The 113268-nt window shown below is 61.3% G+C and carries 108 protein-coding genes (2 of these 108 running past the window's edge); 43 read left to right on the top strand and 65 right to left on the bottom strand.

Annotated features, from left to right (window positions below; all coding sequences use genetic code 11):
* Positions 1-314, top strand: partial view of a metallophosphoesterase family protein gene (locus DFR46_RS11440; RefSeq protein ID WP_147297678.1) — the 3' end only. 493 nt of this gene lie to the left of the window's left edge; only the last 314 of its 807 coding nucleotides appear in the window; its start codon lies beyond the left edge, outside the window; its stop codon occupies positions 312-314.
* Between the two features lie 11 nt (positions 315-325).
* Positions 326-1327, top strand: a complete 1002-nt coding sequence (locus DFR46_RS11435) for a YncE family protein (RefSeq protein WP_116236558.1) — start codon at positions 326-328, stop codon at positions 1325-1327.
* On the opposite strand, the gene galE is transcribed toward DFR46_RS11435, so the two are convergent.
* On the bottom strand, positions 1324-2322 hold the full coding sequence (galE, locus tag DFR46_RS11430) for a UDP-glucose 4-epimerase GalE (protein ID WP_116236557.1): 999 nt from the start codon (positions 2320-2322) through the stop codon (positions 1324-1326). The two genes, DFR46_RS11435 and galE, sit on opposite strands and share 4 nt — an antisense overlap.
* An 82-nt stretch (positions 2323-2404) precedes the next feature.
* Here galE and DFR46_RS11425 point away from each other — a divergent pair, with 82 nt between their 5' ends.
* A complete protein-coding gene (locus DFR46_RS11425) occupies positions 2405-2995 on the top strand; it encodes a DUF4136 domain-containing protein (RefSeq protein ID WP_162843469.1) in 591 nt (196 codons plus the stop codon).
* Positions 2992-4116 carry a M14 family metallopeptidase gene (locus tag DFR46_RS11420; RefSeq protein ID WP_116236555.1) on the top strand — a complete coding sequence of 375 codons (1125 nt, stop codon included), beginning with the start codon at positions 2992-2994 and terminating at the stop codon, positions 4114-4116. The genes DFR46_RS11425 and DFR46_RS11420 overlap by 4 nt, the downstream gene beginning before the upstream one ends.
* Here the strand turns inward: DFR46_RS11420 and DFR46_RS11415 are convergent.
* A complete protein-coding gene (locus tag DFR46_RS11415; protein ID WP_116236554.1) occupies positions 4113-4835 on the bottom strand; it encodes a dienelactone hydrolase family protein in 723 nt (240 codons plus the stop codon). The two genes, DFR46_RS11420 and DFR46_RS11415, sit on opposite strands and share 4 nt — an antisense overlap.
* A gap of 95 nt (positions 4836-4930) precedes the next feature.
* On the opposite strand from DFR46_RS11415, the gene gpmA reads away from it, so the two are divergent.
* The 3 genes from gpmA to DFR46_RS11400 all read left to right on the top strand — a co-directional run bounded on the left by gpmA (position 4931) and on the right by DFR46_RS11400 (position 7281).
* Entirely contained in the window at positions 4931-5617 is a 687-nt protein-coding gene (gpmA, locus tag DFR46_RS11410) for a 2,3-diphosphoglycerate-dependent phosphoglycerate mutase (RefSeq protein ID WP_116236553.1), read from the top strand.
* Between the two features lie 99 nt (positions 5618-5716).
* Positions 5717-6205 (top strand): 5-(carboxyamino)imidazole ribonucleotide mutase, encoded by a 489-nt coding sequence (gene purE, locus DFR46_RS11405; protein WP_116236552.1) that lies wholly within the window; start codon positions 5717-5719, stop codon positions 6203-6205.
* Complete coding sequence (locus DFR46_RS11400) at positions 6202-7281, top strand: 5-(carboxyamino)imidazole ribonucleotide synthase (RefSeq protein ID WP_116236551.1); 1080 nt, start codon at positions 6202-6204, stop codon at positions 7279-7281. Before purE ends, DFR46_RS11400 begins: the two co-directional genes overlap by 4 nt.
* A 22-nt stretch (positions 7282-7303) precedes the next feature.
* Here DFR46_RS11400 and DFR46_RS11395 read toward each other — a convergent pair whose 3' ends face one another.
* Positions 7304-7606, bottom strand: coding sequence for a hypothetical protein (locus tag DFR46_RS11395; protein ID WP_116236550.1), 303 nt, complete (start codon positions 7604-7606; stop codon positions 7304-7306).
* A 28-nt stretch (positions 7607-7634) separates the two neighbouring features.
* Positions 7635-10508 carry a M16 family metallopeptidase gene (locus tag DFR46_RS11390; protein WP_116236549.1) on the bottom strand — a complete coding sequence of 958 codons (2874 nt, stop codon included), beginning with the start codon at positions 10506-10508 and terminating at the stop codon, positions 7635-7637.
* Positions 10509-10685: 177 nt separating this feature from the next.
* On the opposite strand from DFR46_RS11390, the gene clpB reads away from it, so the two are divergent.
* From clpB to DFR46_RS11375, 3 genes are all read left to right on the top strand, one after another.
* Entirely contained in the window at positions 10686-13265 is a 2580-nt protein-coding gene (gene clpB, locus DFR46_RS11385) for an ATP-dependent chaperone ClpB (protein WP_116236548.1), read from the top strand.
* A gap of 10 nt (positions 13266-13275) precedes the next feature.
* A complete protein-coding gene (locus tag DFR46_RS11380; protein WP_116236547.1) occupies positions 13276-14145 on the top strand; it encodes a methyltransferase domain-containing protein in 870 nt (289 codons plus the stop codon).
* Between the two features lie 83 nt (positions 14146-14228).
* Positions 14229-14789: a hypothetical protein gene (locus DFR46_RS11375; protein WP_116236546.1), complete on the top strand. Its 561-nt coding sequence runs from the start codon at positions 14229-14231 to the stop codon at positions 14787-14789.
* A gap of 682 nt (positions 14790-15471) precedes the next feature.
* Here the strand turns inward: DFR46_RS11375 and DFR46_RS15005 are convergent.
* Both DFR46_RS15005 and DFR46_RS11360 read right to left on the bottom strand, forming a co-directional pair.
* Complete coding sequence (locus tag DFR46_RS15005; protein WP_281270031.1) at positions 15472-15603, bottom strand: hypothetical protein; 132 nt, start codon at positions 15601-15603, stop codon at positions 15472-15474.
* 274 nt (positions 15604-15877) lie between these two features.
* Positions 15878-16171: a hypothetical protein gene (locus tag DFR46_RS11360; protein ID WP_147297676.1), complete on the bottom strand. Its 294-nt coding sequence runs from the start codon at positions 16169-16171 to the stop codon at positions 15878-15880.
* Between the two features lie 176 nt (positions 16172-16347).
* On the opposite strand from DFR46_RS11360, the gene DFR46_RS11355 reads away from it, so the two are divergent.
* Positions 16348-17358: a hypothetical protein gene (locus DFR46_RS11355; protein WP_116236542.1), complete on the top strand. Its 1011-nt coding sequence runs from the start codon at positions 16348-16350 to the stop codon at positions 17356-17358.
* Here the strand turns inward: DFR46_RS11355 and DFR46_RS11350 are convergent.
* The 5 genes from DFR46_RS11350 to xseA all read right to left on the bottom strand — a co-directional run bounded on the left by DFR46_RS11350 (position 17355) and on the right by xseA (position 24705).
* The gene (locus DFR46_RS11350) at positions 17355-18866 is read right to left on the bottom strand and encodes a putative 2OG-Fe(II) oxygenase (protein WP_116236541.1); all 1512 of its coding nucleotides are present in this window, start codon (positions 18864-18866) and stop codon (positions 17355-17357) included. The two genes, DFR46_RS11355 and DFR46_RS11350, sit on opposite strands and share 4 nt — an antisense overlap.
* Positions 18867-19004: 138 nt before the next feature.
* On the bottom strand, positions 19005-21893 hold the full coding sequence (locus DFR46_RS11345; protein ID WP_245953831.1) for a TonB-dependent receptor domain-containing protein: 2889 nt from the start codon (positions 21891-21893) through the stop codon (positions 19005-19007).
* A 282-nt stretch (positions 21894-22175) separates the two neighbouring features.
* A complete protein-coding gene (locus DFR46_RS11340; protein ID WP_245953830.1) occupies positions 22176-23063 on the bottom strand; it encodes a M23 family metallopeptidase in 888 nt (295 codons plus the stop codon).
* 8 nt (positions 23064-23071) lie between these two features.
* Complete coding sequence (locus DFR46_RS11335) at positions 23072-23275, bottom strand: DUF2093 domain-containing protein (protein ID WP_116236539.1); 204 nt, start codon at positions 23273-23275, stop codon at positions 23072-23074.
* A gap of 14 nt (positions 23276-23289) precedes the next feature.
* Entirely contained in the window at positions 23290-24705 is a 1416-nt protein-coding gene (gene xseA, locus DFR46_RS11330) for an exodeoxyribonuclease VII large subunit (protein ID WP_116236538.1), read from the bottom strand.
* A 19-nt stretch (positions 24706-24724) separates the two neighbouring features.
* On the opposite strand from xseA, the gene purD reads away from it, so the two are divergent.
* From purD to DFR46_RS11300, 6 genes are all read left to right on the top strand, one after another.
* Positions 24725-25996, top strand: a complete 1272-nt coding sequence (gene purD, locus DFR46_RS11325) for a phosphoribosylamine--glycine ligase (RefSeq protein ID WP_116236537.1) — start codon at positions 24725-24727, stop codon at positions 25994-25996.
* A gap of 91 nt (positions 25997-26087) precedes the next feature.
* The gene (locus DFR46_RS11320) at positions 26088-26795 is read left to right on the top strand and encodes an OmpA family protein (protein ID WP_147297675.1); all 708 of its coding nucleotides are present in this window, start codon (positions 26088-26090) and stop codon (positions 26793-26795) included.
* Between the two features lie 110 nt (positions 26796-26905).
* Positions 26906-27490 carry a hypothetical protein gene (locus DFR46_RS11315; protein ID WP_116236535.1) on the top strand — a complete coding sequence of 195 codons (585 nt, stop codon included), beginning with the start codon at positions 26906-26908 and terminating at the stop codon, positions 27488-27490.
* Between the two features lie 93 nt (positions 27491-27583).
* Positions 27584-29362, top strand: a complete 1779-nt coding sequence (locus DFR46_RS11310; protein ID WP_245953829.1) for a vWA domain-containing protein — start codon at positions 27584-27586, stop codon at positions 29360-29362.
* A 91-nt stretch (positions 29363-29453) separates the two neighbouring features.
* Positions 29454-29960 carry a hypothetical protein gene (locus DFR46_RS11305; protein ID WP_116236534.1) on the top strand — a complete coding sequence of 169 codons (507 nt, stop codon included), beginning with the start codon at positions 29454-29456 and terminating at the stop codon, positions 29958-29960.
* A 10-nt stretch (positions 29961-29970) separates the two neighbouring features.
* A complete protein-coding gene (locus DFR46_RS11300) occupies positions 29971-30555 on the top strand; it encodes a DNA-3-methyladenine glycosylase I (RefSeq protein ID WP_116236533.1) in 585 nt (194 codons plus the stop codon).
* Here the strand turns inward: DFR46_RS11300 and DFR46_RS11295 are convergent.
* A complete protein-coding gene (locus DFR46_RS11295) occupies positions 30482-30985 on the bottom strand; it encodes a helix-turn-helix domain-containing protein (RefSeq protein WP_116236532.1) in 504 nt (167 codons plus the stop codon). The genes DFR46_RS11300 and DFR46_RS11295 overlap by 74 nt on opposite strands.
* A 72-nt stretch (positions 30986-31057) precedes the next feature.
* On the opposite strand from DFR46_RS11295, the gene DFR46_RS11290 reads away from it, so the two are divergent.
* Both DFR46_RS11290 and DFR46_RS11285 read left to right on the top strand, forming a co-directional pair.
* Positions 31058-31933: a class I SAM-dependent methyltransferase gene (locus DFR46_RS11290; protein ID WP_211306421.1), complete on the top strand. Its 876-nt coding sequence runs from the start codon at positions 31058-31060 to the stop codon at positions 31931-31933.
* On the top strand, positions 31930-32454 hold the full coding sequence (locus DFR46_RS11285) for a DUF2938 domain-containing protein (RefSeq protein WP_116236531.1): 525 nt from the start codon (positions 31930-31932) through the stop codon (positions 32452-32454). Before DFR46_RS11290 ends, DFR46_RS11285 begins: the two co-directional genes overlap by 4 nt.
* Here DFR46_RS11285 and gyrB read toward each other — a convergent pair.
* The 5 genes from gyrB to DFR46_RS11260 all read right to left on the bottom strand — a co-directional run bounded on the left by gyrB (position 32451) and on the right by DFR46_RS11260 (position 39246).
* The gene (gene gyrB / locus DFR46_RS11280) at positions 32451-34949 is read right to left on the bottom strand and encodes a DNA topoisomerase (ATP-hydrolyzing) subunit B (RefSeq protein WP_116236530.1); all 2499 of its coding nucleotides are present in this window, start codon (positions 34947-34949) and stop codon (positions 32451-32453) included. The genes DFR46_RS11285 and gyrB overlap by 4 nt on opposite strands.
* A gap of 82 nt (positions 34950-35031) precedes the next feature.
* Positions 35032-36159 carry a DUF5700 domain-containing putative Zn-dependent protease gene (locus DFR46_RS11275; protein WP_116236529.1) on the bottom strand — a complete coding sequence of 376 codons (1128 nt, stop codon included), beginning with the start codon at positions 36157-36159 and terminating at the stop codon, positions 35032-35034.
* A gap of 35 nt (positions 36160-36194) precedes the next feature.
* Positions 36195-37286: a DNA replication/repair protein RecF gene (recF, locus tag DFR46_RS11270; RefSeq protein WP_116236528.1), complete on the bottom strand. Its 1092-nt coding sequence runs from the start codon at positions 37284-37286 to the stop codon at positions 36195-36197.
* Between the two features lie 33 nt (positions 37287-37319).
* On the bottom strand, positions 37320-38432 hold the full coding sequence (gene dnaN / locus DFR46_RS11265; RefSeq protein ID WP_116236527.1) for a DNA polymerase III subunit beta: 1113 nt from the start codon (positions 38430-38432) through the stop codon (positions 37320-37322).
* 136 nt (positions 38433-38568) lie between these two features.
* Positions 38569-39246, bottom strand: coding sequence for an outer membrane protein (locus DFR46_RS11260; RefSeq protein ID WP_116236526.1), 678 nt, complete (start codon positions 39244-39246; stop codon positions 38569-38571).
* A gap of 142 nt (positions 39247-39388) precedes the next feature.
* Between DFR46_RS11260 and DFR46_RS11255 the strand changes: the two genes are divergently transcribed.
* Genes DFR46_RS11255 through rlmN form a run of 3 tightly spaced genes read left to right on the top strand, consistent with a single transcriptional unit; the run spans position 39389 to position 41793 of the window.
* Positions 39389-40021 carry a histidine phosphatase family protein gene (locus DFR46_RS11255; RefSeq protein WP_116237309.1) on the top strand — a complete coding sequence of 211 codons (633 nt, stop codon included), beginning with the start codon at positions 39389-39391 and terminating at the stop codon, positions 40019-40021.
* Positions 40018-40503, top strand: a complete 486-nt coding sequence (locus DFR46_RS11250) for a hypothetical protein (RefSeq protein WP_116236525.1) — start codon at positions 40018-40020, stop codon at positions 40501-40503. Before DFR46_RS11255 ends, DFR46_RS11250 begins: the two co-directional genes overlap by 4 nt.
* A gap of 57 nt (positions 40504-40560) precedes the next feature.
* A complete protein-coding gene (gene rlmN / locus DFR46_RS11245) occupies positions 40561-41793 on the top strand; it encodes a dual-specificity RNA methyltransferase RlmN (RefSeq protein WP_116237308.1) in 1233 nt (410 codons plus the stop codon).
* A gap of 36 nt (positions 41794-41829) precedes the next feature.
* Here rlmN and DFR46_RS11240 read toward each other — a convergent pair whose 3' ends face one another.
* The 4 genes from DFR46_RS11240 to DFR46_RS11225 form a co-directional block, all read right to left on the bottom strand.
* Positions 41830-42738, bottom strand: a complete 909-nt coding sequence (locus DFR46_RS11240) for a cation diffusion facilitator family transporter (RefSeq protein ID WP_116236524.1) — start codon at positions 42736-42738, stop codon at positions 41830-41832.
* Between the two features lie 47 nt (positions 42739-42785).
* Positions 42786-43583 (bottom strand): hypothetical protein, encoded by a 798-nt coding sequence (locus tag DFR46_RS11235; RefSeq protein WP_116236523.1) that lies wholly within the window; start codon positions 43581-43583, stop codon positions 42786-42788.
* Positions 43584-43737: 154 nt separating this feature from the next.
* Positions 43738-44505 (bottom strand): EF-hand domain-containing protein, encoded by a 768-nt coding sequence (locus DFR46_RS11230; protein WP_147297674.1) that lies wholly within the window; start codon positions 44503-44505, stop codon positions 43738-43740.
* Positions 44506-44612: 107 nt separating this feature from the next.
* Positions 44613-45035 (bottom strand): DUF1801 domain-containing protein, encoded by a 423-nt coding sequence (locus DFR46_RS11225; RefSeq protein WP_116236521.1) that lies wholly within the window; start codon positions 45033-45035, stop codon positions 44613-44615.
* A 93-nt stretch (positions 45036-45128) separates the two neighbouring features.
* On the opposite strand from DFR46_RS11225, the gene DFR46_RS11220 reads away from it, so the two are divergent.
* The 5 genes from DFR46_RS11220 (at position 45129) to DFR46_RS11200 (ending at position 49604) form a co-directional block, all read left to right on the top strand.
* Positions 45129-46352, top strand: coding sequence for an argininosuccinate synthase (locus DFR46_RS11220; RefSeq protein ID WP_116236520.1), 1224 nt, complete (start codon positions 45129-45131; stop codon positions 46350-46352).
* A gap of 179 nt (positions 46353-46531) precedes the next feature.
* Complete coding sequence (locus DFR46_RS11215; RefSeq protein ID WP_116237307.1) at positions 46532-46879, top strand: ArsR/SmtB family transcription factor; 348 nt, start codon at positions 46532-46534, stop codon at positions 46877-46879.
* On the top strand, positions 46876-47325 hold the full coding sequence (locus DFR46_RS11210) for an ArsI/CadI family heavy metal resistance metalloenzyme (protein ID WP_116236519.1): 450 nt from the start codon (positions 46876-46878) through the stop codon (positions 47323-47325). The genes DFR46_RS11215 and DFR46_RS11210 overlap by 4 nt, the downstream gene beginning before the upstream one ends.
* A 55-nt stretch (positions 47326-47380) precedes the next feature.
* Entirely contained in the window at positions 47381-48448 is a 1068-nt protein-coding gene (gene arsB, locus DFR46_RS11205) for an ACR3 family arsenite efflux transporter (RefSeq protein ID WP_116236518.1), read from the top strand.
* A 76-nt stretch (positions 48449-48524) separates the two neighbouring features.
* Positions 48525-49604: a phosphatase PAP2 family protein gene (locus tag DFR46_RS11200; protein ID WP_162843468.1), complete on the top strand. Its 1080-nt coding sequence runs from the start codon at positions 48525-48527 to the stop codon at positions 49602-49604.
* Here the strand turns inward: DFR46_RS11200 and DFR46_RS11195 are convergent.
* Complete coding sequence (locus DFR46_RS11195; protein WP_116236516.1) at positions 49601-50014, bottom strand: GtrA family protein; 414 nt, start codon at positions 50012-50014, stop codon at positions 49601-49603. The two genes, DFR46_RS11200 and DFR46_RS11195, sit on opposite strands and share 4 nt — an antisense overlap.
* A gap of 69 nt (positions 50015-50083) precedes the next feature.
* Here DFR46_RS11195 and DFR46_RS11190 point away from each other — a divergent pair, with 69 nt between their 5' ends.
* Positions 50084-51865 (top strand): AcrB/AcrD/AcrF family protein, encoded by a 1782-nt coding sequence (locus tag DFR46_RS11190; RefSeq protein ID WP_116236515.1) that lies wholly within the window; start codon positions 50084-50086, stop codon positions 51863-51865.
* On the opposite strand, the gene DFR46_RS11185 is transcribed toward DFR46_RS11190, so the two are convergent.
* The 7 genes from DFR46_RS11185 to DFR46_RS11155 all read right to left on the bottom strand — a co-directional run bounded on the left by DFR46_RS11185 (position 51843) and on the right by DFR46_RS11155 (position 57419).
* Complete coding sequence (locus tag DFR46_RS11185; protein WP_116236514.1) at positions 51843-52484, bottom strand: MarC family protein; 642 nt, start codon at positions 52482-52484, stop codon at positions 51843-51845. The genes DFR46_RS11190 and DFR46_RS11185 overlap by 23 nt on opposite strands.
* Entirely contained in the window at positions 52481-53098 is a 618-nt protein-coding gene (locus DFR46_RS11180) for a YybH family protein (RefSeq protein ID WP_116236513.1), read from the bottom strand. Before DFR46_RS11180 ends, DFR46_RS11185 begins: the two co-directional genes overlap by 4 nt.
* Entirely contained in the window at positions 53095-53985 is an 891-nt protein-coding gene (gene folD, locus DFR46_RS11175; protein ID WP_116236512.1) for a bifunctional methylenetetrahydrofolate dehydrogenase/methenyltetrahydrofolate cyclohydrolase FolD, read from the bottom strand. The genes DFR46_RS11180 and folD overlap by 4 nt, the downstream gene beginning before the upstream one ends.
* A gap of 15 nt (positions 53986-54000) precedes the next feature.
* On the bottom strand, positions 54001-54297 hold the full coding sequence (locus DFR46_RS11170) for a YggT family protein (protein ID WP_116236511.1): 297 nt from the start codon (positions 54295-54297) through the stop codon (positions 54001-54003).
* Between the two features lie 145 nt (positions 54298-54442).
* Positions 54443-55348, bottom strand: coding sequence for an acetylglutamate kinase (gene argB / locus DFR46_RS11165; RefSeq protein ID WP_116236510.1), 906 nt, complete (start codon positions 55346-55348; stop codon positions 54443-54445).
* 46 nt (positions 55349-55394) lie between these two features.
* On the bottom strand, positions 55395-56537 hold the full coding sequence (locus tag DFR46_RS11160) for an epoxide hydrolase family protein (RefSeq protein ID WP_116236509.1): 1143 nt from the start codon (positions 56535-56537) through the stop codon (positions 55395-55397).
* Positions 56538-56549: 12 nt separating this feature from the next.
* Positions 56550-57419 (bottom strand): 3-hydroxyacyl-CoA dehydrogenase NAD-binding domain-containing protein, encoded by an 870-nt coding sequence (locus DFR46_RS11155; RefSeq protein WP_116236508.1) that lies wholly within the window; start codon positions 57417-57419, stop codon positions 56550-56552.
* Between the two features lie 67 nt (positions 57420-57486).
* Here DFR46_RS11155 and DFR46_RS11150 point away from each other — a divergent pair, with 67 nt between their 5' ends.
* A complete protein-coding gene (locus DFR46_RS11150; protein ID WP_162843467.1) occupies positions 57487-58524 on the top strand; it encodes a DUF1176 domain-containing protein in 1038 nt (345 codons plus the stop codon).
* A 155-nt stretch (positions 58525-58679) separates the two neighbouring features.
* Here DFR46_RS11150 and egtD read toward each other — a convergent pair whose 3' ends face one another.
* The 5 genes from egtD to gluQRS form a co-directional block, all read right to left on the bottom strand.
* Positions 58680-59675, bottom strand: coding sequence for an L-histidine N(alpha)-methyltransferase (gene egtD / locus DFR46_RS11145; protein ID WP_211306420.1), 996 nt, complete (start codon positions 59673-59675; stop codon positions 58680-58682).
* Position 59676: 1 nt separating this feature from the next.
* Entirely contained in the window at positions 59677-60948 is a 1272-nt protein-coding gene (gene egtB / locus DFR46_RS11140; protein WP_116236507.1) for an ergothioneine biosynthesis protein EgtB, read from the bottom strand.
* Between the two features lie 216 nt (positions 60949-61164).
* Positions 61165-61728, bottom strand: a complete 564-nt coding sequence (locus DFR46_RS11135; RefSeq protein ID WP_116236506.1) for a cob(I)yrinic acid a,c-diamide adenosyltransferase — start codon at positions 61726-61728, stop codon at positions 61165-61167.
* A 118-nt stretch (positions 61729-61846) separates the two neighbouring features.
* Entirely contained in the window at positions 61847-62095 is a 249-nt protein-coding gene (locus tag DFR46_RS11130; protein ID WP_425453132.1) for a twin transmembrane helix small protein, read from the bottom strand.
* Between the two features lie 29 nt (positions 62096-62124).
* Positions 62125-63003 (bottom strand): tRNA glutamyl-Q(34) synthetase GluQRS, encoded by an 879-nt coding sequence (gene gluQRS / locus DFR46_RS11125; protein ID WP_116236504.1) that lies wholly within the window; start codon positions 63001-63003, stop codon positions 62125-62127.
* A 191-nt stretch (positions 63004-63194) separates the two neighbouring features.
* Between gluQRS and DFR46_RS11120 the strand changes: the two genes are divergently transcribed.
* Positions 63195-63761 carry an HNH endonuclease gene (locus tag DFR46_RS11120; protein ID WP_116236503.1) on the top strand — a complete coding sequence of 189 codons (567 nt, stop codon included), beginning with the start codon at positions 63195-63197 and terminating at the stop codon, positions 63759-63761.
* 15 nt (positions 63762-63776) lie between these two features.
* On the opposite strand, the gene DFR46_RS11115 is transcribed toward DFR46_RS11120, so the two are convergent.
* The 5 genes from DFR46_RS11115 to argH all read right to left on the bottom strand — a co-directional run bounded on the left by DFR46_RS11115 (position 63777) and on the right by argH (position 68467).
* On the bottom strand, positions 63777-64562 hold the full coding sequence (locus tag DFR46_RS11115) for a precorrin-2 dehydrogenase/sirohydrochlorin ferrochelatase family protein (protein ID WP_116237304.1): 786 nt from the start codon (positions 64560-64562) through the stop codon (positions 63777-63779).
* Between the two features lie 113 nt (positions 64563-64675).
* Positions 64676-65533 (bottom strand): UTP--glucose-1-phosphate uridylyltransferase GalU, encoded by an 858-nt coding sequence (gene galU / locus DFR46_RS11110; RefSeq protein ID WP_116236502.1) that lies wholly within the window; start codon positions 65531-65533, stop codon positions 64676-64678.
* A gap of 49 nt (positions 65534-65582) precedes the next feature.
* Positions 65583-66845: a diaminopimelate decarboxylase gene (lysA, locus tag DFR46_RS11105; protein ID WP_116236501.1), complete on the bottom strand. Its 1263-nt coding sequence runs from the start codon at positions 66843-66845 to the stop codon at positions 65583-65585.
* Between the two features lie 3 nt (positions 66846-66848).
* Entirely contained in the window at positions 66849-67094 is a 246-nt protein-coding gene (locus DFR46_RS11100; protein ID WP_116236500.1) for a hypothetical protein, read from the bottom strand.
* Entirely contained in the window at positions 67091-68467 is a 1377-nt protein-coding gene (gene argH, locus DFR46_RS11095; RefSeq protein WP_116236499.1) for an argininosuccinate lyase, read from the bottom strand. Before argH ends, DFR46_RS11100 begins: the two co-directional genes overlap by 4 nt.
* Before the next feature lie 16 nt (positions 68468-68483).
* Between argH and DFR46_RS11090 the strand changes: the two genes are divergently transcribed.
* Positions 68484-69065 carry a TlpA family protein disulfide reductase gene (locus DFR46_RS11090; RefSeq protein WP_245953828.1) on the top strand — a complete coding sequence of 194 codons (582 nt, stop codon included), beginning with the start codon at positions 68484-68486 and terminating at the stop codon, positions 69063-69065.
* A 177-nt stretch (positions 69066-69242) separates the two neighbouring features.
* On the opposite strand, the gene dapD is transcribed toward DFR46_RS11090, so the two are convergent.
* Both dapD and DFR46_RS11080 read right to left on the bottom strand, forming a co-directional pair.
* Positions 69243-70082, bottom strand: a complete 840-nt coding sequence (gene dapD / locus DFR46_RS11085) for a 2,3,4,5-tetrahydropyridine-2,6-dicarboxylate N-succinyltransferase (RefSeq protein WP_116236497.1) — start codon at positions 70080-70082, stop codon at positions 69243-69245.
* Positions 70079-70747, bottom strand: a complete 669-nt coding sequence (locus tag DFR46_RS11080; protein WP_116236496.1) for a pyrimidine 5'-nucleotidase — start codon at positions 70745-70747, stop codon at positions 70079-70081. The genes dapD and DFR46_RS11080 overlap by 4 nt, the downstream gene beginning before the upstream one ends.
* Before the next feature lie 121 nt (positions 70748-70868).
* Here DFR46_RS11080 and DFR46_RS11075 point away from each other — a divergent pair, with 121 nt between their 5' ends.
* Complete coding sequence (locus DFR46_RS11075; protein ID WP_116236495.1) at positions 70869-73184, top strand: S8 family peptidase; 2316 nt, start codon at positions 70869-70871, stop codon at positions 73182-73184.
* Between the two features lie 21 nt (positions 73185-73205).
* On the opposite strand, the gene DFR46_RS11070 is transcribed toward DFR46_RS11075, so the two are convergent.
* The 10 genes from DFR46_RS11070 to DFR46_RS11025 all read right to left on the bottom strand — a co-directional run bounded on the left by DFR46_RS11070 (position 73206) and on the right by DFR46_RS11025 (position 82425).
* Complete coding sequence (locus tag DFR46_RS11070; protein ID WP_116236494.1) at positions 73206-73559, bottom strand: HesB/IscA family protein; 354 nt, start codon at positions 73557-73559, stop codon at positions 73206-73208.
* Positions 73559-74074: an SUF system Fe-S cluster assembly protein gene (locus tag DFR46_RS11065; RefSeq protein ID WP_116236493.1), complete on the bottom strand. Its 516-nt coding sequence runs from the start codon at positions 74072-74074 to the stop codon at positions 73559-73561. Before DFR46_RS11065 ends, DFR46_RS11070 begins: the two co-directional genes overlap by 1 nt.
* 24 nt (positions 74075-74098) lie before the next feature.
* A complete protein-coding gene (locus tag DFR46_RS11060; RefSeq protein ID WP_116236492.1) occupies positions 74099-75313 on the bottom strand; it encodes a cysteine desulfurase in 1215 nt (404 codons plus the stop codon).
* Complete coding sequence (locus DFR46_RS11055) at positions 75310-76071, bottom strand: SufD family Fe-S cluster assembly protein (RefSeq protein WP_116236491.1); 762 nt, start codon at positions 76069-76071, stop codon at positions 75310-75312. The genes DFR46_RS11060 and DFR46_RS11055 overlap by 4 nt, the downstream gene beginning before the upstream one ends.
* Entirely contained in the window at positions 76068-76817 is a 750-nt protein-coding gene (gene sufC, locus DFR46_RS11050) for a Fe-S cluster assembly ATPase SufC (RefSeq protein WP_116236490.1), read from the bottom strand. Before sufC ends, DFR46_RS11055 begins: the two co-directional genes overlap by 4 nt.
* Positions 76804-77511 carry a hypothetical protein gene (locus tag DFR46_RS11045; protein ID WP_116236489.1) on the bottom strand — a complete coding sequence of 236 codons (708 nt, stop codon included), beginning with the start codon at positions 77509-77511 and terminating at the stop codon, positions 76804-76806. The genes sufC and DFR46_RS11045 overlap by 14 nt, the downstream gene beginning before the upstream one ends.
* On the bottom strand, positions 77508-78989 hold the full coding sequence (gene sufB, locus DFR46_RS11040) for a Fe-S cluster assembly protein SufB (protein WP_116236488.1): 1482 nt from the start codon (positions 78987-78989) through the stop codon (positions 77508-77510). Before sufB ends, DFR46_RS11045 begins: the two co-directional genes overlap by 4 nt.
* The gene (locus DFR46_RS11035; RefSeq protein ID WP_116236487.1) at positions 78986-79435 is read right to left on the bottom strand and encodes an SUF system Fe-S cluster assembly regulator; all 450 of its coding nucleotides are present in this window, start codon (positions 79433-79435) and stop codon (positions 78986-78988) included. The genes sufB and DFR46_RS11035 overlap by 4 nt, the downstream gene beginning before the upstream one ends.
* A gap of 103 nt (positions 79436-79538) precedes the next feature.
* On the bottom strand, positions 79539-80390 hold the full coding sequence (locus DFR46_RS11030) for an AraC family transcriptional regulator (protein ID WP_116236486.1): 852 nt from the start codon (positions 80388-80390) through the stop codon (positions 79539-79541).
* A 211-nt stretch (positions 80391-80601) separates the two neighbouring features.
* Positions 80602-82425 (bottom strand): DUF885 domain-containing protein, encoded by a 1824-nt coding sequence (locus DFR46_RS11025; protein ID WP_116236485.1) that lies wholly within the window; start codon positions 82423-82425, stop codon positions 80602-80604.
* A 90-nt stretch (positions 82426-82515) separates the two neighbouring features.
* Here DFR46_RS11025 and DFR46_RS11020 point away from each other — a divergent pair, with 90 nt between their 5' ends.
* Entirely contained in the window at positions 82516-83550 is a 1035-nt protein-coding gene (locus tag DFR46_RS11020) for a quinone-dependent dihydroorotate dehydrogenase (protein WP_116237303.1), read from the top strand.
* A gap of 4 nt (positions 83551-83554) precedes the next feature.
* Here the strand turns inward: DFR46_RS11020 and DFR46_RS11015 are convergent, their stop codons facing one another.
* On the bottom strand, positions 83555-85285 hold the full coding sequence (locus DFR46_RS11015; protein ID WP_116236484.1) for a gamma-glutamyltransferase family protein: 1731 nt from the start codon (positions 85283-85285) through the stop codon (positions 83555-83557).
* Between the two features lie 234 nt (positions 85286-85519).
* On the opposite strand from DFR46_RS11015, the gene DFR46_RS11010 reads away from it, so the two are divergent.
* Positions 85520-87310, top strand: a complete 1791-nt coding sequence (locus DFR46_RS11010; RefSeq protein ID WP_116236483.1) for an AMP-dependent synthetase/ligase — start codon at positions 85520-85522, stop codon at positions 87308-87310.
* A 24-nt stretch (positions 87311-87334) separates the two neighbouring features.
* Here the strand turns inward: DFR46_RS11010 and DFR46_RS11005 are convergent, their stop codons facing one another.
* From DFR46_RS11005 to DFR46_RS10990, 4 genes are read right to left on the bottom strand one after another with little or no spacing between them, the layout of a single operon-like run.
* Positions 87335-87754: a hypothetical protein gene (locus DFR46_RS11005; RefSeq protein ID WP_116236482.1), complete on the bottom strand. Its 420-nt coding sequence runs from the start codon at positions 87752-87754 to the stop codon at positions 87335-87337.
* A 54-nt stretch (positions 87755-87808) separates the two neighbouring features.
* Positions 87809-88531, bottom strand: a complete 723-nt coding sequence (gene gloB / locus DFR46_RS11000) for a hydroxyacylglutathione hydrolase (RefSeq protein ID WP_116236481.1) — start codon at positions 88529-88531, stop codon at positions 87809-87811.
* Between the two features lie 31 nt (positions 88532-88562).
* Positions 88563-89651: an NAD(P)H-dependent flavin oxidoreductase gene (locus DFR46_RS10995; protein WP_116236480.1), complete on the bottom strand. Its 1089-nt coding sequence runs from the start codon at positions 89649-89651 to the stop codon at positions 88563-88565.
* A gap of 54 nt (positions 89652-89705) precedes the next feature.
* Entirely contained in the window at positions 89706-90137 is a 432-nt protein-coding gene (locus DFR46_RS10990) for a VOC family protein (RefSeq protein ID WP_116236479.1), read from the bottom strand.
* A 152-nt stretch (positions 90138-90289) separates the two neighbouring features.
* On the opposite strand from DFR46_RS10990, the gene DFR46_RS10985 reads away from it, so the two are divergent.
* Positions 90290-91033 carry an SIMPL domain-containing protein gene (locus DFR46_RS10985; protein WP_116236478.1) on the top strand — a complete coding sequence of 248 codons (744 nt, stop codon included), beginning with the start codon at positions 90290-90292 and terminating at the stop codon, positions 91031-91033.
* A gap of 144 nt (positions 91034-91177) precedes the next feature.
* Here the strand turns inward: DFR46_RS10985 and DFR46_RS10980 are convergent, their stop codons facing one another.
* From DFR46_RS10980 to DFR46_RS10965, 4 genes are all read right to left on the bottom strand, one after another.
* Positions 91178-92050: a tetratricopeptide repeat protein gene (locus DFR46_RS10980; RefSeq protein ID WP_147297672.1), complete on the bottom strand. Its 873-nt coding sequence runs from the start codon at positions 92048-92050 to the stop codon at positions 91178-91180.
* A gap of 1 nt (position 92051) precedes the next feature.
* Complete coding sequence (locus DFR46_RS10975) at positions 92052-92801, bottom strand: alpha/beta fold hydrolase (protein ID WP_245953827.1); 750 nt, start codon at positions 92799-92801, stop codon at positions 92052-92054.
* A gap of 84 nt (positions 92802-92885) precedes the next feature.
* Positions 92886-93497 (bottom strand): 2-hydroxychromene-2-carboxylate isomerase, encoded by a 612-nt coding sequence (locus tag DFR46_RS10970; RefSeq protein WP_116236476.1) that lies wholly within the window; start codon positions 93495-93497, stop codon positions 92886-92888.
* Position 93498: 1 nt separating this feature from the next.
* On the bottom strand, positions 93499-94239 hold the full coding sequence (locus DFR46_RS10965) for an SDR family oxidoreductase (protein ID WP_116236475.1): 741 nt from the start codon (positions 94237-94239) through the stop codon (positions 93499-93501).
* A 111-nt stretch (positions 94240-94350) separates the two neighbouring features.
* Between DFR46_RS10965 and thrS the strand changes: the two genes are divergently transcribed.
* From thrS to DFR46_RS10950, 3 genes are all read left to right on the top strand, one after another.
* A complete protein-coding gene (thrS, locus tag DFR46_RS10960) occupies positions 94351-96348 on the top strand; it encodes a threonine--tRNA ligase (protein ID WP_116236474.1) in 1998 nt (665 codons plus the stop codon).
* 168 nt (positions 96349-96516) lie between these two features.
* Positions 96517-97047 (top strand): translation initiation factor IF-3, encoded by a 531-nt coding sequence (gene infC, locus DFR46_RS10955; protein ID WP_116236473.1) that lies wholly within the window; start codon positions 96517-96519, stop codon positions 97045-97047.
* A gap of 56 nt (positions 97048-97103) precedes the next feature.
* Positions 97104-98024, top strand: coding sequence for a DMT family transporter (locus tag DFR46_RS10950; protein ID WP_116236472.1), 921 nt, complete (start codon positions 97104-97106; stop codon positions 98022-98024).
* 16 nt (positions 98025-98040) lie between these two features.
* Here the strand turns inward: DFR46_RS10950 and DFR46_RS10945 are convergent, their stop codons facing one another.
* Entirely contained in the window at positions 98041-98409 is a 369-nt protein-coding gene (locus DFR46_RS10945; protein ID WP_116236471.1) for a VOC family protein, read from the bottom strand.
* Positions 98410-98616: 207 nt separating this feature from the next.
* On the opposite strand from DFR46_RS10945, the gene DFR46_RS10940 reads away from it, so the two are divergent.
* Entirely contained in the window at positions 98617-101361 is a 2745-nt protein-coding gene (locus DFR46_RS10940) for a TonB-dependent receptor (protein ID WP_116236470.1), read from the top strand.
* Positions 101362-101472: 111 nt separating this feature from the next.
* Complete coding sequence (locus DFR46_RS10935) at positions 101473-103365, top strand: cation:proton antiporter (RefSeq protein WP_116236469.1); 1893 nt, start codon at positions 101473-101475, stop codon at positions 103363-103365.
* On the opposite strand, the gene DFR46_RS10930 is transcribed toward DFR46_RS10935, so the two are convergent.
* Both DFR46_RS10930 and mutS read right to left on the bottom strand, forming a co-directional pair.
* Positions 103362-106118: a [protein-PII] uridylyltransferase gene (locus DFR46_RS10930; RefSeq protein ID WP_116236468.1), complete on the bottom strand. Its 2757-nt coding sequence runs from the start codon at positions 106116-106118 to the stop codon at positions 103362-103364. The two genes, DFR46_RS10935 and DFR46_RS10930, sit on opposite strands and share 4 nt — an antisense overlap.
* Positions 106119-106127: 9 nt before the next feature.
* Positions 106128-108767, bottom strand: coding sequence for a DNA mismatch repair protein MutS (mutS, locus tag DFR46_RS10925; protein ID WP_245953826.1), 2640 nt, complete (start codon positions 108765-108767; stop codon positions 106128-106130).
* A 104-nt stretch (positions 108768-108871) separates the two neighbouring features.
* Here mutS and DFR46_RS10920 point away from each other — a divergent pair, with 104 nt between their 5' ends.
* Positions 108872-111133, top strand: coding sequence for an NADP-dependent malic enzyme (locus DFR46_RS10920; RefSeq protein WP_116236467.1), 2262 nt, complete (start codon positions 108872-108874; stop codon positions 111131-111133).
* Between the two features lie 85 nt (positions 111134-111218).
* On the opposite strand, the gene DFR46_RS10915 is transcribed toward DFR46_RS10920, so the two are convergent.
* A complete protein-coding gene (locus DFR46_RS10915) occupies positions 111219-111722 on the bottom strand; it encodes an outer membrane protein assembly factor BamE (protein WP_116236466.1) in 504 nt (167 codons plus the stop codon).
* A 116-nt stretch (positions 111723-111838) separates the two neighbouring features.
* Between DFR46_RS10915 and DFR46_RS10910 the strand changes: the two genes are divergently transcribed.
* Positions 111839-112366 carry a ubiquinol-cytochrome C chaperone family protein gene (locus DFR46_RS10910; RefSeq protein ID WP_116236465.1) on the top strand — a complete coding sequence of 176 codons (528 nt, stop codon included), beginning with the start codon at positions 111839-111841 and terminating at the stop codon, positions 112364-112366.
* A complete protein-coding gene (locus DFR46_RS10905; protein ID WP_116236464.1) occupies positions 112363-112902 on the top strand; it encodes a YceD family protein in 540 nt (179 codons plus the stop codon). Before DFR46_RS10910 ends, DFR46_RS10905 begins: the two co-directional genes overlap by 4 nt.
* Before the next feature lie 3 nt (positions 112903-112905).
* Here the strand turns inward: DFR46_RS10905 and ssb are convergent, their stop codons facing one another.
* On the bottom strand, positions 112906-113268 hold the 3' portion of the coding sequence (gene ssb / locus DFR46_RS10900) for a single-stranded DNA-binding protein (protein ID WP_116236463.1). The gene runs 150 nt beyond the window's last position; 363 of the gene's 513 nt are visible here — the last part of the coding sequence; its start codon lies off the right edge, out of view; it ends in the stop codon at positions 112906-112908.

Here is a 113268-nt window from a genome sequence, read left to right as displayed (position 1 = left end):
TCCCCGACAAGCACAGAGACTGGCTCCATGATCGTCCGACCCTCCTTCAGCGGGGCGATTATATTTTTGCGCATGCGGGCATCCGGCCGGGCATCGCCGTCGCCGATCAAAAGCCAAAGGATCTGCTCTGGATCCGCTCCGAATTTCTGGACAGCGAATCGGACCATGGCGCGATTGTCGTCCATGGCCATTCCATCTCTCCGCAGCCGGAAAGCCGGCATAACCGGATCGGCATCGACACCGGCGCCTATTTCAGCAACACTCTGACTGCGCTCGGCCTTGAAGGCAGCGCTCGCTGGTTCATCCAAAGCTAGGGCCCCACACCATGAAATTGTTCATTCCCCTTATCCTGCTTCTGACAGCCTGCAGCCCGGCAGCGAATGGCGCCGAACAGGGCAGCCGCATGCCGATCGTCGGTGACGTTCTGATCACCGGCAACAAGGGGGAGGACACGGTCAGCCTCATCGACCTTGAAACAGGCCGCGAATATGCCCGACTGAACACTGGCCACCAGCCTCATGAAATAGCCATTTCGCCCGATGGCCAGCAAGCGGCCGTGGTCGCCTATGGCGGCACGACAATCGATATCATCGACATTGCCAGCGCAAGCCGTGTGGATCGGATCGACCTTACCCCCAACCGCCGGCCGCATGGATTGCTGTGGCTGCCGGACAACCGGTTGATCGCGACAACAGAGGGCAGCAACAGCTTGACGATTGTAAACCTGACCGACCGCTCGGTATCGCAAATCGCGACCGGCCAGCAGGGATCGCACATGGTTACGGTAAGTGCGTTTTTCGACCGGGCCTATGTGGCGAATATGGGAAGCGGCACGGTCAGCGTGATCGATCTTGTCGCCGGTGAAAAGATAACCGACCTGGACGTCGGCGATACGCCGGAAGGCCTGGCGCTTTCGCAGGACGGATCGACGCTGTGGATCGCGGATCGGGACAATGCCCTACTCTATGCGATCGATGCCCGGAGCTTTGAAACGCTCGCCGAAATCCCGGTCGGCAATTTCCCGATCCGCGTCGCGATAAGTCCGGACGGAGAAACCGTCGTCACGTCAAACTATGCCGATGGCAGCCTGACGCTGATCGATGCGGCAGGCCGCACTGTAACCCGCACGATACCGGTATCGGGAAGCGCTGAAGCGGCGCAAGTCACCATCCTCTTCTCGGACGATGGCGAGACCCTCTATGTAGCGGAAACCGGCCGCAACCAGATCGCCGCGGTCAATATGGTGCGCGGCGAGGTCTCACGGCGATACGATGCCGGCGAAGACAGCGACGGGCTGGCCGTTACGACGATAAGACCGACCCGCTAGCCGCGCTCGCCAAGCTTCTTTTCCCAGGCCAGCGCGTCGGCAACGATGCCGTCGAGATCGGCATGGCGTGGCCGCCAGGGCAAGGTTGCCAGAATCGCGCTGTTGTCGGCTATCAAAGCATCGGGATCGCCAGCACGGCGCGGCTCGAGAGACCGTTCGATGGTGACACCCGCCACCCGGTCGACGCTGTCCAGGACATCGAGCACCGAGAATCCCGTGCCATAGCCGCAATTGAGAATATGGCTATTCCCGGGCTCGGCGATCAGTTTTTCGAGGGCGTCGAGATGCGCGGCGGCAAGGTCGGTTACATGGATATAGTCGCGTACGCCGGTTCCATCGGGCGTGTCATAGTCGGTGCCGAAAACCGCCACGGCGTCACGCTTGCCGAGCGCAGCCTCCACGGCGACCTTGATCAGATGGGTTGCCCCGACTGTCGACTGGCCGGAACGGCCCTCGGGATCCGCGCCGGCCACATTGAAATAGCGCAGCGCGCAATAATTGACCGGATGCGCAGCGGCCGTATCGCGCAGCATCCATTCGGTCATCAGCTTCGACCGGCCATAGGGATTGATCGGATCGGTCGGCATGGATTCGGTAACCGGGCTCGTTTCGGGAATGCCATAGGTCGCGGCGGTCGAGGAAAAGATGAAGTGCGGCACACCCTGCGCAACCGCCGTTTCGATCAGGCTACGGCTCCTGGCCGTGTTATTGTCATAATATTTCAGCGGGTTCTCGACCGATTCGGGCACAACCACGGATCCGGCGAAATGCATGATCGCGCGGATCGAGTGATCGGTTATGATACTGCCCACAAGCTCGACGTCGGCGATATCCCCTTCCACAAAGGTCGCGCCATCGGGAACCGCCCAGCGGAAGCCTGTGACCAGATTGTCGATAACCACGACGGGCCAGCCCGCATCGAGCAGGGCCAAAACCGCATGGCTGCCGATATATCCCGCGCCTCCGGTTACCAGAATTGCCGGTTTATCTGTCATTCCTGACTCCCCTATGCAGCCTTTTCGTGTCACAATCGTTGTTTGTCCTATAGCGCGGTGGGTCGCGATATGGAGAGCCTTTATGAAAAAGATGCTTACACGCAGTTCTGCCATGGCGGCGCTTGCCCTGATTGCGGCTTGCGCAACGCCAAACCAGCGCGGCACCGAAGTCACGCGCTTCCATCTTGGTCAGACCATCCCGGCTCAGGCAATCAATATGGAGCCGGCAGATCCCGGACAGGAAAACAGCCTCGAATTTCGGCAATATGCGAATATTGTCGCGGATCAGCTCGCGGGCATCGGCTTTACGCAGACAGCGCTGGAAGACGCCGAGATGATCGCGGTTATCAATGTCGACCGCGGTACGCGTGAGGAAGTCGCCAGGCGCTCACCCTTCAGCATCGGCATCGGCGGAGGCACATTCGGTCGCCGCACGGGCATCGGCCTGGGAACGAGTTTTGGCATCGGCGGATCGCGTGGCGGTGAAGTGATCGTCACTGAACTCTCGGTGGCGCTCAAGCGACGCTCCGAAGGGACGGTGATCTGGGAGGGCACTGCAACGCGCGTTACTCAGCCAGGCGCTGAAAGCCCTGCAGAGATCGTTCAACGCCTTGCCGCTGCCCTGTTTCAGGACTTCCCAGGCGAGTCGGGGCGCACTATCACCGTCGAATGACAATCAGCATCTCAAGCGCCTTTGACGGCGGCAACATCCGGCTCCTCTCAACCTCAGGCAGCGAAGCCCAGCTAGAAATCGTCAAGGATCATCAATCCGATTTCTACCAATGGTTCTATTTTCGCGTGACGGGCTGTGCAGGCAAAAAACTTGTTCTCAACATCACCAATGCCGGGGACAGCGCCTATCCGCAGGGATGGGTCGATTATGAGGCCCGCGTATCGACCGACCGGGAGGAGTGGCACCAGGCAGAAACCAGCTATGCCGACGGCACCCTCACCATCCGCCACACACCGGATACGAACAGCGTCTGGTTCGCCTATTTCGCGCCCTATACGATGGAACAGCATCATGATCTCGTTAGCGAGATTGCGGGCCGCGAAGGCGTGTTCCACGCATCGCTGGGCCAGACGCTCGACGGACAGGAACTCGACTATTTCAAGATCGGCGAGGGCGAGCTGTCGGTATGGCTCTATGCCCGCCAGCATCCGGGCGAAACCATGGCCGAATGGTGGATGGAAGGGATGCTGGACCGGCTGACCGACCTGTCCGATCCCGTCGCGCGGGTGCTGCGCCAAAAGGCGACGTTCCACATCGTGCCCAATATGTGCCCTGACGGATCGAAACGGGGACATCTGCGCACCAACGCGGTCGGCACCAACCTCAACCGCGAATGGCATGCCCCGACACCCGAAAAGAGCCCGGAAGTGCTGTGGGTTCGCAACCATATGGACAAGACAGGCGTCGATTTCGCGATGGACGTGCATGGCGATGAAGCCATTCCCGCCAATTTCATCGCGGGATTCGAAGGCATTCCAAGCTGGACCGAGCGCCAGGGTAAGCTTTACGACACCTATCTGGCAGCGCTCCTCAAAGCGTCACCGGATTTCCAGACCAAGCTCGGCTATCCGATCGCGAAACCGCGCAAGGGGAACCTCTCCATGTCCACCAATCAGGTCGCCGAACGCTATGGCTGCGTCGCGATGACGCTGGAAATGCCGTTCAAGGACAATCACGAGCTGCCCGATGCCGATTTTGGCTGGTCACCAGTGCGCAGCGCGCTGCTTGGCCGCGCCTGCCTCTCTGCTCTGCTCGACATGATCGATGAGATTCCCGCTTAGGCAAAAAGCTCTCCCAGAAAATCTTGCATGGCCCGCCAGCTTCGCCGGTCGGCATCGGGCTGATGGGCGATGCCGCGTTCGGGCATGGTGGCGCTGATATCGGTAAACCCGTGCCCGGTATGGCCATAGGCGTGGATTTGCCAGTCGGCACCGCCCGCGGTCAATTCCTGCGCCAGCGCCACCGTTACCTCTGGCGGTGCCAGGGGATCGCCCCAGCCGTGGCAGACGAGGATTTTCGCCGTCATTACCGTAACATTGGGAAAAGGCGGCGGATCATAGACGCCGTGAAAGCTGACGACGCCTGAAATGTCGGCCCCGCACCGCGCAAGATCGAGAACGCATTTTCCGCCAAAGCAATAGCCGGTGGCCGCCGTTTTTGCCGGGTCTATCCCGTCAAGGGTTTTGAGGGTCGCGAGGGACGCAAGCAGCCGGTCTCTCAGCATCTCCCGGTCGGCATTAAGCGCATTCATGAAACGGGCGGGATCGTCATCTGCGCGGGTCGCGCGATTGCCCTGTCCGTAGACATCGGCGACGAACGCCGCATAGCCCAGTTCCGCCAGCCGCTCGGCATTGGCGAAATCCATTTCCTTCGGGCCCAGCACATTGGGCACCAGCATCACCCCCGGGCGCGGATCGTCCCAGTCCGTATCGCGCACGGCCAATCCTTCGAAAGGCCCGCCCGGGCCGTCATAGATGATCTCATTGCGTTCAATCGCCACTGCCTGTTTCCCCCGTTGAGTTTCCTGCTGGCCCCATTGTATCGCGCCGCGAGCGCGTTAAGGAAAGCGCCAAGCGCTACAGGAGTATTAGACCCATGCCTCAACTCGTCCTTATCCGGCACGGACAGTCCCAATGGAATCTTGAAAACCGCTTCACCGGCTGGTGGGATGTCGATCTGACCGACAAAGGCGTTGCCGAAGCGCGGGCCGCGGGCGAACTGATGCGCGAAAAGGGCGTCGATCATGATCTGTGCTTCACCAGCGTCCAGACCCGCGCCATCCGCACACTCAATCTAGCGCTCGGAGCCATGGACCGGCTCTGGTTGCCGGTCGAGAAGAACTGGCAACTGAACGAGCGCCATTATGGCGGGCTGACCGGACTCAACAAACAGGAAACCCGGGACAAGCATGGCGACGAGCAGGTCCATATCTGGCGCCGCAGCTTCGATACCCCGCCACCGCCGATGGATGATGGCAGCCAATATGATCTGAGTGCAGATCGCCGCTATGCCGGGGTTACCGTGCCGAAAAGCGAAAGCCTGAAAGACACGATCGAACGCGTGCTCCCTTATTGGGAAGCGCGCATCGTGCCAGCCCTGCGCGAAGGAAAGCGCGTGCTGATTTCGGCCCATGGCAACTCGCTGCGTGCACTCGTCAAGCACCTTTCCCAAATTCCCGACGATGAAATTACCAGCCTTGAGATCCCTACCGGCCAGCCGATCGTTTACGATCTGGCTGAAGATCTGAGGGCCAATGAACGCTATTATCTCTCCGAACGTTAAGCGCCAGGCTCATCCGCGCCATTGCGCGCGGCACGGCTTCGCCCTAGAAGAAATCGCTTCCCCGAGCCCTGAACAGGGGCGTAACGCGCAGGACGAAGCATGACCGACACCCCGCTTATCGGCATCATCATGGGCAGCCGCTCCGACTGGGAGACCATGCGCCACGCATCCGATATTCTGGCCGAACTTGGCATCGCGCATGAATGCAAGGTGGTATCGGCCCATCGCACGCCCGACCGGCTCTTTTCCTATGCAAAATCCGCCGTCGATCGCGACCTCAAAACGATTATCGCCGGTGCCGGCGGCGCAGCTCACCTTCCCGGCATGGTTGCCTCAATGACGAGGGTGCCGGTGCTCGGCGTACCGGTGGAATCCAAGGCGCTCAGCGGTATGGACAGCCTGCTTTCGATTGCCCAGATGCCGGGCGGCGTACCGGTAGGCACACTGGCCATTGGCATTGCCGGTGCCAAAAATGCAGCGCTTCTCGCTGCGGCAATTATTGCGAACCACGATGATGCGGTGGCTGAACGGCTGGACGCCTGGCGTCAGGCGCAGACGGACGCTGTCGGCGAAGACCCGGCAGCATGACAGTCACTTCGGAGCCGCTGCCCCCCGGTTCGACCATAGGCATAATCGGCGGCGGCCAGCTCGGCCGGATGCTGAGCGTCGCTGCGGCGCAGCTCGGCTATGCCTGCCATATCTATGCGCCGGACGAAGCTCCGTGCGCTGCGGATGTTGCCGCCCGGCATGTGCGCGGCGACTATGCCGATACAGCCGCGCTAAGGGAGTTTGCCGAGAGCGCCGATATCGTCACTTATGAGTTCGAGAATATCCCCGCTGCGGGCCTGCATGCTCTTGCCGGCCAGGTATCGCTCCGCCCCAATGCCGAAGCGCTTGAACTTGCGCAGGACCGCCTTTCGGAAAAGGACTATATCGTAAGCCATGGCGGAACTCCCGCCGGATATCGCAGCGTTTCGTCGCTCGATGAGCTGAGAGCGGCGCTGGACGATCTCGGGACGCCTTCGATCCTCAAGACCCGGCGTTTCGGATATGACGGCAAGGGCCAGGTGAGGCTCACGGCGGATTCCGATCCCGCCGCCGCTTGGGCGGAGATTGGCGAACAGCCCTCGGTTCTCGAATCCTTCATGAATTTCGACAAGGAATTTTCGATCCTGCTGGCCCGCGCCCTAGACGGCTCGATCCGGATCTGGGACGCGCCCGACAATCACCATGTGGATGGCATATTGGCACAGTCCATCGCTCCGGGAACGGGAATCATCGCCGAGCAAAAGGCAGCCGCCGGAAAGCTCGCCAGCACCGTCGCCGAGGCGCTCGGCTATGTCGGTGTGCTCACGCTGGAATTCTTCGCCAGCGCCGATGGCCCCGTATTCAACGAGATGGCCCCGCGCGTGCACAATAGCGGCCATTGGACGATCGAGGGCGCGGTAACATCACAATTCGAAAACCATATCCGCGCCGTATGCGGCCTGCCGCTCGGCGATACAGCGCTGACAGCGCCCCGCGTGGAAATGCAAAACCTGATCGGAGCCGCCGCCAATGACTGGCCTCGCTGGCTGAAAAAAGACCGGGCGCACCTCCACCTCTATAACAAGGGGGAAGCGCGCCCGGGCCGTAAAATGGGGCATGTCACGCAGCTGTTCTAAGCTGCGAACAAGCCATCGGCGATTAGCCGGTTTTCTTCGCCGTAAACGGCATTTCACCGAAGGCGCCGGCCTTGATGTTGCCGGCCATCGTGTCACCTTCGACAGTTGCCGTGCCTTCCAGCGTCATCGGCATCGGAACGGTGATGTCCATTTTCCAGGTCAGCGTGTTGCCGTCGACCTTGCCGTCCTGCACTTCGGCCGAACCGGTCGCGCCGGCATTGGTACCCGTTACCGTGTCGCCATCCTGGCTCAACGTCATTGTCGATTTCTGCTCACCCATTGGCGAGTTCACGACTGCATCCCAGGTTCCGCTTACATCCGTCATAACAATTCCTTCCTTACAGTGATGTCAGTTATTCGCTTGCGACTGTTTCCACAGGCAGACCCAGTGCGTCAAGCTGTTCCCGGACCTGGCCGGCATCTCCCACGACAACCCAGGTGAACGCCGAAGGATCGATGGCTGAACGCGCCGTAGCGTCAAGCTGCTCCCTGCCGAACGAGCGATACATAGCTGCGATGTCATCATAATAATCGTCCGACCGCCCGTAGAGGAGATTGTTGGACATGCCGCCGATCACCCCGCTCGAAGTTTCAAAGCGTCCGGCCAGGCTGCGAATGCTACCAGAGATGGCGCGGCTGAACTCTTCGGGGCGCATGCCGTCGCTCGTGAGGAACGCATCGATCTGTTCCAGCATGGCTGCTATGGAGTCGCCCGTGCGGTCCGCCTGGACCGGCGCGGCGATCGTATAGCTGACCGGCCCGGCGAACCGGTTTACCGATCCGCGGACGCCATAGGACCAGCCGCGCGTTTCGCGTAATTCCATGTTGAGGCGCGACAGGAAGCTTCCCCCCAGCGCCTCATTCACCGTCAGTAACGGCAACAGTTCGTCCGTTCCGACCAGATCGAGCACCTGCCCGCCATAGATGAAGGATTGTGGGGAATTGGGACGATCGACAAGGATGATGCGCGGATTGGCGGCGGGAATCGCAGCCTCCATCGCTTTCGTCCCGGCTTCGCCTTCTACGGTCCAGTCCCCGAACCGAGGCTCAAGCGCCGCAACAACTTCGGCCAGTGTGGCATCGCCCACAACCATGATCGTCAGCTTGTCGGGTCTGATCCAGCTCCGGTGGAAATCGACCAGGTCCTGACGCGTGATGGCGGCCACAGAATCCGGCGTGCCAAGACCGCTGGTCGGCCTGCCATAGGGGTGCTGCTCGCCGAAAAGCGCCGGCCAGAGGTTGAGGCTCGCCATGCTGGCAGGCGTTGTCCGCTCTGTCGTAATCGTCGAGAGCTGCGCCGCGCGGATCCGCTCAATCTCCGAAGGCGCGAAAGCGGGATTGCGCACAACATCCTGCAAAAGATCGAGCGACGGCTCGTAATTGGCCGCCAGCGCAAAAATCCCCAGCGAGGTCCTGTCCAGGCTGGCACTCGCGCTCATCGCTGCGCCGAGCCTTTCCTGCGCCTCGGCGATCTGCACGGAATTGAGCGTGGTCGTGCCTTCCGACATCAGCGACAGCATGAGAGCCTGAGTGCCGAGCTGATCAGCGCGATCAGCCGCGTTACCCGCGTCGAAACTCAGCCGCGTCAACAGCGTCGGCACGGCAGTCCGCCGCACAAAGTGCACTTCGACCCCGTTCGACAGAGTCGCCCGCTCCACTTCCGGGAAATCGAGATCGTCGATCTCGCCGACTTCTGGACGGGGCACGGTACGGGTGCCCAGACTGGCGCTTGCCGCCGCCGGGGACGGTTCAGCAGTTTCCTCGCCAGGCTGCAAATAGAAGGCCGGGCTGTTCAGGCCGCCCGTGCGCTCGCCACCAACGGAAGACGCCTCCTCATAAGCACCGCGTTCGCCGGGATCGACGCGCATCGCCAGAACCGGCCGGGTCAACCATTGCTGCATCGCCGCGCGCGCACTGTCCGGCGTCACCGCGCCCAGTCGCTCGAGCCGGGTCCGGTAATAGGAGGGATCGTTCGAATACAGCTCGCCGGTGGCAAGAACTGCGGCTTTGCCGGTAAACCCGCCAACCTGCTCAAGCCCGGCAATCCGCCCGGAAACCTCACTCATCGCGACCCGGTTCACCTCGTCCTGGGTCGGGCCATTGGCGATATAGTCCGCAATCAATTCGTCCAGACGGGCGGACACGGCATCGGCATCGGCCGTCGGCGCGACATTGACCTGCACTTCGAACAGGCTGACATACTCAAATTCCTGCAGGAAAGTCGTTACGGAGACTGCTGTCTGCTCATCGCGCACGAGCACATTGTCGAGCCGCGAACTGGCCAAACCGCCAAAGACGCTCGCCGCGACATCGAGGTCGCTGGTCGCCGGGTCGTTCAGACCGGGCACGACCCAGGTCCTGTAAAGCCGCGTCGTCGCGACATTGTCCTGCATGACGATCTCGCGCCGCTCGGAGAGCGTCGGGATGCCAGGGTCGACCTGTTCGGTTTCCGGGCCGCGCGCGATATCGCCGAAATAGCGTTCAACCATCTCACGGGCTGTCGCCATATCGATATCTCCGGCCAGCACCAGAACGGCGTTATTCGGGCCATAATGCCGACCGAACCAGGCCTGGACATCCTCCATACTAGCTGCATCCAGATCGGCCATCGATCCGATCGTCGAATGGCCATAGGGATGATCTTCGCCGAACAGCGCCTCGATCTGCGCATAGTCGACCAGGCCATAGGGCTGGTTGTCGCCCTGCCGCTTTTCATTCTGGACAACGCCGCGCTGGTTATCGAGCTTTTCCTGCGTCACCGCACCCAGCAGATGCCCCATACGATCCGATTCGAGATAGAGCGCGAGTTCAAGGCCCTGGGTCGGCACGGTCTGGAAATAATTGGTGCGGTCATACCAGGTCGTGCCGTTGAAATCGGTTGCGCCGATTTCGCGCAACGGTTCGAAGAAATCGCCGGGCGCGTTTTCCGAACCGTTGAACATCAGATGCTCGAACAGATGCGCAAAGCCGGTCTGCCCCTCCGGCTCGTGTCGCGACCCGACATGGTACCAGATGGAAACGGCCACCACCGGTGCCTTGTGATCTTCATGCACGATGACCCTGAGGCCATTGTCGAGCGTGAAACGCTCAAAGGGAATCTCGACCTCGTTGACCAGATCCGCGACCGTCACATTGGGCTGCGGGCCGACAGGGGCCTCCTCCAATGCCTGGGCGGGGAAAGCGAGGAAGGCGAGCGGCGCCAGGACTGCCAGCTTCAAGGAACGCATCTATTCTATCTCCCGGAAAATACGCTGCGAACCATAGCGCCGCAAAGGGCACGTGCAAGTCGCGCTTGCGGTCGCTCGACGAACGCCTAAATCTATCGACAAAGATCGTACGGCAACGCCTTGTGTTGTATTTTCGCAACACTATATCGGACCAAAGAGCGAAACAGGGACGAACTTATGAATCTCGAAAAATTCACCGATCGCGCCAAGGGCTTTCTGCAATCGGCGCAAACCGTTGCCATCCGGATGAACCATCAACGGGTATCGCCAGACCACCTCCTCAAGGCGCTTTTGGAGGACGATCAGGGTATGGCATCGGGCCTTATCGCCCGCGCCGGCGGCAGCGCCGAAGCAGCGGTGCGGGAAAATGATGCCGCGCTGGCGAAAATCGCCCAGGTATCCGGCGGCGGAGCACAGCAGACTCCCCAGCTCGACAATGATTCCGTACGGGTGCTCGACCAGGCCGAGCAGATCGCCAATACCGCCGGCGACAGCTATGTCACCGTTGAACGGCTGTTGCTCGCGCTTACCCTCGCCAAGGGCATATCGGCTGGCGATGCGCTCGATAATGCGGGATTGAAGCCCGAAGCGCTGAATGAGGCAATCAACGAACTGCGGGGCGGCCGCACGGCCGACACTGCTTCGGCCGAAGACCGGTATGATGCACTCAAGAAATTCGCCAACGACCTCACCGAGCGAGCGCGCGACGGCAAGATCGATCCGATCATCGGTCGCGACGAGGAGATTCGCCGCACCATCCAGATTCTCGCCCGCCGTACCAAGAATAACCCGGTACTGATCGGCGAGGCCGGCGTCGGCAAGACCGCGATAGCCGAAGGTCTGGCCCTGCGCATTGCCAATGGCGACGTGCCCGACGGAATCAAGGACCGGAAACTGATGGCGCTCGACATGGGCGCGCTCATCGCCGGTGCGAAATATCGCGGCGAGTTCGAAGAGCGGCTCAAGGGCGTACTCGACGAGGTCAAAGACGCCGAGGGCGAGATCATCCTGTTCATAGACGAGATGCACACATTGGTTGGCGCCGGCGCGTCCGAAGGATCGATGGACGCCTCCAACCTGTTGAAGCCGGCACTGGCCCGGGGCGAGCTGCACTGTATCGGGGCGACGACGCTCGACGAATATCGCAAATATGTCGAGAAGGATCCGGCCCTGCAGCGGCGTTTCCAACCGGTGATGGTCGAGGAACCCAATGTCGAGGACACCATCTCGATCCTTCGCGGCATCAAGGAAAAATACGAGCTCCATCATGGCGTACGGATAACCGATGGCGCGCTGGTCTCCGCCGCAACCCTCTCCGAACGCTATATCACCGACCGGTTTCTGCCCGACAAGGCAATCGACCTCATGGACGAAGCCGCCTCACGGATCCGCATGGAAGTGGAATCCCGGCCCGAAGAAATCGAAACGCTTGATCGGCGGATCATCCAGCTCAAGATCGAGCGCGAGGCTCTGTCCAAGGAAAAGGACGATGCTTCGAAAGACAGGCTGGCGACGATCGACAGCGAACTTGCCAATCTCGAGGAAGAGAATACCGCGCTGACCCAGCGCTGGCAGGCCGAACGCGACAAGATCCACGCCGAGGCCGCGCTCAAGGAACAGCTCGATGCAGCGCGCATTGCGCTGGAACAGGCGCAGCGCGCGGGCGATCTCGCCAAGGCAGGCGAACTATCCTATGGCGCAATCCCCGATCTCGAACGCAAGCTGGCAGAAGCTGGTGAGGCGACCGAGGGCGCGATGCTGCGCGAAGAAGTGACGAGCGAGGATATCGCCTCGATCGTTGCCCGCTGGACCGGCATTCCGATGGAACGGATGCTGGAAGGCGAGCGGGAGAAGTTGCTCGCGATGGAAGAAGCGATCGGCAAACGCGTCATCGGCCAGGAAGATGCCGTCAAAGCCGTGTCCACAGCCGTTCGCAGATCGCGTGCCGGTTTGCAGGACCCCAACCGGCCGCTCGGCTCCTTCCTGTTTCTCGGGCCAACCGGCGTAGGCAAGACGGAACTTACCAAGGCGCTCGCCGAATTCCTGTTCGACGACCAGTCGGCAATGGTCCGCATCGATATGAGCGAGTTCATGGAGAAGCATTCGGTCGCGCGGTTGATCGGCGCGCCGCCGGGTTATGTCGGTTATGACGAAGGCGGTGTGCTTACCGAAGCCGTTCGCCGGCGCCCCTATCAGGTGATCCTGTTCGACGAGGTCGAAAAGGCGCATAATGATGTGTTCAATGTACTACTCCAGGTGCTGGACGATGGCAGGCTTACCGACGGCCAGGGCCGCACGGTCGATTTCTCCAACACGTTGATCATTTTGACGAGCAATCTCGGAAGCCAGTATCTGTCTTCACTCGGGGACGATCAGACGGTCGACGAGGTTGAGCCGCAAGTCATGGAAACGGTACGCGGGCATTTCCGCCCCGAATTCCTGAACCGGCTCGACGAGATCATCCTTTTTCACAGGCTCAGCCAGGAACATATGGCGCCGATCGTCGACATCCAGGTTGCCCGTGTCGGCAAGTTGCTCAAGGATCGCAAGATCGCAATCGAGCTTAGCGACAAGGCGCGCGAGTGGCTGGGCCGGGTCGGCTACGATCCCGTCTACGGCGCAAGGCCGCTCAAACGCGCGGTGCAGAAATATCTGCAGGACCCACTGGCCGATGCCATCCTGCGCGGCGATGTGCTGGATGGCACAACCGTGAAAGTCGATGAAGGAGATGGTGCACTTGCCATGACTTTCGGTTAAGTCTTTCGGCATGACCAAAGCCAAAGCATGGAGCGCCTATTGGGCCCAGATGGGCGAAGCGGGTGGGTGCCTGCCGGGCGCGCCGCCCGTCGTCGAAGCGCAACTGGCGCAACTATGGGAAGAGTTCGCCCAGGGCTTTGCACCGGGTTCGAAACTGCTCGATCTTGCTTGCGGTACGGGGGCGGTCATGCGCTCCCTTCTGCGCGGCAACGACCGCCTCGATTTAACAGGCGTGGACTATGCCGTGTTGCCGAAAACGCGAACGAAAAAAGTCAGGCTCGTCGGCGAAACCGATATTGCCGCGCTTTCCTTTGCCGATGAGAGTTTCGATGGCCTGTCGAGCCAGTTCGGGGTGGAATATAGCGATATCGGGCAAAGCGCCCCCGAAATGGCGCGCGTTGCAAAGACCGGTGCCTCGCTCCGCTTGGTCGTCCATCATGCCGCAAGCCCGATCGTCGCGCAAAACCGAAGCCGATATGCGGCGCTGAATGCCATCGCTCAATCCGCAATCCTCAACATGGCGCGCTCTGCCGTTGTCCAGCCAGGGTCCAGTACTGCGTTGCTTTCCCAGGCGTTTTCGCTGATCGCGCGGAACCATCCCGACCAGAGTGTAGTGCGCGAAATTGCCGCAGGCGTGGATAATGCGATCCGGATCGGCGGAAAGAAAGGAGCAGGCGAGCTTGATCGGATCGATACGAATCTGGCGCAGGAATGCGGCGTTCTCGGCGCGCTTCTGAAGGTCGCGCTAGACGAACCCGGTATCGAGGCGTTCCTCGCATCGCTCGACGGCGCATTTCAATGCGCACCGCCCGGCCCGATCCAGATCCGGGGTCTGGCCGAACCGATCGCCTGGCTCGTCACAGGAACGCGAAACGCCTAGTCACCAAGCCTAGCCAGACGGACGATTATCGGTAATGATGCTTGAACAGTATCAATGACGATACCGCCCTTCCGGAGTTGTAGATGATGCGTATTTCCCGACTCACCCCGATCGCCGCGGCCGCGCTCCCATTATTCATGGCGACACCCGCTCATGCCGATGACGGGGAAGAGGCCCTTGAACCTTTCCGGGAGTGCGGCACGATTGCCGAGGGGCCCGCGCGGCTCGCCTGCTTCGATGCAGCGCTATCCGGTGCCGATGCCGCCCAACAGGCCCGCCAGGAGCGGAGAAGGCGCCGCACAGTCGAAGATTTCGGGCTTTCTGGAATACAGATTGAAGAACGTTACGAGCGCGAGCTGCGCCGGTCTGAGGAACGCGGGGGGTCAGCAGAAGACGTTGCCGACCTCGCACCGCCCGAGCCCGAGTCGGTAACATCGGTTATCACGGAAACCTTCATCGACGGGACACGGCGGCGCGTATTCCTCCTGGAGAACGGCCAGATTTGGCGCGAAGGCAGCAACACCACCCTGCGCGGACGCATACGCGTCGGATCGACCGCGACAGTATCGCGTGGCGGTATCGGCGGCTACAGATTGCGTATCGAAGGCAGAACGGGCTTCATCTCGGTCGCGCGGATCCGTTAGCCGGCCCACCAAGAAAGCCTGCTATCGCCGGATGCGAATGAAAATGTTCCTACCCGACATTGGCAACCGACTAATTCGGGCAGTTGACAGCGGCGCAGCTGTTAACCCGGGAACGATCATAAACGTCCCGGGTATCGCGATTGCCGCTGGTGTACATTTCTTCCCATTCGGCGAGCGTCATACAGATGCGAACACGCCTGGCATTCGAACCGGTTACGCGCCGGGTTCGGCAGCGTATCCGCTGCGACGGGTCATCGACTTCTTCAACCGCAACATTTTCGGTCGCCGTTTCGCCGCCTTCTGCTTGTGCGGACGCCTGGGTTGCAAGCGCTAAACACGACAAAGCGAACACTGAAAGGCCATATTTCATCGAGGGCCTACTTTCATAGGTAATTCACTACTGTACCCGGCGTCGATCATATCGAATGAGCCGCTCTGCGTCGAATCGTGCTGAAGGCGATTAGGAAGCCCGCGCGCATCGCGGCTACTATTACGGGCGAACTCGCACCATTCCACTATCGTCATGCACACAGGTATCCGCCTGGCGTCGGAACCCGTGAGACACCGGCCACGACACCATATCTGACAGCTGCGTCGGTCGTTATCGGTTAAATTTCGATGGCAGGCCTGGATTCATCACGGTCGCGCGGGTTCGTAAACTGATGAACAGAGAGAAGCTTCCCTATTCGGGGCCACCTACCGAGAATCCCGGATCGATATTTCTGTTTATCGAATCGCGCTGGGCATCATCAAGAACCCTGCGCGCATCGCGATTGCCATTGCGCGCGAGCTCGCTCCATTCCGCAACCGTCATGCACACGCGTATCCGTCTCGCGTTGGAACCGGTAACGCGCCGGTTCCGGCACCGAATTCTCTGGGACGGATCTTCCTCTTCAGCCGCATCAATATTTTCGGATACCGTTTCCTGGTCCTCAACCGAGGCAGAAGCAGGCACGTTAAAAACAAAAGCAGACATAACAAATGCAACAAAAGGTAACTTCAATGCTCACTCCATACAATTATTCGCTTAAGCGAACGGTTCTTGGTAACTGTGTCGGTAGAATAGCGCTGCTCCGGCAGCGCCGAGACTAGTTGCGCTGCGTCGAATCGCGTTGAGCATCATCAAGAACCCTGCGCGCATCGCGATTGCCATTGCGGGCGAGCTCGCTCCATTCCGCAATCGTCATGCACACGCGGATCCGCCTTGCGTTGGAACCCGTCACTCGCTGGTTTCGACACCGAACCCGCTGGGAAGGATCTTCTTCGACGGCTTCTTCAGCCGCTACATCGTCCGCCGAAGCGTTGCTCTCTTCGGTCATTGCGTGCAGGGGCGCAGCTGCAACCACGACAGACAGTGAGAGGACCAATAGAGGCTTTTTCATAAGGAAACCTTCGCTAAGTTAATGTTCGAAAAATGCCGTTCATTCTCGATAGGATGCTGGAAACTAACCGCATAATTGCTGCACGACAAGGTTGGCGCGGAAATTCCAGCCAAAAGACGGAGCGGCAGACCAAATATTCATTGGTCCATTTCCCGCAAACTGGTAGCCAATGGGCAATGATTGAACTTCAAGATGCCGCATGGCTGGCCCATCGCTACGATGAAGCGAGCGACAATTACCAGTTTGTCCACCTTCCGCGCGGAGCACGGGGGGAAGCGACATTTCTGTCCGACGAATATCTGCCTCCCGATCTGCACACGGAAATTGTATCGAGAAGCGAACTGGGAGTTTTGGAACCGAACCGGACCCCCATTCACTTCATTTTCCATTCGGGCTTTTGCTGTTCCACGCTTTTGACGCGCGCGCTCGAACTGCCTGGCAAAGCGACCAGTCTGAGCGAGCCCACATTGTTGCGCGATATGGTCGGTTTTTTCGATCGGGGGGCGCATAGAGACCGCTATCCGGCGGTGTTCGCCCGGACATTGCAACTGCTCGCACGGCCGTTCGAACCCGGGGAAGCCGTGATCGCCAAGCCGTCCTGCGTTGTGAACCGGCAAGCGAAAACGATTTTGGCGACCTCCCCATCCAGCCAGGCAATTTTCCTCTACGCGCCAATCCGGGTGTTCCTCAATTCGATAGCCCGCAAGGGAATTACGGGCAGACTGTGGGGCCGGGAGCTGTTCCGCGGACTGCACGGCTCCAACAGGCCCGATCTGGGATTCAGCGAAGAGGAGCTCTTCGGCCAGACGGACTTGCAGATCGCGGGCCTCGCCTGGCTGGTCCAGAACCGGATTTACCAGTTGTTGCTGGCTGAGTTCGGAGAGGAGCGCATCCGGTCGCTCGATAGTGAGTCCTTCCTGGCCCGCCCGGCAGAAACGCTGGAAGGTATCGGGAGTTTGTTCGATCTGGGTATCGGTTCAGTTCAAGCTCAGGAGATTGCGCATAGCGACGTGTTTCACCGCCACTCCAAATTTGGAGAGAAATTCGACGCTGACGAGAGAAAACGGGAGCGCGCCGCCGGCGACAGCGCTCATGCCGACGAGATCGAAAAAGTCGCATTGTGGGTAGAAACGGTTGCCCGGGGACTGGGTATCGCCATGCAGCCTGCCGGCCGGCTTTTGGACTAACTTCCGCTTCCAGACGGTTTCTTGACGTCGAAAGCGACAGTTAGCCTTTCGCCATCGTCGAAGGGGACAGTCCCGTGCCACATGATAGAGGGGAACAAGGCCAGATGCCCGACCTTGGGTTCCACCGTGTGATAGGCGGGCAGATCGAGCGCCAGCTCTTCGGGCGGTTGCCCAAAGGCCAGCCAGCCTGCCGGCGGATCGCCGAGCTGGCCCGGTGATGGCAGGCTTACGTACAGCGCGGAACTATACCAGCCCATGGGATGGATATGATTGGTGTGGCGGCCAGCCCCCGCAAGGCGAACCGACCAGGAGCCTCCAAATTGCACATTGCCGGGCGCGAAGCGGAGAATGGGATGATCAGGGTCAATCGGAGCCAGGGTTTGCATATGGCAAGCCACGGTATCGACGATGGCCGCTCGCAATGCGCGTATCTGCTTGTCTGCGCGCGCGAATAGCGGGCCATCGGTCTGCGTTCCGCCGCGAACTGACTGGCCGGCCATGTCTGCCTTGAGAACATGCAGCGTCCGCAAATGCGCGGCGAGCTCCTCCATGTCGACCCGGTCTCCGATGTCGTAAGTCTTGATCAGTCGCTCATCACGCTCAAGCCAGCGCCAGCGCTTGTCGTCAAGCATCCGCCATGCCAATCCGAGATAGGGCCACATTTCATTGGCCTCCGCATCTTTTCTGTGGGCCTCCCCGCATCGTGCTGCCTCTTCCGGCCTGCCGGTGCGAAGCATATGGCGCATATACCGGACGGCGAGTGGCATCTCTACATGTGGGGCAACGCGCTCAAACAACCGATCCGCGCGTTCGTGATCGCCCAGCTCCGACGCGCAGATCGCCTCGCAGATATCGAGGTTGCGCACTTCTTTCACCGAAGACCGCGCGCGCGCGACTACCGTGTCGGCCTCGGCGAAACGCTCAACCTGGATGAGCGAATTTATCATTTTGAACCATAACGGGCTGTTATGGGGAGCAGCCAGCAGCGCCCGTTCGAAGCCTTCGGTAAACTTTTCGCGCTGGCCTATCATCCAGTAGAAACCGGCGAGCGCTTCCTGACCTTCGATCCATTCCGGGCTTTGGAGGAGAATTGCATCAAGATCGGCAATCGCGTTTTCAGTTTGGCCCAATGCGGACTGCGCGGCGGCACGCCCCAGAAGAACGGAACCGTCCGCCGGAGAACAGGCTCGGGCGGCATCGAACAAATCAACATCCGGCCGCCCGGCCTCCAGGGTAACCCGAGCAAGAGCGTGGGTGACTTTCGGATCGTTTGGCGCGAGTTCAACCGCCCGTGCAAAGGCCGTTATCGCTGCTGCGGAATCCTCTTCGGCGCGATGCAGCAGCCCGAGCACATGCCAGAGCCGCAAATGGTCCGGGTGTTTCTTGAGCGCCGCCTCGACGCGCGCGATCGCGTCTTTCGCCCTGCCTGCATCACGTAACTGAAGGGCCTGGCTAACAAGCGCTTGCGGATCGTCCGCTCCAACTGGTGCTCCTGCATCAGAAGCCATCGCGCATCATCCTATTCACCAAGTGCCGATTTATCGCGTTTCAACCATATCGTGCGGCCGCGCAAGCCAGCAGGTCATACAAAAAAGGGCGGTGAGGTCTCCCTCACCGCCCTGATTTTTTTGGTTTGGTCGAACGCTTTAGAAGCGCAGGCGACCGGTAACCGAGTAACGACGGCCAAGCGTGTCATACGTCGTCGGATAGGTTTCACCCGAGTTATATGAGCTCGAACCGATAAACGAGCTGGTTTTCGGCGGATCGCGATCCAGCAGGTTGAAGACCGACAGCGTGATGTCGAAATTCTCGCTGACATTCGAACGAACCGTCAGGTCGAAATAGCTCGCATCGTCAAAGGCTTCCGATTCGTCGAGGAAGCCGTTGCCCTGACCGCGGAATTCATATTCCACACCGTCAATCCAGCGCCACAGCAGCGAGACGTCGACAAGATCGTCAATGCTGACTGTCGTCCGCAGGTTGAACGCCCATTCCGGCGTGATCGGTTCGCAGTTACCGCTGTACAAGCCAACGCACTCACGAGTGAGATTGTTCGGGTTGGCCGGGTTGGCGTTGAACGTCAGCGAATCGGTCCAGGTACCGTTGAGGTCCCAGTTGATCGAACCGAAGCTGACCGGCAGCGTGTAGTTGACCCGGAAGTCGACACCGCTGGTCTTAAGTTCACCCAGGTTCGAGAGCTGGAGAATAAGACCAGCTGTCTCGCCACCGCCGTTCAGCGAACCGTTGATCGGGTTACGACCGATATTGGCGCACTGCGCCGGATCCGAACCGTTGCCGTTTCCGTTGGGACCGAAGCAAGGCGTCAAAATGTCGCCCGGGTTCGGCGTCGTGATAGCACCAGTCACTTCGATGTCGAAATAATCGACCGAGACAACCAGGCCCGGAACCTGCGGCGGAGTCGCCACAAGGCCGAGTGTGATCGATTCGGCTTCTTCAACATCAAGATTGACGTTGCCACCCGAGGTCGCGTTGATCTGCGCGGCAGAAGGCTGCGGAATTGCACCGATCGTCGCGGCGGGTGCGCCCTGTGCGATACAGATCGCGGTCAAGGTCGCATTGCCCACCGGGTTGGCACCAGCGCACGGATCAACCGGAAGCGGCGTCAAGCCCGTGGTAACGGGGGCAAACAGCTCACCGATGTTCGGCGAACGCACCGATACCGAGTAGATACCACGGAAGCGGAAGCCTTCGAACGGTTCCCAGCTACCACCCGCTTTCCAGGTCGTGCTGGTGCCGGTGTTGGAATAATCCGACACACGGATGCCGCCTTCAGCCTGGAGGCTGTAGAAGCCCGGAACGTCTTCGAGGATCGGCACGATCAGCTCGGCAAAGCCCTCGATGACGTCATACTGGCCGCTGAAGGTCGGAGCCGGAGCACCGGTGCCGAGAACTTCGTCCTGCGTACCGGCGGAAACGTCGGCAATACGGCTGGCCGTATATTCGCGATACTCGACACCGACAGCGAAGCCGATCGGGGTCTGCGTGAAGAAGCCCGTCTCACCAAACGTACCGTTGAGCGAGGCGTTGACGACCGACAGCGAGGTCGAGTCGGTGAAGCCCGAAGGCTGGTTGAAGAAGGCAACCGAGCGCGGATCGATGTTCGTGCCGCCCGGTCCGCCACCTTGCAGGTTGAGCGGGAAACAACCGTTCGATGCATCGAAACAGGTCGTCGTGCTGGTCGCGTTGAGCGCCTGCTCGATGCGCGACTTCAGACCCCAGTTGGTGCGCGTGATCGTACGCTGCGATTCGCCATATGTCGCATAGACATCATAGCTGATCGTCGGGCTGAGATCGCCGCGCACACCGGCCCAGATCTGGAACTGGTTGGTGACGATGTCAGTCTGGCGCGGACCCTGCTCAACCAGACGGCGGTTGATGATGACATCCGGCGCAAGATAGTTGGGATCGTTCGGATCGGCCGCGTTGCGAGCCGCCGTACAGGTTACCGGATCGATCGGCACAGCGAAGCTGGCGCAGATCTGCTGGACCTGGGTGTCCGTCAGGAACGGGTTGTTCAATGGCAGAGCGAACGGATCGCCGAAGAGACCCGAAGGTGCCAGCTGCAGGCTCACCGTCGAATTGGTGAACATGCCGCGGGTGTAAACTTCGATGCCCGGAGCAACTTCATAGTTGGCCGTGCCGAAGATGTTGTAACGTTCGAACGGCGTCTGGAAATAGTTGAACGGCGCATAGTTGAACGTGTTGTAGGTCGGAACCAGAGTCTGACCGGCCGGATCGATCTGCTGGCCGTTGAAGCGCGTCGGGACCGAAGTACCCGAACCCAGAGCGTTGCCACCGAAAGTAGCATTCTGCGAAATCAAACGGCTGGCTTGAATCACATCGTCGACTTCCTGGTAGCCGATGCTCAACGACGCGTTACCGCGACCATCGTCGAAATTGGCGCCCAGGGTGACATCGCCGCGGATGCGCTCGCCATCGCCACGCTCGTTGATGCCGAAGGTGAAGGCAGCTTCAAGACCTTCGAAATCGCGACGCAGCACGAAGTTGGCAACGCCCGAAATGGCGTCGGCACCGTACACCGACGAAGCACCGCCGGTGATGACTTCAACGCGCTCGACCAGCGCGACCGGGATGATGTTCAAATCGGTCTGGCTGGCAATCGTCGAAGGCACGAGGCGCGTACCGTCCAGAAGGACGAGGCTGCGCGTCGAACCGATGTTGCGCAGGTTCAGCGTCGACGTACCGTTCGAACCGTTGTTGACCGAGCTGTTGGTGCCCGGCGCGATGCCCGGCAGTTCGCCGATCAGCTCTTCAGCGTTGGTTGCCTGACGATAATCAATCTCGTCGCCCCCAACAACCTGGATCGGGCTCGACTGCTCGAGGTTCGGGTTCGTAATGCGCGTACCCGTAACAACGATGGATGGCTGGTTCGCCGTAGCGGCCGCCAGCTGTTCGTTATTCTGCGCGAAGGCAGGCGTCGACATCATTGCGATGCCGATCACGACAGGTGCAGCACCCGTCTTGAGTTGAGTAAATTTGGAAGTCTTGGTCACGTTTCCAGCCCCTTATCTCTGGAGTAGATACCGCACGATCGCGGCCTAAAATTCTAGCCTTTCTAGGATTGGTCCGAACATACGACACGCGCAGCTCATCCATAGGCTTGGAGCGTCACTGCATGGAGAAGGGCGAGCTGTAAAGCAAAGGTTCAGCTTCCAGAACGGGTTCGCGGGAATATGTCGCCAAAATGCAACAGTTTAGGTTTAGGCCCCGATGAATCGCTATATGCTAGCCTTTTGCGGCGCTTCACTGCCCGAAAACACTTGAAAATCGAGAGCCTATCGGTCTCCGCCAGATCGGTTCACGGGCATCGGCCCGGCGAGGAAACGGGGATCGATTCGCTCGGTGCCCCATTTCATACCCCAGTGAAGATGGGGTCCGGTTGCACGGCCGCTGGAACCGATTGCCGCAATCCTCTCGCCCCGCTGGACGCGCTGCCCTTCCTCCACGTCAATGCGCGAAAGATGGAGAAAAGCGCTGTTCAGCCCCATGCCATGATCGATAATCACCAGATAACCCTCAAGCGTGAAGGGCGTCCGAGTTGCCAGAACCACCACCCCATCCGCAGGCGTCACGACCGGTGTTCCGCTGGACCGGACAATATCGACCCCGCCATGGTAGGAGCCCGGCTCCCCCCGATATACGCGCTGGGACCCGAACACACCGCTTATACGGCCAGTAACCGGCCACAGGAAATCCTGCCGCCAGCCATCGGTTTCCGACCGGATTTCGCGGGCTGCGACGATCTGGGCGATTTCCGGTGCGCGCCGTCGCTGGAAGTCCGCCGAAGAACGCCCTCCCCGGCGCGCAGCGTTAACATGTTCGATCCGCCAGTCGGTCGGCGCAATTGTCAAAATCTCGGCCAACCGCCGCCCATCGTCGAATTCGGCGGCCAGGGTCGCGGAGGGCCCATGATCGCGGCCGAAACCGATGAGAAACTCTCCTTCCGCGGTCAGCGCTATTTCGGTACTGTCCAGCATCAGGCGCTGCGTTCCGGACGGCGCACGACCGCGCACAACGCCGCCCTGACGGAAAGTTCCGTCGAAAGAGAATGCGGCACGATCCGATTCGGCAACAGCATCTGCGGAAACAACATTGGCGGATTGCGCCATTGCCGCAAAAGAAACCGCGCCAAACCCGGCAATACACAGCGTTATGCCGGCCATCCGCAGCCTCATCCCATTTTCTCCGCAGCGCGCACCGAAATTTCGGCCGTCGCATAGGGCTCCTGCCGCTCGACGCTCCAATAGCGCAGGTCATCCAGCGGAATCGCTTCTCCGGTGACCGCGCACAGCACATGGTCGCCCGGCGAAAGCATGCGGAAGTTGTTGGCCATATAATGGAGTTTGGCGGCTCCCCCGCTTCGTGACGTCAACATTGATGGCTACTCCTTTAATCGAACAATCCGGGCTGGCCTGGCTTGGCCGTCGATTTCCGGGATTTGGGCTTCTCAGGCCTAGAATATGATGCCTTGCCCGCTTCCTCAACCCGCGCGTCAACCCCGCCATCGGCGAATTTCAGCGTTATCGCCTCGGCGGATCGCACGTCAGCGGCCGTGACCAGCGTTTTGCCGTCGCGCGTCGTTATCCTGGCATAGCCGCGCTCCAATGGCCGCTCCGGGTGCAACTGGTCCAGCAATCGCGACACGCCATCCAGCCGGACCTTTCCGTCGAGCAGGCGCGACCGCACAAGATCGAGCCGGAATCGGCCGGTTCGCTGGGCAAAGAAACTCTGCGCCAGATCGAGCCTGATCCGCAAGACACGCGGCAATCGCTCCGCAAGTTCGTCAACCTTTTGCACCTGCGCGGTCAACAGGCTCTCCCGTCTGGGCAGCAGCCGAGCCACATTGGCCAGACGTTCGGCCAGACGCTCGACATGGCGGCGGATCGCCTGCGCCTTGCGTAGCGATGCCTGGTCCAGGGTCGCAAGCAGTTCAGCGCGCACAGGAACGGCCAATTCTGCGGCGGCAGTCGGTGTCGGCGCCCGCATATCGGCTGCAAAATCGGCAAGCGTCGTATCGGTTTCATGGCCAACGGCCGATATGACCGGGATCGCACAATCGGCAATGGCGCGGACAACGGCTTCCTCGTTGAAAGCCCAAAGATCTTCGATGGAACCGCCGCCCCGTGCAACGATCAGCAGTTCGGGCCGCGGGATAACGCCGCCGGCGCCCATCGCGTCGAAGCCCCGTATCGCTCGGGCCACCTGCTCAGCCGCCCCCTCCCCCTGCACGATAACAGGCCAGACGATGACATGGCTCGGCATACGGTCTGCAAGCCGGTGCAGAATATCGCGAATGACCGCGCCCGTCGGCGAGGTCACGACACCGATGATACTCGGCAGGAAGGGCAGGCGCTGCTTGCGCTCCTGCGCAAACAGGCCCTCGGCGGCCAGCGCCTTGCGGCGCTGCTCGAGCAATTGCATCAGGGCGCCCTCGCCGGCCACTTCCAGCCGTTCGATAACGATCTGATATTTCGAACGTCCCGGATAGGTGGTCAGCTTGCCCGTCGCGATCACCTCGATCCCGTCCTCGGGAACAAAGGCCAGCCGATTGGCCTGCCCTTTCCAGATCACACCGTCGATCACCGCAGACTCGTCCTTGAGACCCATATAGCAGTGCCCGGATGCCGCCCGCTTGAACCCTGAAATTTCCCCCTTGATCCGAACATGGCCAAAGCGCTGCTCCACCGCGCGCTTGAGCGCCCGCGAAATTTCCGAAACGGAAAGAGGCGGCGCATTGTCGCCCGCCGGTGTCTCCGCTAGGAGCGCAGCGCCGGGATCGTTCCGGCCGCTTTCCGGCGACGACATATCTGAAGAGGAAGACTGCATGAATGTCCTGTTACTTGGATCGGGCGGACGCGAGCATGCGCTGGCCTGGAAGATTGCGCAATCGCCCAAGCTGACAAAGCTGTTTGCCTCACCCGGCAATCCGGGAATAGCCGAGCATGCCGAAATCGTCGAGATCAAGGATGGCGATCATCGCGGAACGATCGACTTCTGCCTCAAACACTCGATCGAACTGGTCGTGGTGGGCCCCGAGGCACCGTTGGTCGACGGTCTCGCCGACAATTTGCGCACAATGGGTTTTCCCGTGTTCGGGCCTGACAAGGAGGCCGCACGGCTCGAGGGATCCAAGGGTTTCACCAAGGATCTGTGCGCGGAAGCAGGCATTCCGACGGCGCGGTACGCGCGCTTCACATCTGCGGATGCCGCTTTGCCGGCGCTGGAAGAATTTGGCCTGCCGGTTGTCATCAAGGCCGATGGACTTGCGGCCGGGAAAGGCGTCATCATCGCCGAAACGGCCGAAGAAGCCCAAGCTGCGGTGAGCGGGATGTTCGAAGGGGACTTCGGCAAGGCGGGCGCCGAAATCGTCATCGAAGAGTTTCTCGTAGGAGAAGAGGCGAGCTTCTTTGCGCTGGTCGACGGAAAAACGGCCGTCCCGTTCGGCACGGCGCAGGATCACAAACGCGTCGGCGAGGGCGACACAGGGCTGAATACCGGAGGTATGGGCGCCTATAGTCCGGCTCCTGTTCTTGACGAAGCAACGACGAAACGCGTGATGGCGGAGATCGTGACGCCGACCGTGGAAACCCTCGCCGGTCGCGGCACACCTTATAGCGGGGTCCTCTTTGCGGGCCTGATGCTGACCGAAACGGGGCCGCAGCTGATCGAATATAATGTCAGGTTTGGCGATCCCGAATGCCAGGTTCTGATGATGCGGTTCGAGGGGGACCTTCTCGATCTGATGCTGGCCACCGCAGAGGGACGGCTGGACGAGATAGAAACGCCGGCCTTTTCGTCCCAAAGCGCAATGACGGTCGTGATGGCCGCCAGGGGATATCCGGGCACACCCGAAATCGGTGGTGCCATCTCCGGCATCGAAACGGCCGATGCCGGCGGCGCAAAGGTTTTCCAGGCAGGAACAACGAAACAAGACGATTCCCTGATATCAAGCGGCGGCCGGGTGCTCAACGCAACGGCCAAGGCCGAAACGCTCCGGCAGGCGCGTGACATGGCCTATGCAGCGCTTGAAATAGTCGACTTCGCCGACGGTTTCTACCGTGCGGACATCGGATGGCGCGAACTGGAACGTGGTTAACGATTTGCAAAAATCTCGAAAGGCCGACACACTCCGGAGATTCAGGCCAGAGATTCAGGCCTGATTTTCGGGGCGGGCGGGAGCAAAATCAGTGTCGGCACAGGCGAAATTTCTCGTCGGATTATTGGCCGTGGGCCTGTTGACATGGGTCTGGCTGGAGCCATTCGGTCAGGCCAGGGCGATCGCCGATGACATTGAGAGCCGGGCGTCCGAGACGCTGACCGCGCGCGGTGCAGGCAATGTCGGTGTCTCAGTGCCGCGCAGCCCGGTACGCCGGACACTGGAGCTGGCCGGCGACTTGCCGAATATGGAACGCGCTGAGCTCCTCGAAGCGGTGCAGGCGCTTGACGGCGTCTCCTCCGCGACATGGGCTCGGCCCGATCCAGCCGAGGCAGTGGAAATGGCAACGGCCCAAGCAACGGCGGCAGAAACATGTCGCGACGAACTGAACGCCGTGATCGCCAGCCACCGGATCCAGTTCCGCAGCGGTTCACCCTATCTCAACCCGGAGGCGCAACGACTGCTAGACCGGATGGCGGAAATTGCGCACGACTGTACCGGCGTCCGGATCGAAATAGCTGGCCATGGTACCGGCGGAGGACGGCCGAATGTCACGATGGAAATGTCGGCCTTTCGCGCGACAACCGTGCGCGATGCGCTGGTCGAACGCGGTGTATCGGCCGATATGCTGACAACGATTGGCAAGGGTGCGAACGAACCGCTGGAAGGCAATCCGGTGGATCCTGCAAACCGGCGGATCGAATTCACCGTGAGTCTGGCAAATGGGGGAGCAGGCTGATGTTTGCACTGTGGATCGAGCTGCTTCTCCTGAATATCGCGGTTTTCCTGATCGGGCTGGGCATCGCCTGGCTGATCTGGGGCCGGGAAGCAGCCTAGGGAGGGCGATGGATGTTCTATTTGATCGCTAGCCTCTGGTTGGTTTTGTCGCTGTCGGCCATACTCGGTTTCATTATCGGCGCATGGATTTGGCGCGATCCGTCGCGCGATGCACAGGAGGCGGAATTTGGGTATGCTGCGGTCAGCGCCCCGATCATTCCTCCCGCTCCGCCAGCCATTGAGCCCGAGCCGGTCGCGGAACTCCCGACGATTGAGGAACCCGTCGCCGATGCCGAGCCTGAACCTGCGCTGGAACCCGAACCAGAACCCGTCGCGGATAGCGAACCGGAAGCCGTAGCAGAACCGACCCCGGCACCTTCGCCGTTTCTGACCGAACCGAACGGTGAACCGGACAATCTTACGCTCATCAAAGGTGTCGGCCCCAAGCTGGGCGATATGCTCCACGGGCTGGGCGTCTTTCATTTTTCCCAGATTGCCGATTGGGACGCAGACCAGGTCGCAGAAGTCGATTCGCAGCTCGGTACCTTCAAAGGCCGGGTCAGCCGCGATCGCTGGGTCGATCAGGCGCGCATGCTCGCCAACCGCGATATTGCGGCCTTTGAGCGGGAATTTGGAAAAATGAACGGTCGCCTCTAGGTTACCCCAAAGGCTGACAAAAGACATTAAGCTCCGGTTCAGGGGATGATGTGATACTGTTACATTGGGTCGGCAGCTGAGGGGAGATTTCCAATGCGGCTATTTGCATTTGCGCCGATGGCGGCGCTCGTTCTGACCGGGCTTGTCTATTCGGTACAACCGGGCCAGGCCACACAGCGGCCCATGACGCCTGCTACGGCCGATCAGATCTGTGCGCCGTTTCTGGCCATGGACAATGATGAATATGATCGCCGCCGCTATCGGCCATCGAGCGTCCAGAGCGCGCCCACGGGTGTTGCTCCTCCTCCCCCTCCTCCGCCCCCGATGCCATCCCCGCCGCCACCCGCTCCCGTTGCAGCCGAGCAGGCAGTCGCCGATGCCGTCGGCCGCGGACGCATCGCGTCTGGCGTGGTCAGCGGCTATGCGCAGCCCCCGCAGAATCGCGAGCAATATGCGGGCGAAGCCGTCGCCAGCATCATGGCCGTGGCCGAGACCCCGGTTTCGACCTTTGCCGTCGATGTTGACACAGGCAGCTATGCCAATGTCCGCCGCTTCCTGAACCAGGGCGGCACGCCGCCGCGCGCGGCGGTCCGCACCGAGGAAATGCTCAACTATTTCCGCTACGATTATGATCGCCCGCGCGATCGTACCCAGCCGTTCAGCGTCACGACCGACATGGCGACCACGCCGTGGAACGCCAATACGCGGCTTCTGCGTATCGGCCTGCGCGGTTACGATATCGAACGGAGCGAACGGCCTGCGGCCAACCTCGTCTTCCTCGTCGACGTGTCGGGCTCGATGCACAGCCGCGACAAGTTGCCGCTCGTGCAATGCTCGATGGCGATGATGGCGGAACAGCTGAACCCGCGCGACCGGGTTTCGATTGTCACCTATGCCGGATCGACCAAGACGATCCTTACCGGCTCCAGCGACCACGACGAGATCATCGCCTCGCTGGGCGAACTGCGTTCGGGCGGATCGACGGCCGGCGCGGCGGGTATCAGCCTCGCCTATGACGCGGCCCGCGCCAACATGATCGATGGCGGTATCAACCGCATCATCCTGGCCACGGATGGTGACTTCAATGTCGGCACCACCAATCGCGAGCAATTGATCGAGATGGTAGAACGCGAGCGCGAGGCCGGCATCTCGCTCACCACGCTCGGCTACGGCACTGGCAATTACAATGAAGCAATGATGGAGCAGATCGCCGATCACGGAAACGGCAATTACGCCTATATCGACAGCGCGATGGAGGCCCACCGTGCGCTGGTACAGGAGCTTTCTTCGACGCTCTTCACCATCGCCTCGGACGTGAAGATCCAGATCGAGTTCAATCCGGCCCATGTCAGTGAATATCGCCTGATCGGTTACGAGAACCGTCTGCTTGCCGAAGAAGATTTCGACAATGACACGGTGGATGCCGGGGAAATCGGCGCAGGCCATCAGGTAACAGCGCTTTACGAAGTGGTTCCCACGGGATCGCGCGGCTGGCTGCCCGAGCGGCGCTATGCCGCAAACCGGACGGCCGAACGCGGCGATCTGGGCGCGGAACTTGCCCATCTCCGGCTGCGCTACAAGCTGCCCGGCGAAGCCGAATCGCGGCTGATCGAGCAGCCCGTAAGCGCCAGCCTGGTTGGCACAGCACGAAACCCGCGCGGCGACATGGCGTTCGTTGCCGCCGTTGCGGCCTTTGGGCAGCGCCTGCGCGGCGACACCTATCTGGGAGAATTCAGCTTTGCCGATATTCGCCGGCTCGCCCAAGCAAGCGGCAACAATAGCGACTATTGGCGACGCGAATTCGTCGAACTGACAGAGCTTGCCGAGGCGCGCACAGCACCCGGCGGGACCAGCGAGGGCTCGAAGAACTAGCCCCGCTCCGACAGGACGGCCCGTGCAGCCTTGCATGGGCCGTCCACCCCCGGCATAGGCCAGCCCGAAACCCAAGCTTTCGGAGTCCTCCATGCCTGAGAATCTGCTGATCTATATTTTCATCGCCATCGTGGCGGTTATCGTTTTCGTCGTTCTGCTGAGAACACGCGGCGGCGCGCAGGAAGGCGCAGTCGGCGACGATGGCGTTAGCGACGGGCTGGCGGCCGCGGTCGAAGATGTGGTGGGCGAATTTACCGGCGTTGAAGTCAACCCCGACTTCCCGGGCGATACCGAGATGGTCGGCGAGTCCAAAGACGGCAGCGGCAGCGGGGCGAGCATCTCCGGCGGCGGTGCAGGCGACACGCTGACCCAGATCAAGGGCCTTGGCCCCAAGGCATCCGCAGGCCTGGCGGAAATGGGCGTCAAGCGTTTCGAACAGATAGCAGGCTGGACGGCAGGCGATATCGAAACCGTGGGCGCCAGGCTGGGCGGTACATTCGCCCAGCGCATCGAACGCGATCGCTGGGTGGAGCAGGCCGTTCTGCTCGCCGAGGGCAATGTCGAGGCGTTCGAAGCGAAATTCGGCAAGCTCGGCTAAGCTGCGGCATATGGATCTGACGCTCGGCAGCGATGGCAGGAAACGCTGTTTCGGTGGCCAGCCGGGCAAGGAGTTTTACGGCGATTATCACGACACCGATTGGGGCATCCCCGTCCATGACGATCGCCAGCTGTTCGAAATGCTGATCCTCGAAGGCGCGCAGGCCGGGCTGAGCTGGGAAACGGTGCTCAAGAAGCGCGATGGCTATCGCCGGGCCTTTCACGGTTTCGATATCGAGCGCGTCGCAGCGATGACGGATGAGGAACTGGAAGCCCTGCGCGAGGATGAGCGCATCATCCGCAACCGGCTGAAAATCCGGTCGGCGCGTAAAAACGCCATCGCCTTTATCGCGATGCAGGAGGAGTTTGGCAGCTTCGACAGCTGGCTCTGGAGCCATGTCGACGGCGAACCCATCGTCAATCGTCCGCAAAACTTCGCCGACGTCCCTGCCTCGACAACGCTTTCCGACACGATATCGGAGGCACTCAAAAAACGCGGCATGAGCTTTGTCGGCTCGACGATCATCTACGCCTATCTACAGGCGGCCGGCGTGGTGAACGATCATGTGAAAGGCTGTTGCCGGTACCCGAACTAAAGGGGGCCGCCAGCCTGTCCCGCTTGCGGCCGCCATGGGCGCCGGCGGCGGCCACGCGCAAATACCGACGGAATTTAGGGCATTCCATATGGCTCGGCGCGGGGCAGGCCGCCGCGTGGCGCAGCCCGTCGCGCATCGCTTCCAGCTTGCGGATCGTCGCATCAAGATCTGCGGCCTTCGCGGCCAGCATGGCGCGATCGATTTTCGGCCGGCCGTCCACGCCGAACATCCGGGCAATCTCATCCAGTGAAAAGCCCGCAGCGCGGCCCAGCGCAACCAGCGCCAGCTGATCGAGAACCACCGGTTCGAATATTCGCCGCAGGCCCCGCCTGCCAATCGATTCGATAAGCCCCTTTTCCTCGTAGTGACGCAGCGCCGAGGCCGGTACGCCCGATCGTTTTGCCACCTCGGAAATATCCAGTGCTTTCATGCTTGACCTCAAGTCGACTTGAAGTGGCATGGTGCGATTTTCAGACATGAGATGCAAGCAGGGAGACAATTTATGCAAGACGCGCAATCGACCCAAACCGATGGCGGAATCGACTGGAACGGAGCCGTTGGACAGACTTGGGTCGACCAGCAGGTACTGCTCGATAGGATTTTCGAGCCAATCGAGAAAAAGCTGACGGAAGAGGTTGCGGCACACGGGCCGGAACGCCTGTTCGACATTGGCTGCGGCGGAGGGGCAACCACGCTCGCGCTGGCCCGGCGACTGGGACCGGGCGCGCGCTGCACGGGTGTCGATATATCGGCCCCGCTGATCGCGGCGGCACGTGAACGCGCCGGACGCGAGGGCCTGGACACCAAATTTCTGTGCGCGAATGCGCAGGACCATCATTTCTCCGGCAACGACGCCGATGCAATTGTCTCCCGCTTCGGCATAATGTTCTTCGCCGATCCGGTTGCCGCTTTCCTGAATTTACGCCGCGCGATGCGACCCGGCGGCCGGTTGACCCTGATCGCCTGGCGCAGTCCCGACCAGAATCCGTTCATGACAGAGGCCGTGCAGGCGGCCGCGCCGCTGATCGATCTACCGGCGTTTCGGCCCAATAAATCGGGCCAGTTCGGCTTTGCCGAGGCCCCCTATGTGCGCGGGATATTGGACGCGACCGGCTGGACAGCGCCGCACCTTGAGCCGGTCGATTTCTACTGCGCGTTCCCGGCGGCCCAACTCGACACCTATGTGTCCGAGATGGGACCGCTTGGCGCAGCCCTGAAAGGAGCCGGGAAAGACGAGCGTGAAAAGATGTTGGCGGCCGTCCGCCCGGCTTTCGATCGCTACATTGTCGGGGAGACGGTCAATTTCACAGCCGCCTGCTGGGTCATCACGGCGCGTGCTCCCTCTGCAAGCGGCGGACGGGAGGAGATTGCGACATGACCGAGGTAGGAATTTTCCTTCTCCACAGCGCAGCTGTCGGAATGGGTGCGACCTTACTGATGGACCTGTGGACCGTCATCCGGCGCTTCGTTTTTGCTATTCCACTGCTGGATTATGGCCTGGTGGGCCGGTGGCTCGGCCATATCGTGCGCGGTCGCTTCAGGCATGATGCCATTGGCGCGGCCAACCCGATACCCTGCGAGCGCGTCATCGGATGGATGTTCCACTATCTAACGGGCATGGTCTTTGCAGCCATATTGCTGTTCGCCTGGGGCCCTGACTGGGGACGCAATCCAACGATTGGACCCGCCCTTGTCGTCGGAATCGGTACGGTCGCGGCCCCGTTTCTGATCATGCAACCGGCAATGGGCTCCGGCATCGCCGCAAGCCGGACGCCGCGCCCCGCTATTGCCCGTGTCCATAGCGTCATCGCGCATATGGTCTTCGGCCTCGGCTTATATGTCACCGCATCGATGATCGTCGAAACGGGATTTGGCGCTGCCTTCAGTAGCGGTGCCTAGACATCCAGATTGGCCACATTCAGGGCGTTGTCCTGAATGAACTCACGCCTCGGTTCGACGACATCGCCCATCAGCTGCGTGAAAATCTCGTCGGCTAGATCCGCTTGGCCGACTTCGACCTGTAGCAGTGAACGGTTTTCCGGATCGAGGGTCGTTTCCCAGAGCTGGTCCGCATTCATCTCGCCCAGCCCTTTATAACGCTGGATCGCGAGACCCTTGCGGCCGGCGGAAAGAATGGCGGCGAGGAGCTCTGACGGCCGGGTGATCGACGTGGCGCCCTTGACCGGCATATCGTCTTCGCCGCCCTCTTCTGCCGCTGCAGCCTCGGCCGCTTTCATGCTGACAAGTTGCGACACCAGAGCGTAATTTTCGGCCTGTTCGGCGGCAACCTGTTGCAGTTTCCGGGCTTCGGCAGAACGCACGAATGCCGCGTCGATCATGTGGACATCGGTTACCCCGCGCCAGCGCCGGTGCAGCTCGAAACCGCCATCGTCATTGACCTGCCCCGTCCACTTGGCCTCGGGATCATGGGTGTTCAGCCACTGAGCGACCAGATCGACGGCCGCCGCGCGCTGTTCCGTCGTCAGCGCTTCATCCAGCGCGCCCATCAGCGCGAAAGCCTCGACAATCGCCGGGTCGTAGCGTTTGGGCACATAGTTCATCAGCGAGCGCATGCGCCGGGCATGATCGATCAGCACACGCAGATCTTCGCCGCTGCGCGTCGCGCCTTCGCCGGTTTCCAGCATCATTGCGCCGAGGCCGGCATCGATCAGATAGGCATCAAGCGCGGCATCGTCCTTGACGTAGACCTCGCTCCGGCCCTTGGCGACTTTGTAGAGCGGCGGCTGGGCAATATAGAGATGCCCACGCTCGATGATCTCGGGCATCTGACGGTAGAAGAAGGTCAGCAGCAGTGTTCGGATATGCGCGCCGTCGACATCGGCGTCCGTCATGATGACGATCTTGTGATAGCGCAGCTTCTCAATATTGAAATCGTCTCGCCCGATGCCGGTGCCCATCGCCTGGATTAGCGTGCCGACTTCCTTCGACGAGAGCATCCGGTCGAAACGGGCACGCTCGACATTGAGGATCTTGCCCTTGAGCGGCAGGATAGCCTGATAGTGCCGGTCACGGCCCTGTTTGGCCGAGCCGCCGGCGGAATCGCCCTCGACGAGAAACAACTCGGACTTGGCCGGATCGCGCTCCTGGCAATCGGCGAGCTTGCCGGGCAGCGAGGCGATATCCATCGCGCCCTTGCGCCGTGTGAGTTCGCGGGCCTTTTTGGCGGCTTCGCGGGCGGCGGCGGCGTCGATCACCTTCTGGATCACGGCGACCGCATAGGGCGGGTTTTCCTCCAGCCATTCGGCGAGCTTGTCGGCGATCAGGCTTTCGAGCGGCTGGCGGACTTCGCTCGATACCAGCTTGTCCTTGGTCTGAGAGCTGAACTTCGGATCGGGCAATTTGACCGAAACGATGGCGGTCAAACCCTCGCGCATATCGTCGCCCGTGAGTTTGACCTTTTCCTTCTTCAGCGCGCCGGAGCTGTCGGCATAGTTGTTGAGTGTGCGGGTCAGCGCCGAGCGGAAGGCCGCGATATGCGTGCCGCCGTCGCGCTGGGGAATATTGTTGGTGAAGGCGAGGACATTCTCGTGATAGCTGTCATTCCATTCCAGCGCGACATCGATGCCGATATCGTCGCGCTCCCCGGTGATCGCGATCGGATCGCCGATGATCGGCTGCTTATGCCGGTCGAGATACTGGACAAATGCCGATGTGCCGCCCTCATAATAAAGCTCGACCTCTTCGCGGTCGGCATGGCGCGCATCGGCGATGAACAGCCGGACGCCCGAGTTCAGGAACGCCAGCTCGCGATAGCGATGCTCGAGCTTCTCGAAATCGAATTCGGTGATCTTGAAGGTTTCGGCGGACGGCATGAAGGTAACCTGCGTCCCCTTCCTGTCCCCCGCATCGCCAAGGATTTCCAGCGGCGCCTCCGCCTCACCGTTGCGGAAACGCATCCAGTGCTCCTTGCCATCGCGCCAGACACGCAGCTCAAGCCAGTCGCTGAGCGCGTTCACCACGGACACGCCGACGCCGTGTAGGCCGCCCGAAACCTTATAGGCGTTGTCATCGGACGAGTTGTCGAACTTCCCGCCAGCATGGAGCTGGGTCATGATGACCTCGGCCGCCGACACGCCCTCTTCGGAGTGGATACCGACCGGAATACCGCGGCCATTATCCTCAACCGTCACCGAACCATCGGCATTGAGCTGGATCAGAATCCGGTCGCAATGCCCAGCCAGCGCCTCGTCGATCGCATTATCGGACACCTCGAACACCATGTGATGGAGGCCCGATCCGTCATCAGTATCGCCGATATACATGCCGGGGCGTTTGCGAACCGCATCCAGGCCCTTGAGAACCTTGATCGAATCGGCACCATAATCGCCCTGGAGAGGGGCGTTTTCTTGCGATGTTCGGGGTGTTTCAGTCATCTGTTGGATATAGGCATTTTGAAACGAAAACCCAAGAGAATTGGGCCTTTCACTGGGGATTGAGCCGGCCTCTCGCTTTCCCTCAACGGAGCGTCAAGCACGCCTCGAAATCGGCAGGTTCGGCGCGTGCTTGCGCCATCCAGAGCGCCGCTTCCAATGTCGAAGCATCAAATGTCACCGAGCGATCGAGATTGTCGTTGTCGGCCAAAGCGCTGGCATATCCGAGCACGTAATTCTCGCCCGGCAGGGCGAGCAGGCAGGGAATAGCCGCCGCACCGAAACTGTGTTCGATTTCAGCCGCCATCTGCTGACCGATATAATATCCCAACTCGCCAAAGGCGCCATCGAAAGCAAGACCATAGATACCCGGAAACCGTTCGGCGATATGCTCAGGGTTGCGAACCAGGGCTTCGATCATGTAATCGAAAAGCCGCGAATTATATTCCAGGTGCCGGAAGTTGCGCTGCGCCAACGACCGCGAAAAGCTGGCATATCGGCCATCACCCGCAATGTCTTGCATTGCGGCGACATGCGAAGCACTGCCTTCCAGCATGAGCGTCGCGAACATGTGGTCCAGCGCCTCTTCAAGGCTGCCAACCTCCTCAGACTCTGCCATGGGCTGCGCGGCGAATTGCAGCTGGATTGCATGATAGGTTTCATGGGTTATCAACCGGACGAGCGCTTCATAATTGCCGGGCATATCCGCTGCCAGACAGGGAATATCGACGAAGAATGCGCCGTCTCTGGCGAATCCCCCGCAAGAGAAACTGGCCGCTGCAAGCACAGCATTGCCTTCAAAAGTGAAGTCTTGCGGCACATAGGGCGTCAGCAATCGCGCTGCGCTATCGCCGATTTCAGAGCGCCTCTGCACCAGATAGGCGATTGCCTCCTGCATAGCTTCCCGCCGCTCGACCAGCGCAGAAAATCTGAACGGATCAGGGTCAGGCGCTTCGCAGCGCGCGATTGTGCGGACGCCGCTGAGATAGTTTTGCAGCGTGAAGCGTTCGGCAAATTCGCGATGATGGGCGATCTGGCTTTGCAGCAGGCGCGATTGCGCAAATTCGGACTCGTCGACCTCCTCGCCCGAACAGGCGATAGCCAGCAGCCGTTCTGCTGGCGCTGTTTCAATATCAACGGACACATTCTGCGCCATGACGGGCGCGGAGATCATCAGCCAAACCTGCAAGAGAACCAGAGCGGTAGATCGCATGCCTATCTCCACGACCAGAGCGCCTATCTGCGCTGTCAAACTTGAATGACAACGCTTCCGACATTAGTCGTATTTATGTCAAGTCTCGTGACTTTGTCCGAAATCGCGTCGAACAGAGCCGACTCCGTTCCCGTCATCCAGACCTGCCCGCCGCTGAGCGCGAGTCGCTCAAACAGGGCGGACCGGCGGACCGGATCGATATGGGCGGCGACCTCGTCCAGCAGGATCAGCGGACGGCGCCCCGCGCGCTCGGCCACAAGGTCCGCATGGCCAAGGACGATGGCGAGTAGCAGCGCCTTCTGCTCGCCTGTGGAGCAGCGATCCGCCGCCTGACCCTTGCCGAGATGGGTGACGGCGAGATCGCTGCGGTGCGGCCCGGTGAGCGAGCGGCCCGCGGCCCGGTCGCGATCCCGGCCCTGGGCAAGGGCAGCGCCAAGATCGCCATCGGCTTCCCAGCCGTGAAGCGCCAGATACGCCTTGGCGAAAGGCCCGTCCGGTTGATCGGCCAGCCGGGCATTCAGCGCGTCTATCGTCCGTTCTCGCGCCGCTGCCAGCGCGCCGCCATGCTCGGCCATCTGCAGTTCCAGCGCTGCGCACCATTCGGTATCCAGCGGCGCCTCGTCCCCAAGCAAACGGTTGCGCGCCCGCATCGCGGCCTCATAGCGCGAAGCATGATGGGCGTGTGCCGGCTCGAGCGCCAGCGCCAGCCGGTCGAGAAAGGCCCGTCTGCCGCCCGGCGCGTCGGCGAACAGCCGGTCCATCGCCGGAGTCAGCCAGAGGATAGACAACCATTCAGTGAGAGCCGTCGCCGAGGCCGCCGCGCCGTTGATCCGCACCCGGCGGCGGTCGGGCGCGCCTGGCAGGGTCCCGGTTCCCAGATCGACATCGCCACCCGGCGTTTCGAGTATGGCGGAAATTGAAAAGCCCCCCGGGCCGCCCTGCCGCGCCATTTCGGAAAGTCGGGCGCGCCTGAGCCCGCGCCCCGGCGTCAGCAATGATACGGCTTCCAGAATATTGGTCTTGCCCGCCCCATTCTCGCCGGTCAGCACGACAAAGCCCGGACCGGGTTCGATCAGCGCCGTTTCATAGGAACGAAAATCGGTGAGAGAAAGGCGGCGGAGTGTCATCTGCCGCCTCTATAGGGGCAACTCGCTAAAAGCTCACACCCGCATCGGCATCAGCACATAAAGCGCGCTTGCCTTGTCATTCTCGCGAATCAGGGTCGGTGCGGCGGCATCGGCGAGATGCACTTCGATCGCATCGCCCTGAACCTGGCCCAATATGTCGAGCAGGTAGCGGGCATTGAAACCGATCTCGAAGCCATCCGAGCCATATTGGCCGGCGACCTCTTCCGATGCCGTGCCATTTTCAGGCGAGGTCACGGACAGTGTGATCTTGTCCGTATCGAGCGCCATCTTCACCGCACGGGTCTTTTCGGTCGCGATGGTCGCAACGCGGTCGACGCCTTCCTCGAACGAGCGCGGATCGATCTTGAGAAGCTTGTCGTTCCCGGTCGGGATCACACGGTTATAATCGGGGAAGGTTCCGTCGATCAGCTTGGAAGTCATCACGGCCGTTCCCAGCCCGAAGCGGACTTTGCTGTCCGACAATGCAATTTCAACCGTTCCGTCCAGCTCGTCCAGCATCTTGCGAAGCTCGGCAATGCATTTGCGCGGGATGATAACGTCCGGCATGCCCTCTGCCCCGTCGGGGCGCGGCAGGGTGAATCGCGCCAGGCGGTGGCCGTCCGTCGCAGCAGCCTTAAGCACCGGCTGATCGTCATCGGTTACATGGAAAAATATCCCGTTCAGATAATAGCGGGTTTCTTCGGTGGAGATGGCAAAGCGCGTCTTGTCGACGATTTCCCGCAGGGTTGCAGCGGGAATTTCGAAAACCGTCGGCAGATCGCCCTCGGCAATCACCGGGAAGTCGTCGCGCGGCAGCGTCGAGAGATTGAAGCGCGCCCGGCCTGCGTTGACGGCCATCTTGCCTTCCGCTGCTTCAAGCGAAACCTGGCTACCTTCAGGAAGTTTGCGGACAATATCGAACAGGGTGTGCGCCGATACGGTTGTCGCCCCGGCCTGCTCCACCTGCGCCTCGACCGTCTCCACGATCTGCAGATCGAGATCGGTTGCCATCAGCTTGATCCCGCCGCCTTCGACCGCCTCGATAAGGACATTGGACAGAATCGGAATGGTGTTGCGGCGCTCGACCACCGATTGCACATGGCCCAGGCTCTTCAAAAGCACTGCCCGTTCAATCGTCGCTTTCATCGTATTCCCCTGCACACGGCGTCATCATTATTTGGGAAAAGGGTACTGCCCTCTCAGCCTCTACATGGCAAGGAAAAGGGGCCGGAACGCAAGGCCCCGACCCCCATTTTTGGCACTTTCCTGTGGATAGCAGAGCCTAGAAGCGGATACCGACCCCAGCTACGACCTGATGGCGGTCCGTATTGACGTCGAAATCAGCAAAATTGATGTTGGTGTCCGCAACATCGACCTCGAGATCGCTATAGTTGGAATAGCGATATTCGACCTTGCCATAGACATTGCGGCCGAAAAGATATTCGACACCGGCGCCAACCCGAAATCCATCCAGCGTTGCAGAATAATCCTCGCTGAACCCAGCGCCGTCATCGGCGTCGAGCCCGAACCGGGCATTGGTGTATCCGCCCTTGGCATAGAGCAGGGCCTGCGAAGACAGGGGAACGCCGACGCGCGCGCCGATATACAGATCGCGCTCGGCTTCGAACGAAGCCCGGCTGCCGGCGCCGAATGCTCCATTGTCGGTTTCACCGGCGGTCGAATCGGTAATTTCGCCTTCAATCCCCAAAACGGCGCCGCCAACCGCAAAATCATAGCCGACGCCAGCACCATAGAGAAAGCCGTCCAAGCCCTCGCCGCTGCCATCGTCGAAACGATCCTGTGTACCGGGTGAAAAATCGCCGTCATTGTCGGCGCTTGTGCTGTCATAGCCTCCTATGGCCTCGAGCCGAAAACCCGTGAAGGCATCCGTGTTGGATTGGGCCAGAGCCGGAGCTGAGATGCCGGACAGCAGAATGGCGGAAAATAATACGGTACGCATGCGAATACTCCTTACACATTTACACGGCCCCAAGATCATGGGCTTGGGAACCAGCGCATGGCGTTGCAGAAAGTTGCATGAACACAGGATAAATGGCGGATTTCAGTTGCTTTCGGGTGGTGAATTGGCGATCAGCCGTGCGATGAACAGGCCCGGTCGTCTCTTTATCGCCCGCCATGGCGAAACCGTGTTCAACGCTGCGGCGCGGTTACAGGGAGACCATGCCCACACGCCGCTCACGCGCGCAGGATTTGCGCAGGCGGACGCGATGGGCGCAGCGCTGCTCGATCGACTCGGGCCGGAGCCGGAGCTCGCCTTATGGTCGTCGAGCGCGGGCCGCGCCCTGCAGACGCTCGCGATCATCGCTGATCATCTCGGCCTCGACTGGCACGATGCCCGACATGATGACAGGCTTGTGGAAATCGGCATGGGTACATGGGGCGGCCGTTACTATGCCGACGTGATCGCCGAACACGGCCCGGTGGTCGACTCCGAACATCGCGTTCTCAAACCGGCGCCCGACGGCGAGATTTACCCAGAAATCGCAAGACGCGTCTCCCATTGGTTCGAAGAGGACGGCCAGACGCCCGGCGACAAACTGGTCATCATGCATGGAATATCGAGCCGCGTACTGCGCGGCGTGCTTCTCGGGCTGGAGTCGCTGCCGGGCTATGGCGCGCCGGTTGCGCCGAGCCTGCCGCAAGGCTCGGTCGTGATGGTCGAAAACGGCAAGGAAACGCTGGTCGTTGAGGGGACCGGCGGGGAACGCGCATGAGGGCGCCCGTCGCCCTGCTCCTGCTGGCCGCACTGTGTTTGCCCACCGCGGCCCTCGCCCGGGATTCGCTCGGAGTGTTCGGCAATTGGGGCGCGTTTCGGGATCCGGACACGCCGCGCTGCTATGCCATCGCACGGCCCGATCGCCAGCGGCGGGGCGATTGGGAACCCTTTGCCTCGGTCGGCAGCTGGCCGGAACGGGACCGGCGCGGGCAGGTTCATTTCCGACTGCGCCGCGAAATGCAGGATGGCAGCACGCCCGTCCTGACAATCGGATCGCGCCGGTTCGAGCTGGTTGGCCGCGGGCCCGATGCCTGGGCCGCAAACAGCCGCGACGACACCGCGATCGTGGCTGCGATGCGCAACGGCAGCTCGATGCGGATCGAAGCCCGCACCGGCCGGGCAGGGCGCTTTGTCGACACATACACGCTGCGCGGGGCGGCGAGCGCAATCGATGCCGCCGCGATCGGTTGTGCGGGATAGAAGGCTGCGCAGAAGACACGACTCGCAAATCCGCCGCTTACCCCCTACATGCGCCGCATGAGCGCATCTTCCGCCCCCATGGACCGCCCCGGCGCGGTCGACCCTGTGCCCGTGCCCCGCGAAATTGCGGCGCGCGAAGATGGGCGTGTAGATATTATGGGCCTGCCCCGCGCCGAGATTCGCGCAGTATTCGAGGCAGCCGGGTTGGCGCCCAAACAGGCCAAGCTGCGCGCCAAGCAGGTCTGGCACCAGATTTACCATCGCGGACGGACCGAATTTTCTTCGATGAGCGATATAGCCAAGGCCCAGCAGCCCTGGTTCGAAGAGCATTTCGTGATCGGACGTCCCGAGATAGTGGAACATCTGGTATCGGAAGACGGCACCCGCAAATGGCTGCTGCGGACTGCAGACGGGCAGGACTATGAAATGGTTTTCATTCCCGATGCCGACCGCGGAACCTTGTGTATCTCGAGCCAGATCGGCTGCACGCTCAACTGCCGCTTCTGCCATACCGGAACGATGAAACTGGTCCGCAACCTTACGCCGGGGGAGATAGTCGGCCAGGTCATGCTGGCGCGCGACACGCTGGAAGAATGGCCGGGGCCTGGCGAGAGCAGCAATTACGATCCGCACGGCCGGATGCTCACCAATATCGTGCTGATGGGTATGGGCGAACCACTCTACAATTTCGACAATGTCCGCGATGCGATGAAAGTCGTGATGGACGCCGAAGGACTGGCCCTGTCGCGGCGACGCATCACGCTGTCCACGTCAGGCGTCGTTCCGATGATCGAAAAGGCGGGCGAGGAGATCAGCGTCAATCTTGCCGTGTCGCTCCATGCCGTGACGAAGGAGGTGCGCGACGAGATCGTCCCGCTCAACAGGAAATACGGGATCGAGGAAGTGCTGCAGGCCTGCGCCGATTATCCCGGTGCCAATAACGCCCGGCGCATCACGTTTGAATATGTGATGCTGAAGGACAAGAATGACAGCGATGCCGACGCCCATGAGCTGGTCCGCCTGATCAAACAATATGACCTTCCGGCCAAGGTGAACCTCATACCGTTCAATCCGTGGCCAGGCGCTGATTACGAATGTTCGGACCCGGTGCGGATCGCGCGTTTTTCCGAAATCATTTTCGATGCCGGCATCAGCGCGCCGATCCGCACGCCGCGCGGGCGCGATATCATGGCTGCCTGCGGACAACTGAAATCCGCGTCGGAAAAGAAAAGCCGGGCCGAGCTCGACCGGATCGCCGCGGAAAAACAGGCCGCGCTAGAAGCCAGCTAGGGCCCGCGCGCGCGATTACACATTTCCGCACCGGAATCAGCAGGCTTCGCAGCCATCCTCCGTGTCACCCTGTTCGATCTGGATCGTCGAATGGCCGATATGGAAGCGATCGGCCAGGTCCGCGTGCAACCGGTTCAGGAAGGCATCGCCGGGATGGCCGGCCGGCATCACGATATGGGCGGTGAGCGCGGTTTCGGTCGTGCTCATATTCCAGATGTGCAGATGATGGACCTGGCTGACGCCATCAAGCCCTGACAGCGCGGTGCGCACTTCGTCGGGATCGATATGCGCCGGCACCGCAGCCAAAGACATCTTCACCGAATCCTTGAGTAACCCCCATGTGCTGAGCAGGATGACAAGCCCGATCAACAGGCTGATGGCGGGGTCGATCCAGCTGGCGTTCGTCCAGAGGATAAGCCCCCCGGCAATTACGACACCGGCCGAAACCGCCGCATCGGCGGCCATATGGAGATAGGCACCGCGAATATTGATATCGCCCTTGCGGCCCCGCGCGAAAAGCATCGCCGTGGCCCCGTTGATCACGATACCGATCGCGGCCACCGCCATTATCGTGCCGCCCGCCACTGGCGCGGGATAAACGATCCGCTGGATAGCCTCGAGTGCGATCAGCCCGACCGCAATCAGAAGCAGCACCGCGTTGAACAAGGCCGCAAGAATCGAAGACCCGCGAAATCCAAATGTGAAGCGCTTGCTGGGCGGCCGCTTTGCTAGTGTCGCGCCGGTCCAGGCGATTATCAGGCCAAGCACATCCGACAGGTTATGGCCGGCATCGGCAAGCAGCGCCATCGATCCGATGGCGAATCCGTAACCGGCCTCGACCACGATATAGGCCGAGTTGAGCGAAATGCCGATCGCAAAAGCCTTGCCGAAATCGGCCGGCGCATGGCTGTGGCCATGTCCGTGATGCGAATGCCCCGCTCCCATGACGCGAACTTAATCGCAAATCGCCAGGTGATACTAGGACATTTGCATCAGTTGGCGTTCACGGGTGCCGCGACCGGTTCATTGCGCCCGATATGCAGATTGTCGGGATCGAGGTTGCACTCGATCAGAAAGGCCCGGCTGCGCTGGATTTCGTCGCCCGTTTCCCGGTCGATCTTGCGGGTTTCGGTTGGCCGCAGCACGCCGCAAAATTCCTGGAAATTGCTTTCGATGGTTTCCGCCGGCCGTTCTTCGGAATCGATATCCGGGTGCAGCGCGCTGATTTCGCGATGACGCTCGATCATCCATGTCCCGGGATTGATATAGTAGAAGCGCTCGAAGCCCTCAGCCATCGCCACATGGATCACATAATAATCGACGCCATCAATTTCCTCGCGCCCGAACAGGGATGCGCGATGCCCCCGCGCGGCGAGATCGTGAAGGCCGAACAGGTTGAAATCGATACCCCGTTCCAGGGCGGCGCGGGCCAGCGGAGAGGTGTCGGTGAAATCCGCGCCCTCGCCATTCTGCTGCCAGCCTCCGTCGCCATCGATGCCCTCGCTGAACACACGTTCGCCGGCGATGAAGACATCCACGCGCATACGGCCCTCACGCGTGGCGCGATAATCGCCGACCAGGGTGAATTCAGGCTCGACGATTTCCGGCTGGATATGGATGTTGCGGATGGCATCAATCGCATCGCCGCCGCCAATCGCGTCGATATGGCGCGCAATCACCTGTTCGACGCTCAGTCCGGCTTCGGTTTCTTCGGCACCGGAGCATCCCGGTACGATCAGTCCCGCCAAAGCCGCTGTCGCGCCAAGAGCGAAGCGCTGTATCGGTCCCATTTCCTGCCTCCAACAGTGCGTTCGAAGAAATACGACTATTGTCTTTTTTCGATGGCGGCAAGCCATTCGGCCGAGCAAAACAGCCGTTCAACGAAAAGAGCCGGCGCATTCGCTGCCCCGGCTCTTCCTCTTCCGCTATGGGAGCGGGAAATTTTCAGCGGCGCGCCCGACGCTGTTCGCGCATAGCCCGGCGGGCGGCCTGGCGTTCGGCGCGCGTAACCACATCATCATTATCGGCATCGGCCCGGTCGAACATGGCAAGCGCCCGGGCGGACATTTCCGAGAGCGACAAAAGGCCGTCATTGTCGCTATCCATCCGATCGAACCGGCCGGCCCTGCGGCCGGCACGGCGTTGGTGACGCGCACTGGACAGGGCTTCGAACTCGCTTCTCGACAAGGCGCCATTCCCATCGGCATCGGCATCTGCCCATGCGGCGTTGCGGCGTGCGTAGCGATCAGCAGGGCGATCTTCAGTCGCCGTCACTTGCGCCGCTCCGGGCTGGAGTTGGGCCAGTTGCTCCGGCGTTACCCGGCCACGCATATTCCGGTTTTCGACGATCATGTCTTCGCGGCGAACCCGGCGGCGTTCGAAACGGCTTGCCCGTGCCGCGTCTCGCTCGGCGAGGCTGATCTCTCCATCTCCGTCCGCATCCAGCCGCTCGAAACGGCGGGTCTGCCGGTCGGCCCGGCGCGCCGCGTGAACCGCCGCTGCTTCGCTGCGATCGATCGATCCGTCGCCGTTCCTGTCCGCCGCCGCAAAGCGCTCGGCCAGCCGACTTTCCATCTGCGCGCGGGTTATTGATTCGCTGGAATGCTGCCCGCCCCCATGTCCATCGCCGTGATGATTGGCGATTGCCGGAATAGCGAGCAGGGATGCTGTCAGAGCGAATGACGCCAAACCGATGGCCAGTGAACGATCCAAAAGACAAGCTCCTGCAGACGCCCCGGGGCGTATAGTGATGGGAGCATCTATATGGGAAGAAGCCTGTATGATCGTTTAACGCAGCCCATCTTTTCGTCGACGGAATCTCACGTCGTATCGTAATTGGCCCGCATATAGGCGATGTCTGCGGCGATAAGCGCTTCAAGAACCTCTAGGTCGATATCGCTCAGGCGCTTCACATAGAGACAGGATTTGCCGGTCTTGTATTTCCCCAACCGTTCCATGAGATCGGGGCGCTGCCTGAAGCCGCCCATCACATAGAGGGTGAGCGCGGCCTTGCGGGGGCTGAATCCCGTCATGAGGGAATCGCCCTCGCGCCCGCTTTCATATTTATAGTGATACTGGCCGAAACCGACAATCGAACCGCCCCACATTACCGGCGGCTTCCCCGACAAGCGCTCCATCATCGCGCAGATCGCCCTGGCATCCCGTCTCTTCCACTCGGGTTCGACGGCATCGATGAACGCGTCGGGATCCCGCGCGTTGGGCTTCGTCTTGTTTTCGGCCATTGTCGATCTTCCCTATCACCAGTGTTGCGCAAATCTTGCGCAGAGAATAGGCCGCGTCCTTCTACATCACAAAGAGATACGGGAAGCGTGCCGATGGCCGAGAAAATCAAACGGGTTGTCCTTGCCTATTCGGGGGGGCTCGACACCAGCGTCATCCTGAAATGGCTGCAGGTCGAATATGGCTGCGAAGTCGTTACCTTTACCGCCGATCTGGGCCAGGGCGAGGAACTGGAACCGGTACGCGGCAAGGCGCAGATGGCGGGCGTCAAGGACGAGCATATCTTTATCGACGATCTGCGCGAGGAATTCGTGCGCGACTATGTCTTCCCGATGTTCCGCGCCAACGCCGTCTATGAAGGGCTCTACCTGCTCGGCACATCGATCGCGCGGCCGCTGATCTCCAAGCGCCAGATAGAGATCGCTCATGAAGTCGGCGCCGATGCCGTCGCCCATGGCGCAACAGGCAAGGGCAATGACCAGGTCCGCTTCGAACTCGGCTATTACGGGCTCGATCCGGACATCAAGGTTATCGCGCCATGGCGCGAATGGGAGCTGACAAGCCGCAGCAGGCTGATCGAGTTTGCCGAGGCGCACCAGATTCCGGTGGCGAAGGACAAGCGCGGCGAAGCGCCTTTCTCCACTGATGCAAATCTCCTCCACACTTCGTCCGAGGGCAAAGTGCTCGAGGACCCCTGGGAAGAAACGCCCGATTATGTCTATTCGCGCACCGACAATCCCGAGGACGCACCCGATACGCCCGAATATGTCGAGATGGATTTCGAACATGGAGACGCCGTCGCGATAAACGGGGTCGCGCTGTCGCCTGCCAATCTGCTGACCAAGCTCAACGCACTGGGCAAGACGCATGGGATCGGCCGTCTCGATCTGGTCGAGAACCGTTTCGTGGGTATGAAATCGCGCGGCATGTATGAAACTCCCGGCGGGACCATTCTGCTCTCCGCCCATCGCGGGATCGAACAGCTCACTCTCGACCGCGGCGCAATGCACCTGAAGGACGAGCTGATGCCGCGCTATGCGGAGCTCATCTATAACGGCCTCTGGTTCAGCCCAGAGCGCGAGATGCTCCAGGCGGCAATCGATAGCAGTCAGGCGGGCGTAACCGGAACGGTCCGGCTCAAACTCTACAAGGGTTCCGTCGATGTGGTCGGTCGCAAGGCGGATGTCGCCTATAATCTCTACAGCCAGGATGTGGTAACGTTCGAGGACGATGCGGGCGCCTATGACCAGCGCGATGCCGAAGGCTTTATCAAACTGAATGCATTGCGCCTGAGATTGCTGGGACGGCGCACGCGTTAGTTTTGTCAGACTAACCCTATCGGTTGAGCGCCGCACCGGCCCGCTCCCCCACCCGGCACCGCGCTCAACTGAGAGGTCAGGTCTGACACTTAAACCCGGTCCAAACCCATTCTAAATCTCCAGCGAATTCCTCTTCACTTGACATATTTCCATTATTCTGGAAATATAGAAATATGAACATGACCAGTGACGTCCTTCAGGAAAAATATGCGGTCGATGCGCTGGCCGCACTGGCCCAGCCCAACCGCCTCGCGCTGTTTCGCCTGCTCGTCCAGGCTGGCGAAGGCGGCCTGCCGGCTGGTGAAATCGCCAAGCGGCTCGGCCTTCCCAATTCCTCTCTCTCCTTCCATCTCGCCCATCTTGAACGGGCGGACCTGATCGCCCGCACCCGCGACGGCCGCTCGCTGATTTACAGCGCCGACTATGCCGCGATGAACCGGCTTGTCGGCTATCTGATGGAAAATTGCTGCGGCGGAAAAGGCTGTGTCACCGAATTGACCGATTCACTGGAAAGGATAGCCTCATGAAAAGACTGCACGTCCATGTCGGCGTCGATAATCTCGATGCGTCCATTGCATTTTATTCGACCCTGTTCGCGACCGAACCGACCGTAACAAAGGCCGATTATGCCAAATGGATGCTCGACGATCCGCGTGTCAATTTCGCGATCTCGACCGGCAACCAAGCAGCAAAGGGCGTCGAACATCTCGGCATCCAGGCGGAGGATCCTGCCGAACTCGAAGCTGTATACGGCCAGCTTGAAAAGGCCGGGCGCCCAATACTCGAAGAGGGCGAAACGACCTGCTGCTACGCAAAATCCGAAAAGAGCTGGATCAGCGATCCGGACGGTCTGGTCTGGGAAACTTTTCTGACCCATGGCGAAGCCACCGATTATGGCAGTGGGCCCTCCCTCGCCGACATTGCAACCGCCGCTCCAAGTAGACGGGGACCGGCTGGAGCCTGTTGCGGCTGAACGCCGGGCAACCCGTGATAACTGGTAAGAGTGGGGCGAAGGAAAACACCAAGCCATGACTACACGCACAGCGGCCGCGCCGTCCGAACAGGGTGGCCTCGGCCTGTTTGAAAAATGGCTATCGCTCTGGGTCGGGCTTTCCATCCTTGCCGGGCTGGTGCTGGGCAATCTGTTCCCCAGCCTGTTTGGTGCCCTGGCGGCACTCGAATATGCCTCGGTGAATCTTGTCGTCGCGGTGCTGATCTGGGCGATGATCTATCCGATGATGATCGGCGTCGATTTCGCCAGCCTGCGTCATGTTGGCGACATGCCCAAGGGCCTGATCATCACGCTGGCCGTCAACTGGCTGATCAAGCCTTTCACTATGGCGGCGCTCGCCATACTATTCTTCAACTGGATATATTCCGGACTGATCGCGCCCGGCGACGCCGAGCAATATATTGCTGGATTGATCCTGCTCGGCGCAGCGCCCTGCACGGCGATGGTCTTCGTCTGGTCGCAAATGACGCGCGGCGATCCATCCTATACGCTGGTGCAGGTTTCGGTGAACGATATCGTCATGATCTTTGCTTTCGCGCCGATCGTGGCGCTGCTGCTCGGCGTTACCGACATTGCGATCCCCTGGCAGACGCTGCTGCTCTCGGTCGCTCTCTATGTCGTCGTGCCGCTGGTGGCCGGGGCGATCACGAGGCGGGCTCTGCTAGGCCGCGCTAATGGCAAAGAAGCCGCCGTTTTCACCTTTACGGCAAAGCTGAAACCGCTTTCGGTTATCGGCCTGCTGCTCACCGTCGTGCTACTGTTCGGTTTCCAGAGCCAGGTCATCATCGGCCAGCCGATCCTGATCGCGCTGATTGCAGCGCCGATTCTTGTTCAGAGCTATGCGATCTTCTTCCTCGCTTATGGTGCGGCATGGTTGTGGCGGTTGCCGTTCAATGTCGCGGCTCCCTGCGCGCTGATCGGCACCTCCAACTTCTTCGAGCTCGCCGTCGCGGTCGCCATCGGCCTGTTCGGACTTGGTAGCGGCGCGGCACTCGCAACGGTCGTCGGCGTGCTGGTCGAGGTTCCCGTCATGCTGTCGCTGGTCTCCTTCGCCAACCGGACACGCCCGGCTTTCCGCAGCTGATAAGCCTTTCTTAACCAAAAGTTTAAACCTTCCTGCGATCACCCATGAAACGCATCGAAATTTCATGGGCGAGCCAATGACGGACTTTCGCGAAGCACGCGCTGCCCTTTGGGGTTTTCTCGTAACGGGTTTTTTCTTTGTCCTGGTCCTCGGCAACGGCGATGTGCCGACCCAAAGCTTCTTCGCGCTGTTCCGCAACTATCTGCTCGCAGGCTTTTCGCTGTGGTTCGCCATCGGCGTATTCGGACTGGCTATTCTGCTCTGGCGCAACCGGCCGCGAGACGGCCAGGAAGCTCCGTCGCCGGCCATGGTGATACTGAGTTGGTTCCGTGTGCAATGGGAAGAGAACCGGCTCACCCGAACCTTCTGGCCGCCTCTGCTTTTTGCGATGCTGCTCACAGCCTTCAACGCCTTCAAGCAAAAGATTCTGGCGACGCAACCCTTTACTCATGACGGGTGGCTCGCCGAGGCGGATCAGTGGCTGTTCTTCGGGCAGGATGGCTGGGCTTTCTTCCACAACCTGTTCGGTTCGCCAGCAGCCACGCAGTTCATCGACACATCCTATCATGCCTGGTTCCTGCCAATGTCTGTAGGCGTGATTATCTGCGCTTTTCTCGGCGCGAAAAGCTATCGCCTGCGCACACAATATCTGTTCAGCTATATTTTTGTCTGGATCGGGCTTGGCAGCGTTATGGCGTTTCTTCTCCCTTCGGCAGGGCCCTGTTTCTTCAACGATCTCGTCGGGTCGCACCAAAGCTATGCCGACATGATGGCCGTGCTGCGGGAGCATGACGCGGTCCTTCAAAGCCAAGGTGGCCATGTTCAGGCGCTCAACAATATGTCCGCATTGCTGGGTGCGCGGGGTGCCGACGGAATTGTGATCGGCGGCGGGATTTCGGCCATGCCGTCCGTCCATAACGGCCTGTCGGTGCTATTCGCTATTGCTGCCTTCCACATACACCGCTGGGTCGGCTTTGCGATGATCGGCTATGCAGTGCTGATCTGGGTCGGATCGGTCTATCTCGGCTGGCACTATGCGCTCGACGGAATTGTCTCGGCCATTGCAACCTTGGCCTTTTGGCGGTTTGCCGGGCAGCTGGCGGACGCCATCGCGCGCCCGGTTGAACCCTGGGCCAGGCTGGCGCCGCAGGCCTAGTCGCCGAAGGTCCAGCGCCGATTGAGGTAGAAGCTTACCCAGGGCGTGATGAAGATAATTGGCAGCAGGGGCAGCGATGGGGAAAGGCTCCAATAGACGGCGATCGCCCAGACCCAGAAACTGTTCAGGGCAAAGCCGGCCAGATTGACGAGCAGGAAGATCAGCGACGAGCGGACCGGCCGGTCGCGCCTACCATGGCCGGCAAAGCTCCAGCGCGAATGAACGACAAAGCCGAGGACGACCGTAACCGCAAAGGCAATGCAATTGGCGATCAGCGGATTGATCCCCACCGGGACAGCCGCGATCCAATAGATCGCCGAGTAGAAAAGCGTCAGCCCGCCACCGCTGATCGCATAGCGGATGAGCTGTCGACGAAGATCTTTTGAACGGAACACAGCTTTCATCAACATGCGAATGCGCCATAAGACAAGATGGTTAATCTTTTTTGCTTATAGGCTAAGCGGCCAAACGGGGAACGAATGACTGAGCTTTCGGACAATATCTGGCTGAAAGATCGCTGGAAAAGCGGAACGCTCGCTATCTGGCTTGCGATCGCGCTGCTTATGATATTTGCGCAACTGCCCGCTATCGAAGCGCTGGCACTGGGCGATACCGATGACAATTTGCGGATGGCCCAAGTACGCGCGCTGCTCGGCGGACAGCCCTGGTACGATCTGATCCAGTATCGGCTTGCGCCGCCTGTCGGCGCGGATATTCACTGGTCGCACCTGCCGGACCTGCCGATTGCCGGCCTGATCCTGCTGCTCGACCCGCTGATCGGGACGGCGGCTGCCGAACGCTGGGCTGTCGCGCTGGCGCCGCTCCTGCCCTTTGCCATCGGCCTGTTCGCTATTGCCCTGATCGCGCGCCGCATCGTCGCCCCCATCGCCTGGCCACTGGCTCTGCTCGCGACGCTCTGCGCGGGCATATTGATGCCAATGTGGATGCCGCTGAGGATCGATCATCATGGATGGCAACTTGCGATGCTGGCGGTCGCACTGGCGGGCCTTGTCGATCCGAAGCGCGCCCGCGGCGGCGTGACAAGCGGGATCGCCAGCGCGCTTTCGCTCACCATCGGCCTCGAGATGCTGGCCTTTCTCGCCCTTATCGGCGCGGCGACGGCGCTGTTCTGGGTCCGCGACCGGGCCGAGAAGGTACGGATTTCCCGCTATGGCGCGTCGCTGGCCGGAGGTGCGGCCTTTGGCTTTGCACTCTTTGCTTCCAACGCCAATCGCGCGCCCGTTTGCGATGCGCTATCGCCGGTCTGGCTGTCGGCTATTGTCGCAGCTGGTGCATTGCTGGTGCTGCTCGCCATTCTGCCTTTGGGAGACTGGCGCGCGAGGCTGGGCATTGGCGCCATCGCCGGCGGCGTGCTTGCCCTCGGCTTTGCCCTTATATGGCCCGACTGCCTTGGCCGGCCAGAAGGTGTCAGCGCCGAGCTGCAGGCCCTGTGGCTCGACAATGTTCAAGAGGCCCGCCCCCTCTATCGGCAGAGTTGGCGCAAGGCGCTGCTGATCGTTGCGTTGCCGCTTTCGGGGCTCGCCGGATATGCGCTTGGCATTGCGCAGAGCTGGCGCAAGCACGAGAGACTGGAGCCGTTGATCGCCCTTGCGGCCCTCGCATTTGCAAGCTTTATCCTGCTCTTCTGGCAGGTACGGACGGCGCCAGCGGCCCAACTCCTCGCCATTCCGGGCGCTACGATACTGGGCGCCTGGCTGCTCCCGCGCTGGCGCGCATCGGCACAGATACTGCCGCGGGTCGGCGGGTCGGTCGCCGCCGTCGCGCTGATGACCGGCCTGTGGGCGGTGATCCCGCTCATAGCTTTTCCCGAAGAGACCGAGGAAGATGTCGCGGATATCTCGGCGGGTGCCGGCGATATGCCGAAATGCTCATCCGCTGCCGGGCTGGCCCCGATTGCAGGCCTGCCTCCGTCGACGATCCTGACGCCGATCGACCTTGCACCGCGCCTGATCGTGATGACCCATCACCGGGGTATTGCCGGCCCCTATCATCGCAATGGCGAAGCGATACTGGATGTGTTCCATGGCTTTCGCGGAAACATGGCGCGGCTTCGCGAAACGGTAGCGCGCTACGATGTCGGCTATGTACTGCTGTGCCCGGGCATGTCCGGCGAGGGGCATTATGGTGCGAATGACCCTGACAGCAGCTTTGCCCGGCTGAACCGCGGTGCCCCGCCAGACTGGCTCGAACCGGTAGCGCTTCCTGCAAACTCCCCGTTCAGGTTGTGGCGGGTACGCTGATCCCGAATGCACCGACCAGCCCGTTAATCACGAACTGCGCGGCCAGCGCGGCCAGGATGACGCCCAACAGACGGGTGATCACCGCTTCGATTCGCTGACCGAGCAGCCGCATAAGCGGCCCGGCCGCCAATAGGGCGACCAGCGTGAGCAGCAGGATGACGCCCAGCGCAGCCAGCACGACAAGCGATTCCTCGACCCCGCTGCTGCGCGCTTCGAGCAGCATGACGGACGCGATCGTACCGGGACCTGCGATCATCGGCATGGCCATCGGGAAAGCCGAAACATCTTCGACTTCCGGCGTCCCGATGATTTTCTGGGCCCTGTCCTCGCGCCGCTGGGTGCGCTTTTCGAACACCATTTCGAACGCGATCAGGAACAGCATGATGCCGCCGGCGATGCGGAAAGCATCCAGAGTGATCCCCAATGCCCCGAGAAGATCTTCTCCGAACAGTGCGAAAAAGACGAGAATCAGGGTCGCGATAACGATCGCGCGAATGGCCTGTGACCGCCGCTCGGCAGCCGAGGCCCCGGTCGTCAGACTGGCGAAAATCGGGGCGCAGCCGGGCGGATCGATGACCACGAAAAAAGTGATCAGCGCGGAAATGAAAAGTTCAATCATGGCGTCTGAGCGGCAATATCATTGGTAATGACATGATCATAGCCAGTGCCATTATAGAGAAGCGCCTCGAAACGGCGCGCGCCATCTTCGCGCACCTCCCAGCTCCAGATCAATGTGCCGTCGGGCGAGTGATGCCGGCCGTAATCGACCGCGCCGTCCGGTGCGGCAACCTCTTCCACGACAAGCGGCGTTTCGGGACAGACCGCCCGGCGGACGGAAGGCACTTCCCCGGCGGGGCGCGGCTCGGCGAGCCCGCTGCCATGATCGAGAAGCCAGCGCCAGCTGCCATCGTCCTGGCGCTGCCAGACGGTAGTAAAATAGCCGCGCGAACGCGGCTGCACCCAGGGACCGGAATTGACCGCCGTCGTGCCATCGCAGGATATATAGCTTTCGGCGGGCCACCACATTACCGCGACAATCGGGTCTTCGCGGCCTTCCAAGAATTCATGCGCATTTGTCTCACGCGGTACGAACATGACGGCATCATCGGCTGCATAAGAGCGAAAGGCGGTCCATTGCCCTTCGGTTTGCGCGGCTTCGGCAAAGGCGCGTTCCGCAGAAATTGCACCTTCGACGGGCGATGTCAGGAGCAGCAGGGCGGCGAGTGCGCTCACAGCCCGTCCGGTGGAGCAAGGCCCGCCCGGGCATGGGCCGCGACCAGCGTATTGCGCAGCAGCACGGCAATCGTCATCGGCCCGACCCCGCCGGGTACAGGTGTGATCGCCTTGACATGATCGGCCTCCCCAAAGGCGACATCGCCAACCAGCTGGCCTTTTTTGCCCTTTTCGGTCGGGGCAAGCCGGTTGATCCCGACATCGATCACGACTGCGCCGGGCTTCAGCCAGTCGCCCTTCACCATTTCGGCACGGCCCACGGCCGCAACGACGATATCGGCGTTGTGGACAATGGCGGGAAGATTGCGCGTGCGGCTATGGGCAACTGTCACCGTGCAATTCGCGTTGATCAGCAACTGCGCCATCGGCCTGCCAACGAGCTGCGACCGACCGACGACGACCGCATCAAGCCCTGCAAGCTCACCCAGCCGGTCATTGAGAAGCATCATGCAGCCGAACGGCGTGCACGGAACCAGGCCCACCTCATTATTGGCGAGCCGGGCAACATTGGCGTCGGTCAGACCATCGACATCCTTCGCGGGATCGATAGCCGCCACCGCAGCTGCCTCGTCCAGCCCGTCGGGCAGGGGTAGTTGCACCAAAATGCCGTCGACACTGTCGTCGGCGTTGAGCCGCGCGATGAGCGCGTTCAGATCATCCTGGGGCGTCGATGCGGGAAGAATATGCTCGAAACTCTCCATGCCCGCCGCGACCGTCGCCTTGCCCTTGGACCCGACATAGACCTGGCTCGCCGGATCATCGCCAACCAGAACCACCGCAAGGCCGGGCTTGCGACCAGAGGCCTTCACAAAAGCCGGGACATGTTCGGCGACGCGCGCGCGCAAATCTGCTGCGAAAGCCTTGCCGTCGATGATCTCAGCCGTCATGCGCGGTTCTCACTATTACAGGGTTACGGATTGCAGTTGCACGCTCATCAGGAAGCGGGCGAGCAGATGCAGCAACAGGATGACGACGATCGGCGAGAAATCTATTCCACCGAAATCGGGCATGATGGCCCGCACCGGCCTGTACAAAGGCGCGGTTACCCGGTCGAGCAGATTAAGAAACTGGCGAACGCCATTATTATAGGTGTTGATCACGTTAAACGCGACAAGCCAGCTGAAAATCGCCTGGATTATGATGATCCAGATCAGGATGTTGATCAGCAGGATTATGACGCCAAGCAAGGCGGGAACCATGAGCAATACTCCTCGGGAGCTGTCTGACGCATCTAGCGACTGGTAAGGCGCGGTTCAATGCGGCCATCCACCATTGACGCCAATCTTTCGATGAGCGGCGAGCTCACGCTTGCGCGGGCTCGCCGACCTCCAGCCTGCCCGCGGTCTAGCCTGCCCGGATCATTGTGCCCGCACCCTGGCGCGTGAAGATCTCCAGCAGCATCGCATGCGGGATACGCCCATCGAGCACGACCGCTGCCTCGACGCCCCCCTTCACGGCGGATACGCAGGTTTCCAGCTTGGGAATCATCCCTCCCGAAACCGTGCCGTCCGACCGGAGTTCGGCGATCATGGCCGGAGACAGATCGGTCAGAAGCACGCCCTTCTTGTCCAGCACTCCAGCGACATCGGTAAGCAGGAACAGGCGCGCTGCATCCATCGCGCTGGCCACGGCACCCGCCATGGTATCGGCATTGATATTATAGGTCTGGCCGACCGCATCGACGCCGACCGGGGCGACGACGGGGATCATACCGGAGTTGGAGATCGTATCGAGGACCGAACGGTCGATCGTTGCCGGCTCGCCGACAAAACCGAGGTCCACCACCCTCTCGATGAGGCTTTCCGGATCGCGGACCGTGCGCTTCACCTTTTCCGCACGGACAAAGCCGCCATCCTTGCCCGAAATGCCGATCGCCCGGCCGCCGGCCTGGCCGATCCAGCTGACCAATTCCTTGTTGATCGCGCCCGACAGGACCATCTCTGCAATCTGTGCGGTCTCGGCATCGGTAACCCGAAGCCCGTCGACAAATTCGCTCTCGACGCCCAGTTTCTTGAGCATCGCACCGATCTGCGGCCCGCCGCCATGCACGACGACCGGATTGATGCCGACCGCTTTGAGGAGCACCACATCCTCGGCAAATTCGCGGGCCGCCTTGGCGTCGCCCATCGCGTGACCGCCATATTTGACGACAAAAGTCGCCCCGGCAAAGCGCTGCAGATAGGGCAAGGCCTCGACAAGCGTTTCGGCTTTGGCGAGCTGGGCCGGGTCTGGGGAATGATCGTCGGTCATGCGGGACTGCCTAAAGGCGCAAGGGCGGCAAAGTAAAGCGCAACCGCTACAGCGTCATCTGGCGGAAACAGGCGCGGACTTCGTCGATGAAAAGCGCGGGCCGCTCCATCGCCGCGAAATGCCCGCCGCGTTCGCAGCTGTTCCAATAGACAAGATCGGTGAAACGCGATTCCGCCCAGCGCCGCGATCCGCGCATGATCTCATGCGGGAACAGGCTGTATCCGCTCGGAATGGTCACCGGAGAGAGATCGGGCTGCGCAAAGCTGTGCCAATAGAGCCGGGCGGACGAGGCCCCGGCATTGTTGAGCCAGTAAAGCATCACATTGTCGAGCAGATGATCGCGGCTGAAGACGTTTTCCGGATGGCCATCGCAGTCCGACCATTGGTGGAACTTCTCGACGATCCACGCCATCTGGCCGGTGGGAGAATCGGCCAGTGCATAGCCGAGAGTCTGCGGCTTGGTGCGTTGCTGCGCGGAATATCCGCCGCCCTTTTCGCGGTACAGCGCCAACCGCGCCATGGCGGCCTTTTCCACGTCCGTAGGGCTCTGCATCACCTCGGGCGGCGGGGCGGCAACCAGCATGTTGAGGTGAATGCCCTTGCAGCCTCCCTTGTTCTGGGCGCCGATCGCCGATGTCACCATCGCCCCCCAGTCGCCGCCCTGCGCATACCAGGCGTCATAGCCGAGCGCGGTCATGAGCTCGTGCCAGCTCTCGGCGATCTTCTCCACCGACCAGCCGGTTTCGGCGGGCTTGCCGGAAAAACCGTATCCCGGCAGCGAGGGAATCACGAGATGAAAGGCGTCCTCCGCCCTGCCGCCATGGGCCACGGGATCGCTGAGCGGCCCGATCGCATCCATGAATTCCAGCACCGAGCCCGGCCAGCCATGGCTGAGGAGCAGCGGCCGTGCGCCGGCTTCCGGCGAGCGGATATGGAGAAAATGGATATCGACGCCGTCAATCTCGATCAGGTGGTTCGGGTGGGCGTTGAGCGCCGCCTCGCAGCGCCGCCAGTCATAACTGTCGCGCCAATAGTCGGTTAGCTCCCGCACATAGGCGAGCGGAATGCCCTGATCCCAGTCGTCGACCGTTTCCTTTTCGGGGAAGCGGGCATTGGCCAGGCGGTTTTTGAGATCGTCCAACTCCGTCTGATCTATGCCGATTTCGAAATCGCGTATCTCGCCAGCCATGATCGGGCTCCCCTACCGCGTCGGCCTGGGCGTATCGCCCGAATAATCGTAAAAGCCCTTGCCCGCCTTGCGCCCCAGCCAGCCGGCCTCGACATATTTGACGAGCAGCGGCGCGGCCCGGAATTTGGGATCGCCGGTGCCCGCATAGAGCACATTGGTGATGTGCAGACAGGTGTCGAGACCGATAAAGTCCGCAAGCGTCAGCGGCCCCATCGGATGGTTGAGACCGAGCTGACAGGCCGCGTCGATATCCTCGATACCCGCAACGCCCTCGCCGAGCGCGAAGGCCGCCTCGTTGAGCATCGGCATCAGCACACGGTTGACGATAAAGCCGGGCGCGTCATTGGCGTGGACGGTGCGTTTGCCGAGCGCGGTTGCATATTTTTCGACCAGATCGACCGTGGCGTCGATGGTCGCAAGGCCGCGGATTACTTCGATCAATCCCATCAGCGGTACGGGATTGAAGAAATGCACGCCGATAAAGCGCTGTGGATCGGGCGAAGCCTGGGCCAGCCTAGTGATCGAAATCGATGAGGTGTTGGAGGCGAGCACGGCCTTGTGACCAAGAATCTTGCCGACAGCTTCGAAAATCTGGCGCTTGATATCCTCGCGCTCGGTTGCCGCTTCGATGATGAGGCCAGCACTTGCCATCGGTGCGAAATCGCCAACCGGCTCGATACGTTCCAGCGCGACATCGCGCGCCTGGGCTTCGATCTTTTCCTTCTCGACCAGCCGGTCGAGCTGCCGGGCGATGCCCTGCTTGGCCTTTTCCGCAACATCCTGACTGACATCGGACAACAGCACCCGATAGCCGGCCTGCGCCGAAACCTGCGCGATGCCCGCGCCCATTTGTCCCGCCCCGATAACGCCAACTGCCTGCATGACTATCCTTTCCTGCTGTGACGGTGGTCACTATCGCGCCATGGTCTGTGAGGCTAGACAGAAAGCCATGACCATAGCTTTCTTCACCTTTCTCGCCGCCGCAATCGCGACCCCCGATCCAACAATCGGGCAAGAGCGCAATTTCGGCGATTGGGCGGTAGGCTGCGACAATGGCTGGACCTGCGAAGCCCTGTCGCTGGCGGCCGAAGACTGGAGCATAGGCGACGGTATTTCGCTGACAGTCCGCCGGGCCGGAGGAGCCGACGGCTATAACCGGGTCGGGCTGCGGGCCATGGAAGAGATTGAGGGCGATCGCATCGCGCTGCAAATTGACGGCGGGCAAGTCGCGATTGCCGAACGATCCGAGGGCGATGAGCTGTTCCATTTCGATCCGGCCATCGCGCAAAACCTGCTCTACCGCATCGCGCAGGGGCAAACGGCGGAATTGTTCGACGAGGCAGGCGCGTCGCTGGGCGCGGTTTCGCTGAATGGATCGCGCGCCGCGCTGCTTTATATCGAAGATATTCAGGGGCGGGCTGGCACCGTCACCGCGTCGGCGATGGTCGGTGACGAGCCGGCCTCAACCATTCCCGAACCACCCGCCATCCCGACAATTGCGGCCATGCCCGTTGCCGCGCGTGCTGAAGACACCGCAGGCGGGCTATCAGAGTCCGAACGCGCGGCGCTGCGTCCGGCAGTCGAATGCGATTATGGCGATGAGGATCCCTTGTCCAACAGGGCTGTGGTCCTTTCCGATACCGCCGACCTCGTACTGATTAGCTGCAGCCGGGGCGCATATAATTTCAGCGACATCGCCTTTGTCAGGCAAAATGGCACCCTCACGCCCGCCCGGTTCGATCATGTCTTCAGCTGGGGCGAGGACCGGAAAATGCCGTTCCTCGTCAACACCTATTGGGACCCGGAAGAAGGCACGCTCAGCACCTATGCAAAAGGACGCGGACTGGGAGATTGCGGCACAGCCGAGAGTTTTGTCTGGGACGGCGAGATGTTCCGCCTGACGGAACGGCGCGAAATGAATAATTGTCGGGGGAGCATACACTGGATCACGGTGTACCGGGCCAATGTCGAATGGGTTAACCCCTAGGCGTGTTCAGAACTTTTTGTCAGACTCATCCTGACGGTTGAGCGCCGCACCAGCCCGCACCCTCGCCCGGCCTCCCACTCAGTGTATTCTATGGGAGGCCGGGCGAGGGTGCGGGCTGGTGCAGCGATTTCCTGACAAGAAAATTCTGATGGAATTTACGGTGCCGTTCGCTCAGGCTGGGCCTCAGCAAGGATCAGCGCAAACTGATTCGCCGCATCGGTCCATTCATGCGTCACTGTCCAGCCACCGGCGCGGAGCAGGATACGCGCGTCACGCGGCCCATATTTATGGCTGTTTTCAGTGTGAACGGTTTCGCCCCGCTCCATTGCAAAATCCTGCCCGGCAACCGAAAAACGGACATCGCGCACCGCCTCGATATGCATCTCGATCCGGGCCAACATATCGTTCCAGATTGCCCGGTGCCGAAAGGCGTCGATCGGGATATCGCCTGCCAACTCACGATTGATCCGTTCGAGCAGGTTCAGGTTGAAAGCCCCGGTCACGCCGGCCGCATCGTCATAGGCGGGCACAAGCATGTCCGCGCTCTTCACCCGGTCCATACCGATAAGCAACATTGCGCCCGTACCCAGCGTCTCCTTCATCGCCCGGAGGAAATCGACGGCGGAGGGCGGGATGAAGTTGCCGATTGTGGAACCCGGAAAGAAACCGAGCTTTGGCATCTCTGCAATGGCGACAGGCAACGGGACCGGATGGGTGAAATCGGCTTCGACCGGATAGACAGGGAGGCCCGGAAAATCGGCACTCAGCGCCTCAGCGGATTCACGCAGAAACTCACCCGATATATCGATCGGCACATAAGCCGCCGGATCGATCGCCTCGAGGAGAAGCGGCGTCTTGGCCGAAGAGCCCGATCCGAATTCGACGACCGCCCGGCTGGTGCCGACCGCAGTGCCAATCTCGCTTGCCTTGTCCCCCAGAATGGAGCGCTCGACCCGTGTCGGATAATATTCGGGCAGATCGGTGATCCGTTCGAACAGCTCGGAGCCGCGCAAATCGTAAAACCAGCGCGCCGGGATAGCCCTTGGGCGGGACTGGAACCCGGCAAGGACATCGGCATGGAAGGCGGGATCGGCACCCGCAGAAATTGCATTATCGGTCATGATGTCCGGTTCGTCCGGGCCGTCGGCCATGTTACAGATCCCGTGCGAGGCGCAATCCGGCATATTGCCAGCGCATATGCGGATAGAAGAAATTGCGATAACTGGCCCGGCTATGGCCGCGCGGGGTGGTACAGCTCGCTCCTTTCAGCACATATTGGCCGACCATGAACTTGCCGTTATACTCGCCGACCGCTCCCTCTGCCGCCCGGAAACCCGGATGCGGCACATAGGCGCTGCCCGTCCATTCCCAGACATCGCCGAACATCTGGCGCAGCCCCTCGCCCGGGCCGAGAGGCTGGGTCCGAACGTCGCCGGCGCAATCGAGCTGGTTGCCGGTCATATGATCGAGCGATGAGGCGGCCACTTCCCATTCGGCTTCGGTAGGCAGGCGAAAGCCGGTCCAGCTGGCGAAGGCATCGGCCTCATAATAGCTGATATGGCAGACGGGTGCGGCAAGATCGATCGGCCGCGCGCCGGCAAGCCCGAAACGGTACCATTGACCATCATCACGCCTGCGCCAGTAGAGCGGTGCGGCGACCTCGTTATCCTGCACCCAGGCCCAGCCTTCGGAAAGCCAGTGGGTATGGTCTTCATATCCGCCATCCTCGATGAAGGCGATCCATTCCCCGTTGGTGACAAGCCGGTCGGCAAGCGCATGGGGGTTCAGATAGACTTTGTGCCGCGGCCCTTCGCAATCGAACGTGAATCCCGTGCCATCGCAGCCAATTTCCGCCTCGCCCTCATGGCCTTTGACCCAACACAGTTCGCCAGGCGCCTCTCGCGTCGCCGGCGGGTTCGCCTTGACCATTGCCGGTTCAAGCGGATTTTGCGCGAAGAGATGCTGAATATCCATCAAGAGCAGTTCCTGATGCTGCTGCTCATGATGGAGGCCAAGCTCCAGCAGAGCACGCGGCGCTTCGTCCAGATCCGGCAGAGCCGCAATAATCTCCGCATCGACATGGGCGCGATAGGCGCTAACCTCGTCCAGTGTCGGCCGGGTGATCATGCCGCGCCGGGCGCGAGTCTGCCGCTCGCCCTCCGCCTCGTAATAGCTGTTGAACAGGAACGGCCAGTCATCGTCGAACAAGGCATATCCATCGACATGGTCACGCAGGATAAAGGTTTCGAAAAACCAGCTCGTATGGGCCAGATGCCATTTTGCGGGAGAGGCATCTTCCATCGACTGGACGGTCGCGTCGGCATCGGAAAGCGGTGCGGCAAGCGCTTCGGTCAGCGCGCGGACTTCGGCAAAACGAGCGCCAAGGCTATCTGCCGTCTGTGGGGAAGGTGCGCGCATTGCCATGATTCGTCTCCAAGCATCCCTGTTCGCATGGCATGGGTCAACTGACACTCGCCACAAAATTTGGGCCACGGCGCGCGCCTGCGCACCACAAGTGCTTAACGCACAAGTTTTTCATTTTGTTGCCGGAAAACCCTGTCTCGCCGGCATCAGCCCTCTATACAGAAAGAACATATCAAGAACATGGTGATCCGGAAAGAGCTCATTTGGCGTCGTCCGTCATCGGGTTGCGCCGGGCTCCCAAAGGATATCGGCGCCGCCATTGATAGCCCGAGCCATGACGAACAGATGGTCGGACAGGCGATTGATATAAGCCATGGCCAGTGGGTTGAGCGATGTCGCCTCCGAGGCCGCAACTATGGTCCGCTCGGCCCGCCGCACGATCGCCCGGGCGAACATCACCTGGGCTGCCGCGGCTTCGCCGCCGGGAAGGATGAAGCTGGTCAGCGGCGCCAGGCGTTCGTTCATCTCGTCGATTTCCGCTTCCAGCCGCTCCACCTGGTCGGCCGTGATCCGCAGCACCATTTCCGAGGGCTCGAAATCGTCGCCAGGTGTGGCGAGGTCCGCGCCCAGGTCGAACAGCTCGTTCTGGATCCGCCCAAGCATCGTCCGGAAAGGGTCGAACAGATCGGTCGAGAGCGCGACACCGATAGCGCTGTTGGTCTCGTCGACATCGCCGATCGCCGCCATGCGGGCATCGGCCTTCGACACACGCGAGCCATCGACAAGGCCTGTCTGACCATCGTCGCCCGTGCGCGTGTATATCTTGTTGAGTTTGACCATGGATCGCCAGCGCCCCCTTCTTTTACAGAGCCGGTCGATGCCCTGCTACATTCATTCAGTCGAACAGGACACCGAACAACCCTGCGACAGGCTCAGGGTGAACGGTGTTGTTCCTGTTTCACCGCCCCATCAACAGGAGCAGCAGCACGACGATCACAACCGCAGCAGCCTGCATGACGATGCGGCCCTGCATGGCCTTGTTCTGCGCCATGCCGGACCGGTTGGGCCCGTCACCGGTCAAATCCGCTTCCGTCGTTTTGAGGAATGTGACGATTCCGCGCACGAGAAAGAAGACGGTCGCGCCCATGGCCGCGATCAGGAGAATGATGAGGAATATCTGCATGGGATCAATGTAGGCCCCGGACACGGTAAATCCAGCCCAATAATTCGATGACCCTATTCGCCTGTGTCTATCAACCGGGCGATGTCCGGCGGATTTCGCCGCAGCGCGTCTCTGACGACCGCCGGGCCAATCCCCCGCTTTTGCAGCGATGCGAGCGAGCGGGCATCGTCGCGTTTCGCCAGCCGTTTGCCATGCTCGTCGGCAATCAGCGCATGATGGTGATAGCGCGGCACCGGCAGTTCAAGCAGGTGCTGGAGCAGCCGGTGGACATGGGTTGCCGCGAACAAATCCTCGCCGCGCACGATATCGGTGACCCCTTGCTCGGCATCGTCGACGGTGACGGCCAGATGATAGGATGTCGGCACATCCTTGCGCGCCAGCACGACATCACCATGAATTTCGGGTCTGGCCTCTACACGCCCCACTTTGGCATCCGTCCAGAAAAGCCGGCCGGCAAGCGCGGCGGCGCGGGCCATATCGATCCGCCATGCATGCGGCTCGGTGATGACGCGGCGCGCACGTTCGGCCCCCGCCATGGTCCGGCAACTTCCCGGATAAAGCGCGCCGTCCGGGCCATGGGGCGCAGACGCACTTGCCGCAATTTCCGCAGCGATATCCTTGCGGGTGCAGAAACAGGGATAGACCAGTTCCCGGTCCTTCAGCCTGTCGAGCACGGCCCGGTAGGCCGGGAAACGGGAAGATTGCCGGAGCGGCGTCTCGGCCCACGTAATGCCGAGCCAGTGCAGGTCCGTCTCGATCGCGGCATAATATTCTTCGCGGATACGGCCGGCATCGATATCCTCAAAACGCAGCAGAAACCGGCCCGCAGTGCGATGCGCCAAGTCAAACGCCCTGAGCGCCGAATAGCCATGGCCGAGATGAAGCAGGCCCGTCGGACTGGGCGCGAAGCGGGTCGTCAGGGCGTCACTCATCCGCAATTTCCTGAAACCGGCTCTTGACCGTGAGTCGCCACTGGTGTTGTCATCATCGCGTCACGTTAATCTGTCTAAAGGCGTGACAACAGATGGAAGAGCCGGAGAGCCGGTTTCTTTCGTCCTGAGTGGCGACAGGTCGAGGGACTCCGGTTCTGCGGTTCGCAGAGCGGAGGTGTTTTCGTAAGACCATGTATCACCCTGACCTGATCCGGCATCCGGACAGCTGCCCGGCGCTAGTGCTCAATGCCGATTACACGCCGCTTTCCTATTACCCTTTGAGCTTGTGGCCATGGCAAACGGCGATCAAGGCGATGTTTCTCGACCGGGTCAACATTGTCGAAAATTACGAGCGCGAAGTACACAGCGCCTCGCTGACGATGAAGATCCCGAGCGTGATCGCGCTCAAGCGATATGTGCGGCCGAGCGAATATCCAGCCTTCACCCGATTCAACCTGTTCCTGCGCGATCATTTCACCTGCCAATATTGCGGCCGACCGGAAGACCTGACCTTCGATCATGTCGTCCCTCGCCGGCTGGGCGGGAAGACGACCTGGCAGAATGTCGCGACGGCTTGCGCGCCCTGCAATCTCAAAAAAGGCGGGCGTACGCCCAAACAGGCGAATATGAGCCTGACTGTGCCGCCTCACCGCCCGACCACCTGGCAGCTGCAGCAGCATGGCAAGCAATTCCCGCCCAACTATCTCCACGACAGCTGGCGCGACTGGCTCTACTGGGATGTCGAACTGGAAGCGTAACCACCCGCCTGCACGTCAGTCGAGCGGCGTCACCGTCACGAACACCGAAAGGCCTGGTGCGGGCTCCTCCGGCAATTCGGCACAGGATACGCGCTGCGCATCGGCGCGGGCGCGATTGGAAATCGTCTGGGGAACTCCTGGCGCAAGATAAAGCGTATCGGCGCGGCCCAGCAAAAGCGTCTCGCCAATCGTCAGGTCATGGGGATCGGCCGACCGAAGCTGGATGATCTCCAGCTGGTCGTGCCTGGCATGATGATCGCCATCATCGCCATCGATCCAGCTGTCGACATCGCGGGGCACGTGCGGGGCCAGCGGGTCCAGCACACCGCCCTCGTCCAGTGCCGCATCGATTGCACGCCTGCGCGCCGCAGCGTCTGGCCATTTCGCCTTTATATCGGCCCGTTTGTCCTTGAGCCGGCGCGCGATAGCTCCGAGTCGGGCCGGCAGGAGCTGCTCCAGCCGCTGCCGGATGGCTTTTGCCATGCCAGCGGACGCACCTCCCGTGCCGATCGCAACGATGACAGGGTCGCGATCTATGATCGCCGGCAGGGTAAAATCGCACAGGCCGGGCCGGTCAACCGCGTTGACGAGAATATTGCGCGCTTTCAATCGCGCGGCCGCGGCCTTTGCCTCATCTTCGTCTTCGAGCGCTATTACGGCCAGTGCTGCCTCGCCGTCCTCTCCGAAGATATCCGCACCGGCTCGCTCCAGAATCAGGCGCTTCGCATCAGCAGCCTCGCCTTCGCCAATCAGGATGACGGGACGATTCTGGAGCCGGACGAAAATCGGTAGACTCTGCATATCCCGGCTATAGCAGGCCAACCTGTGAGGGCGAAGAGGGTTTGTTTGCAGGAATTTCCCGGCGCGGGGTCGCCGCACAGGCGCGCCCGGGACAAAGCCGAGGGGATGGCAAGCTATAGCGTTTTGATAAACGCCCTGACCTCGTCCGCCATCTCTTCATGGTCGAGCGCGAGCGCGATATTGGCGTTGATGAAGCCAGCCTTGCTGCCGCAATCGAAACGGCGGCCGGTAAAGCGATAGGCGTGAAATGGCTGTTCGCCGATCATCTGCGCCATCGCATCGGTCAGCTGAATTTCGTTGCCCGCACCGCGCCCCTGATTCTCAAGGACGCGCATGACTTCCGGCTGAAGTATGTAGCGGCCCGGAATCATCAGGTTGGACGGCGCGGTTCCTTGCGGAGGTTTCTCGACCAGCCCCTTCACCTCGACCAGCGGGCCTTTCTCGGCGCCCGGATCGACTACGCCATAATTGTGCGTCTGGTCGTCCGGCACCTCATATCCGCACACGATATTGCCGCCCAGCTCTTCATAGGCATCGACCATCTGTTTCATGCAGCCCGGCTCACCGATCATCAGCTCGTCCGGCAGGAAGATTGCGAAAGGTTCGTCGCCGACGATATATCGCGCGCACCAGATCGCATGGCCAAGCCCGATCGGTTCCTGCTGCCGCACATAAGCAACATCGCCCGGCCTGAACCGCGTTCCCTCGATAGCGGCCAGCGACTTGCCGCGCGCATTCATCGTCGTTTCCAGCTCATGCGCGATATCGAAATGATCCTCGATCGCCGATTTTCCGCGCCCGGTGACGAAGATCATCTCCTCAATCCCGGCTTCGCGCGCCTCATCGACAGCATACTGGATCAGCGGCTTGTCGACGACGGGCAGCATTTCCTTCGGGATTGCCTTGGTGGCGGGCAGGAACCGCGTACCGAGACCGCCAACGGGAAAAACAGCTTTGCGAACGGGCTTCATGATGTGATTGTCCTTCGAAATTGCAGTTGAAACGGTGCGCGAATCACTCTCAATCCTTCAAAAAATCCGGTACCTGCTCGGCGGCGATCAGCTTCTCCGGCACAACCCGCTCCGCCACGATTGCAAATTTATCGCCATCGACCATCACCTCCGGCACCAGGGCGCGGCTGTTATAGGTGCTGGCCATGGTTGCGCCATAGGCCCCGGCGGTGCGGAACACGGCAAGGTCCCCCGACTTCACCGCATCGATCTCGCGGTTCATGGCGAAGGTATCGCCGCTCTCGCACACGGGGCCGGCAATATTGGCAACCACGCGCTCTCCCGATGGCAAAACGGCCTCGAAATCGTGCCAGGCATCATACATGGCCGGCCGGGCCAGATCGTTCATTGCCGCATCGACGATAACATAGGGGCGGACGATACCCGGCTTCACCCAGATCACACGCGTCAACAGAACGCCGGCATTGCCCGCGATAACGCGCCCGGGCTCGAACATGAGCGTTACGTCCCAGCCCTTCGTCACCCGCGCGACCATCTCACCATAAATGGCTGGCGATGGCGGAACCTTGCCACGTTCATAGGGCACACCGAGACCGCCACCGAGATCGACGCGATCTATCACGAAGCCTGCCCCGCGCAGCTGCATGGCAAGCGCGCCGACCTTGACATATGCGCGTTCAATCGGATCGAGATCGAATATCTGACTGCCGATGTGGAGTGCGAGCCCCCGCATCGCGAGCCCGTCTAGCGCCGCAAGCCGCCCGAACATGTCCGGCGCCTGATCGATCGGCACGCCAAACTTGTTCTCCGACTTTCCGGTCGAGATCTTGGCATGGGTACCGGCATCGACATCCGGGTTGACGCGCAGAACGGCGGTTGCGGTCTTGCCCATGCTTTTCGCGATTTCCGCAAGGGCGACGCCCTCCTCCTCCAGCTCGATATTGAACTGGCCAACACCGGCATCGAGTGCATCGCGCAGATCGCCGCGGGTTTTCCCGACCCCGGAGAAAACGATATCGGCAGCCTTCATACCCGCAGCCAGCGCGCGCTTCATCTCGCCGATCGAGACGATGTCACCGCCAAAACCCTCGCGCGCCAGTACGCGCAGCACAGCAAGGTTCGGATTGGCCTTGATAGCAAAAGCGATATGGATGCTGGGCAAGGCCGACAGCGCGTCGCGAAAGACGCGGGCATGACGCTCGAGCGTCGCGCGCGAATAAACATAGACGGGCGTACCTACCTTTTCGGCGATATGCGCCATCGGCACGTCTTCGGCGAACATGCGGCCTTCCCGGATTGCGAAATGGTCCATGGCTCAACCCGGCGGTGGGAGGTCGAAAGGATCGTCTTCGCGTTCCTGCGAACGGCGCAAAAGCTCGTCGACGCGTTCGGGCCGTTGCTGCGTTGTCGGTTCGAGAAGATCGTCGGTTGTCGGTTGGCTTTGCGCCATCGCGGGCGTTACCGGCATGCCTTCACCCTGCGCCGGTTGCAGCGGTTCGCGGCCACCGCAAGCCGCAAGCAGGAGAGCGCCTGCCACACCTATCGCAATTCGCGCCTTCATTCGCCCTTCTCCAATGCCGCCTTCGCCTCGGCGACCCGGGCGCGAACCTGGTCTGGCGCGGTGCCGCCATGGCTGACCCGACTGGCCACCGACGCATCCACGGTGAGAACGTCATACACGCTCGCATCGATTCGGACGTCAATCGCCTGCAAATCGGCGAGCGCCAGATCGGCCAGGCCCAGACCCTTGTCTTCGGCAAGTTTGACGGCGCTGCCGACAATATGATGCGCTTCGCGGAACGGGACATCAATCTCGCGGACCAGCCAGTCGGCAAGATCGGTTGCGGTCGCATGGCCGGATTCGGCAAGCGCCCGCATCCGTTCGGGCACGAAACCCATTGTCTCTACCATTCCGGTCATCGCCGCCAGCGAGAGAGCGAGCAGGTCATGCGCTTCGAACACCGGCGGCTTATCGTCCTGCGTGTCTTTCGCATAGGCGAGAGGCAGGCCCTTCATCGTCATCACCAGCGCCGTCATGCAGCCAGCGATCCGCCCCGCATGGCCGCGCACCAGTTCGGCGGCATCGGGATTGCGCTTTTGCGGCATGATCGACGAACCGGTGGAATAGGCATCGGGCAGGGTGACGAAGCCGAATGGCTGGCTCGCCCAGATCACCATTTCTTCCGCCAGCCGCGACAGGTGCAGCGAGCATTGCGTTGCCGCCATCAGATAGTCGAGCGCAAAATCGCGGTCCGATACGGCATCGAGCGAGTTGGCCGTAGGGCCGCTGAACCCGAGCGTCGCCGCGGTGGCGTCACGATCGATCGCAAACCCCGTGCCGGCCAGCGCCGCGCTGCCCAATGGACTTTCGTTCAACCGCGTGCGCGCATCGGCAAAGCGGCTGCGATCCCGCCGGGCCATTTCATAATAGGCCATCAGGTGATGGCCCAGCGTGACGGGCTGAGCCGACTGAAGATGGGTGAAGCCCGGCATAACCGTATCGGCATGCTCTTCAGCGCGGCCGACAAGCGCCGCCTGGAACGCGGCCAGCCCCGCATCAACGGCATCGATCGCATCGCGGACCCAGAGCCGGAAATCGGTCGCCACCTGATCGTTGCGCGAGCGCGCCGTGTGAAGGCGCCCCGCCGCCGGGCCGATCAACTCGGCAAGGCGATTCTCGACATGCATGTGAATGTCTTCAAGATCGAGATCTTCGGGAACCTCGTCAGCTTCATATTCGGCGGCAATGACCTGCAGCCCTTCGTCAATCGCCTTCACATCGGCGGCATCGACAATACCCTGCGCACCGAGCATCGCGACATGCGCGCGGCTCGCGGCGATATCCTGACGCCACAGGCGCTTGTCGAACGGGATGGAGGCATTTATCTCCCGCATGATAGACGCCGGGCCTTCGGCGAAGCGCCCGCCCCACATCTGATTGGAATTGCCCGTGCGCGTGTTGATCGCCCTGCTCCTTGGATTTGCGCCTCTGTTCGCCGCTTGCGATAGGCAAAGCGGCGAAGCCTCGCAAGAAGTCATGTCTGGAAGCGGCAGCGCCGAAAGCTATGGCGGAACGGAAACCATGGGCCGGGTCAGTGTCGAATATCGCGGCACGGCCGCCCCGGACCTCGCTTTCTCCAATGCCGAGGGCCAGACCATCCGCCTCAACGATTTCGAGGGCCAGCCGCTGCTCGTCAATCTGTGGGCGACATGGTGCCCGCCCTGTATCCGCGAGATGCCCGCGCTCGACGCACTTGCTGAGCGCGTGGACGGGCAGCTGAAAGTGCTGACGCTCAGCCAGGATTTGCAGGGCGCGGCCGTGGTCGGTCCGTTTTTCGCCGAGAATGATTTCCGGCATCTCGAACAATGGCTCGACGAGGAAAATGCGATGATGCAGGCGCTCGCCCTCGATACGCTGCCGGTCACCATCCTCTATGACAAGGACGGCACGGAGCTGTTCCGCGTCATCGGCGGCATGGACTGGGCCGGAGAGCGCGCCGAAACGCTGATCTCCGGCGCATTGGGCGGTTAGGTTTGTTTGGTCAGGCGCTTTGTCTGTCAGAAACTTTCAGGCGAAAGTTCGCCGCACCAGCCCTCTCCCCCACCCGACCTCCCAAACAGGATACACTCGTGAGAAGCCGGGTGGGGGAGAGGGCTGGTGCGGCGCTCGACCGACGGGTCGAGTCTGACGGATAACAGAATCCGATAATCAACCTCTCAGCAGCTCGTTCACACTGGTTTTCGAGCGCGTTTTCTCGTCCACTCTTTTGATGATCACCGCGCAATAAAGGCTTGGCGCAGCGGCGCCGTCCACCATTTCGCGATTGGGTGTCGATCCGGCAACAACTACCGAGTAGGCCGGGACGCGGCCGGTGAAGACTTCGCCGGTATAGCGGTCGATAATCTTGGTCGAGGCGGTAATGAAGACACCCATGCCCAGCACCGCGCCTTCTTCGACGATCACGCCTTCCACGACTTCCGATCGCGCGCCGATAAAGCAATTATCCTCGATAATCGTAGGGTTGGCCTGAAGCGGTTCGAGCACCCCGCCGATCCCGGCGCCAGCCGAAATATGGCAATGCTCGCCCACTTGCGCGCAGCTGCCAACCGAGGCCCAGGTATCCACCATCGTTCCGTTGCCGACATGGGCACCGATATTCACAAAGCTCGGCATCAGGACGACATCTTTGCCGATATGCGCGCCGCGCCGGACGATCGATCCGGGGACCGCGCGAAAACCGGCGGCGCGAAACGCATCGGCATCCCAGTCCGCAAATTTGGAGGGCACCTTGTCCCACCAGTGCCCGCCGCCGTTCGATCCTTCGATCAGCTGCATGTCGTTGAGGCGAAACGACAGGAGTACGGCCTTTTTCAGCCATTGATGGACAGTCCAGTCCGCGCCCGCGCGGGTTGCAACACGCGCTTCGCCATTGTCGAGCATCGCAATCGCCGTATCCACGGCCCCTCGCAATTCGCCGCCCGTGTTCGCGTCGACACTCTCGCGCCTGTTCCAGCCCTCTTCGATAATCCGTTCGAGCTTCTTGGTCATGCCGCCTCCACTATTGAGTCAAGCCACGGCGTCACCGCGGCAATTTCATAATCGATATAATGCGATTCGGCTTCATGCGAGCCGCTTTCCGAACCATTATTCACCCAGACCGTTACCATGCCCATGGCTTTTGCGGGCTTCAGATTGCGCGCCATGTCTTCCACAAACAGTGCACGATCAGGCTTAATTTCAAATGTGCGGCACATCGCCTCATAGCTGGCCCGCTCGGGCTTCGGCACATAATCGCAGGCAACAATATCGTGGATCGCCTCAAAGCTTTTACCAAGACCGAGTCTGTCGAGCACCCGCCGGGCATAGGGTGCATCGCCGTTGGTGAACACGAATTTCCGGCCGGGCAGCGCGCCAATGGCGTTAACCAACAACCGGTCTTCCGCGATAACCTCGAGATCGATATCGTGCACATAATCAAGGAAATGCCCGGGTTCGACGGCGTGTTTCTCCATCAGGCCCGAAAGGGTTGTGCCGTGCGAATGGAAAAACTGTTTCTGAATGCGCCGCGCTTCAACCCGATCAACATCGAGCAGACGTGCGATATAGTCACCCATCTTCATATCGATCTGATCGAACAGTTTCGCGCTCGCGGGATAGAGCGTGTTATCGAGATCGAAGATCCAGTGATCGATATGCGAAAGGTCGGGCGGCATGGCTGGGCGTTCCTAGTCCGACGGGATGGTTACCGCAAAGCGAATTTGGACTTAATCGTTCCGAAAGTCCGGATCGGGCAATAGTCGGGCGAGCGTGGGGCGCTCACAGGGTGATTCGTTCATGACCGGCAAAGCGCGCCTCCTCGTTGCTACCAATATTCCTTTATTTCTTGCGCTGGCCGCCTGCGGTGGTGGCGGCGGCGGCGGAACTGTCAATTCCGTGCCAACGCCCGCCGCCGCGCCCAATCCGGTACCGCCTACCCCTCCGCCACCGCCGCCTCCCCCACCCTCGATCAACACCAATACGACGGAGTTCAGCAATTCCGCCGGGATCGACCATGCCAATGCGACTGTCGCCTATGACGAAGGAGCGACGGGTGCGGGCATAACCGTCGCGGTGCTCGACAGCGGTATCGACGAGGACAGTTCCGAATTTGCCGGCCGGATCAGCGCTGCCTCACGGGACATCGCTGGCAGCCGGGGCATCGACGATGAAAGCGGCCATGGCACGTCCGTCTCGGCCGTCATCGCCGCCAACCGCGACAATGCCAATGTAGTCGGCATGGCGTTTGATTCCACATTGCTCGTCCTCAGGACGGACGAGCCCGGCAGCTGCGCCGACACCGGTCCCGACGGGGGCTGTCTGCACAATACCGGCGACCTTGCCGACGCGATCGACATCGCCGTGCGGAACAATGCCCGGACGATAAACATCTCTCTGGGCGGAGGCGGCACGACGCAGCGCTTTCGCAATGCCGTGGCACGCGCTGCCAATGCGGGTATCGTCATCGTGATCTCGGCCGGCAATGAAGGCGAAGAACCCGAAGGAGACAATCCCGACGGACTCGCCCTTGTCGCACTTTCGGCCGAAGCGAACGGCCATGTCATCATCGCGGGATCCGTGGACCGCAATGACGCGATCAGCGATTTTTCGAATCGTGCCGGTGACGGGCAGGCCTTCTATCTCGGTGCGCTCGGCGAGCGCGTGCGCAGTTTCGACGAGACCGGCACCAACTACCTGTTCAGCGGAACATCCTATTCCGCACCGCAGATCACGGCGGCCGTGGCCTTGCTTGCTTCCGCCTTCCCCAATCTCACGGGCAGCGAAATCGTGCAGCTCCTGTTCCAGAGCGCGCGCGATGGCGGCACCGCTGGCGACGATGCCATTTACGGCCAGGGGATTCTCGATCTCCGCGAAGCATTCCGGCCACAGGGATCGACCAGCCTTGCCGGCAGCGCCACACCGGTAAGCATGGCCAGCAACATCACGCTTTCCGCCCCGATGGGCGACGCGCGCCAAAGCGGAACCGGTGCGATCATTCTGGACGGTTTCAGCCGGGCCTTTGCGATCGATTTGGCCGATACGGTTCGTCGTTCGACCCCGAGCACGCAGCTGGCCGACAGCCTCGCGGTGAACCGCGGCGGGCAGTTTATCGCACCGGCCGGCAGCGACGCGATCCTTGCCTTCACCATCGATGCGCGCGCCACCCAGACGCGGATCGCGCGGCTTGCCCTGCGCGGCGAAGATGCCCGGCGCGCCCGCGTCGCGGCCGGAATGATCGCGGCGCAGCTGGACGCCAGCACCCGCATCGCCTTTGCTGTTTCGCAGGACGGCGGCAGCGTTGGCGCCCGGCTTAACGGCCGCGTCAGGCCCGCCTTTCTTATCGCGCGCGAAGCGGTGGGCGATAGCGGCTTTTCGAGCCGGGCCGACACCAGCTTCGCGCTGCACCGCCGGGCTGGCGCTCTCGGCGTGACCATTGTCGCGGAGCGCGGGCAGGCCCTGTCGCCGCACGATAGGGACCAGGCCCTCGCCCGCGATGCCTGGCTGGAATCCGGCTATACGATGATGGGCATCGCCGCGGACCGCCAATGGGGCGGGCTGCGTCTCGATGGCGGGCTCAGCCTGATGGCCGAAGACGAGACATTTCTTGGCGCCCGGTTCAGCGAAGCGCTGGGCGGCGGACAGGGCAGCACCTCGCTGTTCGCCGATATCGCCCTGCGCTGGGCCGGTCCCGATGGCTGGTCGCTCGGCGGCAATATGCGCCATGGCTGGAGCTTCGCAAACGGATCGGGCGCGGTTCTGCGCGGCGGCACGTTGCGTAGTTTCGCGGTATCCGCAGACATTTCGAAGACCGGCATATTGGCCGACAACGACAGGCTTTCACTACGCGTCGCACAGCCGCTGCGCGTCTATCGCGGCGGCCTCCGGCTCAATTTGCCGACCAGCTATGACTATGCGTTGCAGACGCCGGGTTATGAAAACCGGTTTTTCAATCTCGCACCCGAAGGACGGCAGATCGACATGGAAGCGGCCTATTCGCGGAGGATCGGCCAGGCCTGGCTGACCGGTCATCTCTTCTATCGCCGCGATCCGGGCCATTACGCATCGATCGACAACGATATGGGCGGCGCGATCCGGTTTACGCTGGGCTTCTAGCCTTCAACCGGCGGCCGGTGCCTAGACGGTAAAGCTCTCACCGCAGCCACAGCTGCCCGTCGCATTGGGATTATCGAAAACGAAACCCGCGGTGAAATCGTCTTCCTGCCAGTCCATGGTCGAACCGATCAGATAGAGCACCGATCCGGCATCGACATAGAAATCGCCGCCGGGCGTGACGATTTTCTCGTCCATCGGATCGGCCTCGGTGACGTAATCGACCGAATAGGCAAGGCCTGAACAGCCGCGCTGCGGCGTCGAGAGCTTCACGCCGATGGCGTCTTCCGGCGCCCGCTCCATCAGGGCCGCGATCCGCGCATGGGCGGTTTCGGTCAGGGTGAGCGCGGCCGGCATCTCCCGGGTTTTCGTGGCCATTACAGCATCCCCAGTTCGAGTTTTGCTTCGTCGGTCATTTTCGATGGATCCCAGGGCGGATCCCAGACGAGATTAACCTCGGCATGGCCGACGCCTGGAACCGAGCCGACACGCAGTTCGATCTCGCCCGGCATCGATTCGGCAACCGGGCAATGCGGCGTGGTCAGCGTCATGGTGACAATCGCCTCGGCGTTGTCGGAGACTTCGACGCCGTAGATCAGCCCGAGATCATAGATGTTCACCGGGATTTCCGGATCGTAGATCTCCTTGAGCGCGGCGATCACATCGGCGGTCAGATCGCCGCTGCCCGCGTCGGCGGTCTCGACAGGCGGCTGGGCCAGAAAGCCCTCGAGATAGTCCTTCTTGCGTTCCAGCTTCGCGGAATCGCTTTCACCCTCGACCGGCGAAGGTGCAGCGACATAGGCTTTCGGTTCGGATGCATCCTCGACCCGCGCCCTGGCGGGCTTGTCGACGGCACCGACTTCCTCGACCATGATCTTGCGTTCTTCGTTCATGCCCGGTTTCCCATCAGAAGATCCCTATCCAAAAATTCGTGTGACGCGCTCAATGCCCTGCACGAGCGCGGCGACATCATCGCTGTTGCTGTAAACGCCGAAACTCGCGCGCGCCGTGGCGTCGACGCCGAGCGCGGCCATCAGCGGCTGGGCGCAATGATGCCCGGCGCGAATTGCCACGCCCTCTTCGTCCAATATGGTGCCGATATCGTGCGGGTGTACCCCTTCGATCGCAAAGCTGACGATCCCGGCGCTGTCTTCTGGTCCGAACAAGCGCACGCTGTTGAACTGCGAGAGCGCCTCACGCGCCCACGTGACGAGCGCCGCCTCCTGCGCATGGATAGCGTCGAGCCCGATAGCCGACACATAATCGATGGCTGCATGCAGGCCGAGCGCGCCAACAATATGCGGCGTACCCGCCTCGAACCGCTGCGGCGGCGGGGCATAGGTTGTGCGTTCGAAACTGACCTTGTCGATCATCGATCCGCCGCCCTCCCATGGGGGCATGGCTTCGAGAATATCGGCCCGCGCCCAGAGCGCGCCGATTCCCGTCGGGCCGTAAAGCTTGTGCGCGGAAAAGACGTAGAAATCGCAATCGAGCGCCTGCACATCCACGGCCATGCGCGGTACCGCCTGACAGCCATCGAGCAACAGCTTTGCGCCCACTCCATGGGCCAGTTCGGCCGCCCGTTTCACATCGAGCAGCGAGCCGAGAACATTGGAAACATGGGCAAGCGCGACCAGCTTGTGCTGGTCCGTCAGCATCACCGCCATCGCATCGAGATCGATTTTGCCATCGTCGGTCAGCGGCGCAACATCGATTTGCGCACCCACGCGCTCGGCAAGCATCTGCCACGGCACGATATTCGAATGATGCTCAAGCGCGGACAGCATGATGCGATCGCCCGCGCCCAGCGCCCCGTTGCCCCAGCTGTTCGCGACAAGATTGATCGCCTCGGTCGCGCCGCGCGTAAACACGATCTCGCTGTCGGAAGCTGCACCGATGAAATCCGCAACCCGCTTGCGCGCTGCCTCATAGGCCAATGTCATATCAGCCGAGCGCGAATAGACGCCGCGATGCACGGTGGCATAGTCTTCGCCATAGCCGCGCGCGATCGCATCGATCACTGCCTGCGGCTTCTGCGCCGTCGCCGCCGTATCGAGATAATGCCAGTTGTTCGCCAGACCGGGAAAGTCTGCACGCACATCGACAGGAGTGGGGGCGGTCATGACGTTCATGTGATCGCCTCCAATTCAGCGAGCGCCTTCGCTTCGATCTCCTCACGGACACTGTCATCATCCAGCGACACAAAGGCATCCGCGATGAAAGCCTGCAGCATCAGGCGCCGGGCCTCGACCGGCGGAATCCCGCGCGAGGCCATGTAGAAAAGCGCGGCCTTGTCGAGCTCGCCGACGGTTGCGCCATGCGCGCATTTCACATCGTCCGCGAAGATTTCGAGTTCGGGCTTGGCGTTGGCCGTGGCGGTCCGGTCGAGCAGCATGGCCTTCACGGATTGCGATGCGTCTGTCTTTTGCGCGTCGCGCGCGACGCCGACCTTGCCGAGATAACTGCCCGTCGCCTTGCCGCCCAAAACGCTGCGAACGATCTGGTTGCTCGTCCCGCCCGGCTCGGCGTGGCGAATATCGGTAACGATCTCCAATGTCTGATCGCCGGTGCCGAGAATGGCCCCGCCCAGTTCGAAATGCGCGCCTTCTTCCAGCGTCGCTTCCACCGAGATGCGCCCATAATCGGCGGCGATGGCAAGGCAGTGAAGGGCGAAACGCGCATTCTTGCCGATGGTGACGGCGAGCGTCTTTACCGCGACATTGGGATCGCCGGACTCGAGAATGATCTGCCGGCTAACAGCTTCGCCCGCTGCGACCGCAATCTCTTCGCGCTGGCCGGCGATATTCGGCCAGACCGGAGCGAGCGCATCGAGATCGGCGTACCGCCATGCCTCATCGCGGCGAGTGGGGAGGGCGCGAGTTTCGGTCACGCCGCCTCCGCAATGGCTTCATAGCCTTCGCTCTCGAGTTGCAGCGCGAGATTGGCGCCGCCCGTCTTCACGATCCGGCCACCCGCCAGAACATGGACGAAATCGGGCTTCACCACGTCCAGAAGCCTTTGATAGTGCGTGATCAGCAGCACGGCTTTATCCGGTTGGCGCATGATCGTGTTGATGCCTTCGCCTACGGTGCGCAATGCATCGATATCGAGGCCGCTATCGGTTTCGTCGAGGATCGCCAGTTTGGGATCGATAATCCCCATCTGCACCATTTCGTTGCGCTTCTTCTCGCCGCCGGAAAAGCCAACATTGACGGCGCGCTTGAGCATTTCGGCATCCATCTTGAGCGCGCTTGCCTGTTCACGGGCGAGCTTGAGGAATTCGGCGCCCGACAGCGGTTCTTCGCCGCGCACCTTTCGCTGGGCGTTGAGCGCCGAGCGCAGAAACTGGACATTGGACACTCCGGGAATCTCGACCGGATACTGGAATCCCAGAAACAGACCTGCTGCAGCACGCTCATGCGGCGCGAGTTCGAGCAGGTCGATCCCGTCATAGGTCGCCGACCCTCCGGTGACCTCATAGCCGTCGCGGCCGCCCAGCACATAGGCGAGTGTCGATTTGCCCGCGCCGTTGGGACCCATGATGGCATGGATCTCGCCGGCCGCGATTTCGAGGCTCAGCCCCTTGAGAATTTCGGTTCCGCCGACTTCGGCGTGGAGATTGTCAATCTTGAGCATTGGGTTCCATTTCGTCTTCGGCTGTATCGCCGTCGGGGTTTTCTTCGGCAGTCGCCGCATCGTCTTCGCCAGATGGATCGGCAGACCGGGCCTCTTCATCCTCGGCCTCCGCAGCGGCGTCGAGCTCTCTGATTTCTCGCAGGTCTGTCACTTCGCGCGTGACGACGTTGGCAATCGCCGTGTCGGATTGCGCGACAAGCCGTTCGGCGCTTGCCCGAACCTCGATTTCTTCACCATCGGGATGATATGGCAGCAGACTGAAATAGAATGCGTTCACATAGGCTGCGCGCTGGCCCGAACAGCGCAGCAAAGCCTCCCGCCCGATCACATCCAGCGCAAAGCCCGTTTCCTCAAGCGCCGCGCCCGCTTCGGAAGCGCAGAGCGAATAGGCGTTGAAGGCAAGCGTGAGATCGGAAATCTCGGGTGCTTCCGCATCCTCCTCCGCCGCATCTTCTTCGCCGTCACCAGACGAGTCGGTATCCTCCTCGGTCGGCTCTTCGCCTTCGGCGTCCGTAGTATCGGCATCGCCCGCAGCGGTGTCACCGGCACCGGTAACAGCTGCGCCGCCTAACAGCGCATCGATCGCGTCGAGATCGACGGTACCGCCGCCTTCCTGCTCATCGTTCTGGGCAACCAGCGCGGTCGGGACAGCAAGCACCAGGCACGCGGCCATGGAAGCAAAGCGCATCATCATCCAACACTCCCTTCGAGCGAAATATCGAGCAGCTTCTGGGCCTCGACGGCGAATTCCATCGGCAGCTGCTTGAGCACTTCCTTCGCAAAACCGTTGACGATCAGCGCCACGGATTCCTCTTCGTCGAGGCCGCGCTGCTGGGCATAGAACATCTGGTCGTCGCTGATCTTGGAGGTCGTCGCCTCATGCTCGATCTGGGCGCTCGGATTCCGCACCTCGATATAGGGCACGGTATGGGCGCCGCACTGATCGCCGAGCAGCAACGAATCGCACTGGGTGAAATTGCGCACGCCTTCCGCGCCCGGCGCCACACGCACCAGCCCGCGATAAGTGTTGTCGCTCTTGCCCGCGCTGATGCCCTTGGAGATGATCGTCGAGCGGGTGCCGCTCGCATTGTGGATCATCTTGGTGCCGGTATCGGCCTGCTGGTAGTTGTTGGTAAGCGCAACCGAATAGAATTCGCCGATGCTGTTTTCGCCATTGAGAACGCAGCTGGGATATTTCCAGGTGATGGCCGAACCCGTCTCGACCTGGGTCCAGCTGATCTTGCTGTTCTTTCCCTGGCAAAGCCCGCGCTTGGTGACGAAATTGTAGATCCCGCCCTTGCCCTCGGCATCTCCCGGATACCAGTTCTGCACGGTTGAATATTTGATCTCGGCATCGTCGAGCGCGACCAGCTCGACGACTGCGGCATGGAGCTGGTTCTCGTCGCGCATCGGCGCGGTGCAGCCCTCGAGATAGGAGACATAGCTCCCCTTCTCCGCAATGATCAGCGTACGTTCGAACTGGCCGGTATTTTCGGCATTGATCCGGAAATAGGTGGAAAGCTCCATCGGGCAGCGGACGCCTTCCGGGATGTAAACGAAGGTGCCGTCCGAAAAGACCGCCGAATTGAGCGCGGCGAAATAATTGTCGTGCACGGGCACGACCTTGGCGAGCCATTTCTTCACCAGTTCCGGATACTCGCGAATCGCTTCGGAGATGGAGAGGAATATCACGCCGGCTTTCGACAGTTCCTCGCGGAATGTCGTTGCCACGCTCACGCTGTCGAACACGGCGTCGACGGCCACCTTGCGCGCGCCCTCGACCCCGGCCAGCACCTTCTGCTCCTCGATCGGAATGCCGAGCTTCTCGTATACGCGCAGGATTTCCGGATCGACCTCGTCGAGCGAACCGAGCTTTTCCTTGGCTTTGGGCTCGGCATAATAATAGGCGTCCTGATAATCGATCGCCGGAATGTTGAGCTTCGCCCAGTCCGGCGTCTCCATCTTCAACCAGCGGCGATACGCCTTCAGCCGCCATTCAAGCATCCATTCCGGCTCTTCCTTCTTGGCAGAGATGAAACGGACCGTGTCTTCGTTCAGGCCCTTGGGCGCAAAATCCTGTTCGATGTCGGACGACCAGCCGAACTCATAGGTTTCCGCTTTTTTGGCAGCCTCGAAGGCTTCTTCGTTCCGGAATTTCGTATCGTCGGTCATGCATGGGCACTTTCGGTAACAGGAACGGCCAGACCGGCTGGGCCGGTGCTGGAGAGGCTTGCAAGGCTGACATCGTTCAGCGCACCGCGAACTGCATCGTTGACGATACCCCAGTGCGGCCTGACCTGGCAGGCATCTTCCAGCCCGCAATCATGGCGGCCCTTTTCCACACAGGCGGTCATCGCGATCGGGCCTTCAACGGCTTCGATAATATCGGCAAGACTGATCGCCGCGGCCGGCCGCGCCAGCTGGATACCGCCACCCGCGCCGCGCATCGATATGAGCAGGCCCCCGCGCGACAGGAGGCTGATCAGCTTCTGGGTCGTGGGCAGCGGAATGCCCGTTTCCTCGGCCAGCTGCGTTGCGCTGGTCCGCGATCCGCCGCAATGCCGGGACGCGGCCCGCATCGTGACAATAGCATAGTCGGCCATACTCGAAAGGCGCATTGCGAATCCTCAAATCGGATTGATTCGTTCTGATTGACGATTTGGGCGCTTGTCCGCCAGAAATCAAGGCGTGAGAGGGCGAATAGCGATCCCGCCCCGGGTGCTAAGTATCGGAAATCAGTTTGCTGACCTTGCCGGCCAGTTTCTTGCGCCGCTCGGCCACTTCCTTGGACAGCGTATCTGGCTCTTTGCTGATCTTGCCGGGCGTCGCCCCGGTAAACTCCTTGATCTCGCGGATCAGGTGGGATTGATCGTAAAAGGCATCTTCGAGCGGGGCTTCTTCATCGCCGTCTTGGCGCACGAGGAGCGAAGCGGCGCGGAGCGCCCGATATTTGCGGGCGAGAAGTTTGGGCGACGCGCCGTAGAAGCGCTTCGTCATGCGTTCGACCTGACGCTTTGACAGGCCCGACTGGTCGATCAGGTCGTTGATATCGGGAGAGGCACTGCCGGTCAGCCATTCATCGACCACCCGGGTGAACCAGATCGGCGAAGACTCGGCATCTTTCAGAAGTTCCCGCGCGAAGGCCTCTCCTATCGTGACTTTTTCCGCCAGAGTTTCGGCAGCGTCGATCGCGGCATGGGTCTCCATCACGCCGTCGCCGAAAATGGAAGCCGCATCGATCAGACGATTCGTGTAGCGTTCTGCATCGGCGCCCATCAGGCTGCCCCATCCGGCCGGTTGCAGTCCTATCCCGAAAATTTCCAACGGCCCTTTGACATGGCCGATGGTCGGGCCCGTCGTCGGCCCGATAATCGTTACGGGAGCCGCATCCAGATAGACGCCGTCATGAAACTCGTACCCACCGCTCCCCTGCAGCAGAAAACGAAGCTGCGCGCGGTCTGCTCGTTCGGTCTGCGTGCTTTCGTCGATATCGGCGGAGAACAGATAGAAGGTCGAGACCAACTCCTGCATATCATCGGGAGGTGGTGCGAATTCCAGCGAGAATTTCGACATATCGGTCAAGTTTTGCGCCCCGAAGCGTTTTTGTTTTCTGCTTCAAAAACAGGGGGTAGCGCAATTCGATCACAAAAAAAAGCGGCCCAGGGCAGTTTCCTGCCAAGGGCCGCTAGTCTTAAGGTTCCTCACATGAGGATCCTTCGGGTCGCAGCGCCGGAATAGGCCGGAGTCAAAGCCGGCGTATTGGACAAATGCGACAAAAAGCCGATCAGCCCTCCGCCTGAACGCTTGCTATCCAGGCATCGACCTGTGTTTCGAGGATATCCAGCGGCACGGGGCCGGGCGCGAGAACCGCATCATGGAATCCGCGATAGTCGAAATCTTCGCCAAGCGTATCCATGGCCCGCTGGCGCAGCTCCATGATCTTGAGCTTGCCGATCATATAGGCGGTCGCCTGACCCGGATAGACGATGTACCGTTCAATGGCTCTGCGGATATCGCCCTCTGGATTGGGCGTGTTCTCCTGCAGATAGGCAATCGCTTCTTCGCGGGACCAGCGCATATGGTGGATGCCGGTATCGACGACGAGGCGGGCGGCGCGCCATAGTTCCATGCCCAGCCGGCCGAAATCGGAATAGGGGTCGGTATAGCCGCCCATTTCCTTGCCGAGTTCTTCGGCATAGAGACCCCAGCCTTCGTTATAGGCGGTGAATCCGCCGAAACGCCGGAAGGTCGGAATCTCGCCCCCCTCTACCTGCAGGGAGCGCTGGAGGTGATGCCCCGGCACACCCTCGTGATAGGCAAGCGCCTCAAGTTCGGTGCGGGACATGTCGCGCAGATTGTAGAGGTTCACATAATAGATGCCCGGTCGCGAACCATCCGGCGTCGGGGCGTTGTAGAACGCCTTGCCCGCCGATTGTTCGCGGAACGCCTCGACCGGCCGGACGACCAGGTCGGCCCGCGGCAGCGTCCCGAAGAATTCTGGCAACCGCTCCCGCATCGCGGCGATGACGGCATTGGCCTCTGCCAGATAGTTTTCGCGCGAGGTGTGGAACATGTCGTCATTGTTGCGCAGATGGACGAAGAATTCCTGCAGTGTTCCTTCGAAGCCGACCTGCGCCATGATCGCCCGCATCTCGCCATGGATCCGCGCGACCTGTTCAAGGCCGATCCGATGGATCTCATCGGCCGTGAGATCGGTCGTTGTGTAATAGCGCAGCCGTTCGGCGTAATAGTCCGCACCGTTGGCGAAGCGCCAGATACCATCCTGTTCGGGCGCGCCGGCCTGCTGGCGTTCGAACATGGCGATCAACCGCTCATAGGCCGGGCCGACCGATTCGAGCAGCGCCGCACGCCCGCGGGCGATAAGATCCGCCTTCGCCTCGTCGCTGATCTCGAGTCCGTTCACCTTCTCCTGGAGATCGGCATAGAGCGGCGCGTCATCGCCCTCGGTGAAGGGCGCGCCGCTAATCACATTGCGGGCGTCCGAAATAATGTAGGGAAACACCCAATCGGGCGGCAGGACGCCATTGGCCTCGCGCGCTTCGGCTTCGATGATAAGCTGGTCCATCGCCTGGCCGAGGCCCTGAAGCCGGCTGACATAGGCTTCCGCCTCTTCCATGTTCGAAACCCGGTGGATATTGATGAGGAACGCAGGCAAGCCGCTTTGCGCACCATTCATCTGATCGAACACATAACCGTTGCGGCGGAATTCGAACGCGGCGGAACTGCGTTCGGCCACCCGCTCGAACAGCCGGTAGGACAGGCGTGAGTCCGGGCTGAGACCGGCTTCCGCGAACTGCGCGTGCATCCGGTCGAGCGCGGCGATCCGTCGTTCCTGCTCGGCAACCGCATCGGCGTCGCTGAAATCGCCCCATGTGCCGTAATCCTCGTCGCGAATACCGCGAAACGCTTTCGTCAGCGGTGAAAATTCAAGTTCGGCCTGGTCATAGGCTTCGAAAAATTCGGCCAACGCGGCGTCCGCCGAAACGGCGCCCGCCTCGGACGACGCGGCGGGAGTTTGGGATTGCACCGTCACGGATGCGAAAGCCGCCAGTGCTCCCGCAGTGGAAAGAAGAAGAATGCGCTTCATGGTCGAGAACCCCTGTTTATGACTGTTCCATATCCTAGCCAGTTCAACCGCATTTTGACCAGTCACGCCGCCGCTGCCATAGCGCAGCGCATGACGTTATACCCGCTGCTTCGCCCCCTTATTTTCACGATCGATGCGGAACGGGCCCACCGCCTGTCTATCGCGGGACTGAAGGCTGTCCCTGCCATTGGGGCAAAGCGGGCGCCGCGGGAGTTGCAGGTGCAGATCGCCGGCCTGACCTTTCCCAACCCGGTCGGCCTGGCTCCCGGTTTCGACAAAGACGCCGAAGTCTTCGACGAAATGCTGGGCCTGGGCTTCGGCCATGTCGAGATAGGCACGGTTACCCCGCTGCCGCAATCGGGCAATCCGAAGCCGCGGCTGTTCCGGCTGCGCGAAGACGAGGCCGTCATCAACCGGATGGGCTTCAACAATGCGGGGCAGGCGGCGGCGGCAAAGCGGCTCGCGCGCCGCGACCGGTCGCGCGGCATAGTCGGCATCAATATCGGCGCCAACAAGGACAGCGAAGACCGGATCACCGACTATGAAGCGGGCGCGCGGGCGATGGCGCCGATGGCCGACTATCTGACGATCAACATCTCCTCCCCCAACACGCCGGGACTTCGGGCGCTGCAGGACGAGGGCGCGCTGGATGCCCTGCTCGAACGCGTATTGGCAGCCCGCGGCGCAGAAGGCCCCCCGGTCTTCCTCAAAGTCGCCCCCGATCTCGAGCCGGCCGATATCGACGCCATTTCCCGCACCGCGATAACGCGCGGTATCGACGCGCTGATTGTCGGCAACACGACGATAAGCCGACCTGCGCTGCACTCTCGCCATGCCGGCGAAACCGGCGGATTGTCCGGCAAGCCGCTGGCCCCTCTGTCCCGCCAGCGCCTCGCGGATTTCCGCAAGGCGACGGGGAGCGCCATGCCGATCATCGCCGTCGGCGGAATCGATTCCGCCGAAGAGGCTTGGGCGCGCATCCGCGCCGGCGCATCCCTGGTGCAGCTCTATACCGCGCTCGCCTTTCATGGCCCCGGCCTTGGCAGGCGCATCGCCCTCGGGCTGGATAAACTGCGCGAGCGGGAGGGCTTCGCCTCGATCGCCGAGGCCGTGGGAACCGGCTAGACGCTCAGCGCGGCAGGGTCAGGACAACGCCCTCGCGGCGCGGATCGAAACCGCCATCGACTTCGCCATTCCTGATCAGCACACCATGGACGCCTGAATCCTCTCCCTGCCCGGGAAGAAGGTCGATCCCGCGCTCGGCAAGACCGGCAACAATCGCCGGATCGAAATCACCGACCTCGCCGCCGATCCGTTCGCCGCGCGCCACTAGGTTGGGCAGCGCCAGTGCATCCTGCATCGGCAGACCCCAATCGATCGCACCGACCAGCGATTTGCCGACATAGGCGAGGATGGAATTGCCCCCTGCCGATCCGATGGCACCGGCAAAATTGCCCGCCTCGTCCAGCAGGATCAGCGGGATCATCGAGGAGCGCGGCCGCTTACCCGGCGCCACGGCATTGGGCGCGAGGCTGCCATCCGCCTGATGGGGATTGAAGGAGAAATCCGTGAGCTGGTTATTGAGGAAGAAGCCGCCGACCATCCGGCCCGTTCCGAAAATGGATTCCACCGTCGTCGTTATCGACACGACATTGCCCCGGGCATCGCGGACGATGAAATGGGAGGTTCCTGCCGGTTCATGCGTCTGGTCGGCAACGGGCCGCTCGGCACCCGGCGGTGTGCCGGCCTCCGGCGCAGGCATCGCGCGTTCCCCGATAAGCGCGGCGCGGCTATCGAGATAGGCCGGGTCGAGCAGCCCCTCGACGGGTACAGTCGGGACATCGCCGACATAGCGATCCCGATCCGCATACATCAGGCGGCTTGCCTCCGCGAAGAGGAACCATGCGCGGGGATCCTCCGGTCTGCGCTCGGCAATATCGGTGCGCTCAAGCAGGCCGAGCAATTGGAGAAAACCGACTCCGCTCGAAGGCGGCGGCGGGGCGCAGACCCGGTAAATGCGGTAGGCGCTGCAAACCGGCTGGCGTTCAATCGGGCGATAATTGGCCAGGTCCGCCATCGTCATCTGCCCGCCCAACGGCCCGGCGCGAGTCCGCTCGACAATCTCGGCCGCTATCGAGCCGCTATACAATGCGCTTGGCCCCTGATCGGCAAGGCGGGCCAGGAAAGCCGCATAGTCGGGATTGCGCAGGCGATCCCCGACCTGCAGGCGAGTGCCGTCCGGCCGCGAGAAATAGGCATTCGCTTCCGGCACGGAGAGCTGCGGAAAATTGATTGCAAGGAACCGGCCGAGCCGCGGGCTGACGATGAACCCCTCATCGGCGGTTCGGATCGCGCTGCCGAACAGGCCGTTCCATGGCAGGGTGCCATGCGCCTCATGCGCAGCTGACAGCGCCGCCACGACGCCGGGCACGCCAGTTGCACGGCCGCTTACTACAGCATCGCGGAACGAGATCGGCTCGCCATCCGGATCGAGAAACATCGTCCTGCTGGCCTGGGCGGGCGCAGTCTCGCGTCCGTCAAACACTGTCAGATCGCCGGTCGTGGCATCGAAATAATGGAGAAACGCGCCGCCGCCAATTCCCGAGGATTGCGGCTCGACAAGCGAAAGCATCGCCTGGACGGCGATTGCCGCGTCAACGGCCGAGCCACCGCGTTCCAGAACCTCGATACCGGCCCGGGCGGCAAGCGGATTGGCCGCGATAACGAACGGCTCTACGCCGCTTTCGACCGAAGCGGCTTCCGTCGCAAGCGTCTGCGAGGCCGCGGGAGGCGACTGCACGGACGCGCAGGCGGCGACCAGAACGAGCCCGATAGTGGCGGAGAGGCGAGATATGATCATGCGACGATTAGTAGGCGAGCCTTGCGGGGATTGTCTATCTGGCACTTGCGCCAATATCCGTTAAAAGCATGATGGGTCGGCGCAGATCGGCGAGAGAGGATATGCCATGGCGGGTTGCCGCACGAAATTATGCCTTTTGGCCGGACCGGCCGCGATAGATGGAATCCGTGACCCTCTTGTCTGTGAGCAGGGCCGGGCATCCGACCAGCAGCCCCTTCCCCAGGATATCTGATAATGCGTGAGCTCGAACATTTCCCCAATCTCCTGACCATGTTTTTCACGCGAGTGCGCGAAAAGGGCAATGCGCCCTTTCTCTGGCGCAAAACGCATAGCGGCTGGGAATCGATCAGCTGGAACATGGTCGCACAACAGGTCTGCGCGCTTGCGGACGCGCTGGAGCGACTGGGCCTGAAGCGCGGCGACCGGGTCATGCTGGTGTCCGAGAACCGGCCCGAATGGTGCATTGCGGATCTTGGCATCATGGCGGCGGGTTGCATCACAGTACCGACCTACATCACCAATACCGAGCGCGATCACACGCATATCCTGGAAGACAGCCGATCAAAGGCGATCATCGTCTCGACCCAGAAACTGGCCAAGATCGTCACCAGCGCCGCGCTCAACACCACCCATTGCAAATCCATCATTGGTATCGAGCCCATGCGGGTCGGCCAGGGCGGCGACATCCGGTTTCACGACTGGGCCTCTCTGCTCGGCGCAGAGACACCCGATATCGAAGCGCGCGCCGCGACCTGTAATTTTGCACGCGATGACACCGCCTGCATCATCTACACCAGCGGAACCGGGGGCGCGCCGCGCGGGGTGATGCAGCATCATGGCGCAATCCTTCACAATGTTGAGGGCTGCGTCAGCGTTATCTCGGAAGATTTCGGCTGGAAGGACGAGGTGTTTCTCTCCTTCCTGCCGCTGTCCCATGCCTATGAACATAGCGGCGGGCAGTTCTTCCCCATCGGCCTGGGCGGCGAAATCTACTATTCGCGCGGGCTCGACAAGCTGGCGGCCGACATTCTCGAAACCCGGCCCACTATCATGGTCGTCGTGCCGCGGCTTTTCGAGGTCCTGCGCACCCGGCTGCTCAAGATGATTGAGACGCAGGGCAAGCTTCCCAACTATATGTTGAAAAAAGCGCTCGATATCGGCGAGAAGGATTATTCGGGTTCGCTTCCCTTCAGGGACAGACCGATGGATGCCTTGCTGAATGTCATTCTGCGCCCGAAAATCCGCAAGCGCTTCGGAGGTCGGCTGAAAGCGATGGTTTCCGGCGGCGCTCCGCTCAATCCCGAAATCGGCATCTTCTTCCATTCCCTCGGGATGACCTTGCTGCAGGGCTATGGGCAGACGGAATCCGGCCCCGTCATATCCTGCAACCGGCCCAAAACAGGGCTCAAGATGGACACAGTCGGCCCGCCGCTCAAAAATACCGAAGTGAAAATCGCCGAAGATGGCGAGATACTGATCCGCGGCGAGCTCGTCATGCAGGGCTATTGGCGCAATGAGGAAGAGACGGCGCGCGTCCTGAAAGATGGCTGGCTCCACACCGGCGATATCGGCCATATCGACGAGAAAGGCCGGATCGCCATTACCGATCGCAAGAAGGATCTGATCGTTAACGACAAGGGCGACAATGTCGCCCCGCAGCGCGTCGAAGGCATGTTGACCCTCGAACCGGAAATCCTGCAGGCGATGGTGGTCGGCGACAAGCGGCCCTATCTTGTCGGCCTGATTGTTCCGGACCCCGACTGGACGCGGGAATGGGCTGCGGAAAATGGTGTACCGAACGACGACGTCACCCTACGCGACAATCCGGATTTCCACAAAGCCGTTTCAGCCGCTGTCGACCGGGTCAACAAAGGGCTCGCCACAGTTGAAAAGGTGAGGCGGATCGTCTTTGCCGACGAGGCCTTTTCGGTCGAGAATGACCAGATGACACCGTCCATGAAAATCCGCCGTCATGTCATTCGCGACGTCTATGGCGAACGGCTCGACGCGCTTTACAAGAATTGAGGTGCGCCGGGCATTGGTTGCGCTTTATTCTTCCCGGTAGGGCGTAAACTCACCGAGCACGCAACTGCCGAAAGATGCGCCGCTGTGCGGATCGCGAATTTGCAATATTTCTCCGCTGCACAGCTGGCTTGAGCCATATCGCTGAACGACAAGCGTACTGTCCGAAGTCAGTGTCGGGCACATGCCATCCAGATCATTCCGGTAAACGGTTCTGCCCACGCGATAGAGTATCGCCTGGTTGCCGATGATCGAGCTTTGCGTCGTTGGACGGGTCGTTATGCAAGGCTGGGAATCGCCCGGCGCCTTGCCGTCGAGCAGTGCCGCCATCCGGCGCTGATCGCGTTCGGACAGAGGGTCGGCCTGGGCGTTGGATGTTTCCATCGCATTGGCCGTACATCCGGCTAGCAGGGGCGCCAAAAGCGCCACGGGTATGAATCGAACCATGTCTAAGTTCCTTCCGCTTCTTGCCCCCGAAGGCTCAGAATAGCACAGGTTTGCCTAAAACGCATCTTTCGCGGCGCGGCGCTCCGCCAGTTCTTCTGCCGAACCAGCACGCATGAAGGGATTGGTCGCCCGTTCAAGGCCGATGGTGGTCGGGACGGTGGCCTTGCCCTCTGCCCGCATCGCGACAACCTCGTCCATCCGCGCTTGCAGGTCGCGATTATCGGGTTCGGCGGTGACGGCATAGCGGCCATTCGCCTCAGTATATTCGTGCGCGCAATAGACCTGCGTCTCGTCAGGCAGCTTTTCAAGCTTGCGCATATTGTCGAACATCTGCTCGGCTGTGCCTTCGAACAATCGGCCGCAGCCCATCGCGAACAGCGTATCGCCAACAAAGGCCGCATCCTCGCCAGGCAGATAATAGGCGATATGGCCGGCGGTATGCGCCGGCACGTCGATGACGTCAGCGACGACATCGCCAAGCTTTACGGTGTCGCCCTGTTTGACGGTGCGATCGAGCGTGGGGATGCGCGCCTGCTCCGCTTCCGGCCCGGTAACCGTACAGCCAGTCGCCGCTTTGATCGCTTCATTGCCACCGGTGTGATCGGGATGCCAGTGCGTATTCCAGATCTGGGTTATGGTCCATCCGTGCTTGTCGGCCTCTGCCAGAACCGGCTCAGCAACAGCCGGATCGACGACCATCGTCTCCCCGCTTTCCGGCTCATGGACGAGCCAGACATAATTATCGGAAAGGACAGGAATGCGGACGATTTCGAGCATGGCGCGACCATAAGCCAGCCCCGGAACAAAGTTAAGCCCGGCCGATCTGCGCAAGCGCCTCGCGGGCCAGTCGCTCCGTCAGGGCCTGCGCTCCGGTCGGCGCGCCCAGCGGTGCCGCCTGGCCCGCCCATAAGGGGCTGAAGCCATCGTCGCCCGCCGCTTCCGCAGCACTTCGGAGTGCGGCCAGCGCCGCCGATGCATGGGGATAGGGCGGCGCCCGGTCCGATATCGCTCCAAAGCTGTCCGTCAACCGGTTGGCGATGCCCCGCGCCACCCCGCCGGAGAATAGATTTGTAAGGACCGTTTGACCGGCCCGGTCAGACATGAGTGCCTGCTGGAACACATCGATGATCGGTGCCTCCTCGGCGAACAGATACGCCGTGCCGAGCTGCACGCCCGCAGCGCCCAGCGCCAGAGCCGCCGCGATCCCGCGCGCATCGGCAATACCGCCTGCAGCGATGACCGGAACCGAAACCGCATCCACGATCATCGGAACCAGGGCAATAGTGCCAATTTGGCTGTCCGGCTCAGTCCCGAGAAACCAGCCACGATGGCCGCCAGCCTCATAGCCCTGGGCAATCACTGCATCGCACCCGTGATCGGCCAGGAATTTCGCCTCTTCGACCGTTGTGGCCGATGACAGGATCCGGGCGCCCGTCGCCCTGACCCGGTCGAGCAGGGGCGCGTCGGGAAGCCCGAAATGGAAGCTGACGATTTCAGGCTGCGCCTCCTCGACAACAGTGCACATCGCCGCATCGAACGGTTTGCGGACCGGCGGCGTCGGGCCCGAACCGTCGATTCCATATTCGCCGTAAAAGGATGAAAGGGCAGCCCGCCAATCGCCGTCATCCTCATCTGGCGGCAAATCGTGACAGAAGAAATTGAGGTTCAGCGGCCCGGCCTCTAGGGCCCGGACGGCGTTCACCGCTTCCCGCACCGCATCCTCGCTCAGCATACCGCAGGGCAGCGATCCCAGCGCACCACCGGCAATCGCCCCGGCGACGAGCCCGAGCGAAGTCGCTCCGGCCATCGGCGCCTGGATGATCGGGTGCTGCGTGCCGAGCAACCGGGTCAGCCGATCATCGGGCCAGTTCGCAAACAAAGCGGCGCCTTCAGCCATGAGCTTCCGTTCGCATACAGCCGGAAATCGCGAGTATCCCGATGGAGCCGGAACCTACCATTTGCCGATATTCTCCATCGAAGCCCAGGGCTCGGCCGGTGGCAGGGAGTCGCCCTTTTGCAGAAGCTCTATCGAGATATTGTCGGGCGTGCGGACAAAGGCCATGCGGCCGTCGCGCGGCGGCCGGTTGATTGTCACCCCGCCATCCATCAGCCGTTGGCAGCTATCGTAGATATTGTCGACGGCATAGGCGAGATGCCCGAAATTGCGGCCATCGTCATACTGCTCTGCCATACCGTCCTCCGCTGGCCAGTTATAGGTCAGTTCGACCTGCGCATCTTCATCGCCGGGTGCCGCCAGGAACACCAGGGTGAAGCGCCCCTGCTCAATGTCATACCGCTTGAGCTCGACCAGTCCCAGGAGATCGAAAAAGGCAAGCGTCTTGTCGATATCGGATACGCGGATCATGGTGTGGAGATATTTCATCGAGAAACTTCCTTTATCGGATCAACGGTTCATCGCAAGTCAGCAACGGTTCATCTCTGGTGCGTCATAGGCGGGAATGCTATCGGGTCGCGTCATAGACGCCCGCCGGGATGAGTGAAAGCATCGGCGGGCGATCATAAGGGGTAGGACTGATGACTGACGAAAACAGCGAAAACACCGGGCGGGGCTGGCGGATGCCGGATGCCCGAACCCTCCTCGTTGCAAGCGGTGTGCTCGGGATCAGCATTGTCGCAGGCGGCTATCTGCTCGGCGACGGACTGCTCAGAGCGCGGATGGCCGACCGATCGGTTACGGTGCGCGGCCTGGCCGAGCGCGAAGTGACCGCCGATCTGGCGACCTGGACGATTTCCTATTCGGCGCAATCCACCAACCTTGCAGAGGCGCAGGGCGATATCGACCGCGATACCGAAGCCATCCGCGCCTTTTTCGGCGAGCTCGGATTCGAAGCCGAAGCGCTGCAACCCTCAGGGGTCAACGTCTCACAATACAACAACCGAGGCCAGCCGAGCTATACGATACGCCAGCGGCTACAGCTCCGGACCACCGACATAGACAGGGCGCAGGATGCAGTGGCTCGCCAATTCGATCTCGTGCGCCGCGGCGTCGTTCTCGAAGAGGGGTCCGGGATGAGCTATACCTTCACCCGGCTCAACGAGATCAAGCCGGAAATGGTAGCCGAAGCGACGCAGGATGCGCGCGCATCCGCCAGCCAGTTCGCCGAAGACAGCGGCACCGGCGTAGGCGGTATAAGGAGCGCCACGCAGGGCTATTTCTCGATTGCCTCGCGCGACGGCGATGCCGGCGGCTATGGCGTGGCCGACACGCCGTACAAGCTGGTCCGCGTGGTCACGACAATCGATTTCTATCTGGACTAGTCGCGTTTTGTCAGAATTTCCTCGGCAGGAAATCGCCACACCGGCCCACTCCACCACCCGGCCTCCCACTCAGTGTATTCTATGGGAGGCCGGGTGGGGGAGCCGGCTGGTGCGGCGCGCGATCGAAAGGTCGAGTCTGACAAACTAGCCTTGTGGGTCAGTCTCTTCTATTCCCGGACTTTGATCAGGCAACTCCACCGGGACGCCGGGGTCTTCCGCCAGCAACGCGGCGAGCCGCTCAAGATTGCGGGCCGCCGCCTGGCCCGATGGCCCATCCGGATCCGCCGCCGCCGCCCGGCTCCAGGCCTGCTGGGCGATATCATAGGCGTTAAGCCCGATTGCGATATTGCCCGCCTCAAGCAGGTTGGCCGGATCTGTCTGGTCAAGCTCCAGTGCCCGGTCGATAAAGTCACCGGCGGTATCGAAATCGCCCTGCCGCCGCGCCAGTGTCGCGGAAAGCAGCCAAACCGAACTGTCATTGGGAAGCAGCGCCTGAGCGGCCACAAGATCTGCTTGCGCAGCGTCTCCGTCCTCCAGCGCCACATGCGCCTGGCTGCGCTCGATCAGGACATTGCCGCGCACCGAATCGGAGAGGGAGGAATCGGCCAGCACGACACCGAATCTGTCGCGCGCGCTTGCCGGATCGCCATTGCGCAAAGCCATACGTCCTGCATTGGCCAGAATCCCGGTGCCGCGCGTGTCGCCTGCTGCTTCGGCAAAGCCGTGGGCGCGCATATAGGCGCGCTCGGCGGCATCCCAATCGCCGCTGTTTTCATAGCCCAGGCCCAGACACAGTTCGGCTTCGATTCCGCCATCGGTGAGCGCCCAGCGTGCGCCTTCCGCAATCGCAGCTGCCGGATCGCTTGCGGCAACACGCATACAGCTTAGCAGACGCTGAGTTCTGGCCATCGCCGGAGACGGGCTTTGCGTTTGCGCATCTTCCCGCGGGGGAATCAGGATGGGGTCGACAGGTGGCGGAGCCGCCTGCAAGGCGGCGATGACAAAGAGAATACTCAACTCAGGACGCTTTCAGGCTTTCGAGCAACCATTCGATTTGGGCCAGGAGCCGCGCAACATCTTCGATCCGCGACAGGCGATGATCGCCGTCCTTGACGAGGGTGACATGGACATCGGCTGAACGCAGCTGGCGCGCCAGCTGCACCGAATATTCCCAGGGCACATCAACGTCCTGCTGGCCATGGATCAGCCGCACCGGGCAATCGATGGCGATTTCGGTACCCAGCAGCCGGCTGGCTTCGCCGCTTTCGAAGAATTTTCGGCTCGTGACATAGGGGCTGTCGTCATAGTCGGACGGTTGTTCGAGGCGCCCGTCGCGCAGGATCGTCAACTTCTCGTCCTGGGTAAAACCCCAGTCCGTGAAATCGGGCGCCGCGGCGATACCGACCAGCGCCGATACCCGTTCCGGATGCGCAAGCGCGCAGAGCAGCATAAGCCAACCGCCCATGGACGACCCGACGAGCACGACCGGCCCGAGGACCAGCGCATTGACGAGATCCATCACATCGTCGCGCCAGTCGGTAAGCTTCTGATCTTCGAATGTGCCTTCGCTCGATCCGCAGCCCGAATAGTCGAGCAAGAGACAGGCGCGGTTTTCCGCTTCGGCATAGGCCATGATCGCGGCGGCCTTGGATCCTTCCATGTCCGACATATAGCCGGGCAGGAATACGAGGGTAGGGCCGATGCCTTCCCGGTGGCGATAGGCAAGGTTCGGCTGGCCCGCGCGCTCATAATAGCGGAGTTCGGTCAATGCTGTGCCCTTTCACAATCAAGCGATATGCCAGAGGCCTTACCCATTCCGGCACGGAATGCGAAGCGCAAGCCGCGCGCCCGGTCAATCGGCAAGAGTGGCAACTGCCTCTTCCACCTGATCGAGGCGCTCTTTGCCGAAGAACATCTCCTGCCCGACATAGAAGGTCGGGATGCCGAAAGCGCCACGCTCCACCGCCGCCCCGGTGTTGTCGATCAGCTTCTGCTTGATCGCTGCATCCTGCGCGCCTTCGACCAAGGCTGCGCCGTCGAAGCCCGATTCGCTCATCGCTTCGGCATAGGTTTCCGGATCGCTCATATTTTTCGGCGCCTCCCACATATGGTGCAGCCCGGCCTCGACATAGTCCATCAGCCGGCCGTCGCGCTCCGCCACCAGCGCGCCGCGCTGCAGCAAAACCGTGTTGACCGGGAAATGCGGGTTGAAGGTGAAATCGGATAGTCCGTGCCTAGCGATGAATCGCCCGAATTCCAGCTGCTCATAGGCCAGCTTGTTGGGAATCGGCGCAAAGGCGATCATCGGTGCCTGGTTGCCGGTTGCCTTGAAAATCCCGCCGAGCAGACAGGGAATATATCGGAAGGTCGCGCCGGTCCGCTCCGCGATCCCCGGCAAGACCCGGTGAACCAGATAGGCGTTCGGGCTGGCGAAATCGAAAATGAAATCGACGCTTTTGGTCATGCTACCAGTTTTCCTTCCAGGGGCGCAGGTCCAGCTCATGCGTCCAGGCGCTGCGCGGCTGGTTATGGAGCATGACATAATTGGCGGCGATGGCATCTGGCGAGAGGATCGCATCTTCGCTCCGCCTCTCATCAACATCCGGCAGGTTTTCGCGGATAAATTTGGAATCGATGGCCCCGTCGATCACGACATGGGCGACATGGATATTCTTCGGACCAAGCTCCCGCGCCATGGACTGGGCCAGCGCCCTGAGCGCAAACTTCGCCCCGGCAAAGGCCGCATAGCCGGGGCCGCCGCGCAGACTGGCGGTGGCTCCGGTGAACAGGATCGTCCCGCGGCGGCGCGTATCCATCCTCTTGGCAACCTCCCGGCCCATCAGGAAACCGGAAAAGGCGGCCATTTCCCAAACCTTGCGATAAACACGCCCGGTCATTTCCGCGATCGGAAAGTTGACGTTGGCGCCGACATTGAAGACCGCCACTTCGATCGGCGCGATCTCGGTTTCGATGCGTTCGACCAATGCGATCATCGCTTCCTCGTCGCGCGCGTCGACCGGCGTCACATGGGCGATATTGCCCTCCGTGCGGATGCTTTGCGCCAGGGTTTCAAGCTCGTCCGCATTGCGGGGCCGCCTTGCCAGACAGGCCTGATAACCCTCCTGCGCGAAAGCATGGGCAATCGCCCCACCCGTGTCCGCGCCGGCGCCGATAACGAGGCAGGCCCCTGATTCCGGTTCGCTCATTGCGGCAATCTGGGGGTTGTTCGCGGCAAAGGCAATTCATAGCTTGCATTGACAGCCGCCACGCCTCTTTTATGGCAAGCGCAGCTTTCCGATAACAGGCCACCCTTTTCTATGTCCGACATGCTTTCCATCACGCTTCCCGACGGTTCGGTTCGCGAAGTCGCGCCCGGAACGACCCCGGCGGATATTGCCGCCGATATCGGGCCGGGCCTCGCCAAGGCCGCGCTGGCGGCAAAGGTTGACGGCGAAGTCCGCGATATCATGCGCCCGCTGGAAAGCGATGCCGAGCTTGCCCTGATCACCAGCCGCGACGAAGCCGACGCGCTGGAACTGGCGCGGCATGACTATGCCCATATACTGGCAGAAGCCGTGCAATCGGTGTTTCCCGGCACGCAGATCACCTTTGGCCCGTCGACCGAGGACGGCTTCTATTATGATTTCGCGCCCAAGGATCGGCCGTTCACGGACGAGGACCTGCCTCTCATCGAAGAGGAAATGCGCAAGATCATTGCCGCCGACAAGCCGTTGCGCCGCGAGGTCTGGGAGCGCGACGACCTGATCGCGCGCTGGGAAAAGGATGGCGAGAGCTTCAAGGCCGAATGGGCGGCCGAGCTTCCCGAAGGCGAAGAGCTGAGCGTCTATTGGTCGGGCGACGACTGGATGGACATGTGCCGCGGCCCGCATCTGGCATCGACCGGCAAGCTCGATCCCAAGGCGTTCAAACTGCTCCGCGTATCGGGCGCCTATTGGCGCGGCGACCAGCGCAACCCGCAACTGTCGCGGATCTACGGCACGGGCTGGCTCAACAAGAAACAGCTCAATGCGCATCTCCACATGCTGGAAGAGGCAGGCAAGCGCGACCATCGCAAATTGGGGCAGGAGATGGATCTCTTCCATTTCCAGCCGGAAGCGCAGGGTTCCTGCTTCTGGCACCCTAAAGGCTATGTGATCTGGCAGGCGCTGGAGCAGTATATGCGCCGACAGATAGAGGCGGCGGAGTATGACGAGGTCAAAACGCCGCAGCTGATGGATGCTCGGCAATGGGAGCAGTCGGGCCATTGGGGCAAATATCGCGAGAATATGTTCGTCGTGCCCGACGAAATTCCGAGCAGCGAAGAGGATGCGCCCGTCATCAGCGGCACTGCCGACATGATGGCATTGAAGCCGATGAACTGCCCGGCCCATGTTCTGATTTTCCGCCAGGGTATCAAAAGCTATCGCGACCTGCCGCTACGCCTTGCCGAAATGGGCTGTTGCCATCGCAACGAACCGCATGGCGCACTGCACGGCCTGCTCCGTGTCCGCCAGATGACGCAGGATGACGGGCATATATTTTGCCGCGAAGACCAGCTGGTGGACGAAGTTCGGCGCTTCTGCGACCTGCTCGACAGCGTGTACAAGGATCTCGGTTTCCCTGACTACAAGATCAAGCTTGCGCTGCGCCCCGAAAAGCGTTTCGGCAGCGACGCCATGTGGGACTGGGCCGAACAGTCGCTGCGCGATGCCGTGAAAGCCGCCGGCCGCGATACGGAGGATTATGGCTGGGAAGAACTGCCCGGTGAAGGCGCCTTTTATGCACCCAAGCTTGAATTCCATCTGACCGATGCCATCGGGCGGACATGGCAGGTCGGCACGATCCAGACCGATACGGTTTTGCCTGAACGCCTGGACGCCAGCTATGTCGGCGAGGATGGCGAACGCCACCGGCCGGTGATGCTGCACCGGGCCATTCTCGGCACCTTCGAACGCTTTATCGGCATCCTGATCGAGAGCCATGCCGGAAAATTGCCGCTCTGGCTGGCGCCGGTTCAGGCAGTCGTTGCAACGATCGTGTCGGATGCCGACGACTATGCGCTCACTGTTGCCGGGAAACTGCGGGATGCTGGCATCCGGGTCGAAACCGATCTGCGCAACGAGAAGATCAACTACAAGGTCCGCGAGCACAGCCTGACCAAGGTTCCCAACCTGCTTGTTGTCGGCAAGCGGGAAGCGGAAGAAGGCACGATCGCCCTGCGGCGCCTGGGTTCGGACGAGCATCAGAAGGTGATGACGCTGGACGAGGCCGTGGCGATGCTTTCCGAAGAGGCGACACCGCCGGACATGCGGTAGCCTGGGCAGGGTTTTTGTCGGCATTGGTTTGTTGAAACTTGCTCGCGCGACGTGTCTAAGGATCATCATTGCAATCCGCGCCTTTGATTCCCGGACAAAGCACCGTATATTGTATGGGCGGCGCTTGGCCGTCACATGTTTTAAGGAGTTTCAGCTATACGTCCCCCCATGACCCGCCGCCCTGCGGCACCGCCGATGAACGGCCCTCGCTACAATCAGTTCATTCAATCGCCGAAGGTCCGCGTGATCGACGAGAATGGCGAGAATCTGGGCGTATTGCTGACCAATGAAGCGATCGAACAGGCCGCCGATGTCGGCCTCGATCTTGTAGAGGTCTCGCCGAACGCAGATCCGCCCGTCGCGAAATTCCTCGACGTGGGCAAATATAAATATGAGGCCCAGAAAAAGGCCAATCTCGCCCGCAAGTCGCAAAAGACGCAGGATATCAAAGAGATCAAGATGCGTCCGAACATCGACGATCACGATTACGACGTGAAGATGAAGAAGGTTCACAGCTTCATCGAAGATGGCGACAAGGTGAAAATCACGCTGCGTTTCCGCGGCCGCGAACTCTCCCACCGCGAACTCGGCATGAATCTTCTGCGCCGCGTGCAGGAAGACACCAAGGAAAACGCTAAAACCGAAGCCCATCCGAAGATGGAAGGCCGGCAGATGCTGATGGTGCTCGCACCGAAATAATCGCGATTAACCGCAACGATTGAAACCGCCGTCCGGAAAGCGCATGGGCGGCGGTTATGACCGCACCGCGTTTTGTCTTTCCCCTGTTCCTGCTCGGCAGCATCATCCTGTCTGCCGGCCCCCTGCTCGTGCGCCTCGCCGATGTCGGACCGGTGCAGTCCGCCTTCTGGCGTCTGGCCATCGGCGCGCCGTTGCTGATTCTGATGGTGCGCGCAGCAGAAGGGCGCATTGCGCGGCCGCCTTCTGCATGGAGCATCGTCTGGCTGGTGCTTGGCGGCTTCTTTTTCGCGGCAGATCTCGCCAGCTGGCATCTCGGCATCGAGCGCACGACTCTGGCCAATTCCACCCTGCTCGGCAACGCTGCGGCCTTTCTCTTCCCGGTCTGGGGCTATCTGGTTGTGCGCCGCTGGCCGACGCCGCTCGCCGCCCTCGCCCTGCTGCTGGCCGCAATCGGCATCGGGACGCTGTCGGCCCAGTCCGCCTCGGTCTCCGCCGCCAACCTGAACGGCGATCTGCTGTGCCTGCTCGCCGCCCTGTTCTATACCGCCTATCTGATCGTGATGAACAAGGCGCGGGCCGGCCTGTCCGCGCTGTCGACTCTCGGCTATGCAACGATGGCCGGCGCGCTCTTCCTCCTGCCCGTTGCCCTGCTCGACGGCGGAACCTTCTGGCCGCAGGACTGGACGCCCCTTCTCCTGCTGGCCATCAGCAGCCAGGTCGCAGGGCAGGGGCTGATCATCTATGCGCTGCCGCACCTGCCTCCTCTTGCAAGCGGTTTGGGACTGCTGATCCAACCGCTATTCTCCGGCCTTTTGGGTTTTCTCTGGTTCGCAGAAATCCTGACTATGATCGATGTTGCGGGAATGACGATGATCTTCGCCGCCATCCTGCTTGTCCGCCGCCCGAGCAAGGCGATGCCGCAGGTCGAGAAACGCGTACCGCCGACACTTGGCGGAGCCCAGGCTCCCGACAGCTAGGAAGGCGCACCCACGTTCAGCTTTCGGGCAGCTCGGCCGGCGGCTCCCATAATTCTATCGCATTGCCCTCGGGATCATGGGCCCGCGCAAAATGGCCATAGCTGCCGTCCATGTCCCACTCGTCCTTCCGGATGACTTCGATTCCGGCGCCCTCCAGTTTCTCGATCATTCCAGCCAGATCGTCGACCCGGAAATTGATCATGAAGGCCTTGTCCGCGCTGAAATAGTCGCTGTCCTGCTTGAACGGCGCAAAGACCGTGGGGCCGGCCGCCTGGTGCCACCAGCTGTCACCGCCACCGAGTCCGAAATGATCCCGATACCATTGCGTAAGCGCTTCGGGATCTTCCGCCCGAAAGAATAGCCCGCCCATACCCGTTACCGCCATGACCCGCTTTCCTTTCAAACAACCGGTTTTTCCGGACCATCCGTAACGGAAATGCCGGTCTACGGCCAGTTCGGAGTGTGTTGCTCAAAGACATCACTCGGCCCGACTAACGATCCGGACCTGTTGGTATCTCTGGTGTTTCCCGCCGAGAATCCTAGAAAGTAGGCAACTATAAAACAAAAAATATGCAAACAGGAGACCAAACCGATGCGTAGATCAATCTTGCTAGCGACCGCTGGAATCGCTGCAATAGCCTCACCCGCCATGGCGCAGAACGCCGAAACCGCCGCAGTGAGCGACAGCAGCGATGACAATGTTATCGTCGTGATCGCACAGGGTCGCGAACAGCGGCTTCAGGACGTTCCGATCGCCGTCAGCGCCGTGAATGCGGAAAGCCTGCAGAATTCGGGTGCCAATGACATCCGCCAGCTCAACCAGCTTGCTCCGTCCCTGCTCGTTTCGTCGACCGGCAACGAAGCCAATGGCTCGGCCCGTATCCGCGGCATCGGCACGGTCGGCGACAACCCGGGCCTTGAAAGCTCGGTCGCTGTGTTCATCGATGGCGTATACCGCTCTCGCTCCGGCGCCGGTCTCAATGAACTCGGCCCGATCGAGCGGGTGGAAGTTCTGCGCGGCCCGCAGGGAACGCTGTTTGGCCGGAATGCGTCGGCAGGCCTGATCAACATTGTTACTGCAGGACCCAGCTTCGACCTTGAAGGCTATGCGGCAGCAACATACGGCAATTTCGACACCATCCGTCTCGAAGGCGGCATAAATTTCCCGATCGGCAGCACCGTCGCAGCTCGCGTCGATGGCGTATATCTGGAACGCGACGGCTTTTATAATGACAGGATCAATGGCGGCAGCGTCAACGATCAGGATCGCTATCTCCTCCGTGCCCAGGCCCTGTGGGAAGCGACGCCGGAACTCAGCATCCGTATTATCGGCGATTATTCGAACAAGGACGAAGAATGCTGTGCCGCAGTATTCGTGACCCCGGAGATGACACCGGGCGCCACGCAGAATGCCGCACTCAATCCCTTTGCGGGACCGGGCGGCGGCGGATCGCTGGTTGGCCTGCAAAACCCGATCATTCCGATCCTGCTTGCTCTGGGACAGGATCCGCGGGCCTTCACCGACGATCCCTATGATCGCAACATCTACCCCACAGCCGGTCGCTCCTATGCGGGCGAAACCGAGGACTGGGGCGTTTCGCTCCAGGCGAACTGGGAACTGGGCGCAGTCGACCTGACCTCGATCACGGCCTATCGCGACTATAGCAACAATCAGGGTTCCGACACCGACTATACGGGTGTGGACATTCTGTTCCGCGCACCGGGCAACGATGCCGGCTCACGCCAGTTCCAGACGTTCAGCCAGGAACTTCGCCTGCAGGGGACGGCGTTCAACGACACGCTCGACTGGTTGATCGGCGCTTATTACGCGCATGAAGACCTGACGGTTACCGACAATCTGAAATTCGGCAGCCAGTACGGGGCCTTCGCGCCTTGTCGGGTCATCCTCGCAATCAACCCGGCTCTTGTATCGCCGGGCGGTCAGGGCTGCCTGAGCGCGGGCGGAAGAGCTGTGCTGGCCGGAACGGCGCCCGGCACTATGCCGGCTTTCGGCGCAGGAACGCCGCTCATTCTCGGCGGCCTCGACCTGTTGTCGCAAGTCAACAATGTCGGTGCCAATGGCACGCGTTACGAGCAGACCAGCGAGAACTTCGCCTTCTTCACACATAACATCATTCATATCACCGATCGCCTCGATCTGACGCTCGGCGCTCGCTACACGAATGAGAACAAGGACTTCTCGGCGAACTTCAACAACACCAATGCGATCTGCCCGGTGCAGCGCAATCTTCAGTCCCCGCTGCTGGCCGGGCCTCTGGCCGGGCTCGCCGGAGCGCTGATATCGCTGAGCTGTCAGGGCAATTCGTCGACGGAACTCAATGCGCTCAACATTTCCGATGACCGCAGCGAAGAGGAATTCACCGGCACCGCCGTTCTTTCCTACCGCCCGACGGACGATCTGCTGCTCTATGCCAGCTACTCTCGCGGCTACAAGGCAGGCGGTTTCAACCTTGATCGCTCGGCACTTACCGGCGCGTTCTACAGCCCTGCCGATACGACCGGCCAGTCCAATATCTCGGTTGTCGTCGGCCCTGCTGTGCTGAACAATCCGGCCAATCTTCAGTTTGACGAGGAAACGGTCGATGCCTTCGAGATTGGTGCGAAATATACGGGCCGGAACTTCTCGATCAGTGCGGCAGCCTTCCGTCAGGAGTTTTCAAACTTCCAGCTGAACACGTTCAACGGCACGGTTTTCCTCGTTCAGAACATCAACAGCTGCGGCACGGGCCTTAACGGCGCCGACCAGGATACCGGCGGACTGACCGGTGCCTGTGCGCCTGGCGATGTCCAGCCCGGGGTCATTTCCCAGGGCATCGAAGTCGAGGCTACGCTCAATCCGACCGACTATCTCGCCTTCAACGCGGGCTTCACATACGCTGATACCGGTTATGAAAATGACCTTATCGGCCGTGACGACGGCACGCCGCTCGATCCGGCGCTGCGCCTGCTGCCCGGCGACAGCCTGTCCAACGCGCCTGACATCGTCGTGACCGGCGCCATGAGCTGGACGCCGCCTATCGGCTCCAACGGCATGAGCGGCCTCGTCTATCTCAACACGCGTATGACGAGCGGCTATAATACCGGCTCCGATCTCTTGTTCGGCAAAGAACAGGAAGGCTATGTCGTGGTCAATGCGCGCGTGGGCCTCCGCGGCGCCGACAATCGCTGGTCGCTGGAACTCTGGGCTCAGAACCTCTTCGACACCGATTATACGCAGGTTGCCTTCAACACCCCGTTCATCGCTCCGCAGCAGACCTATTCGGCATTCCTCGCCGAACCGCGGACCTATGGCGTAACGGTTCGTACGCGCTTCTAAGCCGCGCAACCTGAACCTTTTGAGGAGCCCGCGCCCATCAAACGGCGCGGGCTCTTTTTTGTCTCAGAACAATCAGTTGAAGAGAGAGCCTTTCCCGGCCATTGATAGATAATGGCACTCGACTCCCTCATGGTGAAAATCGCGGTGATCGGCGTTGCCGGAGTCGGCGCGCAGTGGATAGCATGGCGCACGGGCAAACCCGCCATCGCACTGATGCTCATCATGGGCATCATCGTCGGGCCGCTCAGCTCCCTCATTCCCCTCGATATATTCCGCGGAGGCCTCATAAATCCCGAAAGAGATTTCGGGGCCCTGATGGAGCCCATCATCAAGCTCGCAGTTGCCGTAATCCTGTTCGAAGGGGGGCTCAGCCTCAATTTCCGGGAGCTGCGACAGGCCGGCTGGGCTGTGATGCGCATTGTCGTCATCGGTGTGCCGCTGGGCTGGTTCCTCGGCACGCTGGCCGCGCACTACGGCGCCGGGCTGAGCTGGTCGGTATCCGCACTGTTCGGCGGCATATTGGTCGTGACGGGCCCTACGGTGATCGGCCCGATGCTGCGCACGCTGCGCGTCGGCCCGCGCGTATCGAACATCCTGAAATGGGAAGGCATCGTCAACGATCCGATCGGCGCGCTGCTTGCCGTCTTCATCTTCGCCTATGTCACCTATGGCGGGTCGGGCACCAATATCGCCGCGATAAGCTTCGACGTTATCGGATCGACCTTCGTGGCAGCCCTGCTCGGCGCAGCGCTTGGCTGGGGCGTCACATGGTTTTTCCCGCGCGGCTATGTACCCGAATATCTGAAAGCGCCGATGCTGCTCATCCTCGTAATCGGCGGCTTCGTACTCGCCGATATCATCCAGCATGAAACGGGTCTGGTCACGGTTACCATCATGGGCGTCGTCATGGCCAACCGGCCGATGTTTTCCAGCCATGCCCTGCGGCGCTTCAAGGAGGATCTTTCGGTCCTCCTCATATCCGGGGTGTTCATCATCCTCTCCGCGACCCTCGACTGGGAAGTCATCACCAGCTTCCAGACAAGTTCCCCCGATCCCGTCGAAGGCGTGCTGCGCTTCACCGGCTTCCTCGTCCTGCTGCTGTTCGTGGTGCGCCCGCTGACCATCCTTGTCGCGCTGCTCTTTTCGAGTGTGCCCTGGAACGAGCGGCTGTTTATCGCCTGGATCGCACCGCGCGGGATTGTCGCCGTCGCGATCACCGGTCTCTTCGCGATCCGCCTCGTCGACTATGGGGTGGAAGATGCCGAAGCGCTGATCCCCCTCTCCTTCGGCGTCGTCATCGCGACAATATTTGCGCACGGTTTTTCGGCAAAATGGTGGGCCAGACGGCTCGGCATCGATCAGGGGCCGGCCGATGGCGTATTGCTTGTCGGGGCCAATCGCTGGACGATCGATTTTGGCGAATTGCTCAAGAAGCTGGACATCCCCGTCACTATTGCAGACCCGTCGCAATATGCGCTGCGGGCCGCCAGACGGCGGGAGCTTGACGTCTATCGCGGAGACATTCTCGACGAAGTGAGCCAGGAGCATCTCGATCTCGGCCAGTTCCAGGAGCTTATCGCGGCAACCGACAATGATGCCTATAACGCCCTGATCTGCGACGATCTGGGCCCCGAAATGGGTTACGACTCGGTCAGCCAGATCGGTACGGACAAAGACCGGGCACCCTATCATTCGCGCGGCCGCGTGCTGATGCGCTCCGCCCCCACGATTGACGATCTGCTGAAATGCGAAGATGCCGACTGGGTCTTCACGCGCACCAAGATCACGGAAAAATTCGGCATCGCGGACCTGAAGCAGAAGCTCGACCCCGAAGCGCTGATGATCTGCGTTCTCAAACCCGACAGGCGCCTGCTTTTCTACTCGACGGACGCACGGCCGATTGTCGAGCCGGGGGATATCATCGTCAGCTATGCGCCGCCCGCAAGCCCCGAAACGCAGCGCGAGAAAAAACAGCGGCCACCACAACCCGAACCGGCGGTTTAAGCCGCTTCCTGCTCCTCTTCTTTCGGCGCTGCAGCCGCTTTCAGAAGCCGCTTCTGGAGGGCCTTCAATCGCGAGGAATTGACGATTTTCTCGCCGAAAAGATCGGTCAGGTAGAAAGTGTCGACGGCCCGTTCGCCATAGGTCGCGATATGGGCGGAGCGGATCGTGGCCTTTGACTGGAACAAGGCATGGGTCAGACTGTTGAGAAGGGCCGGCCGGTCGAGCGCATTGACCTCGATCACCGTATACCGGTTGGACGCCTTGTTATCGATCAGCACGAGCGGTTCGATATGGAAGGCTTCCGCGCGGGTTCGCGAAAGCGGTCGCGCCTCCAGCCGTTCTTTCATCCTGTGCTTGTTGGCCATCGCGTCACGGATGGCTGTTTCGAGACGCTCGAGCTGCCCGGGATCGTCAAAAGTTCCGCCAAACGGGTCCTGAACGAGGATATTGTCGAGCGCCATGCCATCGCGATTGGTATAGATGCGCGCGTCGATGACATTGGCCCCGGCCATATCGACAGCTCCCGCCAGTCTGTAGAACAGCCCCGGATGGTCGGCAGTATAGATCGTCACCAGGGTCGCACCGCGCTCCGGGTCCGGCTGCATCGCTATGGAGAGCTTGTCATTCGTCCCCTCCGCTGCCGACATTTGCCGGGCATTGGCGGCCGCGGTTTCCTCGTTTTCCGCAATCCAATAGGCTTTGGGCATCCGTTTGAAATGCCGCGCCATCTCCGACTGCGACCAGCCCAGGGTTTCGGCCAATTTCTTCTGAGCCGCTTCAATCTGCGAGTTGCGGCCCTGATGCATATGGCCCAGCCGCAGCATTTCTTCCGCAGCACTATATAGATCGGACAATAATTGCCTTTTCCAGTCATTCCAGACGCCGGGCCCGACCGCACGGATATCGACCACCGTGAGCACGAGCAGTAGTTTCAACCGCTCCGGGCTTTTGACCCTGAGAACGAAATCCTCGATCGTCTTGGGATCGGAAAGGTCGCGTTTGAACGCCGAAGCCGACATCAACAGGTGCCAGCGGACAAGCCAGGCGACCGTTTGCGTTTCCCCCGCATCGAGCCCCAGTCGCGGGCAGATCTTGTTGGCCACTTCCGCGCCGAGGATCGAATGGTCGCCGCCCCGGCCCTTGGCAATATCGTGCAGCAGCACCGCCACATAAAGCACGCGCCGGGAGACGAGCTTGCCCATAACTGCATGGGAGAGCGGGTGATCGTCTTTCAGCAACCCGCTCTCAATCTTGGACAATAGTCCGATCGCGCGGATCGTGTGCTCGTCGACCGTATAATGATGATACATGTCGAACTGCATCTGCGCGACAACGCGGCCGAAATCGGGAATGAAGCGCCCGAAAATCCCGGCCTCGTTCATCCAGCGGAGCACGGTTTCCGGATCGCGCGGACTCGTCAACACATCAAGGAAGAGCTGATTCGCCCGGGCGTCTTTGCGGACTTTTTTTGCCACGAGCTTCTCATCGCGGCCCGCCTGCCGCATCGCGGTCGGGTGAATTTCCAGCCCATGCTTGTCGGCGAGGGCAAACAACTCGATCAGGCGAACGGGGTCTTCCGCAAAAAAACCTTCATGGGGGATCGAAAGGCGCCCGCGGTCAAGCGTGAAGCCGTTCAGTTTTCGCGGCTTGCGGCGCAATGTGGGCATGATGAACCGCCTGCCGCGCGGCCCATATTGCTCATCGAGATGGGCGAGGAAGATGCCGGTCAGATCGCCGACCTGTTTCGCGGTCAGAAAATAATGCTGCATGAACCGTTCGACAGCCGATTTTCCGGTCCGCTCGGCATAGTTCATCCGCTTGGCAATTTCGGGCTGCACATCGAAGGTCAGCCGTTCTTCGGGCCGTCCCGAAATCAGATGGAGATGGCAGCGCACGGCAAGCAGGAAGGTGCGCGCCTTGCGAAACTGTTTGAGCTCGTCGGCAGTGAGCAGGCCATGTTCCACCAGCTCGCCCAGATCGCGCACCTGATGTACATAGCGCCCGATCCAGAACAATGTATGGAGATCGCGCAGGCCGCCCTTGCCGTCCTTGATATTGGGTTCGACAACATAGCGGCTGTCGCCCATCCGCTCGTGCCGGGAATCGCGTTCGGCCAGCTTTTCTGCGGTAAAGGCTTGGGCCGTACCCTCGACAACTTCGACATAAAAGCGCCGGGTTGCCTCATCATACAGCGTTTCGTCGCCCCAGAGATAGCGCGCTTCGAGCAGGGCCGTGCGGATCGTGAGATCGCTTTTCGCCATCCGTACCATATCGTCGAGCGAGCGGCTCGAATGGCCGACCTTCAGACCCAGATCCCAGAGCGTATACAGGATCGTCTCGATCACCTGCTCGCACCAGGGCGACTGTTTGTACGGCGTCAGGAAACCGATATCGAGATCGGAGAAGGGCGCGAGCTCGCTGCGGCCATAGCCGCCAACCGCGATCAGGGTCAGCCGTTCGGCATCCGATGGATTGCTGTTCGAATAGAGCCGCTGGACCGTGAAATCATAAATGAGCCTGAGCAGCTGATCGTAGAGGAAGGAATAGCTCGCGGTGATAATGCTCCCGTGCGAGGGCCGGGCCACCAGGCGCGCGGAAATCTCTGCACCGCCCTTTTCCATGGCTTCGCGCAGCTCCTCCACCGCCGCCGCGCGCAAGGCGGCCGACCCGTCTGCTTCCAGCCCGTGCAGTCGGGCCGCGACTTCGCGGCGATCGATAATTGCGCGGCGATTGGGAATGGTGGTACCGGCCATGGCTCCAATCTAGGCGTCGCCGCCATCGTCCGCCAGCCGCTTGAGCCGATAAATCATTTCAAGCGCCTCGCGCGGGCTGAGATCATCGGCATGAATGGCGGCCAGCGCATCGCGCAGCGGATCGGGCCGCTCTTCCTCCTGCACGGCATCCGCCGCGAAAAGAGGCAGGTCATCAAGTCCCGCCGCAAGCCCGCCAGTCGACGCCCGGCCCGCTTCCAGTTTCGCCAGCACTGCCTTGGCACGGGCAACCGTTTCCTTCGGCAGTCCGGCAAGCTTGGCCACGGCGAGGCCGTAACTGCGATCCGCCGCGCCATCCGCCAGTTCGTGGAGCAGGACCAGATCGCCCTTCCATTCCCGCGCCCGCACGTGATGGAGGGAGAGCGCGTCGAGCCTTTCGGCGAGCCGGGTCAGCTCATGATAGTGGGTGGCGAACAGGCAGCGGCACCTGTTAACGTCATGGACCGCCTCGACAACCGCCCAGGCAATGGCAAGCCCGTCATAGGTCGACGTACCGCGCCCGACCTCGTCGAGAATAACCAGACTGTTCTCCGTCGCCTGGGCGAGAATTGCGGCCGTTTCCACCATCTCGACCATGAATGTCGACCGGCCCCGCGCCAGATTGTCCGACGCGCCGACACGACTGAACAGCTTGTCGACAATGCCCAGTTCGGCGGAGGCCGCCGGCACATAGCTGCCTGCCTGGGCGAGTACGGCAATCAGGGCATTCTGTCGCAGAAAGGTCGATTTACCGCCCATATTGGGCCCGGTTACGAGCCAGAGCCGCTCCTCGGGAGACAGGCCGCAATCGTTGGCGACAAATCGCTCGCCCAGCTGCTCGACCGCCTGTTCGACAACCGGGTGCCGACCACCTTCGATTTCGAAACAGGCATGGGCCGCCAATTTGGGTCGGGCCCAGCCGGCCAGGGTCGCCTGCTCAGCAAGCGCGGCGGCAACATCCAGCCGAGCAAGCGCATCGGCCGTCGCGGCGACGCGCGCCTTGTCGGCCAACAGGATTTCGATCAGTTCCTCGAGATGCGCCGCTTCCGCCGCAAGGGCATGGGCACCGGCCTGGATCACCCGCTGCGCTTCCTCATGGAGGTCCGGCGCGTTGAAGCGCACGACCCCGGCCAGCGTCTGGCGATGGGTGAAGCCGGATTCCGCGCTCATCAGCGGATCGGCATGCCGGGATGGCACTTCGATATGATAGCCGAGCACGTTGTTGTGCTTGACCTTCAGGCTGGCGATGCCCGTCGCCTCGCGGTAGCGCGCCTCGAGCGCGGCGATCGCCTTGCGCCCGGCGCCTGCCGTCGCCCGCAGATCGTCCAGTGCGGCGTCATAGCCTTCGGCGATATAGCCGCCTTTGGCCATGTCTATCGGCGGCTCGGGCACGAGCGCCCGCGACAGGCGGTCGGTCAATGCGCCATGCCCGGTCAGGAGCGGCAGCAACCGGCTCAGCAACGCCGGCGGCTCTGCAATCCGCGCAAGGCTGATATGCAGATCCCGCGCCGCGCCGAGGCCGTCGCGCAGCAGGCCAAGGTCCCGCGGCGTGCCGCGCCCGGCCACCAGCCTGCCCAGCGCCCGGCCCAGATCGGGCAGCGCCTTGAGCGCCGCGCGCAAGCTTTCGCGGCGACCGGCGTCATTGGCAAACAGCTGCACAAGATCGAACCGCGCCGTGATCGCTTCGGGTGATGTCAGCGGCGCCGAAATGTCAGCCGCAAGCAATCGCGCACCCGCCCCGGTAACGCTCCGGTCGATGCTACCGAGCAGGCTTCCCTTGCGTCCGCCGCCCACGGCCTGGGTCAGCTCGAGGCTTTCCCGCGTCGCCGCGTCGATAAGCATATGATCGCTGGTCCGGTGGCGGCGCGGCGGCTGGAGAAACGGCACCGCGCCCTGGCCCGCCGTTTCGAGATAGGCGAGCAGCCCGCCGGCGGCAGCAAGTTCGGCGCGGTGAAGATCGCCAAAGCCGTCCAGCGTCGCGACCCCGAACATGGCCTTCAGCCGCTTTTCCGCGCCGATGCTGCTGAAATCCGTTCTCGGGCAAATCTGCGCATCGCTAGGCGCCGCGGCAAAGCCTTCCGGAACGATCAGCTCCGCCGCGGACAACCGGGCAAGTTCGGCGTCCAGCATATCGGGTTCGGCCAGCGACAATGTGAACCGACCGGTCGAGATGTCGGCAGCGGCGATACCCAGCGCCTCGCCGGTTTCGGCGATGGCGACGAGCCAGTTTTCCGATTTCGCGTCGAGCAGCGTTTCTTCGGTCAGCGTGCCCGCCGTAACGACGCGCACCACCGCGCGGCCGACCAGCGCTTTCGATCCGGCGCGCTTCTTCGCCTGTTCCGGCGTTTCCGTCTGGTCGGCAAGCGCAACCCGGTGCCCCGCCTTTATCAGTCGCGCCAGATACACTTCATGGCTGTGTGCTGGCACGCCGCACATCGGAATCGGCTCGCCTTCATGCTCTCCGCGTGCCGTGAGCGCGATATCGAGAGTCGCCGCCGCCTGCTTCGCATCTTCGAAAAACAGCTCGAAAAAATCACCCATGCGATAGAAAAGCAGACAATCCGGCACAGTTTCCTTAAGCGCCAGATATTGCGTCATCATCGGCGTCGGGCCGGTTTTGGCTGCGCGCGTCTTTTTTGCCTTGGTCGCCATGTCGAATCGGGGGATAGCGTCTTGCCGCCGTGGCCGCCATGCCTCAATAAGGCGAAAGGACGAGTTCGTCCGCTCAGCCACACTATCATCACCGGGGGGAATTGATGAACGACCGCAGCAATGTCGAATTTTCTGAGCGGGAGGCGCTGCTTTTTCACTCACACGATCGGCCGGGCAAGATCGAAATCGTTGCAACCAAACCCATGGCAACGCAGCGCGATTTGAGTCTCGCCTATTCGCCCGGAGTTGCGGTCCCCGTTAAAGCCATCGCCGAGGATCCGGCCAAGGCCTATGACTATACGGCCAAGGGCAATCTCGTCGCCGTCATCTCCAACGGCACGGCGATTCTGGGCCTCGGCAATCTCGGTGCGCTCGCTTCCAAGCCTGTGATGGAAGGAAAAGCCGTTCTTTTCAAACGTTTCGCCGATGTCGATTCGATCGATATCGAGCTCGATACCGAAGATGTCGACAAGTTCATCAGCGCGGTCGAGATCATGGAGCCGAGCTTTGGCGGCATCAATCTGGAAGATATCGGCGCGCCAGCCTGTTTCATCATCGAGCAGACACTGAAAGAGCGGATGAATATTCCCGTCTTTCATGACGATCAGCACGGCACGGCGATCATTTCGGCCGCCGGCCTGATCAACGCGCTGCATCTGACAGGGCGGGACATCAGGGACTGCCGCATGGTCGTGAACGGTGCCGGTGCCGCAGCTATCGCCTGCACGGAGCTGATCAAGGCCATGGGAATGCCGCATGACAATGTCATCATGTGCGATCGCAAGGGCGTTATCTACCAGGGCCGCGAGGAGGGGATGGATCAGTGGAAATCCGCCCATGCCGCCGCCACCGATACGCGCACGCTACAAGAGGCGCTGTCTGGGGCAGACATTTTCCTCGGCCTGTCCGCCGGCGGCGCGCTGAGACCGGAAATGGTAATGGAAATGGCCGACCAGCCGATCATTTTCGCCATGGCCAATCCAGATCCTGAAATCACCCCGCCCGAGGCGAAAGAAGCGCGGCCCGACGCGATTATCGCGACGGGCCGGTCCGACTATCCCAACCAGGTCAACAACGTCCTGGGTTTTCCGTTCATTTTCCGTGGCGCTCTCGATGTACGCGCGACGACAATCAACGATGAAATGAAGATTGCCGCTGCCGAAGCCATCGCCGCACTGGCCCGGCAACAGGTGCCCGAAGAAGTGGCGGCCGCCTATGGGACCTCGCACAGTTTCGGGCCCGACTATATCATACCGGCGCCCTTCGATCCCCGGCTGATGGAAATCGTGCCTGCCGCCGTCGCCCAGGCCGCTATGGATACCGGCGTTGCACGGCTGCCGATCCTAGATATGGACGAGTATCGCCATCGCCTGAAATCACGCCTCAACCCGACCACATCCGTGCTTACCCTGGCCTATGACCAGGCCCGCGCGCACCCCCGCCGCGTTCTGTTCGCGGAGGGCGAGGAGGAAGTGGTGCTGAGGGCCGCCATCCAGTTCCGCGAAGGCGGCTATGGTATCCCCGTCCTGGTCGGGCGCGACGATGTTCCGGACCGGCTGCGCGCGCTGGGTGTCAGCGACCCGGAAGAGTATGAGTATCACAACAGCCGCAAGTCCCCCCTCGTCTCCGAGATGGTCGAGTATCTCTACGAGCGGCTCCAGCGACGCGGCTATCTGCGGCGCGATTGCGAACGGCTCGTCAACCAGGATCGCCACATCTTCGGCGCGCTTCTGGTCGCGCTGGGCGAAGCCGATGTCATGATTACGGGTGTGACGCGCCAGTATAACCAGTCGCTAGGCCAGGTGATGAAGGTGCTTGATCCCATGGAAGGGCGGCGACCGTTCGGCATCCATATCCTGGTCGGCAAGAGCCACACCGTGTTCATGGCGGACACTACGGTCAACGAGCGGCCTTCGCCCGAGCTACTTGCCGATATCGCCGAACAGACGGCGGCCGTGGCGCGCCGGATGGGCCACGAACCACGCGTGGCCTTCCTCTCATATTCGACTTTCGGCAACCCGCCCGGCAACTGGCTGGAAAATATTCGCGATGCGGTTGCTCTGCTCGACGCGCGGGGCGTCAGCTTCGAATATGAGGGCGAGATGGCGCCCGACGTCGCCCTGAACCCGAAGCTGATGAAGAACTACCAGTTCAGCCGCCTGTCCGAACCGGCCAACGTCCTTGTGATGCCTGGTCTGCAATCGGCCAATCTCAGCGCCAAACTGCTACGCGAACTGGGCGGCGACCATGTTATCGGGCCGATGCTGGTCGGCATGGCCAACCCGGTGCAGATCGCAACCATGTCGGCAACGGCAAGCGAGCTCGTCACGCTGGCTGTGCTCGCCGCCGGCGGAATCGCGCGTTAGATTTCCATTGTTGGAACCTTGCTGAGGCAAGGTTATCTCACCGGCCGGCTCAACCGGCGGGTTGAGGCGCGCGCATGAGTTCTGTTTATCCGCCCGGATTGTCGGCGGTGCTGCCCGCCTGGCCGACACTGCCGACACGGCCGATATTGCCGAAAAGTTCGTCGAAGAAGCCGCGGTTGCGGCCGAGCGTCGGCGTCTCGTCGCTGGACGGCGATATCGAAGCAACCTGATCCATGCCGATACGGTCGACAGCCGCGACATTGCCATCGCCGGCGAATCGCACCGCCAATATCGTCTGGTCGGTGGGCCGCGGACGGGCGAAGGCAAGCTGGCGCGAATCGCGCGAAACATAATACCAGGTCGGCGTTTCGGTGGAGGTCGTGAACTGGCTGGTAAAGGTCGGTCGGCCCAGCATAGCCTGCACCGAAGCGCGGTTATCGACCCCCGGCTGCACGGACTGGACCAGGATCGGCTCACCAAAATATCCCTGATGCGTGCGAATCTGCGCGCAGCCGCTCGTCACAAAGCCTGTCGCAAAAAGGGCAGTCACGCTTGCAATCAACGGCAAGTGCCGGATTTTCCGGGGCATTTCGGTCTCCTTACGCGCAACACCTGTACAGCCAGCATTGCAACTTGATACTCGGCGCTCAATATGCGGAAGGCGACCCGGATAGCAAGGCCGCATCGAAGGAGCGATATCCACCAATGTCCCTGATAGACCGGCTTTTCAAGCGCAACCGTCCACGAGAGGCGATGGTCCCGCTCTATCGCGGCATCGTCGAACGCGGACGCGACACGCAATGGTATGCCACGGGCGGGGTTCCGGATACGCAGGACGGCCGGTTCGACATGATCGCCGCCATCCTTGCGCTGACCCTGCTGCGGATCGAGCGCGAGGGCCGGACCTATGCCAGCGAAAGTGCGTTGCTGGCGGAGCTGTTCATAGGCGATATGGACGGCCAGCTGCGCCAGCTGGGGATTGGCGACATCGTGGTGGGCAAGCATATCGGCAAGATGCTGGGTGCACTCGGCGGCAGGCTGGATGCCTATCGCGAAGGATTTGCCGAAGGCGGCGATGTCGGAGAAGCCCTGCTCCGCAATCTCTATCGCGGCGAACCGCCAACCAGGGATCAGACGGCATTCACCGTTTCACGCCTCAGGGCATTCGCGCAGGCGCTGGCAAAGGAACCGGCGGATGCGATCATCGCCGGCGCGCTTCCGGAACTCGCATGAGTCAGCCGCCCGAATTTTCGCGCCCGATCCCGATCGATGCGATCGGAGCGGGAGCGGCATCGCACAGTGTGGAGGCCAGTGCCGAGGAATGCGCTGCGCTGGCCGGGCGTTTCGAACTGATGGCCATGGACGGCCTGTCTGCGGAAGCGGAGGTCCGGCGGAACGACACTGTCGTCTATGCCAGGGGACTGGCCAGAGCCGAAGTCACGCAAAGCTGCGTGGTAACCGGCGATCCGGTTTCAAGCAGGATCGAAGCCGAGTTCGATCTGCGCTTCCTGCCAGAAACCGCGCCGCCATCCGAGGAGGAAATCGAACTGAGCGCGGACGAGTGCGAAACCATGACCTATACCGGCGGCGCTATCGATATCGGCGAAGCGGCCGCCCAGACCGTGGCGCTCGCTCTGGACCCATTTCCCCGCAGCGGCAATGCGGAACAGGTTTTGCGGGATGCAGGCGTTATCAGCGAAGAGGAAGCCGGGCCCTTTGGCGCACTCAAGGGATTGCGCGATGCCCTTGCCGGGAAAAGCGCCGACTAGCCGCTAAAAAGGAACATCGTCGTCAAGATCGTCGTCGAACGCGCCGCCCGCAGGCTTCGAACCGGATGACTGGCCACCACCATAGCCGCCGTCATTACCCCCAGAGCCGCCCCAGCTTTCACCCGAACCGCCTCCGGACGACTGGCCGCCACCTCCCCCGCCATCGCGGCCGTCAAGCATGGTCATGCTGCCGTTGAAGCCATCGATTACGACTTCGGTGGAATAGCGGTCGTTGCCAGACTGGTCCTGCCATTTGCGGGTGCGAAGCTGGCCTTCGATATAAACCTTGCTGCCCTTGCGCAGATAGCGTTCGGCGACATTGGCGAGGCCTTCGGAGAAGATCGCGACGCTGTGCCATTCGGTGCG

Origin of the sequence: Parasphingopyxis lamellibrachiae, from assembly GCF_003385775.1 — a bacterium.
GTDB classification, from domain to species: Bacteria; Pseudomonadota; Alphaproteobacteria; order Sphingomonadales; family Sphingomonadaceae; genus Parasphingopyxis; species Parasphingopyxis lamellibrachiae.
This window is presented reverse-complemented; position numbering and strand designations above follow the sequence as displayed.

What these genes read in the sequence shown, in the direction of transcription:
- dapD (WP_116236497.1), bottom strand. Translation starts at nt 70,082, where the DNA reads ATGACCAAGAAGCTCGAACGGATTATCGAAGAGGGCTGGAACAGGCGC.
- argH (WP_116236499.1), bottom strand. Translation starts at nt 68,467, where the DNA reads ATGTGGGGCGGGCGCTTCGCCGAAGGCCCGGCGTCTATCATGCGGGAG.
- DFR46_RS11315 (WP_116236535.1), top strand. Translation starts at nt 26,906, where the DNA reads ATGTTCTATTTGATCGCTAGCCTCTGGTTGGTTTTGTCGCTGTCGGCC.
- xseA (WP_116236538.1), bottom strand. Translation starts at nt 24,705, where the DNA reads ATGTCGTCGCCGGAAAGCGGCCGGAACGATCCCGGCGCTGCGCTCCTA.
- DFR46_RS11225 (WP_116236521.1), bottom strand. Translation starts at nt 45,035, where the DNA reads ATGGCCGAAAACAAGACGAAGCCCAACGCGCGGGATCCCGACGCGTTC.
- arsB (WP_116236518.1), top strand. Translation starts at nt 47,381, where the DNA reads ATGACTACACGCACAGCGGCCGCGCCGTCCGAACAGGGTGGCCTCGGC.
- gyrB (WP_116236530.1), bottom strand. Translation starts at nt 34,949, where the DNA reads ATGACTGAAACACCCCGAACATCGCAAGAAAACGCCCCTCTCCAGGGC.
- DFR46_RS11035 (WP_116236487.1), bottom strand. Translation starts at nt 79,435, where the DNA reads ATGCGCCTTTCGAGTATGGCCGACTATGCTATTGTCACGATGCGGGCC.
- DFR46_RS11215 (WP_116237307.1), top strand. Translation starts at nt 46,532, where the DNA reads ATGACCAGTGACGTCCTTCAGGAAAAATATGCGGTCGATGCGCTGGCC.
- DFR46_RS11185 (WP_116236514.1), bottom strand. Translation starts at nt 52,484, where the DNA reads ATGATTGAACTTTTCATTTCCGCGCTGATCACTTTTTTCGTGGTCATC.
- DFR46_RS11120 (WP_116236503.1), top strand. Translation starts at nt 63,195, where the DNA reads ATGTATCACCCTGACCTGATCCGGCATCCGGACAGCTGCCCGGCGCTA.
- egtD (WP_211306420.1), bottom strand. Translation starts at nt 59,675, where the DNA reads ATGGCCGACGGCCCGGACGAACCGGACATCATGACCGATAATGCAATT.
- DFR46_RS10950 (WP_116236472.1), top strand. Translation starts at nt 97,104, where the DNA reads ATGACCGCACCGCGTTTTGTCTTTCCCCTGTTCCTGCTCGGCAGCATC.
- DFR46_RS11420 (WP_116236555.1), top strand. Translation starts at nt 2,992, where the DNA reads ATGACAATCAGCATCTCAAGCGCCTTTGACGGCGGCAACATCCGGCTC.
- DFR46_RS11250 (WP_116236525.1), top strand. Translation starts at nt 40,018, where the DNA reads ATGAGGGCGCCCGTCGCCCTGCTCCTGCTGGCCGCACTGTGTTTGCCC.
- DFR46_RS11080 (WP_116236496.1), bottom strand. Translation starts at nt 70,747, where the DNA reads ATGCCGCCCGACCTTTCGCATATCGATCACTGGATCTTCGATCTCGAT.
- DFR46_RS11355 (WP_116236542.1), top strand. Translation starts at nt 16,348, where the DNA reads ATGATTGAACTTCAAGATGCCGCATGGCTGGCCCATCGCTACGATGAA.
- DFR46_RS10935 (WP_116236469.1), top strand. Translation starts at nt 101,473, where the DNA reads ATGGCACTCGACTCCCTCATGGTGAAAATCGCGGTGATCGGCGTTGCC.
- DFR46_RS10920 (WP_116236467.1), top strand. Translation starts at nt 108,872, where the DNA reads ATGAACGACCGCAGCAATGTCGAATTTTCTGAGCGGGAGGCGCTGCTT.
- galE (WP_116236557.1), bottom strand. Translation starts at nt 2,322, where the DNA reads ATGACAGATAAACCGGCAATTCTGGTAACCGGAGGCGCGGGATATATC.
- DFR46_RS10930 (WP_116236468.1), bottom strand. Translation starts at nt 106,118, where the DNA reads ATGGCCGGTACCACCATTCCCAATCGCCGCGCAATTATCGATCGCCGC.
- DFR46_RS10970 (WP_116236476.1), bottom strand. Translation starts at nt 93,497, where the DNA reads ATGACCAAAAGCGTCGATTTCATTTTCGATTTCGCCAGCCCGAACGCC.
- DFR46_RS11335 (WP_116236539.1), bottom strand. Translation starts at nt 23,275, where the DNA reads ATGTTGACGTCACGAAGCGGGGGAGCCGCCAAACTCCATTATATGGCC.
- DFR46_RS11425 (WP_162843469.1), top strand. Translation starts at nt 2,405, where the DNA reads ATGAAAAAGATGCTTACACGCAGTTCTGCCATGGCGGCGCTTGCCCTG.
- DFR46_RS10905 (WP_116236464.1), top strand. Translation starts at nt 112,363, where the DNA reads ATGAGTCAGCCGCCCGAATTTTCGCGCCCGATCCCGATCGATGCGATC.
- DFR46_RS11285 (WP_116236531.1), top strand. Translation starts at nt 31,930, where the DNA reads ATGACCGAGGTAGGAATTTTCCTTCTCCACAGCGCAGCTGTCGGAATG.
- DFR46_RS10965 (WP_116236475.1), bottom strand. Translation starts at nt 94,239, where the DNA reads ATGAGCGAACCGGAATCAGGGGCCTGCCTCGTTATCGGCGCCGGCGCG.
- DFR46_RS11200 (WP_162843468.1), top strand. Translation starts at nt 48,525, where the DNA reads ATGACGGACTTTCGCGAAGCACGCGCTGCCCTTTGGGGTTTTCTCGTA.
- DFR46_RS11255 (WP_116237309.1), top strand. Translation starts at nt 39,389, where the DNA reads ATGAACAGGCCCGGTCGTCTCTTTATCGCCCGCCATGGCGAAACCGTG.
- egtB (WP_116236507.1), bottom strand. Translation starts at nt 60,948, where the DNA reads ATGGCAATGCGCGCACCTTCCCCACAGACGGCAGATAGCCTTGGCGCT.
- DFR46_RS10990 (WP_116236479.1), bottom strand. Translation starts at nt 90,137, where the DNA reads ATGAAATATCTCCACACCATGATCCGCGTATCCGATATCGACAAGACG.
- DFR46_RS11295 (WP_116236532.1), bottom strand. Translation starts at nt 30,985, where the DNA reads ATGAAAGCACTGGATATTTCCGAGGTGGCAAAACGATCGGGCGTACCG.
- galU (WP_116236502.1), bottom strand. Translation starts at nt 65,533, where the DNA reads ATGAAGCCCGTTCGCAAAGCTGTTTTTCCCGTTGGCGGTCTCGGTACG.
- DFR46_RS11170 (WP_116236511.1), bottom strand. Translation starts at nt 54,297, where the DNA reads ATGGTTCCCGCCTTGCTTGGCGTCATAATCCTGCTGATCAACATCCTG.
- DFR46_RS11400 (WP_116236551.1), top strand. Translation starts at nt 6,202, where the DNA reads ATGACAGTCACTTCGGAGCCGCTGCCCCCCGGTTCGACCATAGGCATA.
- folD (WP_116236512.1), bottom strand. Translation starts at nt 53,985, where the DNA reads ATGACGGCTGAGATCATCGACGGCAAGGCTTTCGCAGCAGATTTGCGC.
- purE (WP_116236552.1), top strand. Translation starts at nt 5,717, where the DNA reads ATGACCGACACCCCGCTTATCGGCATCATCATGGGCAGCCGCTCCGAC.
- DFR46_RS11340 (WP_245953830.1), bottom strand. Translation starts at nt 23,063, where the DNA reads ATGGCCGGCATAACGCTGTGTATTGCCGGGTTTGGCGCGGTTTCTTTT.
- DFR46_RS11290 (WP_211306421.1), top strand. Translation starts at nt 31,058, where the DNA reads ATGCAAGACGCGCAATCGACCCAAACCGATGGCGGAATCGACTGGAAC.
- DFR46_RS11075 (WP_116236495.1), top strand. Translation starts at nt 70,869, where the DNA reads ATGACCGGCAAAGCGCGCCTCCTCGTTGCTACCAATATTCCTTTATTT.
- clpB (WP_116236548.1), top strand. Translation starts at nt 10,686, where the DNA reads ATGAATCTCGAAAAATTCACCGATCGCGCCAAGGGCTTTCTGCAATCG.
- DFR46_RS11060 (WP_116236492.1), bottom strand. Translation starts at nt 75,313, where the DNA reads ATGAACGTCATGACCGCCCCCACTCCTGTCGATGTGCGTGCAGACTTT.
- rlmN (WP_116237308.1), top strand. Translation starts at nt 40,561, where the DNA reads ATGAGCGCATCTTCCGCCCCCATGGACCGCCCCGGCGCGGTCGACCCT.
- DFR46_RS15005 (WP_281270031.1), bottom strand. Translation starts at nt 15,603, where the DNA reads ATGACGGTTGCGGAATGGAGCGAGCTCGCGCGCAATGGCAATCGCGAT.
- gloB (WP_116236481.1), bottom strand. Translation starts at nt 88,531, where the DNA reads ATGCTCGAAATCGTCCGCATTCCTGTCCTTTCCGATAATTATGTCTGG.
- DFR46_RS11155 (WP_116236508.1), bottom strand. Translation starts at nt 57,419, where the DNA reads ATGCAGGCAGTTGGCGTTATCGGGGCGGGACAAATGGGCGCGGGCATC.
- DFR46_RS11390 (WP_116236549.1), bottom strand. Translation starts at nt 10,508, where the DNA reads ATGCGTTCCTTGAAGCTGGCAGTCCTGGCGCCGCTCGCCTTCCTCGCT.
- DFR46_RS10940 (WP_116236470.1), top strand. Translation starts at nt 98,617, where the DNA reads ATGCGTAGATCAATCTTGCTAGCGACCGCTGGAATCGCTGCAATAGCC.
- DFR46_RS11350 (WP_116236541.1), bottom strand. Translation starts at nt 18,866, where the DNA reads ATGGCTTCTGATGCAGGAGCACCAGTTGGAGCGGACGATCCGCAAGCG.
- DFR46_RS11045 (WP_116236489.1), bottom strand. Translation starts at nt 77,511, where the DNA reads ATGATGATGCGCTTTGCTTCCATGGCCGCGTGCCTGGTGCTTGCTGTC.
- DFR46_RS10995 (WP_116236480.1), bottom strand. Translation starts at nt 89,651, where the DNA reads ATGGCTGAAGGCGCCGCTTTGTTTGCGAACTGGCCCGATGATCGGCTG.
- DFR46_RS11210 (WP_116236519.1), top strand. Translation starts at nt 46,876, where the DNA reads ATGAAAAGACTGCACGTCCATGTCGGCGTCGATAATCTCGATGCGTCC.
- DFR46_RS11065 (WP_116236493.1), bottom strand. Translation starts at nt 74,074, where the DNA reads ATGAACGAAGAACGCAAGATCATGGTCGAGGAAGTCGGTGCCGTCGAC.
- DFR46_RS11395 (WP_116236550.1), bottom strand. Translation starts at nt 7,606, where the DNA reads ATGACGGATGTAAGCGGAACCTGGGATGCAGTCGTGAACTCGCCAATG.
- argB (WP_116236510.1), bottom strand. Translation starts at nt 55,348, where the DNA reads ATGACCGACGATCATTCCCCAGACCCGGCCCAGCTCGCCAAAGCCGAA.
- DFR46_RS11220 (WP_116236520.1), top strand. Translation starts at nt 45,129, where the DNA reads ATGGCCGAGAAAATCAAACGGGTTGTCCTTGCCTATTCGGGGGGGCTC.
- recF (WP_116236528.1), bottom strand. Translation starts at nt 37,286, where the DNA reads ATGACACTCCGCCGCCTTTCTCTCACCGATTTTCGTTCCTATGAAACG.
- DFR46_RS11070 (WP_116236494.1), bottom strand. Translation starts at nt 73,559, where the DNA reads ATGGCCACGAAAACCCGGGAGATGCCGGCCGCGCTCACCCTGACCGAA.
- DFR46_RS11005 (WP_116236482.1), bottom strand. Translation starts at nt 87,754, where the DNA reads ATGGTTCGATTCATACCCGTGGCGCTTTTGGCGCCCCTGCTAGCCGGA.
- sufC (WP_116236490.1), bottom strand. Translation starts at nt 76,817, where the DNA reads ATGCTCAAGATTGACAATCTCCACGCCGAAGTCGGCGGAACCGAAATT.
- DFR46_RS11150 (WP_162843467.1), top strand. Translation starts at nt 57,487, where the DNA reads ATGACCATAGCTTTCTTCACCTTTCTCGCCGCCGCAATCGCGACCCCC.
- gpmA (WP_116236553.1), top strand. Translation starts at nt 4,931, where the DNA reads ATGCCTCAACTCGTCCTTATCCGGCACGGACAGTCCCAATGGAATCTT.
- DFR46_RS11010 (WP_116236483.1), top strand. Translation starts at nt 85,520, where the DNA reads ATGCGTGAGCTCGAACATTTCCCCAATCTCCTGACCATGTTTTTCACG.
- DFR46_RS11115 (WP_116237304.1), bottom strand. Translation starts at nt 64,562, where the DNA reads ATGCAGAGTCTACCGATTTTCGTCCGGCTCCAGAATCGTCCCGTCATC.
- gluQRS (WP_116236504.1), bottom strand. Translation starts at nt 63,003, where the DNA reads ATGAGTGACGCCCTGACGACCCGCTTCGCGCCCAGTCCGACGGGCCTG.
- sufB (WP_116236488.1), bottom strand. Translation starts at nt 78,989, where the DNA reads ATGACCGACGATACGAAATTCCGGAACGAAGAAGCCTTCGAGGCTGCC.
- DFR46_RS11310 (WP_245953829.1), top strand. Translation starts at nt 27,584, where the DNA reads ATGCGGCTATTTGCATTTGCGCCGATGGCGGCGCTCGTTCTGACCGGG.
- DFR46_RS11240 (WP_116236524.1), bottom strand. Translation starts at nt 42,738, where the DNA reads ATGGGAGCGGGGCATTCGCATCACGGACATGGCCACAGCCATGCGCCG.
- DFR46_RS11260 (WP_116236526.1), bottom strand. Translation starts at nt 39,246, where the DNA reads ATGCGTACCGTATTATTTTCCGCCATTCTGCTGTCCGGCATCTCAGCT.
- DFR46_RS11135 (WP_116236506.1), bottom strand. Translation starts at nt 61,728, where the DNA reads ATGGTCAAACTCAACAAGATATACACGCGCACGGGCGACGATGGTCAG.
- DFR46_RS10985 (WP_116236478.1), top strand. Translation starts at nt 90,290, where the DNA reads ATGACTGACGAAAACAGCGAAAACACCGGGCGGGGCTGGCGGATGCCG.
- DFR46_RS11305 (WP_116236534.1), top strand. Translation starts at nt 29,454, where the DNA reads ATGCCTGAGAATCTGCTGATCTATATTTTCATCGCCATCGTGGCGGTT.
- DFR46_RS11030 (WP_116236486.1), bottom strand. Translation starts at nt 80,390, where the DNA reads ATGTCGAAATTCTCGCTGGAATTCGCACCACCTCCCGATGATATGCAG.
- DFR46_RS11380 (WP_116236547.1), top strand. Translation starts at nt 13,276, where the DNA reads ATGACCAAAGCCAAAGCATGGAGCGCCTATTGGGCCCAGATGGGCGAA.
- DFR46_RS11025 (WP_116236485.1), bottom strand. Translation starts at nt 82,425, where the DNA reads ATGAAGCGCATTCTTCTTCTTTCCACTGCGGGAGCACTGGCGGCTTTC.
- DFR46_RS10915 (WP_116236466.1), bottom strand. Translation starts at nt 111,722, where the DNA reads ATGCCCCGGAAAATCCGGCACTTGCCGTTGATTGCAAGCGTGACTGCC.
- DFR46_RS11015 (WP_116236484.1), bottom strand. Translation starts at nt 85,285, where the DNA reads ATGATCATATCTCGCCTCTCCGCCACTATCGGGCTCGTTCTGGTCGCC.
- DFR46_RS11300 (WP_116236533.1), top strand. Translation starts at nt 29,971, where the DNA reads ATGGATCTGACGCTCGGCAGCGATGGCAGGAAACGCTGTTTCGGTGGC.
- DFR46_RS11435 (WP_116236558.1), top strand. Translation starts at nt 326, where the DNA reads ATGAAATTGTTCATTCCCCTTATCCTGCTTCTGACAGCCTGCAGCCCG.
- DFR46_RS11020 (WP_116237303.1), top strand. Translation starts at nt 82,516, where the DNA reads ATGACGTTATACCCGCTGCTTCGCCCCCTTATTTTCACGATCGATGCG.
- thrS (WP_116236474.1), top strand. Translation starts at nt 94,351, where the DNA reads ATGTCCGACATGCTTTCCATCACGCTTCCCGACGGTTCGGTTCGCGAA.
- DFR46_RS11235 (WP_116236523.1), bottom strand. Translation starts at nt 43,583, where the DNA reads ATGGGACCGATACAGCGCTTCGCTCTTGGCGCGACAGCGGCTTTGGCG.
- DFR46_RS11100 (WP_116236500.1), bottom strand. Translation starts at nt 67,094, where the DNA reads ATGAAGGCGCGAATTGCGATAGGTGTGGCAGGCGCTCTCCTGCTTGCG.
- DFR46_RS11360 (WP_147297676.1), bottom strand. Translation starts at nt 16,171, where the DNA reads ATGAAAAAGCCTCTATTGGTCCTCTCACTGTCTGTCGTGGTTGCAGCT.
- infC (WP_116236473.1), top strand. Translation starts at nt 96,517, where the DNA reads ATGACCCGCCGCCCTGCGGCACCGCCGATGAACGGCCCTCGCTACAAT.
- DFR46_RS11275 (WP_116236529.1), bottom strand. Translation starts at nt 36,159, where the DNA reads ATGCGATCTACCGCTCTGGTTCTCTTGCAGGTTTGGCTGATGATCTCC.
- DFR46_RS10945 (WP_116236471.1), bottom strand. Translation starts at nt 98,409, where the DNA reads ATGGCGGTAACGGGTATGGGCGGGCTATTCTTTCGGGCGGAAGATCCC.
- DFR46_RS11375 (WP_116236546.1), top strand. Translation starts at nt 14,229, where the DNA reads ATGATGCGTATTTCCCGACTCACCCCGATCGCCGCGGCCGCGCTCCCA.
- purD (WP_116236537.1), top strand. Translation starts at nt 24,725, where the DNA reads ATGAATGTCCTGTTACTTGGATCGGGCGGACGCGAGCATGCGCTGGCC.
- DFR46_RS11195 (WP_116236516.1), bottom strand. Translation starts at nt 50,014, where the DNA reads ATGTTGATGAAAGCTGTGTTCCGTTCAAAAGATCTTCGTCGACAGCTC.
- DFR46_RS11160 (WP_116236509.1), bottom strand. Translation starts at nt 56,537, where the DNA reads ATGGCTGGCGAGATACGCGATTTCGAAATCGGCATAGATCAGACGGAG.
- mutS (WP_245953826.1), bottom strand. Translation starts at nt 108,767, where the DNA reads ATGGCGACCAAGGCAAAAAAGACGCGCGCAGCCAAAACCGGCCCGACG.
- dnaN (WP_116236527.1), bottom strand. Translation starts at nt 38,432, where the DNA reads ATGAAAGCGACGATTGAACGGGCAGTGCTTTTGAAGAGCCTGGGCCAT.
- lysA (WP_116236501.1), bottom strand. Translation starts at nt 66,845, where the DNA reads ATGGACCATTTCGCAATCCGGGAAGGCCGCATGTTCGCCGAAGACGTG.
- DFR46_RS11190 (WP_116236515.1), top strand. Translation starts at nt 50,084, where the DNA reads ATGACTGAGCTTTCGGACAATATCTGGCTGAAAGATCGCTGGAAAAGC.
- DFR46_RS10910 (WP_116236465.1), top strand. Translation starts at nt 111,839, where the DNA reads ATGTCCCTGATAGACCGGCTTTTCAAGCGCAACCGTCCACGAGAGGCG.